At 43.3% G+C, this 115,343-nt stretch carries 80 protein-coding genes (2 of these 80 running past the window's edge); 64 read left to right on the top strand and 16 right to left on the bottom strand.

Annotated features, from left to right (window positions below):
• On the bottom strand, nucleotides 1-60 hold the 5' portion of the coding sequence (locus AAFF35_RS23040; protein ID WP_342328913.1) for a response regulator transcription factor. Its footprint begins 624 nt before the window's first position; only the first 60 of its 684 coding nucleotides appear in the window; it begins with the start codon at nucleotides 58-60; the stop codon falls past the left edge of the window.
• A gap of 207 nt (nucleotides 61-267) precedes the next feature.
• Between AAFF35_RS23040 and AAFF35_RS23035 the strand changes: the two genes are divergently transcribed.
• The 3 genes from AAFF35_RS23035 (at nucleotide 268) to AAFF35_RS23025 (ending at nucleotide 1,794) form a co-directional block, all read left to right on the top strand.
• Nucleotides 268-714: a KTSC domain-containing protein gene (locus AAFF35_RS23035; RefSeq protein ID WP_073233468.1), complete on the top strand. Its 447-nt coding sequence runs from the start codon at nucleotides 268-270 to the stop codon at nucleotides 712-714.
• 159 nt (nucleotides 715-873) lie between these two features.
• Nucleotides 874-1,320, top strand: a complete 447-nt coding sequence (locus tag AAFF35_RS23030) for a GNAT family N-acetyltransferase (RefSeq protein ID WP_342328911.1) — start codon at nucleotides 874-876, stop codon at nucleotides 1,318-1,320.
• Between the two features lie 9 nt (nucleotides 1,321-1,329).
• Nucleotides 1,330-1,794, top strand: coding sequence for a VOC family protein (locus AAFF35_RS23025; protein WP_342328910.1), 465 nt, complete (start codon nucleotides 1,330-1,332; stop codon nucleotides 1,792-1,794).
• Here the strand turns inward: AAFF35_RS23025 and AAFF35_RS23020 are convergent, their stop codons facing one another.
• Entirely contained in the window at nucleotides 1,795-2,691 is an 897-nt protein-coding gene (locus tag AAFF35_RS23020; RefSeq protein ID WP_342328908.1) for a lysophospholipid acyltransferase family protein, read from the bottom strand.
• Nucleotides 2,692-2,741: 50 nt separating this feature from the next.
• On the opposite strand from AAFF35_RS23020, the gene AAFF35_RS23015 reads away from it, so the two are divergent.
• From AAFF35_RS23015 to AAFF35_RS23005, 3 genes are all read left to right on the top strand, one after another.
• Nucleotides 2,742-2,951 carry a hypothetical protein gene (locus AAFF35_RS23015; protein ID WP_342328907.1) on the top strand — a complete coding sequence of 70 codons (210 nt, stop codon included), beginning with the start codon at nucleotides 2,742-2,744 and terminating at the stop codon, nucleotides 2,949-2,951.
• 233 nt (nucleotides 2,952-3,184) lie between these two features.
• A complete protein-coding gene (locus AAFF35_RS23010; RefSeq protein ID WP_342328906.1) occupies nucleotides 3,185-3,892 on the top strand; it encodes an RNA ligase family protein in 708 nt (235 codons plus the stop codon).
• The gene (locus AAFF35_RS23005; protein WP_342328904.1) at nucleotides 3,864-4,982 is read left to right on the top strand and encodes an AAA family ATPase; all 1,119 of its coding nucleotides are present in this window, start codon (nucleotides 3,864-3,866) and stop codon (nucleotides 4,980-4,982) included. Before AAFF35_RS23010 ends, AAFF35_RS23005 begins: the two co-directional genes overlap by 29 nt.
• 76 nt (nucleotides 4,983-5,058) lie before the next feature.
• Here AAFF35_RS23005 and AAFF35_RS23000 read toward each other — a convergent pair whose 3' ends face one another.
• On the bottom strand, nucleotides 5,059-9,138 hold the full coding sequence (locus tag AAFF35_RS23000; protein ID WP_342328903.1) for a two-component regulator propeller domain-containing protein: 4,080 nt from the start codon (nucleotides 9,136-9,138) through the stop codon (nucleotides 5,059-5,061).
• A gap of 496 nt (nucleotides 9,139-9,634) precedes the next feature.
• Between AAFF35_RS23000 and AAFF35_RS22995 the strand changes: the two genes are divergently transcribed.
• The 7 genes from AAFF35_RS22995 to AAFF35_RS22965 are packed head-to-tail and all read left to right on the top strand — an operon-like array spanning nucleotide 9,635 to nucleotide 24,531.
• Nucleotides 9,635-12,502, top strand: coding sequence for a SusC/RagA family TonB-linked outer membrane protein (locus AAFF35_RS22995; RefSeq protein ID WP_342328902.1), 2,868 nt, complete (start codon nucleotides 9,635-9,637; stop codon nucleotides 12,500-12,502).
• A 17-nt stretch (nucleotides 12,503-12,519) separates the two neighbouring features.
• Nucleotides 12,520-14,160 (top strand): RagB/SusD family nutrient uptake outer membrane protein, encoded by a 1,641-nt coding sequence (locus AAFF35_RS22990; protein ID WP_342328901.1) that lies wholly within the window; start codon nucleotides 12,520-12,522, stop codon nucleotides 14,158-14,160.
• 24 nt (nucleotides 14,161-14,184) lie between these two features.
• Nucleotides 14,185-17,238: a TonB-dependent receptor gene (locus AAFF35_RS22985; protein WP_342328900.1), complete on the top strand. Its 3,054-nt coding sequence runs from the start codon at nucleotides 14,185-14,187 to the stop codon at nucleotides 17,236-17,238.
• 9 nt (nucleotides 17,239-17,247) lie between these two features.
• Nucleotides 17,248-18,990: a RagB/SusD family nutrient uptake outer membrane protein gene (locus AAFF35_RS22980; protein ID WP_342328899.1), complete on the top strand. Its 1,743-nt coding sequence runs from the start codon at nucleotides 17,248-17,250 to the stop codon at nucleotides 18,988-18,990.
• Nucleotides 18,991-19,015: 25 nt separating this feature from the next.
• Complete coding sequence (locus AAFF35_RS22975) at nucleotides 19,016-20,974, top strand: heparinase II/III family protein (RefSeq protein WP_342328898.1); 1,959 nt, start codon at nucleotides 19,016-19,018, stop codon at nucleotides 20,972-20,974.
• Nucleotides 20,975-21,004: 30 nt separating this feature from the next.
• Complete coding sequence (locus AAFF35_RS22970; RefSeq protein WP_342328897.1) at nucleotides 21,005-22,444, top strand: alpha-L-fucosidase; 1,440 nt, start codon at nucleotides 21,005-21,007, stop codon at nucleotides 22,442-22,444.
• Between the two features lie 14 nt (nucleotides 22,445-22,458).
• The gene (locus tag AAFF35_RS22965) at nucleotides 22,459-24,531 is read left to right on the top strand and encodes a glycoside hydrolase family 2 TIM barrel-domain containing protein (RefSeq protein ID WP_342328895.1); all 2,073 of its coding nucleotides are present in this window, start codon (nucleotides 22,459-22,461) and stop codon (nucleotides 24,529-24,531) included.
• 138 nt (nucleotides 24,532-24,669) lie between these two features.
• Here the strand turns inward: AAFF35_RS22965 and AAFF35_RS22960 are convergent, their stop codons facing one another.
• Nucleotides 24,670-25,611 carry an MBL fold metallo-hydrolase gene (locus AAFF35_RS22960; protein ID WP_342328894.1) on the bottom strand — a complete coding sequence of 314 codons (942 nt, stop codon included), beginning with the start codon at nucleotides 25,609-25,611 and terminating at the stop codon, nucleotides 24,670-24,672.
• Nucleotides 25,612-25,791: 180 nt separating this feature from the next.
• Here AAFF35_RS22960 and AAFF35_RS22955 point away from each other — a divergent pair, with 180 nt between their 5' ends.
• From AAFF35_RS22955 to AAFF35_RS22885, 15 genes are all read left to right on the top strand, one after another.
• Nucleotides 25,792-26,148 (top strand): helix-turn-helix domain-containing protein, encoded by a 357-nt coding sequence (locus AAFF35_RS22955; RefSeq protein WP_342328893.1) that lies wholly within the window; start codon nucleotides 25,792-25,794, stop codon nucleotides 26,146-26,148.
• 48 nt (nucleotides 26,149-26,196) lie between these two features.
• A complete protein-coding gene (locus AAFF35_RS22950; protein ID WP_342328892.1) occupies nucleotides 26,197-26,976 on the top strand; it encodes a DNA-formamidopyrimidine glycosylase family protein in 780 nt (259 codons plus the stop codon).
• 8 nt (nucleotides 26,977-26,984) lie between these two features.
• Nucleotides 26,985-27,506, top strand: coding sequence for a CAP domain-containing protein (locus AAFF35_RS22945; RefSeq protein WP_342328891.1), 522 nt, complete (start codon nucleotides 26,985-26,987; stop codon nucleotides 27,504-27,506).
• Nucleotides 27,507-27,828: 322 nt separating this feature from the next.
• Nucleotides 27,829-30,990 (top strand): SusC/RagA family TonB-linked outer membrane protein, encoded by a 3,162-nt coding sequence (locus AAFF35_RS22940; RefSeq protein WP_342328890.1) that lies wholly within the window; start codon nucleotides 27,829-27,831, stop codon nucleotides 30,988-30,990.
• 5 nt (nucleotides 30,991-30,995) lie between these two features.
• On the top strand, nucleotides 30,996-32,492 hold the full coding sequence (locus AAFF35_RS22935; RefSeq protein WP_342328889.1) for a SusD/RagB family nutrient-binding outer membrane lipoprotein: 1,497 nt from the start codon (nucleotides 30,996-30,998) through the stop codon (nucleotides 32,490-32,492).
• Between the two features lie 113 nt (nucleotides 32,493-32,605).
• Nucleotides 32,606-33,847, top strand: a complete 1,242-nt coding sequence (gene phnA, locus AAFF35_RS22930; RefSeq protein ID WP_342328888.1) for a phosphonoacetate hydrolase — start codon at nucleotides 32,606-32,608, stop codon at nucleotides 33,845-33,847.
• Nucleotides 33,848-33,900: 53 nt separating this feature from the next.
• Nucleotides 33,901-35,346, top strand: coding sequence for a phosphonoacetaldehyde dehydrogenase (gene phnY / locus AAFF35_RS22925; RefSeq protein ID WP_342328887.1), 1,446 nt, complete (start codon nucleotides 33,901-33,903; stop codon nucleotides 35,344-35,346).
• Between the two features lie 6 nt (nucleotides 35,347-35,352).
• Nucleotides 35,353-36,513 carry a TIGR03364 family FAD-dependent oxidoreductase gene (locus tag AAFF35_RS22920; RefSeq protein WP_342328886.1) on the top strand — a complete coding sequence of 387 codons (1,161 nt, stop codon included), beginning with the start codon at nucleotides 35,353-35,355 and terminating at the stop codon, nucleotides 36,511-36,513.
• Between the two features lie 30 nt (nucleotides 36,514-36,543).
• Entirely contained in the window at nucleotides 36,544-37,776 is a 1,233-nt protein-coding gene (locus AAFF35_RS22915) for an FAD-binding oxidoreductase (protein ID WP_342328885.1), read from the top strand.
• Between the two features lie 15 nt (nucleotides 37,777-37,791).
• On the top strand, nucleotides 37,792-39,102 hold the full coding sequence (locus AAFF35_RS22910) for a DUF5690 family protein (RefSeq protein WP_342328884.1): 1,311 nt from the start codon (nucleotides 37,792-37,794) through the stop codon (nucleotides 39,100-39,102).
• Between the two features lie 6 nt (nucleotides 39,103-39,108).
• Nucleotides 39,109-40,194: an alkaline phosphatase family protein gene (locus AAFF35_RS22905; RefSeq protein ID WP_342328883.1), complete on the top strand. Its 1,086-nt coding sequence runs from the start codon at nucleotides 39,109-39,111 to the stop codon at nucleotides 40,192-40,194.
• 7 nt (nucleotides 40,195-40,201) lie between these two features.
• On the top strand, nucleotides 40,202-41,815 hold the full coding sequence (locus AAFF35_RS22900; RefSeq protein WP_342328882.1) for a LamG-like jellyroll fold domain-containing protein: 1,614 nt from the start codon (nucleotides 40,202-40,204) through the stop codon (nucleotides 41,813-41,815).
• An 89-nt stretch (nucleotides 41,816-41,904) separates the two neighbouring features.
• Nucleotides 41,905-42,246 (top strand): hypothetical protein, encoded by a 342-nt coding sequence (locus tag AAFF35_RS22895; RefSeq protein WP_342328881.1) that lies wholly within the window; start codon nucleotides 41,905-41,907, stop codon nucleotides 42,244-42,246.
• Nucleotides 42,247-42,342: 96 nt separating this feature from the next.
• Nucleotides 42,343-46,701 (top strand): CusA/CzcA family heavy metal efflux RND transporter, encoded by a 4,359-nt coding sequence (locus AAFF35_RS22890; protein ID WP_342328880.1) that lies wholly within the window; start codon nucleotides 42,343-42,345, stop codon nucleotides 46,699-46,701.
• Between the two features lie 13 nt (nucleotides 46,702-46,714).
• A complete protein-coding gene (locus AAFF35_RS22885) occupies nucleotides 46,715-47,860 on the top strand; it encodes an efflux RND transporter periplasmic adaptor subunit (RefSeq protein ID WP_342328878.1) in 1,146 nt (381 codons plus the stop codon).
• A gap of 120 nt (nucleotides 47,861-47,980) precedes the next feature.
• Here the strand turns inward: AAFF35_RS22885 and AAFF35_RS22880 are convergent, their stop codons facing one another.
• Nucleotides 47,981-49,075, bottom strand: a complete 1,095-nt coding sequence (locus tag AAFF35_RS22880) for a PDDEXK nuclease domain-containing protein (RefSeq protein ID WP_342328876.1) — start codon at nucleotides 49,073-49,075, stop codon at nucleotides 47,981-47,983.
• Between the two features lie 537 nt (nucleotides 49,076-49,612).
• On the opposite strand from AAFF35_RS22880, the gene AAFF35_RS22875 reads away from it, so the two are divergent.
• The 8 genes from AAFF35_RS22875 (at nucleotide 49,613) to AAFF35_RS22840 (ending at nucleotide 64,525) form a co-directional block, all read left to right on the top strand.
• The gene (locus tag AAFF35_RS22875) at nucleotides 49,613-50,848 is read left to right on the top strand and encodes a thioredoxin fold domain-containing protein (RefSeq protein WP_342328875.1); all 1,236 of its coding nucleotides are present in this window, start codon (nucleotides 49,613-49,615) and stop codon (nucleotides 50,846-50,848) included.
• Between the two features lie 189 nt (nucleotides 50,849-51,037).
• Nucleotides 51,038-55,144, top strand: coding sequence for a two-component regulator propeller domain-containing protein (locus AAFF35_RS22870; protein WP_342328873.1), 4,107 nt, complete (start codon nucleotides 51,038-51,040; stop codon nucleotides 55,142-55,144).
• A gap of 82 nt (nucleotides 55,145-55,226) precedes the next feature.
• On the top strand, nucleotides 55,227-58,304 hold the full coding sequence (locus AAFF35_RS22865) for a TonB-dependent receptor (protein ID WP_342328871.1): 3,078 nt from the start codon (nucleotides 55,227-55,229) through the stop codon (nucleotides 58,302-58,304).
• Between the two features lie 11 nt (nucleotides 58,305-58,315).
• Nucleotides 58,316-59,803 carry a RagB/SusD family nutrient uptake outer membrane protein gene (locus AAFF35_RS22860; protein ID WP_342328870.1) on the top strand — a complete coding sequence of 496 codons (1,488 nt, stop codon included), beginning with the start codon at nucleotides 58,316-58,318 and terminating at the stop codon, nucleotides 59,801-59,803.
• A gap of 6 nt (nucleotides 59,804-59,809) precedes the next feature.
• Nucleotides 59,810-60,865 (top strand): glycoside hydrolase family 130 protein, encoded by a 1,056-nt coding sequence (locus tag AAFF35_RS22855; protein ID WP_342328869.1) that lies wholly within the window; start codon nucleotides 59,810-59,812, stop codon nucleotides 60,863-60,865.
• A complete protein-coding gene (locus tag AAFF35_RS22850) occupies nucleotides 60,858-62,147 on the top strand; it encodes an MFS transporter (protein WP_342328868.1) in 1,290 nt (429 codons plus the stop codon). The genes AAFF35_RS22855 and AAFF35_RS22850 overlap by 8 nt, the downstream gene beginning before the upstream one ends.
• A gap of 56 nt (nucleotides 62,148-62,203) precedes the next feature.
• Nucleotides 62,204-63,916, top strand: coding sequence for a hypothetical protein (locus AAFF35_RS22845; protein WP_342328867.1), 1,713 nt, complete (start codon nucleotides 62,204-62,206; stop codon nucleotides 63,914-63,916).
• 174 nt (nucleotides 63,917-64,090) lie between these two features.
• Nucleotides 64,091-64,525 (top strand): response regulator, encoded by a 435-nt coding sequence (locus AAFF35_RS22840; protein WP_342328866.1) that lies wholly within the window; start codon nucleotides 64,091-64,093, stop codon nucleotides 64,523-64,525.
• A gap of 3 nt (nucleotides 64,526-64,528) precedes the next feature.
• Here AAFF35_RS22840 and AAFF35_RS22835 read toward each other — a convergent pair whose 3' ends face one another.
• Nucleotides 64,529-65,062, bottom strand: a complete 534-nt coding sequence (locus AAFF35_RS22835; protein WP_342328865.1) for an ankyrin repeat domain-containing protein — start codon at nucleotides 65,060-65,062, stop codon at nucleotides 64,529-64,531.
• Nucleotides 65,063-65,220: 158 nt separating this feature from the next.
• Complete coding sequence (locus AAFF35_RS22830; protein WP_342328864.1) at nucleotides 65,221-65,415, bottom strand: cold shock domain-containing protein; 195 nt, start codon at nucleotides 65,413-65,415, stop codon at nucleotides 65,221-65,223.
• Between the two features lie 244 nt (nucleotides 65,416-65,659).
• Between AAFF35_RS22830 and AAFF35_RS22825 the strand changes: the two genes are divergently transcribed.
• Nucleotides 65,660-66,316, top strand: a complete 657-nt coding sequence (locus AAFF35_RS22825; RefSeq protein WP_342328863.1) for a response regulator transcription factor — start codon at nucleotides 65,660-65,662, stop codon at nucleotides 66,314-66,316.
• Here AAFF35_RS22825 and AAFF35_RS22820 read toward each other — a convergent pair.
• A complete protein-coding gene (locus AAFF35_RS22820) occupies nucleotides 66,296-67,300 on the bottom strand; it encodes a glycosyltransferase family 9 protein (RefSeq protein ID WP_342328862.1) in 1,005 nt (334 codons plus the stop codon). The two genes, AAFF35_RS22825 and AAFF35_RS22820, sit on opposite strands and share 21 nt — an antisense overlap.
• Nucleotides 67,301-67,618: 318 nt before the next feature.
• Here AAFF35_RS22820 and AAFF35_RS22815 point away from each other — a divergent pair, with 318 nt between their 5' ends.
• The 7 genes from AAFF35_RS22815 to AAFF35_RS22785 all read left to right on the top strand — a co-directional run bounded on the left by AAFF35_RS22815 (nucleotide 67,619) and on the right by AAFF35_RS22785 (nucleotide 77,884).
• Nucleotides 67,619-70,594 (top strand): CheR family methyltransferase, encoded by a 2,976-nt coding sequence (locus tag AAFF35_RS22815; RefSeq protein WP_342328861.1) that lies wholly within the window; start codon nucleotides 67,619-67,621, stop codon nucleotides 70,592-70,594.
• Nucleotides 70,572-72,200, top strand: coding sequence for a PAS domain S-box protein (locus AAFF35_RS22810; RefSeq protein WP_342328860.1), 1,629 nt, complete (start codon nucleotides 70,572-70,574; stop codon nucleotides 72,198-72,200). The genes AAFF35_RS22815 and AAFF35_RS22810 overlap by 23 nt, the downstream gene beginning before the upstream one ends.
• Before the next feature lie 10 nt (nucleotides 72,201-72,210).
• The gene (locus AAFF35_RS22805; protein WP_342328859.1) at nucleotides 72,211-73,185 is read left to right on the top strand and encodes a chemotaxis protein CheB; all 975 of its coding nucleotides are present in this window, start codon (nucleotides 72,211-72,213) and stop codon (nucleotides 73,183-73,185) included.
• A 97-nt stretch (nucleotides 73,186-73,282) separates the two neighbouring features.
• On the top strand, nucleotides 73,283-73,933 hold the full coding sequence (locus AAFF35_RS22800) for a response regulator transcription factor (RefSeq protein WP_342328858.1): 651 nt from the start codon (nucleotides 73,283-73,285) through the stop codon (nucleotides 73,931-73,933).
• 168 nt (nucleotides 73,934-74,101) lie between these two features.
• Complete coding sequence (locus AAFF35_RS22795; RefSeq protein ID WP_342328857.1) at nucleotides 74,102-74,659, top strand: RNA polymerase sigma factor; 558 nt, start codon at nucleotides 74,102-74,104, stop codon at nucleotides 74,657-74,659.
• A 148-nt stretch (nucleotides 74,660-74,807) separates the two neighbouring features.
• Complete coding sequence (locus AAFF35_RS22790) at nucleotides 74,808-76,946, top strand: carboxy terminal-processing peptidase (protein WP_342328856.1); 2,139 nt, start codon at nucleotides 74,808-74,810, stop codon at nucleotides 76,944-76,946.
• Between the two features lie 5 nt (nucleotides 76,947-76,951).
• Entirely contained in the window at nucleotides 76,952-77,884 is a 933-nt protein-coding gene (locus AAFF35_RS22785; RefSeq protein ID WP_342328855.1) for an MBL fold metallo-hydrolase, read from the top strand.
• A 41-nt stretch (nucleotides 77,885-77,925) separates the two neighbouring features.
• Here the strand turns inward: AAFF35_RS22785 and AAFF35_RS22780 are convergent, their stop codons facing one another.
• On the bottom strand, nucleotides 77,926-78,738 hold the full coding sequence (locus AAFF35_RS22780) for a DUF6266 family protein (RefSeq protein ID WP_342328853.1): 813 nt from the start codon (nucleotides 78,736-78,738) through the stop codon (nucleotides 77,926-77,928).
• A gap of 640 nt (nucleotides 78,739-79,378) precedes the next feature.
• Here AAFF35_RS22780 and AAFF35_RS22775 point away from each other — a divergent pair.
• Together AAFF35_RS22775 and AAFF35_RS22770 are read left to right on the top strand one after the other, a co-directional pair.
• A complete protein-coding gene (locus tag AAFF35_RS22775) occupies nucleotides 79,379-80,497 on the top strand; it encodes a glycoside hydrolase family protein (RefSeq protein WP_342328852.1) in 1,119 nt (372 codons plus the stop codon).
• A gap of 229 nt (nucleotides 80,498-80,726) precedes the next feature.
• Nucleotides 80,727-80,918 carry a pinensin family lanthipeptide gene (locus tag AAFF35_RS22770; protein ID WP_342328851.1) on the top strand — a complete coding sequence of 64 codons (192 nt, stop codon included), beginning with the start codon at nucleotides 80,727-80,729 and terminating at the stop codon, nucleotides 80,916-80,918.
• Nucleotides 80,919-80,968: 50 nt separating this feature from the next.
• On the opposite strand, the gene AAFF35_RS22765 is transcribed toward AAFF35_RS22770, so the two are convergent.
• Genes AAFF35_RS22765 through AAFF35_RS22750 form a run of 4 tightly spaced genes read right to left on the bottom strand, consistent with a single transcriptional unit; the run spans nucleotide 80,969 to nucleotide 88,736 of the window.
• Nucleotides 80,969-82,915 (bottom strand): lanthionine synthetase LanC family protein, encoded by a 1,947-nt coding sequence (locus AAFF35_RS22765; protein ID WP_342328850.1) that lies wholly within the window; start codon nucleotides 82,913-82,915, stop codon nucleotides 80,969-80,971.
• 10 nt (nucleotides 82,916-82,925) lie between these two features.
• Entirely contained in the window at nucleotides 82,926-83,813 is an 888-nt protein-coding gene (locus AAFF35_RS22760) for a thiopeptide-type bacteriocin biosynthesis protein (protein WP_342328849.1), read from the bottom strand.
• Nucleotides 83,814-83,815: 2 nt separating this feature from the next.
• Entirely contained in the window at nucleotides 83,816-86,506 is a 2,691-nt protein-coding gene (locus tag AAFF35_RS22755) for a lantibiotic dehydratase (RefSeq protein WP_342328848.1), read from the bottom strand.
• A 28-nt stretch (nucleotides 86,507-86,534) separates the two neighbouring features.
• Nucleotides 86,535-88,736: a peptidase domain-containing ABC transporter gene (locus AAFF35_RS22750; RefSeq protein WP_342328846.1), complete on the bottom strand. Its 2,202-nt coding sequence runs from the start codon at nucleotides 88,734-88,736 to the stop codon at nucleotides 86,535-86,537.
• 78 nt (nucleotides 88,737-88,814) lie between these two features.
• Between AAFF35_RS22750 and AAFF35_RS22745 the strand changes: the two genes are divergently transcribed.
• Genes AAFF35_RS22745 through AAFF35_RS22730 form a run of 4 tightly spaced genes read left to right on the top strand, consistent with a single transcriptional unit; the run spans nucleotide 88,815 to nucleotide 94,560 of the window.
• Entirely contained in the window at nucleotides 88,815-90,242 is a 1,428-nt protein-coding gene (locus tag AAFF35_RS22745) for a DUF3526 domain-containing protein (RefSeq protein WP_342328845.1), read from the top strand.
• A gap of 3 nt (nucleotides 90,243-90,245) precedes the next feature.
• A complete protein-coding gene (locus AAFF35_RS22740; RefSeq protein ID WP_342328844.1) occupies nucleotides 90,246-91,670 on the top strand; it encodes a DUF3526 domain-containing protein in 1,425 nt (474 codons plus the stop codon).
• An 11-nt stretch (nucleotides 91,671-91,681) separates the two neighbouring features.
• A complete protein-coding gene (locus AAFF35_RS22735; protein ID WP_342328843.1) occupies nucleotides 91,682-93,853 on the top strand; it encodes a TonB-dependent receptor in 2,172 nt (723 codons plus the stop codon).
• 8 nt (nucleotides 93,854-93,861) lie between these two features.
• Nucleotides 93,862-94,560 (top strand): ABC transporter ATP-binding protein, encoded by a 699-nt coding sequence (locus AAFF35_RS22730; RefSeq protein WP_342328842.1) that lies wholly within the window; start codon nucleotides 93,862-93,864, stop codon nucleotides 94,558-94,560.
• Nucleotides 94,561-94,628: 68 nt separating this feature from the next.
• Here AAFF35_RS22730 and AAFF35_RS22725 read toward each other — a convergent pair whose 3' ends face one another.
• Nucleotides 94,629-95,558: a DUF6268 family outer membrane beta-barrel protein gene (locus AAFF35_RS22725; RefSeq protein WP_342328841.1), complete on the bottom strand. Its 930-nt coding sequence runs from the start codon at nucleotides 95,556-95,558 to the stop codon at nucleotides 94,629-94,631.
• 183 nt (nucleotides 95,559-95,741) lie between these two features.
• On the opposite strand from AAFF35_RS22725, the gene AAFF35_RS22720 reads away from it, so the two are divergent.
• The 6 genes from AAFF35_RS22720 to AAFF35_RS22695 all read left to right on the top strand — a co-directional run bounded on the left by AAFF35_RS22720 (nucleotide 95,742) and on the right by AAFF35_RS22695 (nucleotide 104,659).
• Nucleotides 95,742-99,176 carry a pyruvate carboxylase gene (locus AAFF35_RS22720; RefSeq protein ID WP_342328840.1) on the top strand — a complete coding sequence of 1,145 codons (3,435 nt, stop codon included), beginning with the start codon at nucleotides 95,742-95,744 and terminating at the stop codon, nucleotides 99,174-99,176.
• Between the two features lie 96 nt (nucleotides 99,177-99,272).
• Nucleotides 99,273-100,652: an arginine decarboxylase gene (locus AAFF35_RS22715; protein ID WP_342328839.1), complete on the top strand. Its 1,380-nt coding sequence runs from the start codon at nucleotides 99,273-99,275 to the stop codon at nucleotides 100,650-100,652.
• Nucleotides 100,653-100,715: 63 nt separating this feature from the next.
• Nucleotides 100,716-101,111 (top strand): hypothetical protein, encoded by a 396-nt coding sequence (locus tag AAFF35_RS22710; RefSeq protein ID WP_342328838.1) that lies wholly within the window; start codon nucleotides 100,716-100,718, stop codon nucleotides 101,109-101,111.
• 117 nt (nucleotides 101,112-101,228) lie between these two features.
• Nucleotides 101,229-102,098: an AraC family transcriptional regulator gene (locus AAFF35_RS22705; RefSeq protein ID WP_342328837.1), complete on the top strand. Its 870-nt coding sequence runs from the start codon at nucleotides 101,229-101,231 to the stop codon at nucleotides 102,096-102,098.
• 181 nt (nucleotides 102,099-102,279) lie between these two features.
• Nucleotides 102,280-104,043: a cbb3-type cytochrome c oxidase subunit I gene (locus AAFF35_RS22700; protein ID WP_342333372.1), complete on the top strand. Its 1,764-nt coding sequence runs from the start codon at nucleotides 102,280-102,282 to the stop codon at nucleotides 104,041-104,043.
• A 76-nt stretch (nucleotides 104,044-104,119) separates the two neighbouring features.
• The gene (locus tag AAFF35_RS22695) at nucleotides 104,120-104,659 is read left to right on the top strand and encodes a DinB family protein (RefSeq protein ID WP_342328836.1); all 540 of its coding nucleotides are present in this window, start codon (nucleotides 104,120-104,122) and stop codon (nucleotides 104,657-104,659) included.
• A gap of 21 nt (nucleotides 104,660-104,680) precedes the next feature.
• Here AAFF35_RS22695 and AAFF35_RS22690 read toward each other — a convergent pair whose 3' ends face one another.
• Nucleotides 104,681-105,055: a hypothetical protein gene (locus AAFF35_RS22690; RefSeq protein WP_342328835.1), complete on the bottom strand. Its 375-nt coding sequence runs from the start codon at nucleotides 105,053-105,055 to the stop codon at nucleotides 104,681-104,683.
• 49 nt (nucleotides 105,056-105,104) lie between these two features.
• On the bottom strand, nucleotides 105,105-105,800 hold the full coding sequence (locus tag AAFF35_RS22685; RefSeq protein ID WP_342328834.1) for a LytTR family DNA-binding domain-containing protein: 696 nt from the start codon (nucleotides 105,798-105,800) through the stop codon (nucleotides 105,105-105,107).
• A gap of 503 nt (nucleotides 105,801-106,303) precedes the next feature.
• On the opposite strand from AAFF35_RS22685, the gene AAFF35_RS22680 reads away from it, so the two are divergent.
• The 8 genes from AAFF35_RS22680 to cslA all read left to right on the top strand — a co-directional run.
• Nucleotides 106,304-106,768 carry a hypothetical protein gene (locus AAFF35_RS22680; RefSeq protein ID WP_342328833.1) on the top strand — a complete coding sequence of 155 codons (465 nt, stop codon included), beginning with the start codon at nucleotides 106,304-106,306 and terminating at the stop codon, nucleotides 106,766-106,768.
• Nucleotides 106,769-106,935: 167 nt separating this feature from the next.
• A complete protein-coding gene (locus AAFF35_RS22675; RefSeq protein WP_342328831.1) occupies nucleotides 106,936-107,508 on the top strand; it encodes an insulinase family protein in 573 nt (190 codons plus the stop codon).
• Between the two features lie 160 nt (nucleotides 107,509-107,668).
• On the top strand, nucleotides 107,669-108,262 hold the full coding sequence (locus AAFF35_RS22670; RefSeq protein WP_342328830.1) for an alpha-ketoglutarate-dependent dioxygenase AlkB: 594 nt from the start codon (nucleotides 107,669-107,671) through the stop codon (nucleotides 108,260-108,262).
• Nucleotides 108,263-108,376: 114 nt separating this feature from the next.
• Complete coding sequence (locus AAFF35_RS22665) at nucleotides 108,377-108,982, top strand: TetR/AcrR family transcriptional regulator (protein WP_342328829.1); 606 nt, start codon at nucleotides 108,377-108,379, stop codon at nucleotides 108,980-108,982.
• 61 nt (nucleotides 108,983-109,043) lie between these two features.
• The gene (locus AAFF35_RS22660; protein ID WP_342328827.1) at nucleotides 109,044-109,475 is read left to right on the top strand and encodes a DoxX family protein; all 432 of its coding nucleotides are present in this window, start codon (nucleotides 109,044-109,046) and stop codon (nucleotides 109,473-109,475) included.
• 138 nt (nucleotides 109,476-109,613) lie between these two features.
• Nucleotides 109,614-113,678, top strand: coding sequence for a two-component regulator propeller domain-containing protein (locus AAFF35_RS22655; RefSeq protein WP_342328826.1), 4,065 nt, complete (start codon nucleotides 109,614-109,616; stop codon nucleotides 113,676-113,678).
• Nucleotides 113,679-113,754: 76 nt separating this feature from the next.
• Entirely contained in the window at nucleotides 113,755-115,185 is a 1,431-nt protein-coding gene (locus AAFF35_RS22650; RefSeq protein ID WP_342328825.1) for a sulfatase, read from the top strand.
• Between the two features lie 16 nt (nucleotides 115,186-115,201).
• Nucleotides 115,202-115,343: the 5' portion of a chondroitinase-AC gene (gene cslA, locus AAFF35_RS22645; protein WP_342328824.1), read on the top strand. Its footprint extends 1,970 nt past the window's final position; the window shows 142 of its 2,112 coding nt (coding positions 1-142); its start codon is at nucleotides 115,202-115,204; the stop codon falls past the right edge of the window.

Here is a 115,343-nt window from a genome sequence, read left to right as displayed (position 1 = left end):
GCCGGTTTTGATGAGCCCGGCTATTTTAAGGTCGTCTTCTGCTAACCCAATTTTAAACATAGCTGAAAATGGTTATTGTTGAAGCTGCAAAGGTAATTTAAAAGTTGTTCTCCTTATCTGTCAGGTTATCAATTACTTTGTTAATATAATCTTAATCTTTCTTTCGTATAAAAAAGTGTACCTTTGCAAAAATTGTTTCCCTGGAGCATCTGTGGCGCTTAAAATTATGCTGCTTTTCAAAGACAATAATTGCCATTAAACACATTTATGAAGAAGATTGTTGACTACAGAAAACTATTGGGTGTACAAAAGGATACCGAATTAAAAGAATTGAAGACCATTTACAGGAATTTGATGAAAGATTGGCATCCTGATAAATTCCAGGATAGTGAAGAAGCCAAAGTGGAAGCGGAAGTTAAAAGTAAGGAAATCATCGAAGCTTATCACTTTTTGGTAAGTATCGCTCCGGAAACTTTAGAGCTTTCTATCGAGGAATATACTCAAACTACTGCGACTTGCGGAATTGCGGATTATTCCTGGGCTGGTTTAGTCCTGACAGTTCACTTCCTGGATGGCAGTGCTTATGAATATTTCGGTGTTCCTAAAGCGATCTATGTGAAGTTGGTAAATGCAGATTCTCCTGGTAGATTTGCACGCCGTCATATCTTTACTTCATTCCCATATAGAAATATAGCTAAGTTACAAACTGCATAAGCGCAGTTTTTAGCAACATTATATATTTAAATCTCCTTAAAAAGGGTTGCAGGCTTTTTGCTTTGCAACCCTTTTTTTACTGAATGAAATTTCCTTTCTTAATCTTGTTTTACTATTTTGTTTTTTTACAATGAAGCAAGTATTAAAATGAATGATATAGTGATCAGAAAACATGAAGCTGCGGACCATAGCAGAATCATTGAATTGCTAAAATTAAACATACCAGAATATTTTTCTCCAAATGAGGAAGCTGATCTGATCGACTATTTAAACCATGAGGCCGACAATTACTATGTGCTCGAACTGGACGGTGTAATTTTCGGTTGCGGCGGCTTCAATTTGTCAGAAGACGGGGAAACCGGAAAGCTATCCTGGGATTTCTTTCATCCTGAAAGTCAGGGTAAAGGTCTTGGATCTGCATTAACGAAATTCAGGATTCAAAAAATTAAAGAAATAGAGGGGATAAAGACGGTTTCTGTACGAACTTCCCAGCTGGCTTATAAATTTTATGCGAAATTTGGTCTGGAGCTTAGGGAAATAGTTAAAGATTATTGGGATGTAGGTTTCGATATGTATAGGTTAGACCGTGATGTAAACTTAGTTTAAACAAAAAAAATGAAGATATCTGTACTGATTGCTACCGCCCTGATTGCCCTTATTCCTTTTCATAAAACCATGGCACAAACTGAGAAAAAACAAATAGCCGCAAGGTTAAATCACATTGCAGTCTATGTAACCGATCTGGAGAAATCTACCGCGTTTTATAAAGATGTTTTTGAATTTACCCAGATTCCTGAACCTTTTCATGATGGTCGGCATACCTGGTTTAGTCTGGGTTCTGCCGGACAACTTCATTTGATTCAGGGAGCGAAAGGCAAGGGGAATTTCGATAAAAACGAGCACCTGTGTTTCAGCGTAGGTGCTATTGATACCTTTATTGAAAAAATTAAGGACAAAGATATTGCTTATGAAAACTGGGCAGGGGCAGCTCAAAGTGTGACCTTAAGGGTTGATGGAATCAAACAAATTTATTTCCAGGATCCCGACGGACATTGGCTGGAAGTGAATGACGACCATTAATTAGGCGATCTTCCACCTTTTGTGCGACCATAACCAATAAGCCGGGTGTTCTTTGATCGTTTCCTGAAGCTTATCGGCAAAGGACCTGGTGATCTGATGATCCCGGGTTGCTCTTGCGGCATCAGTAATCAGAGAAAAGTTTACCTCCCAGCAGTTGTTCGGCTTTCTTTTCATATCAATGTAAACAACAACGGCATCGGTAGCAATAGACAATTTTTCTGCGCCATTGAACATATTCGTCGATTGATGAAGGAAGTCGAATTTAGTATCTTCATTAATTCCCGGAAATTGGTCTGCGATGAAAATCGACATCTGTGGTTGACCTTTCTGTTTCAAAAGATATCTTAATGCTTGATTTGCGGGGATCAGGCGCATTCCAAAGCGCGTTCTGATGTGCTGAATGAGTTTGCCCATTACCGGGCTGCTGAGGGGCTTATAAATGGCATTAACGTTAAAGGGCAGGTAGGACGGAAGGATGTTCAGGTACTCCCAATTTCCATAATGTCCGAGAACAGCAATAATGCTCCTGTTCTGCTGATAATATTCCAGCACCATTTCTACATTGGAAAGCGTTACCTTTTTGCGAAGCTCAGTCCTGCTGATGGAGAATAATTTCGTGGTTTCCACTATCATAGCAGATAAATGCCGGTAAAAATCTTTTGAAATCTCTTGAATTTCTGCATATGACTTCGTAGGCAAAGCCCTGGATAGATTTTGTAAGACGACACTGTAACGATACCTGAAGACCCGGTATGACAGGAAGTAAAGCATTTTTCCAATCGTGCTGTTCGCAACCTGAAGCGGAAGTAATCCAAGTAAATAAACCGGAAAACAAACGGAGAGAAATGAGCAGTCCTGCAGGAATTTTTTTAACGGATTATTCTTCGCAGGGTTCATGGATAATTTTTAATAAATAGGCAATTAAAACAATCATTAACACCATTGCAATGAGCAAGATGCTGAGCATCCAGAAATATGGATTTGCGGTGAGGATTGTCATGATTTTTAATCGTATCATTGGATCTTTTAATTTAAAACGTCTTTATTCTTCGGTGAAGATGAACTATGGCGAAACTAATCCATACTTACCGGTGATAGAAAAGAAATTGACCAGCTGTGGAAATGTATCCACGAACGGATGGTTTGAGAGGACTTAGCCGGAATTGTTTTTCATGATAGCAGGTTAGGGTCTTTGTCTTTAAGACAACAGCATTTGCTTTTACCCCTACGTCTGACAGAAAATAAATTACTGAAGAAAATTTTACTACTTTTGTCAAAAAACAACGCTATAAAAGACCTTGTCATGTAATACGATTAAAATAAACTAGGAATCTACCTCCCCATTTCATGGCGGAGGTGTCGGTCTTATCTTTTATTTTAATTTTATATCATGAGTATTTCACAAAAATACGGTCGTACTTATCACTACCCTTTTTCTCCGGGGACCACAAGTGACGACAGAATACAACATCAATACTGGGAGCAACTAGAAAAAATCCCTGCCTTAATACATACAGAGAAACTGGATGGGGAGAACAATTGTCTTTCCAGAAAGGGGGTTTTTGCCCGTTCCCATGCAACGCCTACCACCTCTCCCTGGACGGAAAGCCTCAGGAGGTTCTGGCAGCTGATCAGAAACGATCTGGGAGATCTGGAGATCTTCCTGGAAAACCTGTATGCCGTTCATTCCATAGAATACCGGGCGCTGGAGCATCATTTTTATGTCTTTGGCATCCGGCAGCATGACCAATGGCTGAGCTGGGAAGAAACCAGGTTTTACGCGGCAATGCTGGATTTACCTACAGTTCCGGTGATCGGGACGTTTCAGGCCTTAGCAGATCCCTCTTCGTTCGAAAAGCAAGTGATACAGCTGGCATCGGGCAGAGGACAATTGGAGCCTCATGATGCCTGTAGCGGAGAACTGGTTACGATGGAAGGAATTGTGACGCGGAATTTAGAAGGCTATCCGGTAGCAGGATTCGCCGATAATGTTTTTAAATATGTAAGAAAAGGGCATGTGAAAACGGACCAGCACTGGACCCGGAACTGGAAACGTGCCCGTCTGAATAATGAAGGAGGTACCCATGTGGACCATTAGTAAAGATAAATCCTGGTCAAACCTGGAAAGAGAGTTTGACTGGGTAAAACGTATGGAGGAAGTCCCTCAGGACAAGGTTTACCATGCCGAAGGCAATGTTGCCATACATACACAAATGGTATTGGCTGCTTTGGAAAATCAACCCGGATTTCAACAACTGGGCGCTCAGGAAAAGGAAATCCTATGGGCATCGGCTTTGCTGCACGATGTAGAGAAATACAGTACTACCGTATTTGAAGAGGATGGAAGCATCAGTTCAAAGGGGCACGCTAAAAAAGGAGCAATGAAGGCCAGACAATTTCTTTACCGGGAACTGGCTGCCCCTTTTTGCATCCGGGAACAAATTGTGGCACTCGTGAGGCATCATGGCCTCCCAATCTGGCTTTTTGAAAAACCGGATCCACTGAAGGCATTGATTATGGCAAGCATGGACCTGAATACGGAATGGCTGGCCTTATTGGCCAGAGCAGATATGTTAGGGCGGATTTGTGAGGATCAGGAGGCCATGTTATACCGGATAGACTGCTTTGAAGAGTTTTGCCGGGAGCAGGGCTGTTGGGGACAGGCGCGTCTCTTTGCATCAGAGGATGCCCGGATGTATTATCTGCAAAAGGAAAATGCGTACCCGGATTATATTCCTTTTGATACGCCCCTAATGGAGGTGGTCCTGATGAGCGGACTTCCGGGAGCGGGAAAGGATACCTATATTAAAAAGAATTTTCCGGAAATGGAGGTCATCTCTTTGGATAATATTCGTAAGGAATGGGGAATTAAGCCGACTGATAAATCCGGAAACGGACGTGTGATACAGGAAGCTAAAGAAAGGGCAAGAATCTTACTGCGCAAGAAAACGAGCTTTGTCTGGAACGCTACCAATACCACAAGTCAGATGCGGATGCAATTGATTGAGCTCTTTAGTACTTATAAAGCAAAGGTCAGTGTGGTGTATATAGAAAGTCCTTATGTCGATTTATGTCGCCAAAACAGAGGACGTGAAGCAATAGTGCCGGATCAGGTACTGGAAAAACTGATCAATAAGCTGGAGGTTCCGGCATTATGGGAAGCGCACAGTGTATGTTATTATACTTAGTATTTTCCCCCGGTTGGGCGATTGCTGCTGCTACGGGCGTAATGAAGGCTGAAGGAGCAAGTTCCTTCAGCCTTCATTACGCCTTATTTTCTTTAAGCTGATTGATAAAGCCCCTCGGCGTTTCTCCATATTGTTTTCTAAACTCCCTGCTGAAATATTTAGGATCATTAAATCCAACGAGGTAAGAGATTTCTGATATGGTATATACATTTTGTTCCAGGAGCTGGGCCGCCTTTTTTAAGCGGATAGACTTAATAAAATCATTTACGGAGAGGTCTGTAATTGCCCTGATCTTCTTGTATAAAACAGGCTGACTCATGCCCACCTCTGTGGCCAGGTCGGGGACCGCGAAACTTTGGTCTGCCATGTTTTCCTCAATATATTTTAATACCCTGGTCATGAAGGCCTGATCCGTTGATCCGATCACTACGTTTTGAGGTTGTAAGGTCACCTGTTGTCCATACTTCTCCCGCATGGTGGCCCTGGAATTCAGGAGGTTTTTGAGATTGAGTTCCAATAATTCCGTACTGAAAGGTTTGGTCACATAAGCATCAGCACCAGTCTCCAGTCCGCTAACCTGATGGATATGCGTAGACCTTGCCGTCAATAAGATCACCGGAATATGGCTGGTTCGTTCATCTCCCTTTAACTTCCTGCAGAGTTCCAGTCCATCCATTACCGGCATCATGATGTCGCAGATAATCAGGTCAGGAAGAAGTTCAATAGCGGTTTCCCAACCTTTTAATCCATCTTCGCTTTCTACTACCTGATAACGCTTATTTAACAACCCTGAAATCAATAGCCTGATCTCAGCGTTGTCTTCTACTACTAATATGGTTTCATGAAGCTTGCCTGTTTTTACCTTTTCCGAAAGCGGTTCTTCATAGCTAACCGGATGGGGAGAATGGTATTCGTAGTCAATGGTTTCCATCAGTTCAGCGGGTTTGAAATGCGCTTTCCCTTTTTGAAGGATTACCCTGAAACACGTGTCGCCGGCACTTTCACTGCTCGCCGGATGGCTCTCTATTTCGATTTTTCCACGATGCGCAGTGACAATACTTTTAGAAAGTGCCAGGCCGATACCGGAACCAATATGACTGGATCCATGTTCGTCTACCTGGAAAAAATCACTGAACAGTTTATTCTGGCTTTCGTATGGAATCCCCTTGCCGTTGTCTCTGACTTTAATTTCTATTCCTGTAGAAAATTCCTGAATAGAAAGAATGATTTCCCCCTGGTCATTGGTGAATTTAAAAGCATTGCTCAGCAAATTGAAGAGTACTTTCTCCAGTTGAAGCTTGTCAAAATAAAGAAGAATGGATTCCTGTTCGCATTCAAACACATACCGGATGTTACGGTTTAAAGCCATATGGTCAAAAGCCAGAAAAATCTCTTTGGTGAAGCTGACAATATCCCCCTGACTAACGGTTAATTTCATGAGCCCTGCTTCCACCTTTCTAAAGTCCATCAACTCGGTGATGAGCCTCATCAGACGATCAGCATTGTTTTTTATCGGGATCACTTGTCTGCTGAGCTCAATGTTGTCCTGAGTGCTTTTCATCAGGTTTTCCAGGGGCCCAAGAATCAGGGTCAAAGGGGTTCGGATCTCATGGGAGATATTGGTAAAGAAACTGAGTTTCATCTGTTGTAAGTCTACAGATCGTTTCAACAATGCCCGCACTACGATATAACGGATAGTAAGGAACAGAATAACCGCAAAAATCAACAGATACAGGCAATAGGCCCACCAGCTTGCCCATAATGGTGGTTTGATGCTGATTTTTATGCTGGCAATACCGGCGCCTGAGATGCCGTCGTTATTGCTTCCTTTCACCATAAAAGTGTAATTACCCGATGGAAGATTGGAATAAGTTGCACTCGGTTCTGTGGTATAGTTCCAATCTTTGTCGTAATCCAACAGGCGGTAAGCATACCTGTTTTTATCAGGTTTTATGTAGTTTAACAAGGCAAAGCCAAGCGTAAAGTGATTCTGATCATGACCAAAGGTGATGCTTTTGCTGCTGCTGATGTCTTCTTCCAGCAGCTGATCAGGACCGTTTACCGCAATGGGAAGATTAAATAGCTTTAATCCGGTAAAAACCATCGGACTTTGGGATCGGTTGATTTCTATTTGTTTCGCGAAGAAGGAGGTCAGTCCATTATAACCACCAAAAAAGAGTTCTCCTTTGCTGTCTTTAAAATAAGACCTTACATTGAAGTCATTACCAGCGAGCCCGTCACTCTTGGTGTAAGTTCTGAATTTTCCGGTCTTTGGATTTAATTTTGACAGGCCATTATCGGTGCTGATCCATAAATAGTGCTCCTCATCTTCAATGACTCCGAGCACATTGTTATTGGATAAACCTTCTTTCTCGGTATAGGTTCTGAACCGTTTTGTTGCCGGGTCATAAATGCTGAGTCCTCCAAAATAAGTTCCTATACATAGGCTTCCTGAAGTGGTTTGTACGATACAATTGATGTAGTCAGATTGAAGTTTATGGGGGTTGTTTTTATCTTTAAAAAAAGAATACAGTTGCCCGCTCTTTAAATGGCAGGCATATAAACCTCCCTGCGTCCCAATCCAGAGATTCCTGTCCCGATCTTCAAACAGGACTTGGATGTGCTTGTTCTTTAACTTTTTCTCCAGAGCGCTCTTTGTGGTATAGGCAGTTCCGTCGTTTTTCCATTTCATCAGATTGAGACCGGAATAGGAGCCAATCCAGGTGTCGCGGTTACTGTCTTCGCAAATGGCGATGATTTCTGCTGTGCTGATGTTGTTATTCGTGTCTTTTACATTAATTACAGACCTGAATGTTTTGTCTTTAGGGTTGAAAATGTTGAGGCCACCGTGGTGGGTTCCTATCAATAAATTTCCGTTTCTGTCTTTACAAATGGTTTTGATCAGGTTAGAGGTCAGCCCTTGTTTATTGTTCAGGCTGATCTTGTAATTTGAATAGCGCTGATTAATTCGGTCATAATAGTTCAGACCACCACCTTCAGTACCTATCCACAGGTTTTGATACTGATCCTCTACAATGGAGCTGACAATATTGCTGCTGATGCTCGATCGCAGTTTACTATTCTTATAGGCACGAAACTCGGTAGGGAAAGGATAAGCGATATTCACGCCACCATAAAAGGTCCCTACCCAGGTGCAGTTGTTTCGGTCCTGAAAGATGCTATGTATAGAATTGTGGCTGAGGCTTTCTTTTAATTCCGGATTATGCTGATAATTGGTAAAGCGCTTGTTAGCGGGGTCGAAAATACTCAGTCCTTCCTGAGTACCTATCCAAAGCATGCCCTGGCGGTCGAGCATGATTTCACGAATGTCATTATGAACAATGGAATTGCTGCTATCGTTATGCCGGTAAACAGAGAAAGATTCATCGCTGCTGTTGAACAGGTTTAATCCGTTATCGGTGCCAATCCAGATGTTTTGCTGCGCATCTGCAGTCAGGCTGGTAATATAGTTGGAACTGATGCTGTGCGCTTTAGTTTGCTCATGCCGGTAAATCTGGTATTGTCCGTTTTTCAGGTTCATCCGGATCAGGCCGTCGCTGGTGGCGAACCACATGTGGTCATCAGGACCTCTCAATGTAGCATAAATGTTGTTTAAACCTCTGTTGGCACGGGCATCCTTAAACAGATAGGTTTTGAATTCATTATTTTCCCGGTTACTAAGCAGATTGCTGCCATATAAGGTGCTGATCCAAAGCTGTCCTTTTTTATCCTCATAAATGTGCTCTATCGCATTGCTGCTAATACTGTTTTTGACTTTCGGGTTGACGGTAATTCGGGTAAAGGCATCTTTTTTAGCATCGTATCTATTTAGCCCTTTCACTGTCCCTACCCAAAGAACGCCTTCACGATCAGTTAAGATGGAGGTAATTTCATCACTTGAAATACTTTTGGGATCATTGGGGTTGTTTTTATAAACCTTAAACTGATAACCATCATACCTGTTCAGCCCATGCTTCGTACCAAACCACACAAATTGCTGATGGTCCTGGGTAATGGCCATTACAGAATTCTGAGAAAGGCCGTTCTCCAGTGTCAGGTTGCTGAAACGGATGCTTTTCTGTGCATAAGTCGCTAATTGCGATAAAATAAGAAAGAAGAGCAATGAAAGATCGAAGCTCCTTTTTATAAGTTTCATACTGGCTCCCCCAAGGGCTGTTAATATCGGTTTTGCTGAGACGTGAATATCCGATTATTCATTCTCATTATTTGCAAAATATTGTTGAATTGTTTTTAAAGGCGTTTTTTTTTGATTTTTCTACCCATTCTTTTAGAATATTCATCTTTTAAAAAAGAATTATCCTACAGCTTTGGTACAGTCAAAAAACAAGTATTAGATCTTCCGATCGAAAACTCAATTCACCAACTAACCAAACCAAACTCAACCAAAACCTCCAAACCATGACACAAAATTACACCGTCCCCAAGTCCAGCGGCCTCCGGAAATCACCTGGCAGCTAAGCTATTGATCACCTCATTAAAGATCAGTTTTAGCAGCGTGCTGCTATAAAAATAATTATAAAACTACGGTTAGGTTGAAATGCCCTTCGATTGTTGTTTGGTCGCAACAACGGAGGGCTCGGTTTAACCGTGGCAATATCAAATGACCTCAACCAAAACTTAAAACCAGATATATGAGAGAAAAACTACGCGATTCATTTAGAAATTGGGGACTGGGGATGCTCTGCTTAACCGCATTGGGTCAACAGGCTGCATATGCCCAATCCCAGGACAGTACTTTCAATAAGAAAGCACTGAACGATTCTGCAAGAAAGGCAGTCAGGAGTTCTTATTCCTTTCAATTGCCCTCTGGCAAAATTCCCGTATGGTTTGGAACGCAACGCAAAGAACAACTGTTGCAATCTCAGGGAATAGTGAGTGGAAATGAACTGCTGAGCTTCCCTGTAGCACAGATTGAAGCAACTTTATATGGCAAGCTAGCCGGTTTGTACCTGGTTCAGCCATCGGCTAAGCCAGGAGAAGATGCAGCATCTATTTCCCTGAGAGGACGAAATCCATTGATCGTCGTGGATGGGGTACCCAGGAACCTGAACAGCATTAATCCGGAACAGATTGCTTCCGTTTCCGTTTTAAAAGATGCATTGGCGACTGCTGTTTATGGAATGAGAGGAGGCAATGGAGCAATCCTGATCGAGACCAAAAGAGGCGGTATTGCACCGAGGAAAATTTCTTTCACTGCCCAAACCGGAATCCAGAAACAATTGGATATCCCATCTTTTCTAAACGCAGGAGACTATGCGACACTTTTTAATGAAGCATTGACCAATGATGGAAAACAACCCATATACACAGCTGAAGCGATAGAGAAATACCGCAATGGCGCTGATCCGATCCTGTATCCGAACGTGGACTGGTACAACAGTATTCTAAAAAAGCAGGCCAGCCTGCAACGCTATAACCTGAACTTCTCGGGAGGAAACGAAAAAGCCCGCTATTTTGTGGATCTGGATTATCTGAATCAGGATGGTTTCTTTGTTTCTGATCCCAAAAGAAATACCTACGAAACAAATAACTCCTTTAAACGATATGGTTTCAGAACAAATATAGATGCAGATCTTACTAAAAATCTATTGCTTTCCCTGAATCTTTTCGGAAGAATCAGAAATGGAAATGAACCTGGAGCCATTGATGCCAGTTTATCAGGTATTACCGGTTCAGACCTGATTTACATAAACTTGCTGAGAACGCCAAATAATGCTTATCCGATGTTAAATCCGGATGGTTCTTTCGGAGGGAATCAGCAGTTCGTAAATAATTTATACGGGCAGGTGGTCGGATCAGGCTACAGACCAAGCTATAACCGTAACCTGGGTGTTGATCTGAGCCTGAAACAGAAGCTGGACGGATTGCTGGAAGGACTGTATGTTCAAGGAAAAGGATCTTTCAATACCTATTACTCTGAATTGATTAATAGGAGTAAATCTTTCGCAGTTTATCAATATACACCCAATCCGGGAGGAACAGCAGACATTGTTAAATTCGGTACAGACGGTTCGCAGAACAACGGTTCTTCGCAGGATGTAACGAACAGACAGATCTATACCGAGTTTCTGGCGGGATATAACCGGGCATTTGGGAACCATGAGCTGAATACTTCCCTGAACTATAACATGGATAGCTTTGTGAACGGCTCTGATCTGAGCATGGACAATTCTGCGCTTGCCGCAAGATTTCAGTATAACTATAGTAAAAAATATTTTCTGGAGCTGGCTTCTTCCTATATGGGAATGAATCGCTATCCGACCAATCATCAGTGGGGATTTTTTCCTGCGGCAGGTTTAGGATGGGACATGTCAAAGGAGGATTTTATGAAATCTTTCAAATCTTTAAACACCCTTAAATTAAGGGGAAGTTATGGACGTACTGCCGACAACAGCGGGGCTGGTAATTTCATTTATCAGCAATTCTATACAGCCGACAATACCGTTTACTTTGGCAGCCCGGCAACGGGTAACAGTTCTATTGTAGAAGCTGTTTTGGCCAATCCGAACATCACCTGGGAAATGGCCGATAAATTGAATGTTGGCCTTGATATTTCTGCATTTCAGCACAAACTTCAATTCTCTGCAGAATACTACCACAACGCCTACAGCGGCCTTTTGCAACAGCGAGGTACGAATGCGAGCACAGTTCTGGGAAACCTGAGACCTGATGAAAATATTGGGAAAAGAACGTATAGCGGAGTCGAATTAACCGCCGGCTACTATGGTAAAACAGGTAACATGAACTGGTTTGTAAATGGAAATGCCTCACTGAGCAAAAGCAGGGTCGACTATATGGACGAGGTAATCAGACCTTACGAATGGATGAAGAGAACAGGACTTCCGGTAGGACAGCCTTTTGGAATGGTCGCAGACGGTTTTTTTAACAATCAGGCAGAAATTGACCACAGTCCCAAAGTAGATGGATATAAGGCGGTACCTGGAGACATCAGGTATAAGGACCTGAACGGAGATGGGGTGATTAATGTTTTTGATGAGCAGGCGATAGGAAGCACCAAACCATTGATCTTTTACGGATTAACCGCAGGTTTTAATTATAAAGGATTTGAGTTCTCTATGGTATGGAATGGCGTAGCCAATAGAAATGTTTTTGTGAACGGAGCTGGAACGTATGAATTTCAATCTGTGGGAATTGGAGGTTCCGGACAAGCTTTTGCCCATCACCTGGACCGTTGGACACCTGCAACTGCAGCTACCGCAACTTACCCGCGTTTAACGGTAGGAAACAATATTAACAACCAAAGGAATTCTTCTTTCTGGTTGAAGAATGGGAGCTATCTGCGCCTGAAAAATGTAGAGTTCGCTTATTCTTTACCGCAGCGCTGGATCAGCTTTGTAAAACTGGACCGTGCGAGAATTTTTGTTAATGGCAGCAACCTGCTCACCATTACCCCGCTGGAAAGAGTAGATCCTGAAGTCGTAGCCTGGGACTATCCAAACCAACGCGTATTCAATTTTGGAATCAACCTACAATTTTAAACCTGAACCTTAAAGTAATGAAGCGTATAAAAAATATAATTACAGGACTGAGCCTGCTTGCCATCATAGTTTCCTGCTCCAAATCCCAGGAAAAAGAACCGCTGGAAAGAATCGGAGAAGACCTGGTCTTCGATAATATAGATAAGAATGCAGATTATGCGAAACAGTTTCTCAATGGCACCTATTTACAATTACCTGATGGATACAACAGGGTGCTGGGGAATTTTCTGGAGGTAGGGACTGACGATGCGGTCTCTTCAGAAGATGGCAGTTTAGTGGAGGGCTACAGGACAGGACTGGTTTCCGGACAAAATGTACCAGACAACCAATGGGCAAGGAATTATACCGGCATCCGCAGGGCGAATATGTTCCTGAGCAAAATCGATATTGTACCGGCTACCCCTGAACTGAAAATCCAGTGGAAAGCAGAAGCCCGTTTCCTTCGTGCTTACTTTTATTTTGAACTGGTAAAGAGATGGGGAGGAGTTCCCCTGATCGGCGATAAAATATTTGGCCTCAATGATAATGTCAATCTGAAAAGAAATACAGCGGATGAGTGTTATGATTATATCCTTTCGGAAATTGAAGCGGTAAAAGACCTTTTGCTGCCTGCAGCAGTCAGCGATCAGAATATCGGAAGAGCAAACAAGGGGGCTGCGCTGGCCTTAAAATCAAGGATATTACTCTATCGTGCAAGCCCGCTCTCCAATCCTAATGGAGATCCGCAACGCTGGCAAGCAGCAGCTGATGCGGCAAAAGACCTGATGCAATTGGGTAATTATTCATTGGGAACAGATTTTATTGCCTTGTTTAATGCTGTAAAGAACCCGGAAATCATTTTCATGAAAGAGCAGGGGCAAAGCCAGAATGTGGAAACGAATAATGGGCCGATTGGATACACTGTTGGTAATGGAACTACAAGTCCTACACAAAATCTGGTAGACGCTTTTCCAATGAAAAATGGCAAAATGCCAATGGAAGCAGGCTCGGCATACGATGCTGCAAATCCATACGCAGGCAGAGATCCCAGATTTGCGGCGACAATTATGTTCAATACTACGAAATGGCTGAACAGGCCTGTAGAAACATTCAATGGTGGATTAGACCGCCCGGGAGGAAGCAGGATCCAGACCAAAACGGGGTATTACCTGCGTAAATTCATGGGTAAATTCGAAAGTTCGGGTAGTTATAGCAACCAGAATCATCATGTTATGCTGTTTCGCTATGCAGAGATCTTATTGAATTATGCAGAGGCAGTGAATGAGGTCAACGGTCCGGTTGCGGAGGTGATGAATGCCATCACCGCCATTAGAAAAAGAGCAGGAATTAATGCAGGAACAGATGCGAGGTATGGCATTGCTGCAGAGATCTCGAAAGATCAGATGCGTAGCCTGATCAGAAATGAACGTCGTGTGGAAATGGCTTTTGAGGAACAAAGATTCTGGGACATCAGAAGATGGAAAATTGCAGAGCAGGTGCTCAATACGCCATTAAAAGGAGTGAACATTGTTAAAAATGTAGACGGGACTTTTAGTTATACGATCCTGGATATTGCTCCTGCAGTTTTCGATGCTTCGAAAAACTATCTTTTTCCGATTCCTTATTCGGAAATCCAGACCAATCCAAACATGATTCAAAATCCAGGATACACTTATTAATTCCTCCAAACAAACACAGAAATAATGAGAAAAATAATTCTTATATGCTTTATGCTATGCCTGGGCACGGTGGCATTTGCGCAACAGATCGTATTGAGCGGCAGGGTAACCGATAAAGATGGCGGGCCTATTCCAGGTGCTACAATTACTGAAGCGGGAAATGAAAAAAACGGAACATTCAGTAATAACAACGGTGATTTTAGCCTAAAAATGACCGGAAGGCAAATTAAAGTAAGCAGCATCGGTTATGAAGTACAAATCATCAGTATCGGAAGTAAACATTCCATTGTCGTAACCCTGTTGGATAACAATTCCCAGATGAATGAAGTGGTGGTAGTCGGCTTTGCCAAACAAAAGAAAATTACCAATACCGGCTCGATTTCGACAATTAGTGGAAAGGAACTGCGTCAGAGTCCTGCGGCAAGTATCCAGAACTCATTGGCCGGAAGATTACCCGGATTGTTCCAGCAACAAACCAGTGGACAACCGGGAAAAGATGCCGCTAATATCTATATCCGTGGGGTGAGCTCATTTGCGGGAAATAGCAGTACGCCACTGGTTATCGTTGATGATGTGGAATTTCAGTATGCCCAGCTGAATCAGATTGATCCGAATGAGGTGGAAAGCATTTCCATCCTTAAGGATGCAGCTACAACGGCGATTTATGGAATCAAGGGGGCCAATGGGGTAATTGTAATTACCACGAGAAGAGGAAAAGAAGGCCCTGCAGTCATTACTTTCAGGACAGAAGCTGGTGTGCAGATGCCTACCATTTTAAGAAAGTCATTGAATTCTTACCAGTCTTTGCAATTGCTGAAAGAACAGGCGGTTAATTCCGGACAGGATCCTAACATCGCCTATCCTGGTCTGGTAAGCGATGAAGCTCTGGAGCATTTTCGCCTGGGCGACGACCCGTTCCGGTATCCGAATGTAAACTGGTATGATGAAGTGATGAAGAAAACTGCGGTGCAACTGCGTAATAATATTGACATCAGTGGAGGAACAAACAGCCTTCGTTATTTCATTTCTGCCGGGTCTATTTATCAAAACGGGATCCTTAAAGACGTAAAGCGAAAAGAAGATTTTGATAACAATTACTTTTTAAAAAGATACAATATCCGTTCTAACGTTGATTTGGATGTCAACAAAAACCTAAGCCTGAAATTAGATCTTTCTACACGTTTCAGTGAAATCAATGAGCCTAATTTACCGGATCCGATGGCAGGGGGAGCACTTCCTTTCTGGCGTAGAATCTCAAGCGGACTACTCGGTCCATGGGTGTATCCGGTACGTAATGCCGACGGAAGTTATGGTGGAGTGAGGGGTGGTTCACTGAATCCGGTTGGTGCCCTGGAATATGGTGGTTACAAACGGAATTACAGCAATGACCTGAACCTGAATTTGAGCGCTACCCATAAACTGAATTTCATCACCGAAGGCCTGTCTCTGAAAGGAGTGTTGGCTTACACGAATAAATCTGAGTTCAACAGAGCGCTTACCCGCGGTCGTTTCCCGGTGTATACGCTGATTCCGGGAACAGAGACCCTGGATCCGGTATATCCTGAATTGTTGAGGATTGAACCCTTGGTTCGGAGTAATGGAGAATATGAGTCCCCTTTCAGAAAGCTGAATTTTCAGGCCATTCTGGATTACAACAGACAGTTCGGGCAACATAATGTATATGGTTTATTGTTAACGAACCGTACAGGTGACATTAAAGGTTCTAATGCACCGGGTAACTTTCAGGGTTATGCCGCAAGGTTGGGCTATAACTTTAAATCGCGCTATTTAATTGAGTTCAATGCAGGCTATAATGGTTCAGATCGCTTTAAAGCGAAAAATCGTTTTGGCTTGTTTCCGGCCATCTCCGGAGGATGGAATATCAGTGAAGAATCTTTCTTTAGGGACAATATAAAATTGATCAATTACCTGAAAATCAGAGGTTCTTATGGTACGGTGGGAAGTGACGTGGTAGAAGGAAACAGGTACTTGTACAATGAGGTTTATACCGTGGCCTCTGGTGGCTACTATTTTGGAGAAAGCCCTACGGGACAGCCAAGAGTAACGCCGGGAACATTGGGAAACAACGATGTGCGATGGGAAAAAGAGCGTAAAGCAAATATCGGGGTCGACATGAAGTTGTTCAATAGCAAACTTGAAATTACTGCAGACTATTTTGACCACCTGAGATATGATATCCTGACCAATCGGGAAACGGTACCCGGATATACGGGTTTAAGCCTTCCGCCAGTGAACCTGGGCAGGGTAAGTAACAAAGGCTTTGAACTGGAAGTCAATCACCGTAACGCGGTAAATGACCATTTTCAGTATTTCATCCGTGCCAATGCTTCCTTTGCAAGAAATAAAATTCTTTTCAGGGATGAACCTGATGCAGTGGCTGCAAACCTTAAAAAAACCGGACGTCCTGTGGGCCAGTTGTTCGGCTATGTCTCAGAAGGGTTCTATTATGATGAGGCAGATATCACAAACAGTCCGAAGGTGTTAGGAAAGACCGTGATGCCGGGCGACCTGAAATATAAGGATGTGAACGGCGATGGAATCATCGACGGAAAAGACATTACTGCCATTGGCAAACCAGAGACTCCGGAGCTGACTTATGGTTTCTCCGCTGGATTTAGCTATAAGGATTTCGACTTCTCTTTCCTTTTACAGGGAGCGGCAAGAAGCAGCATCAGTTCCAATACCTTACTTCAGATCGGAAATGTCAATGGCATACCCGCCGCTATCCATTTGAAACGCTGGACTCCGGAAACAAAAGATACCGCAGAATATCCCCGTTTGGGAGGCGTAAGTTTTGATGCTTCTACATTTTGGCTGAGACCAGCCGATTATCTCCGCCTCAAAAATGTGGAGTTGGGGTATCACCTGCCGAAGCCTTTTACACAGAAACTGAGGTTGAAAGATGTTAGATTTTATGCGAACGGACTCAACCTGCTCACTTTTAATAAATTGAAAATTTATGATGTGGATCCGGAATCTAAAAGAGGAAGTGTGGAAGCCTATCAGAATTATCCTCAGATGAAGATTGTCAATTTTGGATTACAAGTAACTTTTTAAGAAGAAACCATGAAAAAATTAGTTAAATATATCATGATCACTGCAAGTTTAGGACTTGCAGTGTGGACTGCGGGATGTAAAAAAGCATCGGATAAAAGTTTCCTGGATCCTACGGATGTAGGACAAATCAATGAAGAAACCGTTTTTGCAGATAGTGCTTTGAGTATTCAGTTTTTGAATTCTGTATATGGAGACCTACATAGAACTTATTTCATGCAAAACGGTAATAACGGAGGCGGAATCTGGGCCTTTTCAGATGCTTCTGATGACGGGGAAGCACGCTGGTCGAGTGGCTTTTCTCAAGGATTTAATCGCGCAAACGTGGCAGGAGGGGCGGATAACAGTTTTAGTCTAAGTACCTGGAACAGTTGTTATGCGATGATCAGAAGGGTAAATGTTTTTCTGGATAACATTGAGCGTGCGCCACTTTCTGCCGCAAAAAAGACGAGGTTAAAAGCTGAATCCAGATTCTTAAGGGCTTATTCCTATTTTCATCTGCTGAGAACATTTGGCGGTGTTCCACTTCTTGGGGATAAAAAATATAACCTTAAGGACGACTTCCTGTTGCCGAGAAACAGCTTTGCTGAAAACGTAGACTATATAGAGAAAGAACTCAATGAAGTCGCTGTCCTATTGCCTTTGGAACATCTTCCGGAGGATTTTGGCAGACCTACAAAAGGGGCAGCATTAGCCGTAAAAGCAAAGTTGTTGCTGACCGCTGCAAGTCCGCTTTTTAATGAAAGTAATCCCAATTCCGGACCAGTTAAAGCACTTCTTGGTTATGAAGCGTACGATGCAAACCGTTGGAAAAAGGCAGCTGATGCGGCTAAAGAGGTGATGAATCTTGGTTTTTACAGACTGGTGGAAGACAATGCTACAGCACCTGGATATGGATATTATGACATGGGAATCCAGCGTAAAAATTCCGAATACATCTTCCAGATCATGATGAATACCGGACGCTTTTACGAACAGTATTTGTTACCTGCTTCCCGTGGCGGACAAAACTACGGAAACCCAACCCAGCAATTGGTAGACGATTATGCGATGAGCAATGGGAAACTCATCACTGAACAGGGATCAGGATATGTGGCCACAAGTCCATATTTGAACCGTGATCCGAGGTTCTATTATACGGTTATTTATAACCAGGCGCTTTGGCTGGATAGAACCAGCTTAACGAAAAAACCGGTAGATCTTTATGCACTGGCACCTGGAGATGGGATGGGTACTGCGGCTTATAATACGGTTACCGGATACCTTTGGAGAAGATTCTGTAATGAGAATGCCGGAGGCAACTATGGGGTAACGAGCCAGATCGGACTGGTAGTTTCCAGATATGCGGATATCCTGTTGGAATTTGCGGAAGCAACAAATGAATTTCAGGGGCCAACGGCAGAAGTATATGATGCGGTGGAAGCAGTCCGTAAACGTGCAGGTCTGGTTCCCTTTGCCATCAACAGAGGGATGAGTAAAGAAGAAATACGTACGGTAATCCGACATGAAAGACGAATTGAGTTCGCTGCTGAAGAAGGACACCGTCTTTTTGATATCTTTAGATGGAAGACTGCCGAAACCCTGCTAAATGGGCCAATGGATGGAATGAGGTGGACAAAAACGGATGGTACCTTTACCGGAAACAGGATCACATTTGAGACAAGGATATTTAACAGTCCTCAGATGTATTACCATCCGATTCCGCTGAGGGAGATCAATAAAAACAATTTGTTCATTCAAAACCCAGGGTGGTAAACGTATAAAAATGATAGATATAATTATGGAAACTCAAACAATAGCAGGGAATAAAAGTAGTTTAAAGCTCGGGAAATGGATGTCATTTGCGCTGCTGATGTTGAGTTTCCATTTAGGACAGGCACAGAAAGAAACCTCCCGAAACTGGCTGATTGCTGAATTTAACAAAGGCGTCGATTTTAATCAGATCGGGGAATGGAGAAAAGAACAGCAATTGCAAACTTTTCAAAAGATTGATGCCTTGCCGGAGCAGGTAAAATCAGCATTCCTAAAACGTGCGGAGCAAGCGAATACGTATGTCTGGCCTTCTTTACCTGCCAGCCTTTACCTGGATTATAAACATACCGGAACGAGGACAAACTACGAGCAATTGCAATCGGAAAGGCGACGGAAGTTGTCAAACCTCGTCATCGGGGAGCTGATTGAAAGAAAAGGACGCTTTATCCCTCAATTGGTCAATGGCCTTTGGCTGGTATTGGAGGAAAGTACCTGGGTTGCTCCGGCACATATCGTGGTACAAAAGGAAGGTGCAGATCTTCCTAATCCTGAGGAAGGATATATCGACCTGAATGCCGGTCGTACGGCAGTAACGGTAGCCATGATTTATCATTTGCTCGCTCCGGAGCTGGGAGCTTATTCGAAAGTGATCAACAAACGGATCTTGTCTGAACTGGACAAAAGAATTTTTCAGCCTTATATGAAATACAATCATTTCTGGTGGATGGGATTCAAAGGTAATGCGGTAAACAACTGGAATGCCTGGGTGAATACCAATTGTATGCATACCGCTTTACTGGCGATGCAAAGTCCGGATTCCCTGAACAGGTTTACAGAGAAAATTATGCGCAGTACCGATAATTTTCTGAATCAGTATCCCCTGGATGGAGGCTGTGATGAAGGCCCGGGTTATTGGGGAGAAGCGGGAGGAAAACTGATCAGATTGTTAACCTTATTGAATAGTGCTACTAAGGGGCAGCTCAACTGGGAGGATAAACCCTTGATTCATGAGATGGGCAATTACATTTATAAGATGCACATCGCCGATGATTATATGGTGAATTTTGCCGATGCTACAGCACGTTCTACCCCGGATTTTGAAAGCATTTATCAATTTGGAACGCTGTTTAATGATTCGGTTTTAAAGCAATTTGCTGCTTTTCAGTTTAAACAGGAACATCAGGAACTTCCATCCGGAGATGTAACGGATTTTGTGCAGTCGGTAGCCATTTATGCTGACTTATTGAAAATCCCCGCAATTGCAGCTTATCCAAAGGTTTCCTTACTTCCACAATTGCAGGTCCTGACGATGAGGTCAGAAACCGGAAGCAGCAAAGGAATGTTTGTGGCGATAAAAGGGGGCAACAATGCCGAAAGTCATAACCACAACGATATTGGTAATTTTATCATATACATGGATGGAAAGCCTGCAATTATTGATGTGGGGGTGGGGACTTATACCAGCAAGACATTTAGTAAACAACGTTATGAGCTGTGGAACCTGCAGTCTCAATGGCACAACTGCCCGGTCATCAACGGCATTCCACAGTCGGACGGAAAAAAATATGCAGCTAAAGATTTTACCTATTCCCATGAACGGGACCAGGAAAGCCTGCATTTAGATCTGGCTGCGGCTTATCCCGAAAACGCTGAAGTTAAACAATGGAAACGTAAGCTGGACTTCTATCCGGCAAAAGAAAGCTTAACCTTAACAGAATCTTATCAGCTGAAAAAATTCCAGCAAGCTTCGGTCTTAAATTTTATGACCGCAGTGCCGGTACAACAAAGCCCGGGAGAATTGACTTTCGGCAGAACAGGCCTGGCCCTGAAATACGACCCCTCGAAATTTGAGGTAAAGATCGTAGAGAAATTGCTCGATGATCAGCGGCTTAAAAATAGCTGGGGCGAGAAAGTATATCGGGTGGAACTCCGGCTAAAAAGTAAATCATTAAAGGATCAGGTTGTCCTTAAATTCTATAAAAAATAATATCAGCCCATACCAACACACAAAGAAACAATGAAACGATTGATGATTGCCGCATTTGGACTTTCAGTTCTGATGAATTTACAGCCACTCTCTGCACAGCAGAACGGCAAAAACGAAAAAATAACCTTACTGCATGGCACGCATAGAGTAGGAAAACGAACGGATGCAACCATGGAGAAATGGAGGGGCTATGGCCTTGGTCAGTTTATCCATTGGGGCCTGTACGCGATCCCGGGCGGAGCCTGGAACGGAAAACAATACAATGGTGCCGCAGAATGGATCAGGTCCTGGAATGGAATTCCTAAATCTACTTATGATTCCCTGAACTATAGTTTTAATCCAACTGCATTTGATGCCAAAGCATGGGCAAAAACAGCCAAACAAATGGGGGCAAGATATGTGACTTTTACCACCAAACACCATGATGGCTTTTGTTTATGGCCAAGTAAATACACGAAATATACCATAAAGAATTCCCCTTATAAAAAGGACATCGTAAAGGCCGTAGTGGATGCTTATGATCAGGAAGGAATCGATGTGATCCTGTATTTTTCTGTGATGGACTGGAACCATCCGGATTGGCGTTATGACCTGAAAACCAAAGAAGACAGCATTGCTTTTGAACGCTTTAAAAAATTCACCCGCAACCAGCTGATCGAATTGCTGACCAATTATCCGACGGTTAAAGGCCTGTGGTTTGATGGTACCTGGGATAAATCATGGGTGAAACAAGCTGCTTTTGCGGACGAACTGGAAACGGAAATGCGTCAGCTTCGTCCTGGTCTCATCATTGGCAGCAGGTTCAGGGCAGACGAGAATGGAAAACGTCATTTTGATTCCAATGGCGTGTTGATGGGCGATTACGAACAGGGATGGGAAAGAAAAATACCCGCCAAAATAGAAGATGTCCATGGCAATGACTGGGATTGTGTGATGACGGTTCCTGAAAATCAATGGGGATACAACGCGGCCTGGAACGGACACATTAAAACCGGGATGGAGCTGATAGAAATGACGGCCAGGTGTGTTTCATTGGGTGGCAATTTTGTGCTCAACTTCGGCCCCAAAGGAGATGGGGCTATCCGCCAGGAAGAAATCAAACTGGCAGAGGAGATTGGTGATTGGATGAAAATTAATCAGGAAGCGATCTACAATTGCGAATATGCAGGCTTCGATAAACAGGATTGGGGTTATTTTACCAGGAAAACCGGTACAGATAAGGTTTATATGGTCGTGTTTAATGTGCCGCTATCTGGCGCTTTAAGAATAAAGACTCCCCAAAAAGTGGGCATCAAAAAAGCATATATGCTGGCGGATGCACAGGAAAGCTTTGCTCCGGAAGAGATCAGTGCCGATGAGTATTTCCTGCATCTGAAAAAAACTACACCTACAAAACCATTTGTGATCGTTCTGGAAACCCTAAAAGCAGGACGGGACAGTGGTACTAAATACGAGAAAGCTAAAATTTAAAACGAGATACAGATATGATGATAAAACGCGGGAGATCTCTGTTGGTATTGGCAGCATCCATGATGCTTTTTCATACCACAGCCAGGTCACAGACGAAGGTGAAAGAAGCGGCAAGACAGGTTATTGCCATAAATAACGATTGGCAGTTTAAAAAAGATCCAAACCGGAGAGATGCGGCCCTGGCAGATTTGAAATGGAAAAATATAAGTATTCCTCATACCTGGAACGATAAGGATATCCAGTCTGGAAATGGTTTTTATGCCGGAGATGCTACTTATAGAAAAGAACTGCAGGTCGATACCAATTGGAAAGGAAAGCGGATATTTATCCGTTTTGAAGGGGTAGGATCGGAATCCCGCCTGTATGTAAACGAACGATTTATCGGAGAACATAAAGGATCTTATGCTGCTTTTGCCTTTGACATTTCCTACGCATTGAAATATGGACAGAAAAATAAAATTGAAGTCCGGGTAAACAACCAGGAACGGGAAGATATCATCCCAATTAATAACCGCCTTTTCCCAATCTATGGAGGGATCTATCGGCCGGTCTCCTTGATTGTAACCAATAAAGTAAACATCGCAGTAACTGATTTCGCATCACCTGGAATCTACATTAGTCAGAAAAATATCTCTGCTAAATCCGCAGATATTCAATTGAAAGTGAAGATGGAGAATAAATCAGACAAAGCGGCTGCGTTAACCTTATCTGCAAAAATTTATGATGCTGCAGGTAAACTGCTGAAGGAAGAAAATACCCCGATCAATGTATCTACACAGGGAGAACAAATCTTTAGCCAGCAGCTGAACCTGACAAATCCACATTTATGGAATGGAATTAAAGATCCTTACCTCTATAAGCTTGTGGCCAGGGTTCTGGATGGAAATGAGGTGCTGGATGAGGTTAGTCAGCCTTTAGGGATTCGTAAATTTGAAATGAAACCTGGTAAAGGTTTTTTTCTGAACGATGAGCCTTACCGCTTGCTTGGCGTATGTCGCCATCAGGATAAACAGGATGAGGGAAATGCCTTATCCAACGAACAACATCTGGCTGATTTAAAGGATATCCGGGAAATGGGCACTACTTCCATCCGCTTTGCGCATTATCAGCAATCAGAATATCTTTATTCGAAATGCGATAGCATGGGCTTTGTGATCTGGGCCGAAATCCCTTTTGTAAATGCCGTTTCGGGAAAAGAAGCCGCAAATGCGCAACATCAGCTTAGAGAACTGATCCGTCAGAATTATAACCATCCCTCGATCTATGTATGGGGGCTTCACAATGAAGTATATGGAAAAACACCAGACGATTATACCGCAGTATTGACCCGGGATCTGGATGATATCGCAAAAACGGAAGATCCGGACCGTTATACCGTGAGTGTAAGTGGTTATGGAGAGATGGACCGCCCTACAAATCTGAATGCGGATATTCAGGGAATGAACCGCTATTATGGTTGGTATGAAGGTCATATTGGTGATCTGGAACAATGGGTTTCAGGATTGGAGAAGAAATACCCGGACAACAGACTGGTGCTTTCAGAATATGGGGTAGAAGCAAATATTGATCAGCAGGAAGAACTGAGCAGAGATACGGGTAATCCATCAGGACAGTTCTGGCCGGAAGCTTATCAGCAGAAGTTCCATGAAATCCAATGGGGAATCATTGAAAAACATCCCTATATCGCAGCTTCCTATGTCTGGAATATGTTCGACTTCGCTGTGCCTCCTGCAAATGGAGGAGGTGTGCCGGCAAGAAATATGAAAGGCTTGATTACCTATGATAGAAAAGTGAAGAAAGATGCCTTTTATTGGTATAAAGCAAATTGGAATCCAGAGCCTATGGTATACATCGCAGGCAGAAGGAACAATAAAAGAGTTAATGCTTTAACGACAGTAACGGTTTACTCCAATACAGGAATGCCTGAGCTAATGGTGAACGGTAAAAAAATAACGGGTGCTAAAAAAGGCAATACTGCTGTTCATTATGTCTTTGAAAAGGTTAAACTTCAAAAAGGAAAGAATAATATCGAAGCAATTGCCAATAAGAAGGAGATCAGCGACCGGGTAGAGTGGAGCTTAAAATAAGCGTAACATGTTCGATCACAACCGTTAACGGTTGTGATCGAACATGACCTTACTTACTTCCCTTTCAGTGCAGAAAAGCGTTCGCCAATAACGCTCAGCTGCTGTAGGTTTTTGATTTTTTATAGCTAATGGTTAAAATCATTGATAGCTATAAGAGATCGGGATCCATACATAGCCTGTCCCTTCTGCCCGGATATGTCCTATTCCAGGAAAAGAAATGTGGTCACTGGCAATCCAGTACCCTTTCTCAGCCGCTTCAGCATAAGCTTTTTTACGTTGCAATACTGCAGCTACCGGATCTACATCAAAAAGAATGGCTACCCCCGGATCTGAAAACTGAACTTCAGCGACATGCATAATGTCACCCCAGAACATCATCTTTTCTCCCTTGTTTTCTAAAGAGAAAAAACTATGACCTGGAGTATGACCCGGTGTTGCTATTGGCAGGAGTCCCGGGAATATTTCCTGATCGTAGTTAAAGGTAACCACCTTACCCGCTTTTAAATAAGGGTCAACCTTCAGATGGGCTTCATCAAAGAATGGGGCTAATCTCCTGGCTGCTTTTTCTTTCTGACCTTTCCCCAGCCAGAAATCAACCTCAGCCTTGCTGATATAGATCTTGGCGTTCGGAAAAACCATATGGTTTCCATCCATTAATCCTCCCGTATGATCGGTATGAATGTGCGTGATCAGGACCATGTCAATATCCTCTGGTTGGTAACCTGCAGCCCGGATACTATTGGGAAGGAAGCCTAAGGATGGGCCATAGAGTTCGCTGGTTCCTGCATCAATAAGGATTAGTTTTGAACCGGTATTGATGAGGTAGGCATTAATGGAAGCCTCAGGTTTAGTAATGTGATTTTTTGCCAGTAATTTTTCGACCTGCCCTTCAGCAGTATTCAACAAGATATCTTTAATGGGAAGCGGAAGTGTTCCATCTGATAACGCAATGATCTCATAATCTCCAAACTTCATCCGGTAATAACCAGCTTGTGCTTTCTCCGCTTTTTTAACGGTTTGAGCGATAATTGGCTGACTAAACAGCAGGATAGAGAGCAGGCATTTAAATAAGTTTTTCATGTTTTTTGTGTAAATTATAAATAGACATTTCCGGAAGAAATGCCTTGCAAAACTAGACCCGGCCCGGATTCCCTACAAGTACGTACTTACGAATCATATAGAGGGAAATTTACCCCAATTGGCTTGATCAGGTCTTGGGGCAGGAATAATTCGTATTTTTGAAATGGTAAAAGAATGCTTATGTATGAGAGAAAAATTCCGAAAACATTAGACTGTGGGATATCGGTGATCATGGAGGTTATCGGTGGTAAATGGAAAACCTGTCTGATTTATAACATTAGTAATGGCTTGAGGAGACCTGGAGAATTACAAAAGCACAATCCCAGTGCAAGTAGAAGAGTGCTAAACCAACAATTAAAAGAACTGGAAGAGCATAAGATTGTTCGTCGCGTCATATATGCAGAATTGCCGCCGAGAGTAGAATACTTTTTGACGGAATTTGGAGAATCATTACTTCCTGTAGTCCGTTTAATGGAAAAATGGGGCGATGAGAATAAAGAACTGGTGGTGGACCTGCTGACGGCAGGTAACGATTAAAACTTTAAATCCTTTAAATTGTTCTACTCCCACATTAACCCTTAAACTATGCCGGAATTACCAGATTTAGAAGTCTTCAGTGCAAATCTTGATGAGCGTCTCGCAGGAAAAAAGCTGAACACTGTACAAGTACCCAATGATAAAAAGTTAAACGTTTCCAGTGATGAACTAAGAGCTGCACTCTCAGGGCAAAAACTGAAATCAGTGAGCCGTTCGGGTAAGGAGCTACATTTCAACTTTGAAAAAGGAGATGTACTGGCCTTGCACCTCATGTTGCGCGGGCAGCTTCATTTTTTTGAAGAGAGCCATGTGATCAAGTCTCCCGTCATCGAACTCTTTTTTGAGGGTGGAACAGGACTGGTGATGTCTGATTTTCAGAAGATCGCAACGCCAACGTTAAACCCACCGCCGGCAGATGCCCCCGATGCGCTGGATAAAAGTGTTAACTCAGATTTCTTTAGCAAAGAATTCAAAGGAAAAAAGGCTGCAGTAAAGGCCATTCTGTTAGATCAGAACAAGATCCGGGGAATTGGAAATGCATATGCCGATGAGATCTTATGGAAAGCCGGGATTTCCCCCTTTTCTATTGCGGGAAAGATTCCTGAAGCAAAATTGAAAGATTTACATCAGGCCATTGTAGAAGTCTTAAATGATGCGATCTTGCAGATTAGAAAAGCACATCCCGGAAGCATTACAGGAGAGTTTAGGGATTTTCTGAAAGTACATACGCAGAAACAAACCAAAAGCCCTACAGGAGGGGAGATCATCATTAAAAAAGCAGGTGCAAGGAAGACGTATTATACAGACGAACAGGAACTTTTTAGCTAATCCGGGCAATGAAAAAATTACTAATCCTTCCGCTGTTTCTACTGGTTTGCCTGCTTTCGAACTGCAAGAAGTCTAATTCTTCCGCTGAGGGTACCGATCAACCTAATTCGCAGAACAACAATGTCGCTACAAACCTTAACAATACACTGATGTTACAGGCGGTGAATGCAATCAGGGCAACGGGTTGCGATTGTAGCGGGGAAAAGATGCCTGCGGTTCCTGCATTGACCTGGAACGATCAGCTGGCATTGGCTGCAAAATTACATTCCGAAGATATGGTGAAGAACAATTTCTTTGACCATGTGAACAAAGAGGGGAAATCGCCCGGCGACCGCATAAAAGCAGCCGGTTATACCTACAGGTTTTACGCGGAAAATATAGCCATCATCAATACAGATGAAAAAGGTGTTGTTGCCTACTGGCTGACCAGTCAGGGGCACTGCAAGAACATCATGGACAGCAGAGCAAAGGAAATCGGCGTTGCCCGGACAAATAACTCCTGGACGATGGACCTGGCTGCAAAATTATAAAATCAACAATTTTCTGGTATATAGGGAAACCTATTCATTGATCTTTTGAAGATGAAATGGATAGGTTTCTTAATATACACATAATATTCAGTTGTTTATAAATACTAAATAAACGATGTGTGTTTAATTTGTGTTAATCCATTTTATTCTGAATTATTGGTGTAGTTAATTATTGTACAATTAGTTATGTGATTTTTGGTTAAATCCTTTCTTGAGATTATATTTTAAAAGTTTAGCATTACTTAACATTGTTTTTACAAATACTATTCTATATTTGTATAAATACTAAACATAAGTCTAGCCAAATTAAACTTTTGAACATATGAAATCTTTCTACACAGCAAAAAGAGCCTGCCTGCTGACGATGTTAGTTTGGCTGTTGGCGTTAAGCGCGACTTACGCACAAAGTACGGTCACCGGAACAGTTACCGACGAAAACAATCAACCGATGCCTGGCGTATCCATCAAGGTAAAGGGAAGGAAGAACGGTGGTACCACCAACACCGACGGGAAATTTAATTTAGCAGTACCGGCAAATGCAACTTTAGTATTTAGTTTTATCGGCTATCAGCCAAAAGAAATTGCAATTGGTACGCAAGCTCAGATCGACGTGAAACTTGAACCCAATCAGGCCAACTTAAATGAGGTGGTAGTCACCGCCCTGGGAATTAAAAAAGAGAAAAAGCGATTGGGTTATGCGGTTCAGGAGGTGAAAGGAGACGCTTTGCAGAAAGCCATTTCCCCAAATGTGGTGGAATCCCTGACAGGGAAAGTCGCCGGTCTGACGGTAACCAACAGCAGTGATTTCTTTTCTGATCCTAAATTGTATTTAAGAGGTAAAAAACCCTTAATCGTAATTGATGGTGTGCCAAGTACCACCACAGATATGTGGAACATCAGTTCTGATGATATTGAAAACATTTCCGTTTTAAAAGGAGCTGCAGCTTCTGCTTTATATGGCTCCTTAGGATTGAATGGTGCCGTACAGATCAGTCTTAAAAACAGCAGTAACGCCGCTAAAGGAACGAGTATGTCGTTCAATTCTTCTACCACCTTTCAGGGTGGATTCATCAGGATCCCTAAGGCACAAACACAATATGGTCCCGGTGATGCAGGTGAGTATGCGTTTGGTACCGGAGGTCCCGGAGGCGGAGGAATAAATGACTTCGATTATTCCATATGGGGGCCCAAATTTGATGGCCGGCTATTGCCGCAATATGATTCACCAATCGATGCGGCGACAGGAAAAAGAATCCCTACACCATGGCTTTCCAGAGGAGAAGATAACCTGGGGAACTTTATGGAAACCGGACTGGTGACCTCAAATAATTTCTCCCTGCAAAGCAGAGGTGAAAGCGGTGGTGTTACCCTTTCCGATACCTATAAATATTCAAAAGCATCGGTACCCGGCGCTAAACTAAATATCAATACTTTCCGCTTAAATGGAAATTTAAACTTATCAGATAAACTGTCTGTAGATGGATCATTACAACATACTTACGAGTATGCCAGTAATCTGCCGAGAAATAATTATGGACCACATTCACCCATTTATAACCTGAGTATCTGGGGTGGAGCTCATTTTGACATCAGAGATTTTAAAGATTATTGGGTTCCGGGTAAAGAAGGCATTAAACAACGCTTTGTGGAGAACTGGAGGTACAATAATCCATATATGCTGGCCAATGAGTGGAAAAGGCCATATACTAAAAACGATGTCCTGGGTTTCCTGAAATTGAACTACAAAATCAGTGATAAATTTGATGCTCATGTCAGGACGAGTTTAAATACCTATTCCTTGACCAAGGATGAAGAGATTTCTATGGATATCTATGACTATGACATCTCTGATCGTGGGGGTAGATACAGGCATAATGAATTTGGAATGCTGGAGTCAAATACGGACTTCCTCCTTAAATATCATGATAACTTTTTCAATGATAATTTTAATGTGAACGCTACCCTCGGTGGAAATCAACTCTATAAAAGCAACAGAGAAGCACATGCTGCTACCACTAAACTGATTGTTCCGGGGATCTTTAAACTGGACAACTCGACAGATAAAGTTTTGCCTACGAGCTATAAAGATGAAAAAGGAATTTACAGTGCTTATTCCTCTATTGACCTGGCCTACAAAAATCAGATCTTCCTGGGCATGACCGGAAGGGTGGATAAATCATCTACCTTGCCTGCAAAAAATTCTACCTTCTTTTACCCTTCCTTATCTTTAAGTGCAGTGGTTAGCGATATGCTTCATTTACCAAAGGCGGTTAGTTTCTTAAAACTGAGAGCTGCTTATGCGAAAGTAGGTAGTGACAAAATTGGAGAAGATAACGATGTATATAATGCCCGGAATTCTTATACTACCGGTAGTAGAAACAGAAATCTTCCTGTGGCGTATTATCCGGGTATTATCGATAATCCAAACCTGAAACCAGAGTTTAATACGACTTATGAATATGGAGTAGAAGCAAGATTCCTGAACGATAGATTGGGCTTTGACTTCTCTTATTATAGTAATAATTATGGGCCTCAGATCTTTAGGCAGATTTTTTCTCAAACCTCCGGATATACGGGAATCAGGTTGAATGGAAGGACCACACAAAGAAGAGGTTTTGATTTCTCTTTCAATGCCACTCCGGTTAGAACCGATGATTTCTCCTGGATAGCCCTGATCAATGTCGATGGGGGGAAAGATTACCTGAAATCTTTGCCAGCGCTTGCAGATGGAAGTCCGCAGCTAAAAGAAGGAAGAACGCCTGTTGGCGGGCGACTGGATGATTATTGGTATTCGGATTGGGAAAAATCTCCGGATGGAAAGCTCATTATGAATGCGGACGGATTGCCGAGGATTACCGACTATGATGTGAATATCGGAAATCAAAAAACAAGTTTCTCTGTGAGTATGAACAATACATTCAGCTATAAAAATATCTCTCTTTCCTTTTTAGTGGATGGTAGATTTGGTGGAATTACCTACGATAGATTTGAACGGGACCTTTGGAGATCAGGCTCTCATCCTGATGCCATTGCGCCCGAAAGAGAACTCTCGAACATTGCTTATGCAAATGGCACTGATCCCAGAACAATGCTCATCCCCGGGGTAAAAATTGTAAGCGGAGAGGCAAAGTATGATCCGGATGGAAAAATGCTTTCAGATACCAGGGTCTTTGCGCCAAATGATTATAAAGTAGATTATCAGACCTGGGCAAAACAATACATGGCGGCATGGCAAAACAATGTGATTGATAAGACTTTTATCAAGCTGAGAGAGGTCGTACTGACCTATAATGTACCAGCCGCAGTCCTGAAAAACAAGTTTTTAAAGGGGGCTTCTCTGTCCTTTGTTGGCCGGAATTTATATTACTGGACTAAAGACAAAACTTTCGGCGACCTCGATACTTACAGCATGAGTACCGGAGATACGGATCTGCAGCAACCTGCACAAAGAACATACGGTTTCAATATCAATCTTAAATTTTAATACGAATGAAAACTATATATAGAATGCTTGGTTTATGCTTACTGGTGGTAACGACAAGCAGTTGTTTAAAATATGATGAGTTAAGAGAAAATCCAAATAATCCGGCTTCTGTGCCTCCGAGTTTATTGTTTACTGCAGTGACACCAGGTCCGGTCAGCGCCTTTTCAGATGCTTATCAGGATCCGCAATACCATACTTTCGCTACCGCAGATTCGGGGCCGTTAAGCTATAAATATGGAGGAGGAACCTTTTATTTTGGGGCATCTTCGGCAGCGAATAGTACTTTGAGAAATATACAAAAAATGATTCAGGAAGCAGAAAAGGCAAACACACCTGTATATGTCATTCTTTCTAAATTTTTAAAAGCCTACTATTATAGCCTCATGACGAGGCAGATGGGAGACATTCCACTATCAGAAGCTTTACAGGGTGAAAAATTTCCAAAGCCTAAATATGATACTCAAAAGTCGGTATTCATTCAGTGTTTAAAATGGCTGGACGAATCGAACAACGAACTGGGAGCTTTCATCTTGGCCAATCCGGGTGCTTCCGTTGACGGAGATATTTATTTTAACGGAGACCTTAAGAAATGGCAAAAAGCCATCAATGCCTATACGATCAGAATGCTTATCCTTTTGAGTAAAAAAGAAGGGGATGCAGAGCTGAATGTAAAAGGCCGCTTTCAAAATATCGTTCAAAACCCGGCGAAATATCCCTTGTTTAGCAGTCTGGCCGACAACATGCAGCTCAACCATAGAGATGAAGATGGTTTTAGAGGGACTTATAACCCGAATACCGGTATCTTAAGGGAAGGGGTTTTGTATGTGGACACTTATATCGATCTGCTTAAAAAATACCTGGATCCAAGGTTGCAGGTGGTGGCCGATCCTACACCGAAAGCACTGGCAGCCAACCCAACAAATGAAACTGCGGTAAGAGCTGATTTTGCTTCTTATACCGGAGCAAGCGCAGCAGTTACGGCCATTGCCAATAACCAAAGGAAAAATAATGGAGAACTTTCTAAACCAAACGAAAAAAGGTTCTGGAATTTCGTTGGACAACCTTCCATTTTGCTGGGTTACTCTGAGCAGGAATTAAACATTGCAGAAGCGGCAAACAGAGGTTGGATTACCGAGCATGCAAAGACACATTATGACAATGGTGTCAGCGCTTCTATGGCTTTCTATAATGCGCCAATTGGAGATTACCTGACGGTCAAAGCCCCTTATGTCGGAGGTCCCGATGGCTTAAAACTTATTCATGAGCAAATGTACCTGTCGCTGGCCGAAAATTCAGGAGCGGAAGCCTGGTTCCAGAACCGTCGTACCGGAATCCCTGAATTTAAGTTTTCAGGGGTAAACAGTGTCACTAAACTTCCGGTTAGGTGGGCATATCCATCCGCTGAAAATACAGACAATACAGAAAATTACAGGGCAGCATTACGCGCTCAGTTTGGAACAGAAATAGACGATAGAGACCAGGTCATGTGGCTGTTAAAATAAAAAGAAGTTAGGTTAGTACGTTGGGTTTGGACCGTTTGGTCACGGTCCTTCCCTTTTTAATGAAAACATAATCGTAAATTAAAATATAATCATCAGTATAAAATAAAACAGAAATGAACAATATCTCAACAACCCCTTTTTCAGTCAACGGCATAGATTACAACCCACCTGCAAAACCAATCGTCGTGATTTGCATGGATGGTTCTGCAGATGAATATCTGGATATGACCATGGCGCATGACAGGATGCCGAACCTTAAAAAAATGGTGTTGCAGGGTTATAGAGGGATGGTCCGTGGTGCTTTGCCTTCTTTTACCAATGTCAACAACTCTTCGATCGTTACCGGGGTTAGTCCGGCCGTTCATGGCATTTGTGGTAATTTCTTTTATGATGTTAAAAAAGATCAGGAAGTGATGATGAACTCCTCTGAATACCTTAGGGCAGAAACTTTATTGGCTGCCGCAGCAAACGCTGGTCGTAAGGTGGCTGTGGTGACTGCAAAGGAGAAATTGCGCGACATCCTTTCTTATCAGTTGAAAGGCATTGCTTTCTCCGCAGAAAAAGCAGATCAGGCAACATTGGAGACCCATGGCATCGAAAATGCAGAAACGGTGATCGGTCATAAAACTCCGGCCATCTATAGTGCCGAAGCCAGCCTGTTTGTATTGCGTGCAGGTGTGGCATTGATTAAAAACGGCATGGCCGATTTCTTATACCTCTCCCTAACAGATTATATGCAGCATACCTATGCTCCGGATACGGAAGAGTCCCTTGCTTTTTATGAAGCTCAGGATGTGGAAATAGGTAAAATGCTGGAAATGGGAGCCATTATCGGCGCTACAGCAGATCATGGTATGAATGCAAAAGTGAAGGCCGATGGCGCTCCAAACGTCTTGTTTATCGAAACCATGCTGACCGAAAAATTTGGTGCAGGCTTCCGGGTGATTTGCCCGATTACCGATCCCTATGTGAAACATCATGGTGCACTCGGATCTTATGTGCTGGTCTATGTAAATAACAATTCAGATATCAATGAAGTAGAACAATGGCTGGCGGCACAACCAGGCATTACAGAGGTGTATAATAAAGAAAAAGGTTGCCGTCTGCTGGAACAACCTGCAGATCGAACGGGCGATCTTTTTGTGTTATCCGCAAGGGATGTGGTAGTCGGAAAAACGCCTGCTGATCATGACCTGAAAGCCCTCGATGGAACACTCCGTTCCCATGGTGGAAGGTATGAAGAAATGGTTCCTTTAGTGGTTTCTCATGCCCTCAATGCAACCTACAAAATGAAGGCACAGGGAGATCCCCGCAATTTCGATGTATTTGACTTTACCGTAAATGGTACTCATTAATATTTAGCAGACACCATTGCAGGGGGGATCTGCATCCAATTTAAATTAAGTATATGAAAGAAGAATTAACCGCCACTGATAATATCATTAGATTAGCTTCCCTTGTTGCTGCCCAACCCGTTTCTTCCGGAAAACAGTTAGCGGTAAATAGCCCCTACGATGGACGGTTGGTAGGCACTGTAGAAATGGCCGGTCAATCGGATACCCAACATGCAATCGCCATTGCGCTGAAAGGAGGGGCCGTTCTAAGCCGTTACGAAAGGTATAGCATTCTGGACAAAGCCAGGGCTTTGCTCTTGCTTAGGAAAGAAGAATTCGCTCAACTGATTACTGCGGAATCCGGTTTGTGCATCAGGGAAGCGAATTATGAAATTGGAAGAGCACACGATGTGTTGCTGTTTGCGTCAATTGAATGCCTGAAAGACGACGGGCAAATCTATTCCTGTGACATCTCCCCCAATGGAAAACAACGTAAAATATTTACCCTTCGCGAGCCCTTAAAACTTGCAGTAGCCATCACGCCCTTCAATCATCCGCTAAATCAGGTGGCACATAAAATCGCACCGGCATTGGCGGCCGGAACTCCCGTGATCCTGAAGCCTTCAGAAAAAACACCGCTAACGGCAATCCGTTTCGTGGAGTTATTGTACGAAGCGGGCTTACCGGAATACATGCTGAGCGTATTGCTTGGGGAGACAAAAGAAGTGGCCGAAGTCTTGATCCAGGCTCCGGAAGTCGATTTGGTCTCCTTTACGGGAAGTGTAGCGGTAGGAAAAAAAATCGCAGCTACTGCGGGCTATAAAAAAGTAATCCTGGAACTTGGTGGTAATGATCCCCTGATTGTTCTGGAAGATGCAGATCTTGATCTTGCAGTTGGTCTGGCTGCCGAAGGGGCTTACCGGAATTCCGGACAACGCTGTACAGCCGTAAAAAGAATTCTGGTTCATGAAAGTATCGCAGATGAGTTTACCAGACGATTCATTGAAAAAACAAAAGAATACATCTGCGGTGATCCTGCAGATCCGGAAACCAGGGTAGGTACGGTCATCGATGAAGCCTCCGCCATTTATTTGGAAAAGGTGCTGGCCATGGCAGTAGCCCAGGGTGCAAAAGTACTGTTCGGTGGCAAACGCAATGGCGCTTTGCTGGAACCTGCGGTTATTGTGAATGTGCCCAGAGATGCACAAATGGTCGTGCAGGAGTCCTTTGGGCCCTTAGCGCCAATCCTGACTTTCACCGACATCGATGATGCCATCGCCTTATCTAATTCTACTGCTTTTGGCCTGTCCTCCGGCGTGGTCACGAATAATATGGACCATGCCATCCGCTTTGTGAAAGAACTGAAAGTGGGAACAGTAAACATCAATGAAGTGCCAGGATACCGGATAGAAAATTCTCCCTTTGGAGGGATCAAAGATTCCGGACTTGGCATCAAAGAAGGAGTGGTGGAAGCGATCAAATGCTTCTCTTATGTGAAAACATTTTCTATGCCCTGGTAAAATAAAATGATGAAAACACCGATGTATGATTTAATAGTGGTCGGCTCCGGGGTACTCGGAACCTTTCATGCGATACATGCTGCCCGGATGGGGAAGAAGGTATTGCTGACGGAAAAAGACCAATATCCGGTAAACGCTACCGTCAGAAATTTTGGTCAGGTGGTGCCTTCCGGAATGGCCTCCGACTGGTTTCCTTACGCTTTGCGCGCAACTGAACTGTATAAAGAAATTCAGCAGGAGTTTGACATCAGTGTCCGCAATAACGGTACACTCTATGTCCCTTCAGATAAAGAGGAATTGCAACTGATCCTGGAATTAAAAACAAAAATGGATCAGGCGGATTATGCATCTGTGTTGTTATCTGCCGGAGATTGTATTGCCAAATATCCAGCTCTTAATAAGGAATACTGTAAAGGAGGACTTTTCTTCCCGCAGGAAGTCAGTGTGGAGCCGGATCAGATGATTCACCGGCTGATTGCCTGGGCCTTGGGAAAATACCCCAACCTCAGCTATAAACCTGCCACTGCAATTGTGGAGTGTCAGGTGGTCGCTGATCAGGTCAGAATAGTAAGTGCTGCGGGAGAAGCCATCCATGCAGAGAAAGTGGTGATCTGCAACGGAGGAGAATTTAAACTACTCTTTGCCGACCTGTTTAAAGAAAGTGGAATTACCCTTTGTAAGCTGCAAATGATGAAAACCATCCCTATGCCGGAAGTACAGCTGGAAGGAAATATCCTGACTGGTCTATCCATCAGGAGGTACGAATCTTTTCAGGAATGTCTTTCCTTTAAAAAGCTTTCGAATCCGGAAGATCAGGAAGAGCTGAGGAAATGGGGCATTCATATCCTGTTCAAAAAAGGAACAGACGGATCTATCATTATTGGAGATTCGCATGAATATGCGGAAGTCAACCATACGGATGATCTGGGCTTCAAAATCAACCATCAGGTCAATGAACTCATGATCCATGAAGCACAGCGCATCGTGAATTTTGAGGTGCATAAAATTTCAGCGTCCTGGGCGGGATTTTATCCCCAGCACAAGACGAAGCCAATCGTTGAATACGATATAGACGAGCGGATACATATCCGAACGGCCATAGGCGGCAAGGGAATGACCTCCGCTGCGGGATATGCCGAAGCCAGCATTAAAAAGATATACCAGTAAACCAACAAGACCTTTAAAACCAAATTGAGTATGAACAAACAATATAAGAGCGCCGATGCGGTGATCATTGGGGGAGGTGTCTTTGGTTGTGCCATCGCCTATTATTATACCCGGAACAACCCGGGAAAGAAAATTATCGTTCTCGACCGAAATGAACTTTGCAATGCTGCAACGAGTCATGCTGCAGCATTGGTCACCAAAATCAGGGCTAAAAAACCTTTTATCCCGCTTTCTCTGGAAACTTATCAGGTGGTTGCCGAAATGGAGAAAATCCTGGGCGAATCTATGGACATGAAATTCAGCGGTGTGATTCACCTGGCAGCATCCGAAGCGAGGGAAAAAGAACTGAAAGAATTGATGGAAATTGCGGCTGAATTTAATCAGCCGGCTCATTATATCTCTCCGGAGGAAGCGCATAAAATGTCGCCATGGCTAAAGACAGATGAGGCATTGCGCATTGGCTATATGCCTGATGAAGCTTATTGTGATCCCTATCTGTTGGGAACCTTCTTCTCCAGATGCGCAAAATTACAGGGGGCAGAATTTATCCAGGGTCTGGAGGCCTTAAATTTAATTATGGAGGGGAATGATGTCCTTGGTGTTCATACCAAAGAAGGAAACATCATTGCAGGAACTACCATCGTAGCCTCCGGTGCATGGGCACCAAAATTTGCGCGTGAAGCTGGCGTAAGTTTGCCAATGGCGCCTACCAGAAGTCAATATTGGATCACAGAAAAAAATGATATTTTTCCGGTCAATTCACCTATTGTCTTGTTGCCGGATGCCCAGGCCTATGCACGCCCGGAAGGTGGAAGTCTGCTGTTTGGCATCAGAGAACGAAACTCCTTGAGTGTTTCTGCTGATCTGATTCCCCGGAATGTCAATGATTTTTCTTTTAGCCCGGATAAAGGAGTTCAGGATCTTTCAGAAGTGATCGACAGGCTCGCCCGTTTCTTTCCAAAGGTTTACGATATCGGGATGAAGTATTATGTAGCTGGATTTTCCGGATATACGCCGGATAATAACCTGTCTATGGGCGTGGCTCCCGGTGTAAATCACTTGTTGATGGCCACCGGATGTGTGGGTGCAGGAATCTCCGTGAGCGGGGGAGTAGGACTGGCATTTGCCGAACTTGCAGCAGGAAAGGCAAACCCTTATGACTTTTCTGCTTTTGACCTTCAGCGCTTTGGTGAAGTCGATCCCTTCAGTCCCGAATGGCTGGAAAGATGTGCGCGTGCAAGATCAACAAAAGTAAGTGGCTAAATTTAAACCATCAGAATGAACCGACTTAAACATTTGCTGAGCCATTCCAAAGTATTCTTTGTGTTCTGGTGTATGATTGCTGCCTTTGGCACTTATTTCTGCATGTATGCCTTCAGGAAGCCTTTTACCAGTGGGACCTATGCTGGAATGAGCCTTTGGGATCTGGATTATAAGGCCGTATTAATCATTGCCCAGGTATTTGGGTATATGGTCTCTAAATTTTTAGGCATCAAAGTGATCTCTGAGCTCAAAGCCTCGGGAAGAAAAAAGCTCATCATCTGCCTGATCCTCTTTTCAGAAGTTTCCCTGCTGCTCTTCGGTCTGGTACCTTACCCTTATAACTTTTTCTTCTTGTTTCTGAACGGTTTGCCTTTAGGTATGGTCTGGGGCATTATTTTTAGCTACCTCGAAGGAAGACGTTTCACCGAGATGCTGGCCATGGGAATGAGCATCAGTCTTATTGTCTCTTCAGGAATCATCAAAACCATTTATTTTATGGTACATGAATGGCTCCCCTTCATTAATGAATTCTGGATGCCTTGTGTCATGGGCCTGCTCTTTTTACCCGCCTTCCTCTTATTTGTATGGATGTTATCCGTGATTCCCGAACCTGATGAGACGGATAAATTATTGAGGGTAGAACGCCTTCCTATGACGGCCGAAGATAAACGCATGGCTTTAAAAGAATACGGTCCGGCGATATTGGGAATTGGATTGGTCTATACCATGTTGACCACGATGCGGGACTTTCGGGATAATTTCTCCGTAGAGATCTGGAATGAGATTGCCCCACATTGGGATAAAACCGTCTTTTCGCTCACCGAAGCCATTAGCGGAGTGATCGTATTGATTGCCATAGGATGCCTTTCGCTAATTCGAAACAACATCAAAGGCTTTTGGGGAACCCAATATCTGGTGGCATTAGGGCTGATGATCAGTGGCGGAAGTACCTTGCTTTTTCACCTTCAGCTATTGAGCCCCTTTTTTTGGATGCTCCTGGTGGGAATGGGTTTGTTTTTAGCCTACACACCGATTCAGGTAGTGCTGTTCGAACGGATGATCGCTTTATTTAAGATCAAGGCCAATGCGGGGTTCTTTGTGTACATGTGCGATTCTGCCGGTTACCTGGGCAGTGTTGGCCTGTTGCTTTACAAGGAGTTTTTTATGAAGGATTTAAGCTGGGCAAAGGTACTCATGCAGTTCAGCTATTTCCTCACCGTAATCTGTATGCTGCTCCTCATTTTATCTGCCATCTTCTTTAACCGGAAAATAGGGGTTAAGGGACCAATTACCGGGATCCTGGACCGGATACCATTAAATAAATAATTAGATATGAAAAATATACTATTCTTCCTGTTACTCCTCTGCGTAAAGGGAACTTTTGCACAAAGTAAGGCTCCCGATGGGAACATGATCATTATCTCCATCGATGGCTTAAGGTGGAGAGAGGTCTTCCAGGGCGCAGAAATAGAATTGTTGCTCGATAAAAAATTCAATACTCAGGATTCCGCAGCACGGTTTAAAAAGTACTGGTCTGATGATCTGCAGCAAAGAAGAACGAGTTTAATGCCCTTCTTATGGACGACTATTGTAAAGAACGGACAGATTTATGGAAACAGGGATTTGGGAAATAAAGTAAATGTTAAAAATCCTTACTGGATCTCCTATCCTGGTCGCAGTGAAAACCTGACCGGTTATGCGGATCCTAAAGTGAAGTCGAACGGACATCCGGACAATGAGAACAGGAACATCCTGGAATTTATGGATGAGCAGAAAGGATATAAAGGTAAAGTGGTCAGTTTTGCCTCCTGGGGTGCTGTTGGCAGGATCATCAACAGAAACCGTAATGGCTTGCTGGTGAATCTCCCGGGAGAGAACCTCAGCGGGAAAAATCTCAGTGAGGGAGAAAGTCTGGCCAATGAAATCCAGCATTATGAACCTGAAATATGGGGCCATGAAGAACGCCTGGATGCCACAACTTATGCATTGGCGAAATCTTACCTCAAAGCCAGACATCCTAAAATATTGTACCTGGATCTTGCAGATACTGATGAGTACGGACACGAAGATAAATATGATTTTTACCTTGATGCTGCCAGAAATGTGGATGCCATGATAGGCAGCTTATGGAATTACCTGCAAAGCGATCCATTTTACAAAGGCAAAACAACCTTAATGATTATGCCGGATCATGGCAGAGGAGAAGGTCAGCAATGGACCAGCCATGGAGCCCGCATTCCACATGCCAATGATACCTGGTTGATTGCAATGGGGCCAGGAATTAAGCCCAAAGGAGAAATGAAAAATGAGGGACAGATTTATCAGGATCAGCTGGCAAAAACAATGGTAAAATTGCTTGGATTTGAATTCAGTTCTGTGAACCCGATCGGAGCAGCAATTGAAAGTGTACTTAAATAAAGGGATAATGGCATTCAAAAACTTTATTAAACTAAAGATGGTATTGATCCTCGCCTTAATCCTTGGGCAGACGGAGGCAAACGCGCAGGAACCCGGGTATCAATTGAACTTTGATAATTTTAGTTTTAAGGAACACATTACTCCTAAAGACAGTGCCTATTATGCGGTTGATTTGCAGCAATCACAATATGCGAAAGGCTTGAGCGGAAGAGCCTTGGACCTTTCTGCAAATGCGATGTTGAGAAGGCCTGTTAAGCTGGACAAAGGAACCTTGCCTGAATTCACAGAAAAGGCCTCCTTCTCGGTGCAGATCTGGGTAAAAACCATAGCAAATGCAAAGATGGGAACGCCAATCATGGGAAATAAGATCGCAGAGGACGGAGCTACGATAGGCTGGCAGATTTATACGCAGGAAAACGGAGCCTGGGCACTGCTGTTAAATGACGGAAAACAACGTTATGACTATAAACCAACTGCGGAAAGGCAGAGGATCAATGATGGCAACTGGCATCAGCTCCTCTTTACAGTCAAAAGAGAAACGCATGAAGCCTGGATCTACCTGGACGGAAAAAATATCGCCATCTACAATACACCGGGCCTTGGTAGTTTGGAAAGCAAATACTCCACAGTCATTGGGGGCTCGGATGAGAAATGGGAATACGGATCGAATGCCCAATGGAATGCTTTTAACGGGTTTATAGATGAAGTAAAAGTCTGGAACCGTGCCCTCTCTTCTGCCGAAGTGCAAAGGCAATATTTACAATTCTTTCCAAATGTGATCAAAGAAGAAACAGCTGCTCCCACTCATCTGAAAGTCTTTTCCTGGAACATCTGGCATGGCGGCCACCGGTATGGACAGGCCGTAGGATTGGAACGCCTGATTGAAACGATCAAATCCACAAATCCTGATATCGTAGGACTCATAGAAACGTATGGCTCAGGAGCAGTGATTGCCGATTCGCTGGGTTATTATTTTTACCTGATCAGTGCCAATCTTTCCATCATGAGCCGTTATCCGATCGAGGAAACGATCAGGGAGTTCCGTCCCTCCAATTTTGGTGGGGTAGTTTTAAAATTGAGTCCGGACAAAAAGCTGATCTATTTGAATACCTGGCTGGATTACTTACCGGATGTAGATGCCAGCATCAGACAAGAGAAAAAAAATGCGCAGGCCCTGATCAAAGAAGAGGGGCCAACCCGGCATGCAGAAATAAAAGAGATCCTGAAAAAGATTGATCCCTATCTAAAAAACACCGACCATTTACCGGTCATCATGGCCGGTGATTTCAATATGGGATCTCACCTGGACTGGACGGAAGAAACCAAGTCCCTTCACTACGGACTGGTCGTGGAATGGCCTGAAAGTCTGGAAATGCTCAAAGCAGGATTTACAGATAGTTATCGAAAGCTCCATGTCAATCCCTTATCAAACCCAGGACTGACCTGGGGAGTAAGGGCGGCACCAACAACGGACTTATATGGACTAAGGGATAGAATTGATTTCATTTATTATAAAGGGAAAGGACTTAACCCTATCGAATCCAGGGTCATTGACTATCATCCGGTCATGTTTCCTTCAGATCATGCCGCATTGATGACGGTATTTGAACTAAAAAAATAACAGGAATGAGGCAGGCCGAGTCTTGCTTTTTAAATCGCTAGCATTATATTTGCCCTGTGAAAAAGGCTTGCTTATTCATCTTATTTCCTATGCTCATCTTAAATGCTTCTTTCATCGAAGTATTTAAAATGCCAAAACTGGTATCTCATTTTTTAAGACACCATGAGCTGGATCAGCGGATCGGAGTGCTGGATTTTATCGCCATGCATTACCTCGGACAGGACATTGATGATGATGACCAAAAAGAGGATATGGAGCTTCCCTTTAAGAAATTAGAATGTCCCACCATCATCCACCTGGCAATTCCGGCAGGAAAAATCACCATTCAAAAAGCAAGCTCAGTTTTGATTGCAAATCAAAATTGGAGCATTCCAAAATACCTCCATTCCAATCCCGAACAGGGCGCTTTCTTTAAGCCGCCAAGGGCATAAACCGAGATTAATTTTTTCTTTTTCCCATGGTTTGCAGGATTTTTCCTCCTGATCAGACAGGGTTTATATTATCGGTTTCATTAATACACCATGATTATGCTAAATAAAATCATTGGCTTTTCTGTAAAGAATAAGCTGATTATTGGCTTGTTTGTACTCGCCCTGATGGGATGGGGTACTTACGAGGTTACAAAATTACCCATAGATGCCCTTCCTGATATTACTGACAATCAGGTTCAGGTGATTACCGTTTCACCTTCCCTTGGTGCACCGGACATTGAAAGGCTCATTACCTTTCCCATAGAACAAGCCTGTAGTAGTATTTCAGGCCTGAAACAAATCCGGAGTTTCTCCCGTTTTGGACTCTCGCTGGTCACCATCGTTTTTGACGAAGAAACAGATGTTTACTGGGCGCGGCAACAGATTAGCGAACGGTTGCAGCAGGTACAGCAGGAGATCCCCCAGGGGATAGGTGCACCTCAGATGGCACCTGTATCTACAGGTCTGGGCGAAATTTATCAATATGTGGTCAGACCACTCAAAGGATATGAAGGTAAATATGACGAGCAGGAGCTCCGTACCATGCAGGATTGGATCGTTCGCCGTCAGCTGCTCGGAACACCGGGTGTGGCTGAGGTGTCCAGCTTTGGTGGAAAATTAAAACAGTACGAAATTGCGGTTAAACAGGAACAACTGAAAGCTTACAACCTGACCATCACCGATGTTTTTGATGCTTTAGAGCAAAACAATGAAAATACCGGGGGTGCTTATATCGAGAAGGGGCCTACCGTATTGTATATCCGCAGTGAAGGACTCACGAAAACTCCGGAAGATATCCAGAAAATAGTTGTTAAAAAGTTAAACAATGGCATGCCGGTGCTGATGAGTCAGGTGGCTACAGTACAATTGGGTTCTGCCATCAGATACGGAGCCATGACCTATAACGATCAGGGCGAGGTGGCAGGAGCAGTGGTGATGATGCTTAAAGGTGAAAACTCTTCTGTGGTCGTAAAACGCGTAAAAGAGAAGATCGTAGAAATTCAGAAAATGCTTCCCGAAGGTGTAGTCATAGAACCCTTTCTGGATCGTACAAAAATGGTGGACAATGCCATTCAAACGGTAGAAACCAATTTATTGGAAGGTGCATTGATTGTGATTTTTGTCCTGGTTTTCTTTCTGGGGAACCTTAGGGCGGGATTGATCGTGTCTTCAGTGATTCCCTTATCCATGCTTTTTGCCATCATTCTGATGAACAAGTTTGGCGTGGGCGGAAACCTGATGTCATTGGGAGCGATAGATTTCGGTCTTATTGTGGATGGCTCTGTGATCGTGGTCGAAGCGATCTTACACCGCTTCTCCCATTCCAAACATTTCAGGAAACTGGATCGGATCAATCAGGAAGAGATGGATACCGAGGTGAGCAAATCCACGGGATCGATGATCAAGTCCGCGGTGTTTAGTCAGATCATCATTCTGATTGTTTACCTGCCTATTTTGTCGCTGGAAGGGATTGAAGGAAAAATGTTTAAACCAATGGCCTTCACGATTGCTTTTGCCATCCTCGGTGCATTTATACTTTCCATTACCTATGTCCCGATGATGTCGGCCTTATTCCTGAATAAGAAACTGCAGCATAAGAAAAACCTGACGGATAAACTGATCATTTGGCTGGAAAGAAAATATCAGCCTTTACTCGGCGCATTGCTTCGTTTTCCTAAAACCATTTTATTAGTGACCATCTCCTTATTTGGACTTTCTTTATTGGTCCTGAGTAAAATGGGAGGGGAGTTTATTCCTCAGCTCGAAGAAGGAGATTTTGCGGTAGAAACCCGTTTGCTGACCGGAAGTAACCTGAACAATACGATTCAGACGACACAGCAGGCGGCTAAAATACTGCTCAGAGATTTCCCTGAAGTCCAAAAGGTGGTCACCAAAATCGGAAGTGCAGAAGTTCCTACCGATCCGATGCCTTTCGAAGCAGGAGACATGATGGTGATTTTAAAGGATAAAAAGGAATGGACCTCTGCCAAATCTTTTCCGGAACTAAGTGAGAAGATGACGAAAGCATTGGAAGCAGTTCCAGGCATTACGGTGGGCTTTCAATTCCCTGTTCAGATGCGTTTCAATGAACTGATGACGGGGGCCAGACAGGATGTGGTCTGTAAGATTTTTGGAGAGGACCTGGATTCTCTTGCAGCTTATGCACATCGCCTGGGTGAAATCATCGGAACCGTAAAAGGTGCGGTAAACGTTTATGAAGAACAGGTGACAGGGATGCCGCAGGTGGTGGTCAAATATGACCGTGATGGAATGGCGAAATATGGACTGAACGTGGGCGAAATAAACCGGGTGGTCAATACGGCTTTTGCCGGACAGGTTGCAGGCCAGGTTTATGAAGGGGAGAAACGCTTTGATATGGTGGTCCGGTTGTCGGAAAATGCCCGTAAGAATGTCGAAGATATCAAAAACCTGATGGTCTCTACCGGTAATGGAACGCAGATTCCGTTGAGCATGGTGGCTTCAATTGAAGAAGTGGAGGGCGTAAACCAGATTCAGCGGGAGGATACGAAACGCAGAATCATTGTCGGCTTTAACGTGAAAGACCGCGATGTTCAGTCGATCGTTCAGGAGCTTCAGGGAAAAGCAGCTAAGGAGCTCAACCTGTCAAAGGGATATACCATCGCCTATGGCGGATCTTTTGAGAACATGACGGCTGCGAAATCTAGGTTGAGCATCGTGGTTCCCATCGCACTCTTCCTTATTTTTCTGTTGTTATACTTTGCTTTTAATTCTGTAAAACAGGGATTATTAATCTATACGGCCATTCCACTTTCCGCCATCGGCGGAATCTTTGCGCTCTGGATGAGAGATCTTCCTTTTAGCATCTCTGCCGGGGTGGGTTTTATCGCTTTGTTTGGCGTAGCGGTGTTGAATGGAATTTTGCTGGTCTCAGAATTTAACCGCCTGAAAAAGGAAGGCTGGGATGATGTGAAACGTATTGTGGTCCATGGGACCAAATCTAAATTGCGTGCGGTACTGATGACGGCGCTGGTTCCTTCCCTGGGATTCATTCCTATGGCCATCAGCACGGGGGCAGGAGGTGCGGTACAAAAGCCATTGGCTACCGTGGTAATCGGAGGCTTAATCATTTCTACGATGTTAACTTTATTTGTTTTACCTATGCTTTATATTGTTTTTGAAAAAGGTTTCGGCTATTTTAAACCGGGAAAAAGAATGATCACTGCGGTGGTACTGATCGGTAGTGTTTTTGGAAATGTACAGGCGCAGGAGCGGATTTCCCTGGCTGCTGCACTCGATACCGCAGCCAAAAATAACCGCTCATTACGTGTTTCAGCTTCGGAGATCAGCTATCATCAGGCTTTAAAGAAAAGCAGCTTTGATCTGGAGAAAACAAACCTTGGCGTTGAATATGGCAAATTTAACAGCCTGGCAAATGACCATAAGTTCTCCATCTCCCAGAACCTGGAATTTCCTGCAGTATATACGCGGCAATCAGCAGTACTTAAAACCCATGTGCAGCTCAGTGAGCTCGCATTCCAACAACAAATACTGGAGCTGAAAACAAGTGTGAAGCTGAGTTATTATGGCTTGCTGGTCCTTCAGGAAAAAGAAAAACTCCTGCTGGAGGCAGATCGGGTGTATACTGAGTTTCTGGAGAAGTCAAAACAACGCTATCAGGCAGGGGATGTGGATGTCCTGGAGCTGAATATGGCTGAAAACCAGAAGCTTCAGATCAGCAATCAGCTGGAGATGTTAAAAAAAGACTACCGCTTACTGTTAAACCGGTTCAACATCTTATTGAATGGTTCTGTAAAGCTGCAACCTGCTCCGGAAGCCGCAGTTTATAGCCTGATGTCCTCCGCTGCGGAAGTAAATGGAAATCCTTTGTTCCGCTTAAAAGAACAGGAGCTGCTGTTGTCGCGGCAACAAATGCAGTTGGAAAAGAGCAAGCTATTGCCTTCCCTTAGCTTTGGTTACAACAATGCGAGCATCATCGGCTGGCAAAGCAATGCGATGGGCGCGGAACAGTATTATGGAGCAAGCAAACGCTTCTCTTCCGTCAGTCTTGGACTTGGAATTCCACTCTTTTTCGGGGCACAAAAATCCAGAATAAAGGCTTCCAACGTACTGATCCTTCAAAAGCAACAGGAGCTGGAACTGGCAGCTCAGCAATTGAGTATGGAACTGGAGGAAGCCCATCAGCAGTATGAGCAGCAAAAGAAGCTCATCAGGTCCTATCAGGATAAACTATTGCCAAATGCAAGAGTCATCATCAGTACTTCTACGCAGAAACTCAATGCAGGGGAAATAGGATACCTGGATTGGGCCTTGCTTGTAAACCAGAGTATCCAGATCCGCAGTGAATATTTTAATACTGTTCAGCAGTTCAACGAAGCTGCTTTTGAAATCGAAAGAATCAGTGCCAGCAAATAAAAAGAACATCATCATGAAGACAAACATCCTATTAAGCCTCTCTCTTTTCCTCCTTTTTATGTCCTGTACAAACGCAGAAAAAGAAGCGGCCAAAGAAACACCGAATCCCGCAGTTAAACAGGAAACTCACCTGGTTCAATTTACTGCTGAGCAGACAAAAATTGCAGGAATTACGACAGGTCTGCCTGAAAAAAGAGGAATGAGCAGCGTGCTCAACGTAAATGGGTTGGTAGAGGTACCACCAGAAAATGTCTTTTCTATCAGCATTCCATTAGGAGGCTATATCAGAAAAACGAACCTTATTCCGGGAATGATGGTTCGCAAAGGGGCAGTCCTGGCAACGATCGAAGACCAGCAATATGTACAGTTGCAGCAGGATTACCTGATGGCAAAAAATAAACTGAAGTTTGCAGAATCAGACTACATCAGACAAAAAGGACTGAATGCCACAAAAGCAACGAGTGATAAGCTTTTCCAGCAAACAGAGAGTGATTTCAACCAGCAAAAGATCATGGTTAAATCATTAGCGGAGCAGTTACAACTGATCGGCTTAAACCCGCTTACTTTAACGGCAGGTAATATTTCCCGCAGGATTCAGATTTATTCCCCTATTGATGGTCATGTAACCAAAGTAAATGTGAATACAGGCAAATATGTAAATGCAACGGATGTTTTGTTTGAACTCATCAATCCGAAAAAACTTCATGTAAACCTGACCGTTTTAGAGAATGATGCGTCCAGCCTTAAAGAAGGACAGAAAATTGTATGTACCACGAATAGAAACCCGGATAAAAAGTACCTGGCCACCATTCACCTGATCAGTCCTGCTATTGGAGACGACAGAAGTATCAGCGTACATTGTGACCTGGAAAACTACGGCAAAGAGTTATTACCGGGAACGTACCTGAACGCTGCGGTAAAGCTGAACCATGCCAGTGTTACTGCGGTTCCTGACGAAGCGGTCGTAAAATGGGAGAACAAGTTTTATGTGTTTACCGACGAAGGAAACCATCAGTACAAAATGATCGGCGTGGAGCCTGGTATTTTAAGTGAGGGTTTTACAGAGATCAAATCGCCACTGCCAGCAAAGAATATTGTCATGAAGAACGCCTATGCGATCCTGATGAAAATGAAAAACGGAGGAGAAGAAGGAGCGTAAAACTCATCAATTTGAAAGGCCTTAAGATTTCCGCATCACTGATGCGGAAATCTTAAGGCCTTTTTGTTGCGATATCAGGATCAGAACTTCAATGCTATAACCATCTGAGTACACCAGGTATTACAGTAATTGTTTTTTTAAGGATTCTTTACTCGGTAAAACGGCCTTATACTCTTTTGCAAAAATCTGCTTATTATCTTCTGGCAGGGTGAATTCTACAATTGTTCTGTTTTCTTCTTTACATAGAATGATGCCTATCGTAGGATTTTCTTCAGAAGTCTTTATTTTTCTGTCATAATAGTTTACATACATCTGCATTTGGCCGATATCCTGATGGGTTAATCTGCCAATTTTGAGGTCAAAAAGGACGAAACACTTTAACAGCCTGTTATAGAAAACCAGATCAACATAAAAGCTGTCTCCTTCAAATGTGAATCTTCGCTGTCTGCCTTCAAACAAAAATCCCTTTCCTAATTCAGACATGAAATGCGCTAACTTGTCGATAATAGCAGTTTCCAGATCATTCTCAGAATATTCGGAATCTTCTTTTAGTCCAAGAAACTCCAGTACATAATGACTTTTTAGAACGTCAGTTGCTTTTTCAATAATCTGTCCCTTTTTAATCAATTTCTGTACGCTTTTCTTGTCCTTGCTTAACGTCAACCGTTCAAATAGTGCCGAATTATATTGTCGCTGCAACTCTCTTACTGACCAGTTATTTTCTGCAGCTTCAATTTCATAGAACCTCCGTTCATCTTCATTTTTGACTTTTAAGAGTTGAATATAGTGAGTCCAACTTAAATAGAATTGAAATTCAACTCCATCACTAATCCCTGGTTTCTGAATCGCTGAGGCAGATTTTGAGCGACTGGAAGATTTCCGCATCACTGATGCGGAAATCCTGTGCTGGTAAATAATATAAAATTTTCTGAACCTTTCCAGGTTGTCTGCAGAATAGCCTTTTCCAAACTCGGTAGTTAATTCTTTACTCAAACGGAGAATGGTTTCTTTTGCATATTCCGCACGTTGAGTCCCGGCTTGCTCATCTTCAAGAATCATTCGGCCTATTTGAAAATAAGCTAAAATGATTGCTGAATTAATACTCCGGACGACCTGATTCTGGGTCTCCGATATAACGGCCTTAATATTTTTAAGCAGAGGCAAGAAATTGTCTCTTAACGAGCTTGGCTTGATTGGATTATTGGGTTGCTTCATTTACTTTTGGTATTTCCTGCCGTATTGTATAAATGGTTATCTAATGCAATGTTGAATAATATATCTTGTAAATCCAGATCATCTGTTCTTTTTATTTTACTAATTAATAATTTTATATTTATTTAAGATACTTTTTGTTTTTTTATGGCTTGGCTATTAAAAACGAGAAGGCGCGTAAATGTCATCTGCCAGATTGCTTCCGGGCAGCTTGCGGATCAGCTCGTTCTAGCCAGGCTCTATACACGCTCTATACTCGGTGGAGACCCGCTTGGAAGCGTGTTAAAGGCGGGTAGGCAGTTTGTATAAAACGCGCTTAAAATGCGTATTCCCGGGAGCTGTTATGATCCTGACGGAAAGCGTTACAAATTTGGAATCCCGGTACAAAGGGCCATTAATAAATCATAAGAAGGGGGAGGAGAAGGGGGATATGTTGAATATTTTCGTTAAATGTTTAAAAGGTATGTCGTTATATGATAGAGAGTTGTTATCTTGTATATTATAAAAAACCAATCTGGCATATCATAAAAAAACAATCAAATGAAGAAGTTAATTTTATTATTTCTCCTGATCCCTTTCATGGGAATTGCACAGGATAAAGGAACACATTTTGAGCATGGACTGACCTGGGCACAGGTTCGCGAAAAAGCAATGAAGGAAAATAAATACCTTTTTGTCGACTGCTTTACCACCTGGTGCGGCCCTTGCAAATACATGAGCAGCACCATCTTCCCTCAGGAAAAAATGAGTGCATTTTTCAATAAAAATTTTGTGAATGTAAAGGTCCAGTTCGATAAAACCAAAGACGACAATGAAGAAGTGAAAAGCTGGTACGCGGATGCCGATGCGATCAATAAAGCGTATAAAATTCAGGCTTATCCTACCTTTCTGATCTTCTCTCCAAAGGGTGAACTGGTTCACCGGATTGTGGGTGGCGGTGATGCAGATGGATTTATTGCCAAAGCTGAAAAAGCGTTGAATCCGGAAACGCAATATTATACCCTGCTAAAAAAATATGAAGCGGGTAATGCTGCTCCGGAAACTTTAAAGCAATTGGCATCTGTTGCCGAGGAAGCCTATGATCAGGAAAATGCAGGCAAAATAGCCGCCGCTTACCTGGAAACACAAACTGACTTGTACACTAAAGACAACCTGGAGTTTTTAGGGAAGTTTACACAAAGCAGCAAAAGCAAAGGATTTCAGCTGATGCTGAAAGAACCTGGAAAAGTAGATGCCGTACTGGGCAAAGGGCAGTCAAACAAAGTCCTGACCGGGGTAATCCTTCAGGAAGAAATTTATCCCCATTTGAGAAAGCCTTCTGCTAATCTGGATTCATTGATTACTGTTGCAAAATCAAAATACCCTACAGTCGACCTGAACAAAGCCACTGAAATGTTGCAGGTTCAGTTTTATCAAAACATGAAAAACTGGCCGAAGTTTCAATCCTCAGTATTGGCGTATATGAAAAAATACGGAACAGAAGTAGATGGTTCCATGTTAAATAGTTTTGCCTGGACAGTATTCGAAAACTGTCATGACGCAGAATGTGTGGCTTCTGCCATGGCATGGAGCAAGAAAAGTGTAGAGGACACGCAAAGCAAGGAGCCTGCTTTCCTGGATACCTATGCCAATCTGCTCTACAAAATGGGAAAGAAAGATGAAGCAATCGCCATGCAAAAGAAAGCAATCGCCATTGTTCCGGAAGCAGACAAGCCAACTTACCAGGCTACCCTTGACAAAATGGAAAAGGGAGAGAAAACCTGGGATAAAAAATAGATAAACATCCTATTATAGGATAATGGAAAAGCCCCGGACCAAATCCGGGGCTTTTTGATACCTATACATCAAGATGTCTAGAGGTGAATGTATCAGGATCGTTTCATTTTTGCCTGATTTGCATCTGCTTGAATCCTTGTGATTTATTGTATCTTGGATGCGATATCCTGGGATACCAATACTTTATCAATGAGGGGCTTCTTTAAATTTTATTTCACGGTCGTGCTGATTGCGATGACCAAACTTACGCTTGCAGCGATAGGTCAGGATCCCGGTCAGTTCTATTTTCAGCAATTTGATAACCGAAATGGATTGTCAAACAGTGCCGTAAATGTTGTTTTTCAGGATAAAGACCAGTTGTTATGGGTAGGTACCTGGGATGGATTAAACAGGTATGATGGCACCGACTTCAGGGTCTTCAATTACAATAGTGAAAACAAAAGCGGCAGTATCGGGAACAATGTCATTCAGGACATCAAGGAAGATAAAAAATACAACATCTGGATCAGTACCATCGGCGGAATTACCCGGTTTGAAAAACCTGAGGGAAAATTCTATCATTATTTTTATAACCAGGCGACAAAAAGAAGCATCGCTGAAAAGGAATATGAGCTGGAAATAGCAGAAGATGGAACGGTCTTCTGTTACAGTAAAACCTATGGATTGAGCTGGTTTGATTTAACCGAGAATCAGTTTAAGCCGATTTCATTACCGGCAGGTATTAAAAAGCTGTTGAAAATGGAAAAAGGAGGGAACGGCCTGATGTGGTTCCTGCAAAATGATGGGACATTACTAAGCTGTAAAGTCAGTAGATCAGGGTTAAGACAGATCCAAATAATCAAGCCTCAGAAGCAGATCAGTAATTTTTTTCTCGTCAACAACCGGGTTTTGTTTACAGACATCAGCAACAGCTTATGGCTGCTGGATTCGCAATCGAAGCCTCAGAAAATAAACAGCATTTCCGGAAGTATTAAATCGATCAGGTATTACCATTCAAATTATATCCTGGCCCGGGATGGTCAGGGGATAGCGGTGTTCGACAAGGATTTCCAACCTTCTTCTTTCATGCAGCAGGAAGTTCGGCAGCTGGCCAATATCAGGGTAACGAGTATTGAAGTCGCTAAAGACCATGTCTTGTGGATCGGTACCGATGGCGATGGATTGATCAAGATCTATCCAAAGATCAATTATTTCGGCTTGGTCAATAAGAGCAATATTGTAGATTTAAACAAACCTGTTCGCGCCTTTGCAGAGGTAGATGGAAATTTATGGGTAGGAACTAAAGGAAAAGGAATTGTGATTTTAAATGACTTCTGGTCCAAATCTCCCTTTAATTCTCAAAAAAGCGAACTCAATACCAGCAATGGCCTGGAAAACAATTCGGTCTATGCCTTGAAAAAAGGCATCTCTCCTTATATCTATATCGGAACAGACGGTAAAGGACTCGGAATCTATGATTTAAATAAAAAACAAAGCATCAGCTGGCTTGACCTTTCCGGAACGGCGAAATTACCTTCATTTGGTTCGGTTTATGCTATTTTGCAGGATAAAGACAGCTCCCTTTGGCTGGGAACAAGTGGCAGCGGACTGATTCACCTGAAACTCAGTAAAACCAGCGCAGGTCTTTTAAGCATCAGCTATTTTAAACAATACCTTTCCGGCGGAGCAAACGGGCCGGCAAACGACATCATCTATGCTTTGAGTAATGATGAGGACGACCGGCTCTGGATTGCCTGCAGGTATGGAGGATTGAGTGTCTTGCAGAAGAAAATTGGGAAGTTTAAAACTTTTAAAGCCTTTTCTGCGCCAAACGACCTTTCCAATAATGATGTACTTTCTCTTTATCTGGATCCCCGGAAAAGGTTATGGATCGGGACAAGCTATGGCTTAAACATGCTCAGTCATTCCGAATCCCTTAAGGATAGGCCTTCCTTTAAAAAGTTCACGATGAATGAAGGCTTGCCAAACAATACCATTCATGCCATTGCAGGGGCGAACTCGGGCAGCATCTGGGTCAGTACGAATAAAGGACTGGCCAGATTGAACCCGGAAAATGGGGCAGTCGCTAATTTCAGGTCCGGCGACGGGCTTCAGAGCAATGAGTTTAGTGATGGTGCCGTTTGGAAGTCGACAGATGGGCTGCTGTATTTTGGAGGAATTTATGGATTTAATTATTTCGCTCCGGAACGAATTACCGCCAACAAGCTTCAGCCTAATGTATTGGTCTCCAATATTCAGATGGGCGGAAAAAACCTGGATGAAAACCGGTTGCAGGTGCTGAAATCTGTTCAGGCCCCAATTCCAGAATACACTTTGGCGCGTAAAAATAATTTCTTCCAGGTGAGCCTGAGATCTATGAGCTTTTTAAATGAGGCTAAAAATGAATTTACCTACAAACTGGAAGGACTGGATAAGAACTGGAACTATGCAGGCGCTATCGGAAATATCATTTATAACAACGTTCCTCCGGGAGATTATATCCTCAAAGTAAGGTGGAGCAATGGGGAAGGCCTGTGGACCACAGAAATCAAGGTGTTTAAACTCCATGTAACGCAATATTTTTGGTTAACGTATTATGCGCTTTTTGCCTATGTTCTGATCCTGATCGCATCGGGCTATGCCTTTCATGTGTACCGGAAAAATAAACTCCGGATGAAATACCAATTGCAGATGGAACACCTGCTCCGGCAGAAAGATGAAGAAGAACATCAGCAACGCCTGAATTTCTTTACCAATATCGCACACGAGATACAGACACCTTTGACGATGATTATGGGTTCAGTAGAACACCTTAGAAAGAAAGAAAACAATTACTTCGTTTCTATGGTGCATCAACATACCGCGAGGTTAACCTATTTGGTGCAGCAATTGCTGGAATTCAGAAAAGCAGAGGCTGGTTACCTGAAAAAGAATGAGGATTACCTGGACATCAGTAAAATGCTGGATAGCCTCTCTGAGTTGTTTATCCCTACCAGTGAAAAGAACGGACAGGAATACCTGAGGAGCATTCCCCAGGGCCTGGCGGGCTCCATCGATAAGGATAAGTTCGAAAAGATTTTATATAACCTCTTGTCTAATGCCTTCAAGCATTCCGGAAGAGGCGAAACCGTGGCTTTTAAAGTCTGGTATCATCCCAATGATCAGGTGTTGGAACTGAGCGTTTCCAACTCAGGCTGTACCTTAAAAACACAGCACCTGGAACAAATCTTCAACCGCTTCTATGTGAGCAATGAGCAGCAAACAGAAAAATTCAGTACCGGGATTGGCCTGGCTTTTACGAAAGAACTGATCACCCTGATGGGGGCTGATATTCAGGTGAGCCTGCAGAATGACTGGATAGATTTCAGGATAAAAATACAGCTGACGGAAGTAAAAGGCACTGCCGAAACCAAAGTGATCACCTCTGCACCTTCTGCTTTATATGAATCATTGGTGGAGGTTTATGACCAGCCTGAAATGGTTTCCGTGGAAGAGGGAAATAAAAACAGCCTGATTGATGGCCTTCAGCAAACCGAAAAATTAAGCATCTTATTGGTGGAGGACGAACCTGAACTTCGTTTCCTGATCAGGAACGTGTTGAAAGATCATTATGTGGTCTATGAAGCGGGAACGGGATTGGAAGCAATGGCCTTTTTACATAAAACCATTCCAAGTCTGATCATCAGCGATGTGATGATGCCGGATATGAACGGACTGGAATTATGCCGGACGGTAAAACAAACGCCCGCTATGGCACGGATTCCCTTTGTCATTTTATCGGCCAGAGGATCTGAAGATCATAAGACGGAAGGATATGAACAGGGAGCTGATGCCTATATCCCTAAACCTTTCCAGATCAATTACCTCCAGGTCAGGATTCGCAAGCTCCTGGACGATCAGCTCCGGATGGAGCACCTGATCAAGGATCAGCACATTACCAACCAGTTTATGGATGCTGATATTGCAGATACGGACAAGAAATTTCTGGAAGAACTGCTGAAGGTGATCGAGAAAAATCTGAATGAACCGGAACTCAATGCCGCGACACTGGAAGATGCGCTTTCCATTAGCAAAATGCAATTGTACAGAAGACTGAAATCACTCGCCGGGATGACACCTGCGGAGTTCATTAAAAGAATTCGCCTGAAACATGCCGCAGACATGCTGGTTAATTCTCAATACACCGTATCTGAAATATTTTACCGCACCGGATTCAACAACAAATCTTACTTCTTCAGAGAGTTTAAAAAGATTTACCATTGCGCGCCAAACGAGTACCGCCAGCAGCAATATGAAGAAAATATAGCCCCTTTGTAACTATAGTGAACTAAAATGTAACTATAGTGCACTCCTTCGGAGGGCTACTCCTATAAATTTGTTCTAACCAAATATATCACAGATGAAAAGAAATCTACTCTTCTCTCTGGGCTTGTCACTGTTAATAGTACTATCAGGGCTCACCGCTCTGGCCCAGGTCAAACTAAGTGGAAAAGTGACTGATGAAAATCAGCAGCCCTTTCCCGGGGTTGTTGTTCAGCAACTCAATACACCAAATAAAACGGCAACCGATGCCAACGGAGCGTATGTGATCACCCTGCTCCCGGACGGCCCAAAATCTCTCGTATTTAATTATGTAGGTTATCTTCCGGTAACACTCCCTTACACTGGGAATGCAGTCCTGAATCTCTCTATGAAACCCAGTATTTCAGATTTGAATGAAGTCGTGGTGGTAGGGTATACCAGTTTGCGTAAGAGTACGATTTCCGGCGCAATGGGAAACCTGAATGTTGGCGATGGGGAGAAACGAAGGGTTCCTGACGTCGCGCAAATGCTGCAAGGCCAGGTCTCAGGCGTACAGGTCACTCAAAGTACCGGCGCACCTGGCGATCCGATCAATATCCGCATTCGCGGAGAAAATACCATCGGCTTTAACAGTCCCTTGTATATCGTGGATGGAACGCCTACTTTGGACATTTCTTTTTTAAATCCTTCGGATATTAAAAGCTTATCGGTGATGAAAGATGCGGCATCCGCAGCGATCTATGGGGCACGTGCGGCAGGAGGGGTGGTTCAGATTACCACCAAACAGGGAACGGCCAACCGTTCTTCACTTGAGCTGAATTATTTTAACGGAATTCAGCAGGTCACTAATTTGCCTAAACTGTTAAATACTGCTCAATACCTGAGTAAACAGGAACAAGCCTGGAAAAATGGAGGTAAACCTGATCCAAATCCTTATACCGCAGCCAAAAGCAGAACTGATTTGTCGGATACCAATTGGCTGGATGAGCTGTTTGAAACCGGAAGGTCCCAAAGTGCACAATTAAGCGCAAGCGGCGGAAGCGATCAGGTGCAATACCTCTTGTCTGGGGCTTATTACAAACAAAATGGAATCGTGGTCTACAACCATGACCAATATGAACGCTTTAATTTCAGGGCCAACGTCAATGCAAAGCTGACCGACCGCTTTAAAATAGGAACGAATCTGCAGCTTTCTTCGGCAAAACAAGACTGGCTGTCTTCTAAAGGTGATGCACCCGGCATTATTCGCCATGCATTGTTAAGGCCACCGGTACTGGGTGTGTATAAAAATCCTTCAGACCCAGGCTATAAAGCGGATAACCCTTTTACGGACCTGCCTTTTTATAAATTCAACAACAGCAATGGTGGTTGGGACCCTAATTATGAAAGAACGTCCAACCCAATCGCACTCGCTTATTTTGCCAACGACAAAAGAAATAATGTGAAAACTTTTGGAAATGCCTATGCAGAATATGCTTTTCTGGGAGATAAATCACTGACTTTAAGAACAAACCTGGGTGTCGACCTGAACTTCCTCCACAATAAAGCATTTTTGCAAAACTTTGGAGATGACGACAACAATGATCCCAATGAAGTTGATCCGGGGGCAGGCCGGCAAAACAGGCCAAACGGATTGAATGAGGAAAGAGGAGAGGAACTGAACCTTACCTGGAACAATACCTTGAACTACATCAAAACAATTAACAAACATGCCATCAATGGGCTTGTGGGAACAGAGTATATCAAAAATACGGCATCCGGACTCTCTGCTTCCAGAAAACGATATGATTATACGACCAACAGTTTCCAGTACATAGACTTCGGATCTTCTGCCAGAGACCTTTGGAATGGCGGAAATGCAAGTGAATGGGCTTTGTTCTCGGTCTTTGCTTCCGGAACTTATGTGTATGATTCCCGTTATATGCTGACGGCCAACCTCCGCGCAGATGCTTCTTCCAGATTTGGAGAGAACAAACAATGGGGCTATTTCCCTTCTGTTTCTGCAGGATGGGCAATCTCGGAAGAATCTTTTATGAAAGATATCAAATGGATTTCGAACTTAAAATTAAGGGCAAGTACAGGGAAACTGGGCAATCAGCAGATCCCGAATTATGCTTACCTGAGCACCATGCTGAAAGATGGGGAGGGTTATTCCCTGAACCGTTATGGAAATCCGGACCTGAAATGGGAAACGACTTCACAACAGAACATCGGGCTGGACTTTAATCTGTTCAGTAATAAACTAGCCATTTCTGCTGATTATTTTGTGAAAACGACTTCCGATATCCTCTTACAATTAAGCTTACCGGAAATGGTGGGTTCGGTAGGCCCAACGTATGTGAATGCGGGTAAAGTGAGAAATAAAGGATTTGAACTTTCTGCCAGTTACCGCAATGCAATTGGTGATTTTAACTACGCGCTGAGTGGAAACATGGCGACCTTAACTAATGAGGTGATCCAATTGCATCCAAATGTACCGACCCTAAGCGGACCATTCACAAGAACTGTTCCCGGACAACCATTAAATGCATTCTATGGCTATAAAATGGAAGGTATTTACCAGACGCAAGCGGAGATCACGCAACACCTTTCCGGAACAACCAACCCTTCACAACTGCCCGGCGACATCAGGTTTGCAGATCTGGATGGAAATGGACAGATCAACGATAACGACAGAACCTTCCTCGGAAATCCAATCCCTAAATTTTCTTATGGCATCAACCTTTCCGGCGGCTATAAGGGATTTGACCTTTCTGTCTTTATGCAGGGAGTTCAGGGAGTAGACAAATACAATGATGCGAAGAAGATCACTGATTTCGACAGCAGGCCATTTAACTCTTCTACAGCAGTGCTGCAAAGCTGGAATGGACCGGGAACATCGAACACCATGCCGAGAGTCAGCACCACAGATACCGGGGTAAGCCGGGTATCGAGCTTATATGTTGAAGATGCTTCCTATTTCAGAATTAAAAACGTGGAGCTGGGTTATTCTTTCAGCAACCTGTTGCAGAAAACGAAACTGGGGGTAAAAGATGTGCGACTGTATGTATCGGGTCAGAACCTGTATACGAGCACGAAGTATAGCGGCCTGGACCCGGAATCTATTGATCAGGTAGACATGGGAACCTATCCACAATCCCGCGCATTCCTGTTTGGTGTAAATGTTAAATTTTAAAAGATATTCAGATGAAACGATTATATATCTCCTTATTCGCCGTAACCTTAATGTTTACCGCGGGTTGTAAAAAAGAACTGTATAAAGATCCGATCGGATTGATCACCCCGGAACAGGTGAGCACAGATCCGACCTTAAATACGGTAGTTTCCTCTGTAGATGCCTCCTACAGAATGTTGTCCTATACTTTAAACCTGATGGGCAACTGGGATTGGGCTGGGGGTAAAGTGATCCGCCCGGATGTCATCCTGCAGGATATTGCCGGAGGTGATGTCTTGAAAAAATGGAACCCTGATGGTGATCAACCCTGGATGGACGACATTGCCGGTTTCCGGTTCACTTCCGAAAACGGAGGCTTCAATGGCATCTGGGCCTTTAATTACCAAGGGATCTCGAAAGCCAATCTGGCCCTGAGCTATCTGACAGATGATGCATTGGTGGCCAAAATAGGGATGGATGCCACACTAAGAAGCCGCCTGCTTGGGGAAGCTTACTTCCTCAGGGCCTACTATTACTTTGATCTGGTCAACAATTTTGGAGATGTGCCCATCATCACCAAACCACTGAAAACCTTTAACGAGGCTTATGAAGTGGCGAGAACTGTTCCTCAGGCACAGGCCTGGGCATTGATCAACGATGACCTGAGCAAAGCGAAATCCGCACTTCCGGCAACTAAATTCTCCAGTACCACCGATAAATGGCGGGTTTCAAAAGGTGCAGTCGTTGCATTGCAGGCAAAAGTGGCTTTGTATAACCAACGGTGGACGGATGTCATCAGTCTGGTAACGGAGCTGGAAGGAACAGGTTTGTACAGCCTGAATGCCAATTATTTTGACAGTTTCAATGTCGCCAAGGAGTTCAGCGACAATGAGGTGATCTTTGCCTATGACCATATCTCTGGTCAAACTGTTCGCAAAGGCAATGGCATCAGTGCCTTGTTAGATTGGGGCTTTTTCGCACCAAGTCCGGATTTTCTGAATGCTTTTGAAGCGAACGACCCAAGGCTGGCCTATACGGTGAATGTGACGGATAAAAATGTCAATAAATTACTGGGATCCCTTAACGGCGCCAATAAAGGAAATGACGACGGGCCAAGCAATAAAATCATGATCCGGATGGCGGATGTCTTGCTTTGGAAAGCAGAAGCCTATAACGAAACCAACGCTTATCCCAATGCCATTGCTTTAATCAACGACATCAGAAGACGCGCCAGAACCTCGCCAACAGCTGCTGGAGGCACTGCGCCGGCAGGTACTCTGCCGGATCGTTCGGTCGCTGTGACGGATAAAGTGCAGATCAAAAACTGGCTGATGCAGGAACGAAGAGTGGAGTTGGGCTTTGAAGCACAACGCCTCAATGACCTTAAACGCTGGAAAACAGCAAAGACAGTGTTGACAGCACTGGGCAAAAATTTTCAGGACCACAATTATCTATATCCCGTACCACAAGGTGAAGTAGACAAATCAGGTAAAGCAATTGTCCAAAACTCAGGTTACTAAATATTTATGAAAGATCAAGCACAACGATTTATAGAAAACCCATTGTTATCGCCGGCAGATTTGAAACCGAGCAGAGCCGGACTGGAGATCAGCTGCCTCTTAAACCCAGGGGTCTTTACTTTTGAAGGAAAGACCTGGCTCCTGGTTCGCGTAGCAGAAAGGCCGGCACAGCAGGAAGGCATCATTTCTTTTCCGGTCCTAAAGGACGATGGGATTGAAATTATAGAAATTCCTGCGGACGATCCGGAGTTGAATGCCGATGATCCAAGGGTGATCCGCTATAAAGGAATCGACTATTTAACGACACTTTCTCACCTGCGCTTACTGCGCAGCGACGATGGCATCCGTTTTTATGAGCCGGAAGGTTATCCGATCCTGCAGGGCGAAACCCTTCAGGAAGCCTTTGGCATAGAAGATTGCAGGGTGACACTATTGGAGGGGACCTATTACCTGACCTATACCGCTGTTTCAGAACAGGGCGTAGGAGTAGGTATGCGCAAAACCAAAGACTGGAAAAATTTCGAATCTGAAGGAATGATCATTCCTCCGCACAATAAGGATTGCGCCATTTTTGAAGAAAAGATCAATGGAAAGTTTTATGCCTTACACCGTCCCAGCAGTGTCGATATCGGCGGGAACTACATCTGGATTGCGGAATCTCCGGATGGCATCCACTGGGGTAAACACAAATGCATCATTACCACCCGCAAAGGAAGCTGGGATAGTGCAAGGGTAGGTGCAGGTGCAGCACCGATTAAAACAGAAAAAGGCTGGCTGGAGATCTATCATGGGGCAAATGCAGCCCATCAGTACTGTCTCGGTGCTTTTCTGCTCGATCTCAACGATCCTTCCATCGTTATTGCGAGATCAGAAAACCCAATCATGACCCCCGCCACAACCTATGAGCTGAGCGGCTTCTTCGGACATGTGGTATTTACCAATGGCCATGTGGTTAAGGCGGATGAGCTGACCATTTATTATGGTGCTGCCGACGAGTTTGTTTGCGGGGCTAAATTTTCCATTGCTGAAATCTTAAACTCCTTATCCTACGAGCATGATTAATAAACTAAAGTCTGAAATCGCGCATTTCAAAGCGCAGTCCCATAATTTTAAAGTGCTGACTTTAACCAATCTGATCTATAGCATCGTATTGCCGGTGATCGATATTTTTGTGGCAGCCTATGTGATGCGGAGCTCGAATGACCCGGTAAAGGTAGTCGTGTATCAGCTGACCATTTATACCGGAATCCCCTTAACTTTTCTGATCAATGGCTGGTTGTTAAACCGCTTTCCAATTAAAGTGCTCTATTCCTTCGGAATGGTCCTCAGTGCGATCTCCATGATGATCATGATGTCGCTGACCACATTGGACATTACCGGGATTGGAATTGCAGGAATTGTGATGGGCATGTCCTTTGGCTTTTACTGGGCAAACCGTGATTTTCTGGCCCTGGCAACGACCAACGACAGCAACCGCAATTATTATTATGGCCTGGAAACGTTTTTTTATACCATCATCGCCGTTGTTATTCCGGTGATCATTGGCTGGTTTATAGAGTCTTATGCGAGCTCAGGCGATGCGAAAATGGCATATAAAATTGTGACTGGTATGGTGTTTATCGTTACGATAGGCGCATCGATCATGTGTTTTAAGGGCAAGTTTACCAATCCCATTGGGAAGAAGTTTATCTATTTTAAATTTCATACTTATTGGTACAGGTTGATGTCCCTGGCCGTTTTGAAAGGTCTGGTGCAGGGATTTTTGGTAACAGCGCCAGCCATGCTGATCATGCTGTTGCTTGGAAAAGAAGGTGCGCTGGGAACGGCACAGTCGGTGGGGGCAATCTTTGCCGCAGTGCTGATGTACATCATTGGCCGTAAAACCGGACCGGAACATCGGATTTACGTGTTCGGAACAGGCCTGGTCTTATTTACCATTGCAGCACTGATTAACGGAATCCTCTTTAACGAAACCGGCGTGATCTTGTTTATGTTGTTCCTCCTACTGGCGAAACCGCTACTGGATCTTGCTTATTTCCCGATTCAGTTTAGTGTGATCGATATCCTGACAAAGAAGGAAAAAAGAAGTGAGTTCGCCTATATCCTGAACCATGAAGCAGGTTTGTATGTGGGCCGTCTTACCGGTGCCGGCACCTTCCTGCTGCTGGCTTATTATTTTTCAAATGAGGTGGCCCTTCGTTATGCCATTATTATTGTTGCGGTCTTGCAGCTGAGCTCTTACTGGGTAGCTAAAGGAATCCTTAAACGAGGTAAAATAATGAATGAAGAGCTGCAGCTGGAAGAAGAAAGCCTGGCTAAAGTTATTATTCCTGCTGCTGTTTAAACCGGAACAGCAGCCAGAGACCAGCAGAATTTTTTTAATATATTAGATGAACCTCAATGATGAAACTTAAACTGACCTTCCTTTCCTTATTTATTGCCGCACTTTCCCATGCCCAGGTTAAACAGGTTAAAATTGACCGGATAAACCAAATGGCGGATCTGCCCAAACCATTGCAGATCATCGACTGGAAAGCAATGGCCCTGAATTTTGACCGGACGATTTACGATTTTAATGCAAAAGGCAAATATTGGCCAATGGTTTGGATGGACAGCACGGGCAAGAATTTTAAACAGCCGGTGATGGGCATGTATACCGCAGTAGGGGATGTGAGACAGGGTGCAGCGCACAATAAGGGCATGTTTCATGAGGCACTGGCCAATATGGGCTCGGTCTTGGGTGCTACCCTGGTTGGGCTGGATAAAAGCAATCAGCAGGGCCTGAACTATGTCGGTATGTTGAAAAACTATTTTAATAAAGATACCGGATGGGACATCATGATGAACAATACCGCTCCGGAAGTTGCATTGTTAGGTGGAGGATATGGAAGAGACTGGTGGTACGATGTTTACCCGAATGTCTTGTTTTATGCGATTTACGATAAATACCCCGCTGCGCCTGACTTTGAAATGATGGCCAGAAGCATTGCCGAGAAGTTCTATAAAGCGGACTCCATTTTAAATGGCAATTACAATTATTCCTATTTTGATTATGGGAAAATGAAACCCATGAGTACGCAAATCTGTGCACAACCGGATGCCGCTGCAGGACATGCGTATGTCTTGTATGCGGCCTATAAAAAGTTTGGTGATCCCCGTTATCTGAAAGGAGCCATATCAGCAATGAAAGCTTTAGAAAGTCAAAAGATCAATCCTACTTACGAACTGCTGATGCCTTTCGGGGCTTACCTGGCCGCAAGAATGAATGCAGAGCAGGGAACTGCTTTTGACATCCAGAAAATGTTAAACTGGACTTTCGACGGAACTGCAGTTTGCCGGGAAGGATGGGGCTTTTTAGTGGGCAACTGGAATGGTTTCGACATTTCCGGAACGGTTGGAAGCACAGTGGATCATGGAGGTTATGCCTTTTTAATGAATACTTTTGATGCGGCATGGCCATTGGTACCTTTGGTGAGGTACCAGCCCAAATATGCAAATGCAATCGGGAAATGGATGTTAAATGCGGTGAATGCCTCCAGGTTTTTTTACCCTCAGTATATGCCGGAAGAACATCAGACCTTGCCTGACTTCGCAGAAGTGACCAAAGGGGTGATTGCTTATGAAGGTTTTGCAAAATCTTCTACTTTTGATACCTTGTATCAATCTTTAAAAGCTCCTGTAGCACAGGGTGATGGCCCTAAATGGGTACCGGGACAGAACCCTGAAGTCTCACAATTCAGCGTTTATGGAAGCGGACATGCAGGGATTTTCGGTGGCATTGTCAAAGAAACGGAAATCAAAGGTATCCTGGGCCTTGACTTGCTGGCGACTGATTTTTATCGCCAAAGGGCTTATCCAACCTGGTTGTTCTATAATCCTTACGGGACCGGTAAAACCATTAATTTTAAAACACCCGCAAAAGGAAAATCAGATGTCTATGACCTGATCAGCCAACGTTTTATTGCCAAAAATGTAAGCTCAGGAACCAAAGTACAGATTCCTCCTCTGCAATCGGTGGTGCTGGTTTGTGTGCCTGCGGGAAAAAAGAGCAAGGTTAAAAATAAACAACTTTCTGTTGATGGCATCGTATTGGATTACCAGTATAAGCCCTAAAAAATCAGGCTAAAGAAACCCAAACTGAATTTCATCTTGGACAGAACAGGCAATTCATTTGTCTTCGGTAACCTTAAAAATACGTATTTCCTCCTGTCAATACCCGTATAAAAACGGAGTATTCCGGATAATATATTCGATAATTTTATAAGAGATTAATCTCTTATAGCTCTTATGGAAAATTTGTTTGTAAAACCATTTAAAATTCTCGTGGTCGAATCTGACCGGCGCTTATATAAAAAACTTTCCTTGTGTTTTAATAAATCAGGGTTCGATTACAGGATCTATTCGGGTATAGACAATATCGTCCCTCTGGTACTTGATTTCCAGCCCGACCTGGTCTTATTGGAGTACTTATCGCCAATTGTAAATGGAGGAGAGCTATGCATCCAGATCAAAGAGAATAAGCTGATACAACATATTCCTGTAGTCATTTACTCTACATTCCCTCACCAGATACTCTCATTAGGCGCATATGGTCATGATTGTTTTATTGCCAAGCCTTTTGAACTGACTGATCTGATGAGAAGGATCGACGTTTTTTTAATGCGGTATTGGAGCGATAAGAAAAGAACCGAAAATACCCTGGTTTCATCCGGATGCAATTGAGGCTTATCCCATTGGTTTTAACAAGTCAATTGCTTCCTGATTGTCTTGTAGTAACGCAATATCCAACGCTGAACGACCCCATGCGTTCCTGATCAACGGATCGGCACCGTGTTGTAGTAATAATTTTAAAAGTTCATTCTGGTCGAACATAACAGCAAACATTAATGCAGTAGCTCCGTTTTCATGCTGCAGGTTCAGGTCTGCTCCATGGCGGATCAGGAATTCAGCCATCGTTTTATGACCTTCGTGGGCGGCACCCATCAGTGAAGTGTGGCCTCCATTGTCCTGAGCATCAATATCTGCACCTGCCGCTACAAGGATTTCGGCGATTTCCAGCTGATTATGGTAACCCGCAATAATCAAGGGCGTATAACCTTTCATATTCCGGCAATTTACTGCGTTTCCAAAACGAATCATTTCCTTCAAAATGGCCGCATTTCCTACCCTTGCTGCATGTATGATAATTTGAATGGTATCGAGCATTTGTGTGGTTTGACGTCCTTTTTGAATAATTCCCTGAGCTGATGTCTGAATCATCAGCAATAATAAGGGAAAATTCTTGCTGCTCACTGAAGTTAAATACCTGATTTTTTCGGGATTAATACGGTATTTTATTTAAATGGAAATAGGTGTTTAATGTAGGGACAAGTATCTGACAATAAGTATAACCTATTGTCAGATCGAATGTGGAGTTGTTAATAGCTTTTTTTGACGTTTATAGCGCTTAAACCTTTCTTCCCTCTTTCCACTTCAAAACTTACTGCATCGTGTTCGCGGATTTGCTCCTTGAGCCCCGTAGAATGTACGAATATTTCCGGCCCGCCACTTTGCGGTACAATAAAGCCAAAACCCTTGGCTTCATTGAAAAATTTTACTGTTCCTTTTTGCATGGTGTTTGATCATTTATTTTTTTACTGAATACTTGCGGAACATGCAGTATCGGAAATTGTTTCTGCAATCTGGTAAGAGTAATCTATTTTAGGTATATTATGCCTGATTATCAGGTGTTAATCCGGTGCTTCAATGCGTATATGTGTATAGAATACAGTATTTACACGCGTTTATGGCAGTTCTATTGAAATATTCGAACTTCCGGGGGCTATTTTTGTTAATTTAATTGAAATTTAAATAGATATGAAGGCTTTGAAGGTAATATTGGCTGAAGATCACCTGATTGTGAGAGATGGAATCAGACTTTTGCTGGAAAGGGTGGAAAGTATCCATGTTGTTGGCGAAGCAACGAATGGAACTGAAGTCCTGGAAATGTTGCGGAATGGATTGGAAGCAGAGGTAGTCCTTGCGGATATCAATATGCCTGGAATGGATGGGATGTCTCTAATTAAAGCCTTAAAATCCACCCAACCCGATATAAAAGTGGTGATTTTGTCTATGCTTGATCAGCAAAAATATGTTGTGGAAGCTTTTTCAGAGGGAGCCCTTGGCTATTTGTTGAAAAACATAGGATTAGAGGAGCTGGTCTTTGCCATTCGCCAGGCAAGCATGGGACAAAGGTACCTTTGCTCAGAATTATCTTTTAAATATATGGAGGACGTGATGCAGCGTCAGGTTGGGGTTTCAGCCGGACAGGCTCCGCTGGTGGAGCTTTCTTCCAGGGAAATCGAAGTGCTGAACCTGATTGCTGAAGGGCTCACCAATAACGAAATTTCTGATCAGCTTTTCCTCAGCAGAAGGACGGTAGAGGGACATCGCCAGGCATTGATCGAAAAAACAGGCGTCCGGAATACTGCAGCGCTCATTCGATATGCGGTGTTAAACGGATTTGTGAAATAACTGCAGCTGCCCGAATAAAGATACGACTTCCTGATGAACGATCCGGAAATCCGGATTACTGCCCCAATCTATAATCCGGTTCAACTGCTGGTCTGATCTGCCCCAGCGGAAAGGCTCGTTATCCATACTGATCATCATACTTGGGGTCTTGAATGCAGTAGCGATCTGAGCGATTTCGGTCGCACTGGAAATGACTGCAGCGGCCTGCCTGATCAATAACGCCAATGAGCCCAGTGTCGTTTTCCCCGCGCAAATTATTGGTTTTGTTTTCATCAGATCTGCCACATGCCGGGCTAGATGCAATTCATGCTGACTGCCGGTAAGGAGCACCTTGAATCCCAGATCTGTACAATAGTTGGCAATACAGGCAAAGTAAATGGAAGGCCATTGTTTCCAGCTGCCTTTGGAACCCGGATGGATACATACATAAGCACCAGGTTCAATGGGAAGCCGCAATTGCTCCAGGTGTTGATGGTCTGCCGGAAATAAAGGGAATTCCAGTCCATCGCCGGAACGGGGGATTCCAAGATGTGTCATCAGGCTCAGCTGACGCTGGGTTTCAGTCCCAAAACCCGGATAAGTTAGAAAACAGTCATTTTCATCAGCGATGTCTTTACAAAAACCGGCAAGGTACCTGGAGTTGAAAGATTTGACCAAAGGGTTCAAGGCATTCGAATTTCCCTGCATCTGTAAAATCAGGTCGAATTTTATCGCCTGGACTTTAGGTAAAAAACAGTAGAAATTTTCTTCATCAAAAGGCTGTTCCGGTAACCCGGGGTAACCTGGAAAGGCGATGAACTCATCTACGTAATGTGACCACCGCCGGATCACCGCTTCCGTATCCGGCAATCCTATAAAGTAGATTTTTGCATTGGGATAAGCCGCACGGAGGCTGCGCATCGCCGGAATGGAACATAGGAGATCTCCCAATGGCAATGCACGGAAAATGCCTATTTTTTTTACTTCTTTCTTTGGAAATTTCATGAGCGTCAGGTCATAGATTATAAGGAGCAGAAATAGGATCAGGGATTCAGTCCATAAATTTAAACTTAGCATTGCTGATATTAGGTGTCAATTTGAAAATCAGGTACTTATCTTTTTATGGATAGGTATTATTCCCCAAAAACAGGAGAGATATACTCGTTTTTTTTTCCTTTAAAATGTTGATTTTTAGATGTCTGACCGGAAATAGAAAGGCTTAACCGGAAAAGCACCAGATGGGAGAGGAATTCCAGCGCAAATGTAAAAAAATGTGCGCTCAATCTATTTTAATCTTACATTAGCTTATTAATTTTGATCGGTATGACCAGAAGTATAGAGAAATCTAATCATAAACTGTTAAAAGAGGAAGAACAGTCTGAAATGATGTTAGAACAGACAGAGAAAAGTAAGCAGACTAAATTTTTCCCTATCATTGCAATGGGAGGATCTGCGGGCTCTTTTTATGCTTTTGAAAAATTCTTCCTGCACATGCCGGTCGACTGTGGATTTGCTTTTGTGATCATCATGCACCTCGATCCCGTTCAAAATATTGGGGTTTCCGCATTGCTGCAGAAATCTACAGGCATGCCGGTTATCGAAGCCACAGACGGAACAAAATTAATGATCAACCATGTGTATGTGATTCCTCCCGATCGGGATATGGGCATTCACAATGGTCACCTGTTGCTGTTCAGCGCTTCCAGATCTAAAGGGGCACACATGTCTATCGATTATTTCCTGCAAAGTCTGGCGGAAGATCAATGGAACTATGCGGTAGCGGTCATTTTTTCAGGAATGGGTGCAGATGGGGAGACCGGGGTAAGGATGATCAAAGAAAAGCTGGGAATGGCGATGGCACAGCTTCCCGAAACTGCGGAATATAGCAGCATGCCGGCAGCAGCAATTGAGACGGGGATGGTAGATTATATCCTTGCTCCGGAAGAAATGCCGGCCAAATTGATTCAATATCTGAACCATCCTGCATTAAAAGCCGTTGGAACAGATGAGTTGGTCCTTGAACGAAACAACTATACGCATTTGAATAAAATTCTAATGCTGCTGCGGTCTCATACCGGACATGACTTCACTTTATATAAGAAAAATACGATTACCAGAAGGGTGGAGCGGAGGATTGCTTTTCATCAGCTACCCGATTATATCCATTACGTCAATTACCTGCGGGAAAATCCTCAGGAAATAGAAGTTCTCTTTAAGGAATTATTGATTGGGGTTACCAAATTCTTTAGAGATGTTCCTGCATTCGAGGAAATGAAAGAACAGCTCTATGCCAAATTGATCAAAAAACACAATGAAGAGCCGATCCGGATCTGGGTGGCAGGTTGTTCAACAGGAGAAGAGGCCTACTCTATCGCCATTCTGATCATGGAGTTTTTATCGGCAATAAAGTCCCGCCCCCAGCCGAAAGTTCAGATTTTTGCTACAGATCTGGATCCGAATGCCATAGACCATGCCAGAACAGGATTTTACTTTTCAAATATTATATCAGAGGTTTCTGCAGAAAGGCTGGACCGTTATTTTGTAAAGAAGAATAACGGTTATGTCGTTAAAAAGGAAGTCCGGGAAATGATTGTTTTCGCACAGCACAACCTGATTAAAGATGCTCCCTTTACGCGGCTTGATTTGCTCTGCTGTCGAAATGTGATGATTTATCTGACCACAGATCTTCAGAAGAAACTGATGCCGATCTTTCATTATTCCCTGAATATCGGGGGATTGTTATTTCTGGGACCGGCAGAATCTGTAGGTCCTTTTAATGATGCCTTTAATACACTGGACTCCAAATGGAGGCTCTATGAACGGAAGGAAGGGACATCTAATGCCGGAAAAATGATTGACTTTCCATTTAACATCACCAATCAGCCGGATAAAACCATTAAAGGAATGGCGGATAAACCTGTTGCCAAAAGCCTGCTTGCTGAACGTTTTCATAAAGTGCTGCTGGACTCCTATTCTCCGGCTTCTCTGCTCGTAGATGAAAAAGGGGAAATTTCTTATATCAATGGAAAAGTTGATAAATACCTGAAATTCTCCTCTGGAGAGGCTTCTATGAACATCCATAAAATGGTCATCGAGGAGCTGAGGTATGCCTTGGGCAATGCGATCCATCAATGTGCCTTGCAAAAAAATAAGATTGAATATACCGGGCTGAAAATTAACTATCAGGATCAGGTTCAATTGGTTGATTTTACCGTGGATTACCTCAACGACATTCAGTTACAAAATATGTTTGTGGTGGTTTTTATAGACCAGGGGCCGGTAAGGAAGCGGAAGGCTACAGGTACAAAAGGAAACCTGACCCAGGTGAGCGCAGTGGAAGAACTGGAAAAAGAGCTGACCTATACCAAACAACAGCTCCATACCACTATTGAACAGATGGAAACTTCATTGGAGGAACTCAAATCCACGAATGAGGAATTACAAAGTACGAATGAAGAATTACAAAGTACCAATGAAGAGGCGCTAACCACCAAAGAGGAAATGCAGTCCTTAAATGAGGAACTGATGACCATTAACCTTCAATATCAGAACAAAGCGGAAGAACTGACGCGAATGAACAATGATATGAAGAACTTGCTGGACAATACAGATATAGGGACCATCTTCCTGGACAATAACCTCAATATCCTGAGGTTTACACCGCAGGTTATTAAGCTGTTTAATGTGATTTCCTCAGATGTGGGGAGGTCGATTACCCATATTGCTTCCAATTTTGACTATCCTTCTATAGAAAATGCGATTGTAGAAGTCATAGAAAAATTGAATGGGAAGGAGCTGGAAGTGAAAAATAAGGCCAATGAATGGTATAACCTAAGGATTATGCCTTACCGGACGATGGACAATTTCATCAGCGGGGCGGTGCTGACCTTCACCAAGATCACACCTGTTAAAGCCCTGGAAAGTAAATTTTCAAGTCTGCTTTGTTATATTCAGGATGTGGTAGACCGGTTAAAACATGCCGCAATTATTCTGGATAGGGAAGGACGGGTATTGGTCGTTAACAATGCCTTTTTAAATATGTTTAATTTAAGAGAGGATGAAATCAAAGAACAATTTTTTATGGAAATTGTTCATAACAGATGGAATACCAATAAACTGGATACCTTGCTAAATGATAGGCAAAAACCTGAATTATATCTCCAACATGACTTTCAGGGAATTGGTATGAAGACGTTAATGATCAGTGTGCAATACGTTCCCGAATCCAAAACGGAAGAACATGCAGTCAGTATTGTAACCTTCATAGAAAAAGAACGTGAGCAAAAAGAAAATCCATAAGGAAAAAGTCATTTCATTGCTGAGGGCAAGATTAGAAAGGTCTGAAGATCCGGAGATCTCTGCGGAAGAAAGGATCTCAGATCAGGAGCTCGAGGTATTGCTTGGAGAACTACAGATCTTTCAACTGGAGCTGGAGATGCAGAATGACGAGCTTTCTGCTTCCTACCAAATGCTGGAAAGCGAAAGGTCTAAGTTCGCAGGTTTCTTTAATCTGGCTCCTGTGGGCTATTTCATTCTGGATCACCTGGGGATGGTCGAGGAGGCCAATCAAACCGGCGCAGACATGCTGGCCATTTCGAAATCAAATGTCCTCCAGAAGCGCTTTCAAAGTTTTATAGCTCCTGAAGATTGGGAGAATTTCTATGCTTTCCTCCACAGAATGCAATCAAAAGACAGCAAGCAAAGCTGTGAGATCCTGGTTTCTTTGAATGGTGGTCAGGAATTGTACACCAGGATGGAAGGAATCGCTGTTTCAGATATGTTTACCGGGAAGAGCAAATATTATGTCACGGTGATTGACATCTCAGAAAGCCGGAATGCGCAGCAAAAACTCATTGAAACGAGTCAGCGGTTAGAAATGACACTCACGGCTTCCGGAACAGGAACCTGGACGATGGAACTTGGAAACAATAAAGTGTTTCTCGATGCTTACAGTTATTCCATTCTGGAGCTGAATGCCTGGGAATTTGATGGAACGATTAAAGGGCTGATTGCATTGATCCACCCCAATGATCAGGAAAAGGTAAGGCATAAATTACTGAACATGGTCAATACCTTTAATGACCTGGATCTGGAATTTCGCATCATTACAAAAAGCGGAAAGCTGAAAATTATTTCTGCAAAGGGACATGAAGTAAACAATGAAACCACGCATAACTATTTCGCGGGAATCATTTTGGACATTACCGAGCATAAAAGGCTGGCCAGAGAAGCAGAAGCACTAAAGAAAGAAAAACAAAAACTCGTTTTATCAGCCACTTTTAACGCGCAGGAAAAGGAACGTTATAAGATCAGCAGCGCATTGCACGACAGCGTCTGTCAGATCTTATACGGAATCCGTTTAAACCTGCAGAATATACAGCTCACGAGAAATTTAAAAGGGGAGTTTACCAATGTCAATAAGTTGCTGGACCAGGCGATCAGGGAAACCAGGGAACTGTCTTACGAATTGACGCCTTCTGTATTGAGGGATTTCGGCTTTAATGCAGGGGTACGGGAAATGGCACAGCGATTAAGCACCCCACAGTTTCGGATTAAAACCATTATCAACAGCAGGGCTGATCTCGTGAAACCTGAGGTGCAGCTGTATGTTTTCAGAATGATTCAGGAACTGATCAATAATTGTATCAAACATGCAAACGCGACAGAAGCAGAGATCAGGGTCTGCACAGAAGATGAAATAACTACGCTCGTTATCAGCGACAATGGGACAGGTTTTGAGAAAGAGGTAGAAGAATCGCTCTCCCAGGGATCAGGAATTCGTGGTATCAAAAACCGGATTTTTCTTTTAAACGGGAAAATAGACCTACAGACCTCAGCAAAGGGAACCAGCATTGCGATTGAATTCAGAAATGATCCTGAATTGTCGGAGCTTTCGGGCTACTAAACTTTGTGTTATGCTTAAAAATGACGTAAGGAACATCATCACCATCGGTGCTTCGGCAGGTGGGATTGCTGCGGTTTCTAAACTCGTAGCTGGTTTTAAAAAGGAATTTGATGCTGCAATATTTGTGGTCATCCATATTTCCAGAAACTCATTAACAGAAATTATTCTAGGGCAAATTCAGAAACAGACTGCAATAAAATGCCTTATTCCCGCAGATGGGGAAGAAATTCAGAACAGTAGGATTTATCTGGCCCCGGCAGACCACCATATGATGCTGGAAAAAGGAAAAGTCAGTATAAAAAGAGGCGCCTTTGATAACCACTGGAGACCGTCGATAGATGTACTTTTTCGTTCTGCAGCGGCGGCTTATGATTCCTGTGTGACTGGAATTATATTGACGGGTTTACTGGACGATGGGACTTCAGGTATGTCTGCTATCAGAAGAAGTGGAGGTAAATGTATGGTGCAGGACCCAAAAGAGGCCGACTTCCCGGACATGCCGCAAAGTGTATTGAAAAATATGACTGTTGATTATAAGGTTTCTATTCATGAAATGGGGTATATCCTTTCCGATTTATTCTCCAGATCAATCTGCAACATTGGGGAGGTTCCTGAAGACATCCAAATCGAAGCAGAGATTAGCCTGAGAATGAGCAGCAATGTGGAGGGCCTGAAGAAACTAGGGCATCCAACCTGGCTAACCTGTCCCGAATGTGGCGGGGTCCTTGTGAAAGTTGAACGTGACGAGATCTCCCGGTACCGATGCTATACCGGACATTCCTTTACGGAGAAAATATTGGAAACAGAGCAGGCAAAAGGACTGGAAGAATCCATCTGGATTGCCATTCGGATGATGGAAGAACGCAAAAATCTGTTGACAAACATGACCGTACTCCATGAAGAAACCAGAGCAGAAAGAACAGCACAAATGAGCATTCATATTGACCGTTTGAAAGGGATATTGATTGATTTATCAAAAAAATAGATAAAACATCAAATAAAATGATGAATATTAAAAACTTATACATCAACTCTCTCGTTTATCTATTCAAACATACAATTGGCAATTTAAATTAGCTGGAATGTTACACGTGTTATTAGCAGAAGATCACAACATTGTTCGTAATGGGATCAGGATGTTGTTAGAAACAGACAAGGATATCAATATTGCTGCCGAGGCGGTGAACGGCGTCGAGGTGCTGGAGTACGTCGCCAGCGGACGACAGGTAGATGTGATTCTGGCTGATATTAACATGCCTGGTATGGATGGGATTATGCTGTTAAAAGAGATGAAACTGCTTAAACCGGAAACCTATGTCATGATGCTGTCTATGCATGATAACGAAAAATATGTGACCCAGGCTTTTATGGAAGGGGCCTCAGGATACCTGCTTAAAAGTGTAAGTGCGGATGAATTGATCTTTTCTTTAAAACATGTTGGCACAGGTGGAAAATATTTGTGCTCAGAACTCGCCATCCGCATGCTGGACAAGCTTTTGCACAATGGGTATCATTTCATTTCGGATACTAAATCAGCCATAGAATTCTCCCTTCGGGAAATCGAAGTGCTGCACCTCATTGCAGAAGGACTGACGAATAATGAGATGTCCGAACAGCTGTTTATCAGCAAAAGGACGGTCGAAGGACACCGTCAAAGCCTGATTGAAAAAACAGGGGCACGCAATACTGCTGCACTGATACGTTATGCCGTCCTTAACGGTGTGATTCAATAATTCCGCTTTAAAGACAATCTGACAGCCCTTGCCGGATCGTTTTTTGAATAAATACGGAGTCGGGAAAATTATTACGTGTTTAGTTGTGGATATATACTGATATTTAGCTGGTTACGGCTTGGAGGCATAAGGTTTGATGTTTTATCATCGCATTAAACTGACTCCCTTATGAACACACCCTTCACAGATTTTAACTTCGAGTTATGTCGTTACAAAGAAAATTTATGGTCATTTGCGATGTCCTATACCCACAATGTAGAAGATGCTGATGACCTTGTTCAGGATACTTTTCTGAAAGCCCTCCGCTACGCCAAAAACTTTAAGAAAGGAACAAACCTGAAGGCCTGGCTTTTCATGATCTTAAAAAATACTTTTCTCAATAGTTATCGAAAAAGGAAGCTGATTAAAAAGATCCTGGATGATCAGACAGATATTTCTTTCCATTCAGGAATAAAGACAACGCAGAACCTGGGATTGGGGAAGTGCATTATGGATGATATTCATGAAGCATTGAAAAATTTACAGCCCCAGTATTATGATCCCTTTGTCCGTTATTTTGAAGGCTATAAATACCATGAAATTGCCAAAGAACTGAACATCCCCATTGGAACGGTGAAAACCAGGATTCACATCGCAAGAGGAAACCTGAAAAGCAATTTAAAAATGTACCAGGAACAATTCTCGCAACCCGGGAACCTCTCTAAAATTATTGATACAAGAGATTAGCGGGAATATCGGGATCGTCTTTTTTAGTATATTAGGAGATAAATTAAGAATAAATCCCTTGTTCCGGGTATTCGCATAGAATTTGAAAGATATAATGATACGTATTGAGATCAGTAAAATAGAGTTGAATTTTAAATTATTTAAGAAAATGTTAGGAAGGTTATCATTTGTGTTTTTCACAACGGCTGTGCTCGCTTGTCAGGCTGCTGTACCAAAAACACAACCTGTTGTGGATGGAGTAAAGAATATCAAACCAGATATACAGCAACAATTCGTTATCAAAGAAGTCGTGGCACTGATTGAAAATTACAATTATAAAAAGATAAAGGTAAATGACTCGATATCTTCCATAATTTTAGATCAGTACATTAAGACCTTAGATCAGGGGAAAAATTACTTCCTGAGCTCAGATATCAAAGATTTTGAAAAATACAGGTATCAGCTGGACGATGATTTTAAAAATGGAGATTTAACGGTTCCTTTTTACATCTATAACCTATACGCCAAAAGACTGAACGAACGTCTTGATTATGCCGTTACTCAGCTGAAAACAGAAATGAATTTCGGTCAGAATGACACCTATGTGTACGACCGTTCCAAGCTGGCCTGGCCTGTTTCGGCAGTGGAATTGAATGATACCTGGAGGAAGAGGGTCAAATATGAACTCATTAATTTAAACCTCGCAGGTTCCGCACCGGCTAAAAGTATCGAAACCGTTAGCAAGAACTACCTGGATTTAAAATCTCAGGTGGCAAAAGTGAACAATCAGGATGTCTTTCAAATGCTGATGGACGCTGTGACGGCTTCATTAGACCCGCATACAAATTATTTTAACGCCTCCAATGCGAAAGCGTTTAATGAGGAAATGTCGCGCTCAATTGTAGGCATTGGAGCCATATTAATGATCGAGAATGAAGTCCCTAAAATTGTAAGTATCGTTCCCGGAGGCCCTGCAGCAAAAGGAAAGAAACTAAGTCCCGGCGACCGGATCGTGGCAGTAGCTCAGGGAGACGGAGCCTTTGAGAGCATTGTAGGATGGAGGTTAGATGTCAGTATTTCTAAAATTAAAGGGGCTAAAGGAACAAAAGTTCGCCTCAAAGTCATTCCTGATGGAAGAGAGTTGTCTTCTGAACCGGTCATCGTGGAATTGCTTCGTGATAAAGTAATTCAGCAGGCGCAGTCTGCGCAGAAAAGCGTGAAGACTGTCCGCAATAATGGCAAAGACTATAAAGTAGGCGTGATCTATGTTCCTGCGTTTTATCTTGATTTTGAAGCGGCAAGAGCGGGAGATAAGAATTTTAAAAGTACGACCCGCGACGTGAAATTACTGATCGATACCTTAAAAAATCAGGACAAGGTAGACGGGATTGTGATGGATTTACGCGGAAATGGGGGCGGAGCTTTACTGGAGGCCGTTTCTTTAGCTGGTTTATTTATTGATAAAGGACCCATCGTTCAAGTGAAGAATTTAAGCGGTAAAACCAGGGTGGAAACCTTAAGTGGGAATGAACTTTCCTGGACCGGGCCACTGGGTGTAATCGTAGACCGTTCCAGTGCTTCCTCTTCAGAAATTTTCACAGGAGTGATCCAGGATTATGACCGTGGTATTGTCATGGGAAGTCAGACTTATGGTAAAGGAACTGTTCAGTCTGTGATTGACTTAAACAGGCTGGTAAACCCTGAAGTGCTGAAAAAGATGGCGACTTTAATCCATATGGGCGATTCCAGTCAGAAAAAAGAGATCAGCCCTGCAGCGATAAATTTAGGGCAGATCAACCTGACCATGGATAAATATTACCGGATTACCGGAAGCAGTACACAGCTGAAAGGGGTGAACCCGGATGTGATGTTTCCTTCCCGTTACCAGACCGATAAAATCGGAGAAAGCAGTCAGCCTTCTGCTTTATCCTGGGATGTGATCAATAGTGCCGGATTTCAGCCATTGAGCAACCTTTCTGCCATCAAGGCAGAGCTGATCAAAAGAAGCGAAAAACGCATGGCGGAATCTTTATATTTCAAGTATTTCAAGCAAAACCTCGCAGATGCTAAAAAGCGAAACAATGAAAGGTCTGTAACCCTGAATGAAGCTAAGCTAAAAAAAGAGCGTGATGAACAAGAGGCAGAAAGCTTTACCAGAAGAAATGAATTAAGGGTTTTCAGAGGTCTTCCGGTCTTGAAAAAAGGAGATAAAGCAACCAAAGATGATGCTTTTGATTTTATTGAAGATGAATCTGTTAAAGTAATGGCCGACTTCATGGGGCTTGCTGCTGCAAATAAAAAAGCGTAGCCAGGATGAAAGTATTAAGTACCGTCCTTTTGTTGGCCCTGATTAGCTTTTTTAAAGCAGAAGGACAACAAAAGGCGCCTTCGTTGGTCGTATTGGGGAATGTTCAGGATGGAGGATCTCCTCATATAGGTTGTATCAAGGCCTGCTGCAAAGAGTTATTTAAAAATCCGGATAAAACCAGAATGGTGGCTTCCCTGGGGCTGATTGACCCGGAGTATAAATTGAACTGGCTGTTTGATCCGACACCGGATTTTCCTGCGCAAACAAAACTCCTGAAGAACTTTTCCTTATTTAGTAGTAAAGAGGTTCCCGATGGTATTTTCATTACCCATGCGCATATTGGTCATTATACAGGCTTAATGTACCTGGGCAGGGAAGCGCTTAATGCTAAAAGTGTTCCGGTTTATGCCATGCCGAAAATGAAGCAATTCCTGGAAAGCAGCGGGCCATGGAGCCAGTTGGTTAGCCTGAACAATATTCAGATCAAAGCTATCGAAGAAGGGAAGGAAAATATCCTTTCTCCCAATGTAAAGGTGAAGGCATTTAAGGTGCCGCATCGGGATGAATATTCTGAAACCGTTGGATACCTGATTGAAGGACCTCATAAAAAAGCATTGTTTATTCCGGATATCGACAAATGGTCCAAATGGGAGAAAAGTATCGTTGAGGAAATAAAGAAAGTAGATTATGCGCTGATTGATGCGACTTTTTATGATGCAAAGGAAATCAACAACAGACCCATTTCAGAAATTCCGCATCCTTTTGTGGTGGAAAGCATGAAGCTGTTTGAATCGCTTCCTAAATCCGAGAAAAGTAAAATCTATTTCATTCACCTTAACCATACCAATCCCCTGCTGGACCCAAAAAGTCCGCAAACAAAAAGGGTACTTAACAATGGCTTTCACATCGCCAGGTTTAAACAGGTTCTGGAGCTCTAGTTTTTAGCCCTGAAAACCCGCTAAAAGCCTGCCTTTTGCAATTACGAAGGAGGGATGTAAGCATTGGTTCGTTTTGCAGCCTCTAAATCCGGAGAAACAGTAGATTGCTGACAAATAACGGGTTCATTGCTTTGATTTTCCTGCTGTTTATCCTTATGCTGAACCTCAGCGGTTTTAACCTCTTCTTCGGATTTTATTTCCGTAGAAACCAGGGGAGTCGCATTCAAAGAGCCCACATGTACACTATTGGAGATCTCTCTGCCATCCTGTTTAGCAAAAGAGATATAGGCTTCCATACGTTTATTTATATGTTGTGAACTAATAGTAATTACATCTTTTCCCTCCACTCTTTTTGCCCCGATTAACTGGCAACAGCTCTCTTGTAAATCAGGGAAATAAATCACCAGCATGGCACGGTCAGTATCGTATTGGCTCACCGGGAGGTCCGATTTCTTCCAGGTAAAGGTGATTTTTTCCTCCAGTTGGCTGACGGTTGGATGAACAGCCCCAGGAAGTGTTCCCATGCTCATTAATACTTTGGTATAGTCCAGGCAGATGTTTGGATATTCGCCCTGAACTGCATTCTTTTTATTGTAAGAAACCGCTTCATTATATTCGTTTCTGTCTGTTCCCGCAACGGCAAGGCGAAATCCTACCCGAATTGCACTCAGCGAAGGCTTCAATATTTCATTGACCACTTTCATCTTTTCACAGTTTGCCTTTCTTGCCGGGGTAAGCGGTTTATTACTTTTGCCAATCATTCTGATGACATGTTTACCTTTTAAGGTATAACCTACCAGGTTGCCGACTCTGCCATGGAATCCGCCAAATAACCCATTTCTTAATGTTCCCATCTTCTTTTGTGTTTTTAATTAATTATTTAATTGTTTTTCAACAATTTACGAAATATTTTTCATATCGTGTTAATATGTGTTATCATAAAACAAACTGTAGGTTGATTTCGGAAACATCGTTAAAAGGTCCGGGAAACCAATCACAGACCTATCAACCACCTATTAATATCCAAATGCCGATTAATAAAAATTAACCGCATATGAAAAGCATTTCAAGTACATTTTGACAAGAAGAATTTGTTCAGTTGCAGCTACAGGTAGTTCTTACTATCAGTTTTTCGGGGAATCAATGACTGGCCTTAAGGTTTTTTCTTAACCTGGTTTATAGGTCAGATTCCTTTATTTCTCTCAATTTGGTATTTGACGACCATGTATCGTATTTAACAATCATCCTTGTTCACGGAGCATGGGCTGATGGATCACATTGGGGCCATGTTATTCCTGCCTTAACCAAACATTCATCTGGATGCCAGTCATGCTTCATTGGCTTCCCATCCTAAAGAGGTGACCGCATTGATATCAGAGGCCGCAGCTGCTGTGGACTAAATAAATAGCCAATAGCTGATACTTCCGGTTTAATAGGACAATAAATGCCGTATTAAACCGGGAGTATTTTTATTTTAGGTGGAAATAAGACAGCATGGCAAATTTTACAAGAAGAACTTTCCTCAAATGTGCAGCGGTCGGCACCGCAGGTTTTTTACTGCCTGAGCATACCGCATTTGGCCAGGATCCAATGGAGCTTTCCTTGCCTGAAAGGATGCTTCCTGCTCCCGTTAAGGGCGGTTTTTCCATGGATGATTATTGGGTTTGGGACCCTTCGGTGGTAAAGGGAGAAGACGGACTTTACCACATGTTTGCTTCACGCTGGTCCAGGGACTTTGGCTTTGGGAACTGGGTAACCAACTCCGAGATTGTGCGTGCCGTATCAAGAACTCCCGCAGGTCCCTATACCTTTGAGGAGGTTGTCTTACCGGCAAGAGGAAATGCGTTCTTTGATGGATGTGCGACCCACAATGCCCGAATCGTAAAGAGCGGGAAGTACTACGTGCTTTATTACTTCGGAAGCCATTATAAAGATTCTATCCCAAAGCCTGCTGAAGACGTTTGGGACACTGGACTTGCTCAAAAATCCTGGATGAATAAAAGAATAGGGATGGCTTGGTCTACTTCCGTTTATGGCCCCTGGACCAGAAGCGAAAAACCAATTCTGGAGCCCCGGGCTGGTCATTGGGATGCTTCGATTACCTCCAATCCATCACCGATTGTATTGCCGGATGGAAGTGTTTACCTGATGTACAAATCATCGGAAAAAGATCATCATCCGCCTTTATTACTTGGCGCTGCCAAAGCAGCTTCCTTTCGTGGTCCTTATGAAAGACTATCCGATCAACCTTTATTCCAATTTCATAGCAAGGGAAAAATGGACAATGATGTGGAAGATCCTTTTGTATGGTGGGCTAAAGATCATTATGAACTGATCATGAAAGACAGGTTCGGGCACATTTGCGGAGAGGAGGGTGGAGGGATCCATGCTTTATCTAAAGATGGCATACACTGGGACCTGGCCAAACCTTTGAAGGCTTATTCCAGAACAGTTTTGTGGGACAACGGAACCACTACAAAACAAGGTAATTTTGAACGGCCTTTTTTGCTTTTTGAAGATGGAAAGCCAACACACTTATTTGCTGCAACTGGAACGGGAGATCAACCTTATCAACTGGACCGGTCATGGAATATGGTGATCCCATTGAAATAAATAATATATGTCATGATGTTTATATATCAATATATCTTAATGTATTGATGTGTGGTTTGAGCTTTCAGTGCATTGCTTTCTCCTGCGCTGAACCGGGATAAAAAGTTGAAAAAAAATAGTTAAATAAGTTTTGCAACTTTGTTGCAAATAGCTAACTTAGTCCTGTTGCAACCGGGGACAAGCCAAAAACCCGATACCACAGTAGGCATCATTCTTAAAATTATTACATATGAACAATTCAATGGATAAAATCAAGTTAAATCTTGAAGACCTTCAATTAGAGAGCTTTGTAACCAGTATTGATAGTGAAGTTGCCAGTCGCCTATCGGGCGGTTTGGGTAACGTTTCAGAACCAACGCATACTGAACCTACAGATGACCACCATGCTGATCCGGTTAAATGTACTACCGTGATCTGCTAGTTCAATAACAACATAAAACAAGGGAGGTCAGTTTTTCTGACTTCCCTTAATTATCCTTTAACACTTATGATTCCATTCCTGATCAGTGACCTGATTTGCAGGAGGAGCCTTTGTTTTAAGGCCTCATGTTCCATCGTCCAACCGTCCTGTTGCAGAAAATCATCCAGAATAAAATCAATCAGTTTTCTTCCGCTGGTCACTGTTTTATACAGATGGCTGAGAATTAATGCCGGCAGCCGACCAATGTAAATGGTTTGTAGTCCAGATTCCTCTGAGATAAATAATGCCGCGTGATCACTTTGTTTTAACGCCATAATTTCCCTGAGTCTGGAAGCGATGGGGTAGAACCTGACATGATCAGCTAATGCGACCTGTAAATCCAGCAGGGCCTCATCAGTGCGGAACAGCAATTGCGCGTTTTGATGTCTAATGAATTCATTTTTCTTTGCATAGCATAAATAGCCCTTGTGTATTTTCCAGCAGCTGGCCCTCGCTTTTTCAAGCTTGAAGACCTCCATCATCTCCCAGCCTTTGGAAGCGGGGAACAGGTTGATTTTCTGATTTACCTTTTCTTCAAATTCCCGGAGATCTTCTGCCTGAAGCTGTTCGGAAAAACCGGGTTCAGAGAGATTTAACAATTGAATTGTTTTTGGATAATGCAGTAAAAAAATCCCCTGCTGTATGGCCGTTTTATCTGGGCCTACAATAGCAGACAAGCCCTCATTGGGTATTGGTAAAGCTGGATAAGCTACATTATTCATCTCTGGATTTAACAGCTGCAGAAGCATATAACCTATTCCTGCTTTCCCTGATAGCAGGCCGAAATCAAATGAACTGGCAGAAATATAAGTATTGTAACTGCCTTCCGCATTATATTGATGGTTTGCCCGTTCAGCGATAGTCCACAGCATTTCGCTGAGGTCTTTTCTGCTCAGCTCCTGAAACTTTACAAGAAAAGGGATCATGCCCGAATAACCGCTGCATAGACTGAAATCTGTTCTGTCCATCTTTTTCAGATCTGAAAGACACCTGTTCATCGCCGTCTTACATTGCGCAAAGTAAACCGGATTTTTGCTGACTTTCCAGGCATACAGTCTGGATAATCCGATTCCGGCAGCACCATGTGCCCAGGAATTTACATTTCTCATTTCCGGTAAAAACAGGTTCAGATCCCATTTATAAGCATCAGGTAGGCTTAATCTGTAACTCCCCAACCGCAGGTCCAGCCAGTTATCCGATTCCTGGTGAAAATACTGCATTTCATATTGTAAGGCCTGCTCTGCAAGATAGATCAGTCCTTCGTTCTTAAAATAATTTCCCACCTGCATCAGGGAGTAGGCAATTCCGGAGGCCCCATGGGAAAAACCTGCCAGGCTATCGAATGCAGATTTCGACCTGTTGTAATCCCATTTTAGTCCTGTTTCAGAAATTCTTGCTTCCTGTACCAATCTATTCACGATCTGTTGAATCATCGCTAGAATTGCGGCTGATTTGAGGTGATGATAAAGTAAGGTAAAGACAAACAGGCTTCCAGAGTATCCACTTAATAAGTCGGCTTTTGCGGTATGCTCGATGATGTTTTTTCGATTGCTGAGGCTCAGATCCAGGGCCGCATCCAGGTATTCTTTCTTTTTGTTCAGCTCATATAGCCGGATGCAGGTATAGATGACACCCGTCAGACCAGTATAAAAACCAAAGGACCGGGGGTGGCGTAATTCCTCGGATTTCAGGATTTTACGCATGATGTCTTCCGCAATTTGTAAATCTTCTTTTCTGCCGGAGTATTCAAAAAGAGCCATAAAATACAAGGCCATTCCACTGCTGCCATTAAAAATATCTACCGTTGTTTTAAAGGAAAGCTGACCAGTACTTTCGTAATAAGGACCCGGCCAATATAGCCCGGTATCATCTCTGATTACCGCAGACAGCAACTCCTTGTTGATGCGCTGAAGTTGTTCGTTTATTTTTGCAGTTTGTATTGGCGAAAGTAAAGACATATCATAGAGATTAAGATTGGGCAATAAAATCCAGCGACTGGCGCAGGCAATAGGCGCCATAAGCCTCTTCGTAATTGGAGATCCCCAACCGGTTATTGTTCATGTGCATCATACTCGTGACGATCTCTGTCAGCTTTGTCTCCTCAAATCCTGCAGATAAGTAATTTTTCATAATTGAGGTGTTTTCCTGTAGATAACAGCTGATTTTATCACTTGCAATGTCCTTGATCATGGCTTCCCAAAAAGTTTTTGAAGCTTCCATGACCTGCATTTTCGCAGACGAAAAGGACGATTCGAATTGTTTGAGCCAAAGCGCGCTTTCCTGAACAGGATCTTCATTGGGATCGTATAATCTCGGAAGCCAGCCATGGATAAAGACGTCACAAACCTGAAGTAAGCGGGAGAATTCCCATCCGGTTGCATACAATAAAACCAGGTGCATACTTAGGGCTTGCAGCAATACAGAAGCCCCGGTTTTTCTGGAACTGATCCAATCTAAAACGAATGCAGAAGAGCTGAAAAAATGTGCCTCTGCCCAGGGCATGCTTTGCCGGTTTCCATAGCGTTTTATTTCGGGTTCATAGCTGGCATAGACGACTTTATGGTCGGAAGGAACAGTTGCTGCAAGATCCTGGCGGAGCATTACATCCGGATACCGAACAAAAAACTCAGCTGCTCTTTGCTTTATTTCTGCAGCCAGTGCTTCTTGCTTTTTAGGATGGATCTTCATTCTCAACCTGATGTGACTCCCATTTTCCCAGTATCGGATAAAGAAGTAAGTTCCCGCTGATGCTTCTTTGAAAAAGTCATGAATAAAAGGCTGAACGAGCTGATTTAGCATGAGATCCAGATCGCCAGGGTAAAACAGGTATACCGCAAACCATTTCGTTTTTTCCATATTTAATATTTGTACCATTGGAGCAGGTACTCTTTTATAGGTTCAGATTGATTTTCGGAAGGGAGTTCAGGGAGCATTTCCTCCAGTACCACATAATCTCCGGCCCTGGCCATTAAGCGCTTAAATAGTTCGATCAGCAGCGGTTGCTCAAAAGAAATAAACTGGGGTTTGTAATCGTCGTTCAGCCCTTCTTTTTTCGCGTTCTTTTGAACCGAAGGTTTGATGAAAAAAGACCGCTTTCTTAAAAATAAGAAGATGTTGGTCGGAAGTCCATGTCCGGAGCGCCAGTCGTTGATCCGGATAAAATAGTCGTAATCTGATTCCGATGGCTGCTGGGCCGGTATCGAATCCGTTTTGATGCGCCAGGTTTTTCTTCGGATGATTACCGTTTTTTCATAAGTGATTCTCGGAAGAGAGAGAATTTCATCAACTTGTTCTTCTTCAGCTTTCAGGTAATGGGCATCTACCAGGCCAATAAATGGCGGCAGAAAGAGCTTTTCTTCTTCATTAAAATGGGCCATCAGCTGGTATAAATTGGAGCGGTTATAAAATGATTCAAGGCATAGATCATACGTATAAACCTGTTTTTCTCCATAGCTAAGTTTTAGGAAATCTGTTTTTTCATCAAAGCTGATCAGCAAATCATCAATTTGTATTTGCTGATGTTCGGGATAGCTCTTGTTTCCTCCGGGCAAAGCAAGTTCATGATCAAGCAACGGGGGATGGACATTGGCATTGAAACTGGAAGCATCATTGATTTCTGTTTTGAGTATTTCCGGATGCAGCTTTGAGTTGTAACGTAGAAAATCAGCACTGACATCGGGAGAGAATAAAGGCAAAAACCGGCCGCTTACTTTACCCATGCCCGGAAGAACAGCATTGATGACCCCGGAGATGGCTTCCGGACCTTCCTGATGATCAGATTTTTTTCCAGGATAAAACTGGACAAACAAGGCCCTGGAATATTGATGACCAACAGGACTGGCATTTGAGAAGGGTTCGAAAAACTGATGATCCAGATGGATGAAATCTGGTTTATCCGCGGTCAGCGCTGCTAGTTTCCTGCTTACCGCTTTTTCCCAATCGCCCGGATTTAGGGAAGTTGATGTTGCCGGATTTTCTTTCTCTGGCTTTTTTACGTGCAGATAATAAGCATGGTAAAAGTCGGCAACTTTTACCAGTTCATTTTCGGGATAGTGTTTCCGGAAAAAAAGCGTCATTTTCCGACGTTCATTTTTTAACAGATCAAGTGGGCTGAGGTGGTTCAGCAACTGGTCTGCTTTTTCTGCGAATGCTTTGATCAGCGCTTCATTTAAAAACTCGGGTTCGGCTGTATAACAATCTTCATAAAATAGCTGTCTGCCTGAAAAATGATGGGGTTTAAAGTTTATAGTTTCAAATGCGCTAAGGGGACTGGATTCTGAAACAGGATCAATTGCATTTGAGGGTGCTGTTAATCCGGCCGAAGTCTGTAATGCTTTTAAAACCTTGGCGACCTGATGTTCCGCAGCTTCTAGAGTCGCGCTTCTCGTTGCAGTATCTCCTTTTGAATAAATGGATTTGTGTTCCTGTAACTGTTCAAACAATCCGGTCAGCTGCTGGATGTCGGCATCCTGAGGGTCCATGTTCTGAAAGAATGCCAATAATTCTTCATCCCATTTGGGGTTGATGCCTGAGGTTTCCATTCCCAGTTCCAATAATCCCGCAGCAATGAGTTTAAACAGATAGGTTTTTATCGTGTCTAGGCTGGTATTTTCCAGAACCTCCGATACCTTCTCCAGGAGTTGAGCTAAGTTGAGCACTTGCTTTTCATGCTGGAGATCATGAAATATTAACAATTGTAATCCTGTTGCAGGCAATTGCTGGAAGGATTCTATGTTGTTAAAGTTGATCAGGAAATGGATCTTTTCTGCTTTAATGGTTGCGGTCTTGTTGAGCTTGACCTTCATGAATTCATTGATCCGGGGATGATGGATCAGTACTGATTTTAAATATTCAAACAAGCCGTTGTTGAGCCTGATCTTATGATCAATGGCTTTGGGAGATGACTCGGAGACCACTTGTTGTTGTTCAGACAGCCGCATGATCCCGGTATAAGTAAACGTGCTGAAAGGAGAAGTCTTAAAGCACATTCTGGTCAGGTAACGAAGCAAGCTAAAGCTGATCCTATGTTCTTTCTGGCGAAACGCTTCCGGTGCTCTCTTTTGGTATCCGGGGAGTTGTTCCAGTAAAACAGGGCTGGATAAGAGTAAGCCATTTTGCAAGGAAGAATCTAAGGCCAGTTCTTGAAGTTTTCTATGTTGTCCAATCAGCTGATGCTGAAAGTTTGTCCGGTTTGCCTCATGGAAATTAACGATAGATTGCTCAAGAAAGAGATAGCTTTTCAGCGCTAAAGCCAGTTCGAGAGGGAATACGTCCGCGGATGGTTCCAGCTTTTGAAGGGCTATTTTTTTATCATTGTAAATCTGTCTCTTCAGGTTGATTAACAGTTGTCTGTGTTCATCATCGGTTTGTGCGGTAATTAAGTCGTACAACTGATCGCAGATCAATAGCTTCAGCCTTGCTTTTTCAGAAACGATCTGTTGATGTTTTTGCAAGATCTCTGTCGCCCCCCTGAACTTAAAACCATCAAAAGTCCGGTAATCCATGCCAGCATATCTTACTAAGGAATGTGGGAATATTTCAATACTCATTTACGCTCTGGTTTTATCTTAAATTGGATTATTTACTTAATTCAAGTTGATTTTTGATCAGGTGGTAATAGCTTCCTTTCCCTTGGATCAACTCCTGGTGTGTCCCTTTTTCGACGAGTTCGCCCTGATTCAGCACGACAATCTGATCGGCATTTTTTACAGTACTCAGCCGGTGTGCGACGATCAGCACTGTTTTGCCTTTAAAGAACTCATTCAGGTTATTGACGATAGACAATTCATTGTGTGCATCCAGCGCATTGGTGGCCTCGTCCAGAAAAACATAAGCAGGATTTCTATAAATCAACCTGGCAATCAGGAGCCGCTGTTTCTGTCCTTCACTTAATCCATATCCGTCTTTTCCTACCACGGTCTGATAACCAAAGGGCATGGCGCTAAAAAAATCATGCATATTGGCCATTTTTGCGACTTCATAAAGCCTTTTTTCATTTTTCACAAAAGCCCCAGCGTATATATTATTGGCAATGGTGTCCATAAAAATATATCCGTCCTGCATCACTACACCACAGGCTGCTCTCCAGGCCTTGGCATGAAGTTGAGCTATGGGTCTGTTTCCGATACTAATGGAGCCTTTACTCACTTCATAGAATTTCAATAAGAGCTTAATGAGGGTTGTTTTGCCACTTCCACTCATGCCTACGATGGCGGTCACCTTTCCGGCAGGGATCAATAAGTCCAGGTTTTTTAAGACAAATGGGGCTTGTGGGTTTCCGTATTGAAAACTGACTTGTTTTAGCAGGATGTCTTCCGGTTCGGAAGGAAGGGGTTGTGCTTTGAGCCCAAAATCCTCCGGGATTTCCTGATGAACTTCTGCCATGCGTTGCAAGCTGAATTTTGTATTCTGGGAGACCCTGGCAAATTCCACCAATTGTGTGATCGGAGTATTGAGCTGTCCGCAGATATAGGTGATGGCGAGCATGCCACCCAAAGTCACCTGATCGTTGATCACAAGCATGGCGGCGGCATAAGTAATCAAGACGTTTTTGACCTCATTGATGAAAAAGCCGATGCCCTGCATCAGCTGATCCAGCTGTAAGGCTTCGAGTTTTAAATCATAAGAGCGGTCTTGCAGCCCTTCCCATAATTGTTGTTTTTCCTTTTCACTTCCGGTAAGTTTGATTTCCTGCATCGCATAAAAAATCTCCAGTAAAAGCTGTTGATTCGCTGAGAGTACTTTGAATTTCTTTTGGTCGATGACCTTTCTTTTCTGCTTAAATGAATTCGACCAAAGCACGCTTAGGCTCGCACCAGCGAGGAAGATTAAAAAGATCTGCCAGTTATAATAACACAATACCCCGCCAAGCACAACAAGTGTGATCAGAGAGAGGATAAAACTGATCAGCGAATTCGTTAAAAATTCTTCTACACGCTGGTTGTCATTTACCCTTTGCATGTTATCACCCGCCTGCCGGTTGTCGAAAAAGGAGAAAGGCAATTGCATCAGCTTTGCCAGAAATTCTTTTAACAGGGTGATGCTCGTTCTTGCTCCCAACCTGAACAGGAGGCGTGCCCGGAGGAAATCCATCAGCATTCGTCCGGAAAACAACATCAGCTGGCCGATACAAATCAGGAAAAGGAGGTTGGTGTTTTTTCCGTTGATCCCCTTGTCGACAATCAATTGCGTCAGTAGAGGGATGATTAAAGAGAAAACGCTGGCAAGAATCAAGCTCAGGCCAATAGGAATTAAGCTTTTACGATGTAATTTGAGGTAGGGGAGCAGGGACCATAAGGAAGCCGATTGCGCGGCTATACTTTGCTGCTCCTGAAAGCGCGGGGTGGTTTCCAGCAGCAAGGCCCTGCCCAGATCACTTCCCTCTTCTATTTGCCAGGAATGGAGAAAATCTTTGGTTTTGACCTTCAGTCTGCCAGTCATTGCCGGGTCGGATAACCAGGCGTATTTATCGGTCATGCGGTATAAAACGACATAATGTTCTTTTTCCCAGTGCAGGATGCAGGGGAGGGGGACTTTGTTCCGCAACTGGAGATAGGGTAGCTCTGCGGCGAGTGTCTTAAATCCCAATGATTTCGAAGCGGCGATCATATTGGCCATGGTGGTTCCCTGTTTTCCGATACTGCATAATTTCCGGAAATGTGCCAGCGGAAAGGTTTTTCCATAATACTCCGTAACGATTTTCAGGCAGACTGGCCCGCAGTCCATTGCATCTGGTTGTTTGTAAAAAGGAAACCTGCTGAAAGAGAAAATAGGAGACATATATAATATCATCTTAAATACAACAATGTTGCAAATATGATAATTATAATGCAACTTTGATGCAATTAATTTATGTAAATGTCTCTGAACTTATCCACTCCATTGCGCAGTTTAGTCTGGAAAGAATTCCGGTTGGCTTACCGTGACCGCATCATGAGCACCTTGGCGGTGATCATCTATACCTTGTTTGCAGTCAGTAGTTTACTGACGGTTTTTCAGTATCAGCAAGACCAGCAAAGCAGGGAGCAGTCCAATGTGAAATTTAGGGATCAGTTTAAGGCCCAACACACCAATCCGCATGATGCGGCTCATTTTGGTACTTATCTTTTTAAACCCTTAAATCTGATCAGCGCATTTGACCCTGGCTTAAATGATTATTTCGGGACTACCTATCGGGTAGAAGCACATGTACAGCATGAGGTTGATTATAGCAATGCAGAAAGCAATGATGCCCTGATGCGCTTCGGTTCCTTTACGCTGGCACTGATCATGCAATTGCTCATTCCCTTATTGCTGTTTTTTATCAGCTCCTCCTCACTGACTTTTGAAAGGGAATCGGGGACGTTTAAAATGTTAATGGCCCAGGGGATAAAACCAACACAATTGGTCTGGGGGAAGGTTTTTGCGAATTACCTTTTTGTGGTGCTGTTGGTGTTACCCGTATTTATACTGTCATCGCTTTTCTTATGGTTTACTCCTTCCGGTACCTTGCTGTTAGGCCGGTTCCTGGTCATTATCGCCGGATATTTACTCTTTTATCTACTCGTGACTTTAGCCGGGGTCCTGGTTTCTGTCTGTAGTAAACGCTCGGGAACGGCCGTCATGATTGTTTTAAACCTATGGCTTTTTAGCGGGGTCTTATTGCCAAAAATAGCCACGGGTCTTGCAGATCAACGTTACCCCTTAATGTCCAGGGCAGCCTTTAAGGACCATATTAAGGTCGGGTTTCTAAAAGGAATTAATGGAGATCCGCCTTACCAGGAAAGAGCTGAAATTTACCTGAAAGCACTGCTTAAAAAATATAAGGTTGATAGCGCCAGTCAGTTACCGGTAAATGCCGACGGCTTAATTCTTCAGTACAATGAAGACTACCAGAATAAAGTGTTTGATCATTACTATGCCGAGCTGGAACAAACTTTTAACCAGCAGCAGTCTTTCTTGAATAATGCAGGGTTACTGAACCCTTTTATCAGTCTGAAACGGCTCTCAATGGCCATGTCAGGAACAGATTTTTATCATCATCAGGATTTCTTTAGGCAGGCAAAGAAATACCGGAACGCATTGATCCGGGACTTAAACCTGGAACTGGCCAATCATCCGCAGAAAGATCAGAAAGCCTATATTGCTGCTCCGGAATTCTTCCGGCAGCTGAAGGATTTTCAGTATGATTTTCCCTCTTTATCCAGGATCGCCGGGATGCAAAAAACCGGAATAATATCGATCTGTTGCTGGGCATTGCTGCTCTCCCTGTCTCTACACTTTGTTTCGAAATCTTCATTGTTTTAGGATATGCCCTTACTTAAATTAATTTTCAGCTTTGAATGGCGACAATTTCTTCGTCAGCCTTCACAACTCCTGATCCTTATATTTTTCCTGCTGATCGGTTTTTATAGCCTGAGTGTCGGACATCGGTTTGTCGGACAACAGCTTTCGGGGCTGGATACATTAGTGAAAAACCAACAGGCTCATTCCAAGGAATTGCTGGAGCGTTTTGATGCAGATACCAGTACGGTTAAAGGAAAGACGCTGGCTGCACAGGCAGGACTGCCGCAGGTGATCGAATACCGGGCATCGCCAGTGGCGAGCAATCCTCCCCAGGGATTGGCCCTGATGGCCATCGGTCAAAGGGACATTCTTCCTTATTTTGACATCATTAACAGCAAACGGGACATCCTGACGCCTCCCAACGCGGAGATTGCCAATCCGGAGAAACTGGCTTCCGGTAATTTTGATTTTTCTTTCGTACTGATCTATTTATTTCCGCTGCTGATCATCATGCTTTGTTATGATCTTTATGCTAAAGAAAAGGAGCAGCAGACAGACCGTTTGTTAAATGTGCAAAGCGGAAATCTAAACCAGATCCTGCTTCATAAGCTGTTGTTCCGCCTGGTATTGGTCTGCACGCTTGGATGGATCTTGAGCATCGCTGGTCTTTTGATGCATCTTGCAGGTACTTTTTTATCGGCTGCAGATGTGTTGCTCTGGTTTTTTGTATTGACCGTTTACCTCGTATTCTGGTTTTCTGTTTGCTGGCTGGTTGTGGTCCTCCGCAAATCTTCCCGCATCAATTCCCTAACACTTCTTGGTGTCTGGTTGCTGCTGACCTTAATTCTGCCTGCACTCATGAATAAGCTCGCTGCATTGAAATATCCGATGCCTTTACGGACGGAACTGGTATCCCATCAAAGGGAAACGATGCTGGAGACATGGGAAATGCCGATCAAAGAATTGCTGGTTCATTTTTACCGGAACAACCCAGGGTATCTTCCTTTACAACAAGTCTTTGATACCGCCCAATATGGAAATAAGCGGTTTGTGGCCTATTACGATTTGCTGGGCAGGAGGATGAATGAGAATGTTGAAAAATACCATGCTGCAGCCGCGAAACACAATTCCTGGCTAAGTAAAACGGCCTGGATCAATCCGGTAGCTCAGATGCAAAGCCTGATCAATGGAACTGCCCGGACGGATTTAAATGATTACCTGTTTTATCAGCAACAGGCCGGCGATTTCCAAAACCGATGGGTAAAGCTGATGAACAGCTACCTGCTGGCTGATAAAAAACTAAGCCGGAAAGAGGTGATGAACCTCCCTGTTTTTCAGCCGGAACAGGATCAAACCAGAACGGCCCGAATCTTCATCAACAGCATATCCATTTTGCTGGCCATAGCCTTGATTTTATGGATCGCCCGAAAAAAAAGTATACTCAAATAACCCATACATAAATGAAAAAAATAATTTACTTAACCCTCCTTTATTTGATCTACCAGCCCCTTAGTTATGGGCAAAAGACAGATACCGTATCCCGTAAAATTAATAAATTAAAGGAAGTCAATGTGCTGAAACAAAGGGTGGTCAAACTTTCTGCAGATACCCTGACCAATACCATGAAACTACAAACCCCTTTATTGCAGACACCCCAGAACATCATCAGGGTTTCTTCAGCTTTGCTGCAGCAGCAAGGCGGCTTTGAACTCAGGGATGTGGCCAGGAATGCGAGTGGTGTTTATTTCGGATACAACAGTACGCCTTTTGACAATTCCGCTACGGCTCAAATCCGGGGATTCGCCGCGTTTACTACACTCAATGGCATGTCACGTCGTTTCAGCTATGGGGCATCGATAGATGACGAAGCGATCATAGAAAGCATAGAGATTGTAAAAGGTCCTGCAGGATTTTTAAATTCTTTTGGTGAACCGGGTGGAACGATTAACATTGCGACCAAAACACCAGGGCAAAAACTATTGAATGTAGTGGTCAATGGCGGCAGTTTTAACCTCTTCCGGACCTCCGTAGATATTGGTTCCCAGGTTCAGAAAAAAGGTTTTTCTTATCGCTTCAATGCCGCATATCAACATAAGGATACCTATCTGAACGACCTGCGTACAGAGAAATATGTGTTCGCACCCGTATTGCAGTATAATTTCAGTCCGAATACTTATGTATTGGCAGAATATGATTTTATACGCGGGGTAAGTGAAAACGGATCGGCGATTGTTAAGGTACGCAGTGAGGTCGATATGCTCAAAGGACCAATCCGTTTGAATTACAGTGCTGGCAGGGGACTGCCCATCAGCTATACCGAAAATCAAACTGGCAGAATTTACGCCATTCATAAGTTCAATGACAACTGGCAGCTGACTTCACAATCTTCTTATTTGTTAGCCCCTTATACGAGTTGGAACATGACTTCAAAAGGAAGCATGGTAAACTTTGGACCTGATGGGCTGACGAAGAGAAGGGCAAGTTTTAACCGGGGAGCGGGAAAAACGTTTTCCAGCCAGTTGTTTGCGAATGGTAAAATCAAGACCGGTCCGATCAGTCATCAGTTGTTGTTTGGCGCCGATTATACCAATAGCAGGGATTCCCTGGTCCTGAACAATGGAAAGATCGAGTTTCCTTATGCGCAGTCGAATCCGGTAAATACCCTGGATCCCGGTCAGGTTCGTCAGACGACACGTCTTACCAGGATCAACAACAATACTTTTTTAAAATCCGCCTTTATCTACGACAATATTGAATTGCATAAAAAGCTATTGTTAACGCTTGGTGCGCGGTATACCTGGTATACCAATGAAAAGATGACCACCAATGCTAAAGGGGTGGTTAAAACGAATAATTACAAACAGAAGGCACTTTCTCCACGCGCTACGCTGACTTACCTGATCGATAGTGCAACCACTGCTTTCTTTTTATTTGATCAGTCTTTTTTTCCTCAGAGCGGTCAGAGGGCAATTGTTAATGCGGCAAACGAACTCATCGGATCAGATCCCGTTGATCCTCAACATGGACGGAGTTTGGAGCTGGGGCTGAAAAGGACCTGGTTCAGCTCTAAATTGTATACGACTTTAACCGGTTTTCATACCGTTAAGAATAATGTTTTGGTTTCAGATCAGGCGCATCCCGGTTTTTCCCAGCAATTGGGCGAGGTGACGAGTGATGGAATAGAATTGGATATCATCGGAAACATCACCGATCAGCTTTCATTAGTGACCAATTATACCTTTGTAAAAGCGACGGTTACTAAAGACGATGATGCTACACGTGTAGGTAAACAGTTGGGACAGACCCCGCAGCAGATCCTCAATACCTGGGTACAATACAAGTTCCCTTTAAAGAATAGGGCAAGCCTGAACCTGAGTGTGGGACAAACGACGATGCTCAAACGAAGTACTTCAGAAAAAGGAGAGTTCATTCCGGATTTTACCAAATTTGATGCAGGCATCAGTTATGTACAAGACAAGTATTTCTTCCGCTTGATCGCGGATAACCTGACTGGGAAGCGGTATATGTCGTCGGGTGACATCATTTCCAGCTATCCTTATGAAGGGCGTAATTTCTATTATATTGATGGAGATCCTTTTAACGTGAAATTCTCTGTAGGTATCAAATTTTAAGCCATCCTATGATGTTACAAGCAATAGAACTGACCAAAAAATACGGGGACCAAACTGCCCTTGACCGCTTGAACCTGAGTGTGGAACCTGGCGAAGTGTTCTGTTTGTTGGGACAAAACGGCGCTGGGAAAACCACCACCATCAATTTGTTTTTGGGATTTACCGGAGCAAGTTCCGGGCAAGCATTGGTCAATGGGGTACTGGTTTCACCGAACCAGGCAGACACCAAACGGTTTCTGGCCTATATTCCTGAAGTGGTGATGTTATATGCCAACCTGACGAGTCTGGAAAACCTGGATTTCTTTAGCAGGATTGCCGGATTTAAATATAAAAGAGTGGAACTTGAACAGTATTTGCTTCAGGCAGGTTTACAGCCCGAGGCTTTTCATAAACGGGTAGGGAATTACAGCAAAGGGATGCGGCAGAAGGTGGGCATTGCCATTGCTGTCGCAAAAAATGCAGCGGTGATTCTGATGGATGAGCCAACGAGCGGATTGGACCCCAAGGCCACCCATGAATTCAGCGAAATTGTGAAACAGCTTTCAGCTGCGGGGAAAACGATATTTATGGCCACCCATGATATCTTTAACGCGGTAAATGTAGGAACGAGGATTGGAATTATGCGTCAGGCTGCCTTGGTTCATACGTTAAATGCAAAAGACATTTCTGCGGGAGATTTGCAGAAATTGTACCTGGAAACGATTTAAATAAATGAAATTCGGCTGCCGACAATTGACAGAGGGTGATCAGGAGTGATGATGCACCCTCTGTTTTATTATTTTGACTTTAACCGGTAGCTGATCCCTGCATTGACGTATATATTGCCATTTAATTTATTTGTCGGCACGTCTTTAAACATGTTCTTAATGCCGCCTTCTTTAAGTTGAAAATCCCTGATAAACATGTATCCGCCTCCCAGGGTAAAATCAAAACGTTTGCTTTTCCATTTTCCTTCCAATCCAAGCGGAAGTTCCAGGTAATTGAGGTAACGTTTTTTAGGATTCGCCTTATTTTCTACGTCGTAGCTCAGGTTCCTGAACCTTAATGCCAGTTTCAATTCCATCTTTTTACTCATCTCATAAGCGGTGCTGACTTCGGTTGGCAGGTCTATATTGAATTTAAATTTACCATCTGTTCTCAGCTGAAAGACAACTGCCGGTAACACGAGTGGCGCGTTGGTGGCATTGGCTACAAAAACGCCAAAACCAAAGGAAAATCTGGAACTCTGGTTTTTAATAAATAGTAAACCTCCGCTAAGGAACAGATCATGAATGTCGAATTTCCGGAGGTCTGTGTTTAGGCCGAGCTGGATGACCTTTACCATTCCCCATTTCTTGCCTATGGAATGGTAGTTAACGAGCGCAAATTGTGTGCTGAGTAAACGATTGGGCATCAGGTCATGTGCATTCGAGGGTTTGCCCATCTGGGTATAACTTGCATCGATCATTGCGGTCCAGCTGTCTATTTTTCGGGTGCTGGTATCTACCTTGCTGGAGATCATGAAACTGTAGCCGAGGTCGATTCGCTTCTGGGTTTTTTCGGTGTTTTGTAAGGTCCCGTCTTTTTGTCTGTACTTGCTTTCGGGAACGTAGGTGGTATTGATATCAATGGTATTTACTGGTGTTAATTGGGCAAATACACCTGCTCCGGATAAAATGAGCAGCAGGATGAGGATGCTCTTCAATAGGGGATTTTTTTTCAACATGTCTTAGTTGTTTTCTGATCTGTTCAGGTATGTGACAACAGGTTTCCCTTTTACCCCTATTTGGAAGGAATGTTTATTTGGATAGTGTACTTTTTACAAGATAACTGCTTGATAATAAAATGATTTTAATAGTGTTGGTTTAACTGGAATGTGATATTTTTGATACAATCTACAACCAAATTTATGAACATTAAGAAAGTACTGATTGCCAATCGGGGCGAAATCGCGATCCGTATTGAACGGGCATGCAGTGAACTAAACATCCAGACCGTGGCAGTTTATACTTATGAAGACAGGTATTCCCTCCACCGGTACAAGGCCGACGAAGCTTACCAGATCGGGGCCGATCATGAACCTTTAAAACCTTATCTCGATATCAAAGGGATAATTGCGATGGCAAAATACTGCGGAGCAGATGCCATACATCCCGGATATGGGTTTTTATCGGAAAATGAGGATTTTGCTGCGCAATGTGCAGAGAACGGCATTGTATTTATCGGTCCCAGACCGGATGTGATGCGGGCATTGGGGGATAAGGTTACGGCAAAGAAGGTAGCCAAAACCGCGGGCCTGCCGATTATTGAAAGCAATGAAGTGGAGCTCAAGACCATTGAACTGGCTTTAACTGAAGCCAATCGAATCGGTTATCCTTTAATGATCAAGGCCGCTTCGGGTGGCGGCGGACGGGGAATGCGCATCGTACAAAATGATGATCAGCTGAAAAAGAGTTTCTTCGAAGCCAGGAGTGAAGCAAAGAATGCTTTCGGTGATGATACCGTCTTTCTGGAGAAATTCATCAACCGGCCGAGGCATATTGAGGTGCAGATTGTGGCGGATAACTATTCTGAGGTGGTCCATTTGTTTGAACGTGACTGCTCCGTGCAACGCCGTTTTCAAAAAGTCGTGGAAGTGGCACCTTCTCTGAATTTAAGTCAGCAGACCAGGGATCAGCTGTATCATTATGCCACCTCGATTGCAAAAGCCGTAAAGTATAATAATGTAGGGACGGTTGAATTCTTAATTGACGAGCAGGAAAATATTTATTTTATTGAAGTAAATCCCCGGATTCAGGTGGAGCATACGGTGACAGAAATGGTGACCGGGATTGACCTCATCAAAACCCAGTTGTTCATCGCCGATGGTTATCACCTGGCCGATGCCGAAATTGGGATTAAAAGTCAGGAGGCGATCCGTTGTAATGGCTTTGCCATGCAATGCCGCATCACGACAGAAGATCCTGCCGATGATTTTAAACCTGATTACGGCACTTTAATCACCTATAGAAATGCCACCGGATTTGGCATCAGGCTGGATGAGGGAAGTACCTATCCCGGGATGAAAATCAGTCCGTTTTTTGATTCTATGCTGGTAAAAGTGAGTACCAGCGGCCATACACTGGATGATGCAGCCAGGAAAATGCACCGGGCACTGAGAGAATTCAGGATTCGGGGAGTGAAAAATAATGTGCAGTTTCTGGAAAGCCTGATCAGCCACCCCACCTTTGTACAGGGAAAGGCAACCGTTAATTTTATCCAGGAACATCCGGAGCTTTTTGAATCGAAAAGGAGGCTGGATCGTGGAACGAGAATTCTCACTTATCTGGGGGAGGTTTCTGTAAACGGGAATCCGGATGTCCGTGAGGTAGATGAAAATAAACGGCTTGAAAAGCCAGTCGTGCCGGTAGTAGATCGTGCCGATTATCCAAAAGGGACCAAAGACCTGTTAACAGAACTGGGACCGGAAGGCTTCTCTAAATGGCTGAAAGCAGAAAAGAAAATACATTATACCGATACGACTTTCCGGGATGCCCATCAATCTTTGCTGGCCACCAGGATGCGTACCTACGACATGCTCAAAGTGGCGGAAGGCTTTGCCAAAGACCATTCCCAAACTTTTAGTATGGAAGCCTGGGGTGGGGCAACCTTTGATGTCTGCCTGCGCTTTTTACATGAAGATCCCTGGAGGCGACTGGAAAAATTGCGTGCTGCTATGCCCAATATTTTAATTCAAATGCTCATCCGTGGTTGTAATGGTGTGGGCTATGCGGCTTATCCTGACAACCTGATTGAATCTTTTGTAGAGAAGAGCTGGGAAAAAGGCGTAGATATTTTCAGAATCTTTGATTCCTTAAACTGGATGGAAAACATTGCGCCATGCATAGAAATGGTCCGCAAAAAGACAAAAGGCCTGGCTGAGGGCGCATTGTGTTATACGGGAGATATTCTGGATCCGAAACGCAGTAAGTATAACCTGGAATATTATCTAAAGATGGCGAAAGACCTGGAAAATGCAGGAAGCCATATTTTAGGCGTTAAAGATATGTCAGGTCTGTTGAAACCTTATGCCGCTAAAATTTTAATTGAAGCGCTTAAAGACACGGTTAAAATACCGATTCATTTACATACACACGATACCTCTTCCTTACAGCCTGCCACTTATCTGATGGCCATTGAAGCAGGAGTTGATGTGATTGACTGCGCGTTGGGTGCCTTGTCCGGCAGCACGGCACAGCCGAACTTTAATGCCATCGTAGAAATGATGCGTTTCCATGAGCGTGAAAACCCTTATGATATCAAATCTTTAAACGCCTATTCGAATTATTGGGAAACCGTAAGGGAATATTACTATCCTTTTGAATCCGGACTAAAAGCCAGCTCTGCTGAAGTGTTTGAGCATGAAATTCCCGGGGGACAGTACTCCAATTTAAAACCCCAGGCGATCGCGTTGGGATTGGGGGATAAGTTTGAATTGATTAAACAGCGTTATGCCGATGTCAATGCCATGTTTGGCGACATTGTGAAAGTGACTCCGAGTTCGAAAGTGGTCGGGGATATGGCCCAGTTTATGGTGGCCAACGACATTAGTCCTGAAGACGTTTTTGCCAGAGGAGAACAGCTTGCTTTTCCGGAATCTGTGGTTTCCTTCTTTATGGGAGAGATCGGCCAGCCTGCGGGTGGTTTTCCGGTAGCCTTACAACAGATCCTGCTGAAAGGCAAGACTCCTTTTACCGACCGTCCGAACAAGCACCTGGAGCCACTGCATCTGGAAGCAGAATTTGAAGCCTTTAAGCAGGAGTTTGGAGATGATTTAACCTATACCATGTACCTGGCTTACAAGTTTTACCCTAAAGTAACCGCGGAAGCGATCCGGGTGTTCAGGTTATATGGCGATGTTTCCGTCATTCCTACGCAGTACTTCTTTTATGGAATGAAGCCGGGAGAAGAAACAACGATAGAAATTGCGAAGGGTAAAACCTTGCTGATTCGTTTGCTTTCCATTGGCCCGCCAGATGACAAAGGAATGCGTACGGTTTTCTTTAAGCTGAACGGGCAGACCAGAAATATCGAAATTCAGGATAAAGCAGTGAAGGTAACGACTGCAGAAAACCGTAAGGTAGATAAGCTGAATCCGGCACATATCGGCTCTCCGCTGCAGGGGCTATTGTCGAAGGTTTTTGTTAAAGCAGGGGATGTGGTCAAGAAAAATCAACCGATGTTCATGATTGAAGCAATGAAAATGGAGTCCAATATTGCGGCAATAGCCGATTGTGTGGTGAAATCGATTGTGCTGAAGGAAGGTACGATTGTCAATACCGATGATCTGGTACTTGAAGTTTAAAGACAATCTCGGTTTAATACCAATTTCAGTCCGAAAAACACCAGTAGTTTACCTGGCTTCAGTTTTACTTTTGCCATCCCAAAAAAAGGGATGGCTATGGAGAACTATTTGGAATTTATCAGCGGACACACTGCGCTGGAAAATGCTGGTTTTGAGACTACGGATGATGCCCTGCATTTCCATGGGATAAATTTACTGGAGGTAATTGAGACGTATGGAACACCCTTGCGTTTCACTTACCTCCCTTCGATCAGCGAAAAGATCCGAAACATGCAGGCCCTTTTTCAGCTTGCAATGACCGCTGAAAAATACAAAGGCAGCTATACTTATTGCTTTTGTACGAAGAGTTCTCATTTTAGTTATGTGCTGAATGAGGCGCTCAGCAATCCCATCGGCATTGAAATTTCTTCTGCTTTTGACATTCCTTTGCTCAGTGCATTACTGGATTCCGGTAAAATGGATCAAAATACGCTGGTCATTTGTAACGGATTTAAAACCGCAGCCTATCAGCAGGGGATTGTCGCGCTGATCCGGGCGGGAAACCGGAACATCGTTCCCATTCTGGACAATAAAGATGAATTTCATTACTATACCGAACATATAGATCAGCCGCTAAAACTGGGGGTCAGGATTGCTTCTGATGACCGGCCAACTTCCCAGCTGTATACTTCCAGACTGGGGATCAGAAGGGAAGAGATCCTGGATTTTTACCGCAGCAAAATAGAAGGAAGGACGAACTTTAAATTGACTACCCTACATTTCTTTATCGATTCTGGTATTTCTGATTCCCGTTTTTACTGGGAGGAGCTGGATAAACATGTTGCGTTATATTGTAAACTCAGCCAGATCAATCCCTGGTTAAGCACATTGGACATCGGTGGCGGAATGCCTTTTATGGATTCTTTTGATTTTAAATTTGACTACCTCGATTTTGTAACGCGCATTATCCAAAGGATTAAAGCGGTTTGTCAGGTCTATGGGGTGGCAGAGCCGGATCTGATCACCGAGTTCGGGAAGTATACTGTTGCAGAAGCCTCCGGCATTGTCTACAAGGTGCTGGGCCGCAAGCAACAGAACCACAATGAAAAATGGCTGATGCTGGATGGCTCTTTCATCACCAGTTTGCCGGATACCTGGGCCATCGGACAGCAATACCTGTTGCTGCCAGTGAACAACCTGGAAAGGGAGCAGGAACAGGTTTACCTTGGCGGGATGACTTGCGATGGGGATGACTATTACCATTCCGGGCACGACAAAATCTTTATGCCCAAGACAAGAAAAACACAGTACATCGGTTTTTTCCATACCGGAGCTTACCAGGAGGTCCTGAGTGGTTTTGGAGGAATTCATCATTGTCTCTTGCCGGGACCTAAACACATTCTGATCGACCGGAATAAGGATGAAACCTTGAATTACCGGGTCTTTGCAGAGGAGCAAAACAGCAAGCAGGCGCTGAAGATTTTAGGATATATTTAATCTGTACCATTAATACCTTGATTAATACCCATCGTTGGCTTTAGCGGACGCTAATTTTGGAAGATGAATCATCTCGCTGGTCATAGTGTTCTCTTTCTGTCTGCTTTTGCACCTGCCGTTATTTTTATAAAGCTGGCGATAGACAGGTATAACAGACTATTATCAGAAAATGGGGATTCCTCTAAAAAAGAACCGCTGGAAAATCACATCAGGATGCATTTTCAGTATGTGAGGAAAGAAATGGTGGTCATCGGCAGGGGCAATGAGAAAATAGAGGGGTATTTTGAAGCCTATCCCAATGGGGAGTATTTCTTTTACCTTTCTGATCATACCGAACTCCTTCGTTTAAGAAAAGACCATTTTGGCTGGGCATTGGTTTGTATTTCTGATGAAGATGAGCGCAAGCATAAATTTGTAATGCCCCTGATTCTTTACCTCGAAGCAAGGTTGTTTAACTGAGTTCAAAAGGTCATTAAGTACCGTTTTTAGTGTTTTAAAGGATCTGTCGGTAATAAGTACCATTAAACGGAGGTTTAATACCGCTTTTCGCAGGTTTTAACCTAATAACTTTGTGGCATGATAAAACAGATTCCGGTTCTCGACTGCTGTACCTTATCCGGTTATAAAGAGGATGAACTGCTGGTAGATCATCTTGCCAACTACCTGCACCAACACAGCAGCCTTGCCTTTCCACACCGGCATAATTTTTACCATCTGGTTTTGTTTACTTCCGGATCGGGCACACATTCTATCGACTTTACCCGCTTTGAGGTACGGCCAATGCACATTTATTTTATGGTTCCCGGGCAAATCCATACCTGGGAATTTGAAGGGAACCCTGATGGTTATGTGATTAATTTCAGCAGGGAATTCTTTCAGTCTTTATTGCTGAGGCCTGATTTCTTAAATGGCTTTACCTTTTTGAATGGCATTGCACAAGATGGTGCTTTTCAGATTCCTGCTCATCTGGAAGCAGAAATGACTGCTTTTTTTGAGCGGATCTATGAACAGGTAAACCGGGAGAAACCGCTGCAAAAAGACCTGGTGAGTGTGATGCTGCTCTATGTATTCATGAGGATGGAACAACAACTCAGTCCTGCCGAAAAACACAAATTCCCGGTTTACAATTATACCCTGCTGCGGAACTTTCAGAAATTAATCGAACAGCATTTCACGAACCTGCGGCTGCCCAAAGATTATGCAGACCTGTTGTACATTACGCCCAATCACTTAAATGCCTTATGCAAGGAATACCTGGGGATGCAGGCAGGAGAGGTGATCCGGAATAGAATCCTGCTGGAAGCAAAACGGCTGCTGGTGAGTCAGGACATGACCATTTCTGAGATTTCGGATGAGCTGAGCTTTAACGACAACTCTTATTTTACCAAGTTCTTTAAAAAACTGGTAGGTATGACGCCCGAAGAATTTCGAAAGAACAAGGCCTAATCTTGAATCTACACCATATTATATGAGTTTGCTACCATAGATTAAAGTTCGTTTAAATGACTTTTGCAGGGTATTTATATTTTATCCATCAATGCATACAGAAGTCACAAATTCCAGTGCGGAACTCCAGGAACATCCGCAATCCTTTATCCGAAAATATATCTTTAGTACGGACCATAAAATGATCGCCAAGCAGTTCCTGATCACTGCGATCTTTATGGCGGTGATTGCCATGCTGATGTCCGTTCTTTTCCGGTTACAGCTGGCCTGGCCGGACAAAGAATTTCCCATTCTGGAAGTGTTATTGGGAAACTGGGCGGAAGGAGGACGCATCAAACCGGACTTTTACCTGGCCATGGTGACCATCCATGGAACGATCATGATCTTTTTTGTGCTGACCAGCGGATTGAGCGGAACCTTTAGTAACCTGCTGATCCCTTTACAGATTGGCGCCAGAGATATGGCTTCTCCTTTGATGAACATGCTTTCCTATTGGTTTTTCCTGGTTGCCTGTCTCGTGATGCTGGGTTCTTGTTTTGTGGAAACAGGGCCTGCAAGTGCAGGATGGACGGTTTATCCGCCATTGTCGGTATTGCCCAAAGCGATTTCCGGCTCAGGATTGGGGATGACCCTTTGGCTGGTCAGCATCATTATCTTTATCATCTCCGGAGTGATGGGGAACGTTAACTATATCAGTACTGTGCTGAACATGAGAACCAGAGGGATGAGCATGTGGCGGCTGCCGTTGACCGTATGGTCACTTTTCCTGACTGCGGTGATGGCCTTATTGTCTTTTCCGGTATTAACCGGGGCGGTGATCCTGCTGATCTTTGACAGAAGTATGGGGACCAGTTTCTACCTTTCTGATATCGTGATGGGTACCCAGGTATTGCCGAATGAAGGTGGATCACCGATTCTGTGGCAACACCTGTTCTGGTTCCTTGGCCATCCGGAAGTATATATTGTGATCATGCCGGCATTGGGGCTCACCTCGGAAGTGATCTCTAACAACGCGCGGAAACCGATCTTTGGATACCATGCGATGGTCTATTCCCTGATCGGAATTGTGATCTTATCCTTTATCGTATGGGGGCATCATATGTTTGTGACGGGGATGAATCCCTTTCTGGGTGGGGTGTTTATGATCACCACGTTGATCATTGCCGTTCCTTCTGCGGTAAAGACCTTCAACTATCTGGCTACGCTATGGAGGGGAAACATCAGGTTTACACCAGCTATGATGTTTGCGATTGGCTTGGTTTCTTTCTTTATTTCAGGAGGGATGACCGGGATTTATCTGGGAAATGCAGTCCTGGACATCAACCTGCATGATACTTATTTTGTGGTTGGCCATTTCCATCTCGTGATGGGCTCAGCAGCCGTATTTGGGATGCTGGCAGGAGTTTACCATTGGTTCCCGAAAATGTTCGGGCGGATGATGAATGAAAAATTAGGCTACCTCCATTTCTGGGTTACTTTTGCCTGTGCATACCTTGTTTTCTTTCCCATGTACTTTTTAGGATTGGACGGCGTGCCGAGAAGGTATTATGCTTTTACAGAATTTGAATTCATGCAGAAATGGATGTCGGTCAACGTGTTGATCACCTGGGCTGCCATCATTGCAGCACTGGTACAGGTGGCCTTTCTGTATAATTTCTTCTATTCTATTTTCAGAGGTAAGAAAGCAACGCAAAATCCATGGGATTCCAATACCCTGGAATGGACTACTCCGGTAGAACACATTCATGGAAACTGGCCTGGAGAGCTGCCGGTGGTTCACCGCTGGGCTTACGATTACAGCAAGCCCGGACATGAGGAAGATTTTATCATGCAAACGGTTCCTTTTTCCCAGACGATGTCTTCCAATCAGGCACATGACCTGGAAAACAATGCAGAGCTGATGGCGATTCAGGAGGAATACGAGCGGCAGCAAAAAAATCTTTAGATTTTTTAATTTACACTGCCATAAGGTTGTCAGTGTCGTATCTTTAATTTGTAGTAGAAAACAAACTCAATAAATTATGACACCTGACCACCTTAACACCGCAACAGCTACAAATGCAATCACTTATTTAATGAGGAATTATGTGGCTTATAACGCCTGGGCAAACACCACGCTGATCAATTGGCTGAGAACTTATCCTGAAGAAGTATTGGAGAAAGAAGTGCGGTCAAGCTTTTCAGGCATTAAACCGACCATACTTCACATTTGGCAAACACAGGCGTACTGGTTGTCGGTGATTAAAAAAGAAGCCTTCGAGCCGGAGGCTGAATTCCAGGGAACGATAGAAGATGCTTTTGTGACGCTCATTCAGCAGTCTGAAGAATTCTCCAGTTATGTGAATCAAATGATGGCAGAGTCCATTGAAGAAAATAACCTCGTGGTCAATCCATGGTTTAATTGTGACTTCGCCAACTTTGAATACATCCAGCAGGTGATGAACCACAGTACTTACCATCGGGGACAGCTGACCACGATTTCACATCACCTTGGCTTAACCGGTGCACCGATGACGGATTATAATTATTACAATATCTACGGTAAGAAAAAAGACAGTTAATAATTGTCATTGTTCCATTCTTCAGGCATAAGAATGGAGCAATTCAATGGCTTCCGCTCTTGCGGTATTGCAGACCTTATCAATGGTTTCGATATGACGTCTAAGAACTTTGTAAGCGGATTCCAATGCTTCCAGTGCCTCCAGTTCAACCTTTAATTTGGTTTCCAGTCCCAGGATGGAAATACTGGGTAGCATATAATGTGCACTTTGTTTCACCTTGCTGAAGTCGCCGGCAGCAAAGTGCTGCTTTAATAAGGCCAGGTCCTGGGGAATTTGCTCCACGAAAATCTGAACAATTTCTTTTTCAAAGGCTTTGTCGCCATTGCTGATCTGCTCGATATAACTGAGGTCAATGAGTTGGTAACTTCCAGCGGTATAGGGAGTTTGGGACGACATTTTATAAGGGATGAAATGTACAGTTACCGAGCAAAAAATAAGCCAATTATCAAAGAATCTGCATTCTTTTATTAAGTGTGGCGCGGTAGGCATCTGAAACAGGAACCAGATTTTTGTTGATGATCAGCGTACCACCTTCGAGGGTATCTATTTTACTGACATTGATGATAAAGGATCGGTGTACTCTAAGAAAGACACTTGCCGGCAACTTTTCCTCTACAGATTTTAAGGTCGTGTGGATGTTGTAAAATTGATTCGCTACATAAATTTTTACATAGTCTCCCTGGGCTTCCAGATAGAGGATATTGTCCAGTTCCAATCTTCTGACGGTACCAGAATCTCTTATAAAGATGAAATCTTCTTCTATAAGGTCCAGTGGTAAGATTTTGGTTTTCTGGAATTCCCTTGCTTTTTCTACAGATTTTAAAAACCTGACTGTAGTTACCGGCTTGGTGATAAAATCGATCACGTCCATGTCGAAGGCATCGGCGGCGTAATCTCTGTTTGAAGTGGTGAAAATAATGAGCGGACGTTTTTGTCCCAGGCTTTTGGCCAGTTCCATTCCCGTCATTCCGGGCATTTCTATATCCAAAAACAACAAGTCAATAGGCTGTTCCAGGATTTTGATATAAGCTTCGGTTGCATTGCTGCATTCACCAACCAATACTAAAAGGGGATCCAGGCTAATCAGTTTTTTGAGCGTAGTCCGGGCAATTTTGTTATCATCAACAATTAAGCAATTCATCGGGATTTCGTTAACCTATACTAATATAATTATAATAGATCGGAAAATGAAAGAGTCAAAAGCCTTGTTCACCGTTCATTTTATCCTTTCTGTCGATTCCCCCTTCCTGTTCGCTTAAAAGGGTTTTATCTTTGATTTATCAACCCATAAAAATAACCAGAAAAGCATAAACTGACGAAAAAATATTGCTGAAAACAATGACATGAGAAAATAGCGAAAGCATTTGACAAATAGGGAGAAGTGGGGGAAGATTTGCAGGTGGTTTAAATACTTAGGTATTTATTCCATCTGCATTGTTGTTTAAAAGGCATTCTATTCAGAGAATCTCAACGATGGCAATCCGGAATCTGCCTTTATAAATTATCAAAGGGGATAAACATCCTTTCACCGATCACTTTTGCCTTTCCGTCTATTCTGTCTTTCCAGCCTTGTAAAACTGGCATACCTTTGACTCATCAATTAAAAACATCGACCAAAAATACACACAACCTAAAAAACACAATATGAAAAACTTATTATTCATCATCATCGGCTTATTCACTTTCAGTAACATTCAGGCACAAGGGATCATGAAAGATCCGGTGAGCTTTAAACTAAAAAACGGCGTAGAAGTTATCGTTGCTGAAAACAATGGAATGGGCAAAGTCCTGGCCTCTGTTAAAATCGAAGGCGGACAGCTGGCGTCCAATACCACTATCACACTTGCTGATAACGGTAAAGACTTTGGACCTAAAGTAAACTTTGGTACTGATGAAGCAAATGTAGCTGCTGATGCAGAAGATTTTGAAAATGCTTTTTTAGCAACTGCTGAAGCATTGACATCTACGACCAGAAACCATGGAAATCTTGTACCCGCAAAAACATATATCACCATAGCTGGCGACATTACCCTTGCTCAGGCAAAAGTATTGGCTAAGAAAGCATTTGGCGAATGGAAAGAAAACAGTTCATCCGAACTGACAAAATAAGCTGGAGAGCGCAACAAAGTGCAGAGAGATTAGAGGGAGTGGATTGCAGGTGGTTTAAGTACCCAGGTATTTATCCCATCTGCATTGTTGTTTAAAGCGTAATCAATTCAAATATATCAACCAGAAAAACAGAATTAAAAATGATAACAATTAAAAAAGCACTCATAATGATGATAGGTGTATTCGCGTTCGGTAATATCGAAGCGCAGGTAACGATGAAAGATCCGGTAAGTTTTAAATTAAAAAACGGAATAGAGGTCGTTGTAGCGGAGAATATCGGAATGGGAAAAGTCTTCGCCTCTGTTAAGATCGAAGGAGAAGACCTGGACAGCAATGGTGCAGTATCTGGAGTATTAACGAACATTTTAACTGAAGGAACAAGTGTAAGAAGCAAAGCTGTTTTTGCAGGCAGCCAAAAAGAAATTGCCCCTAAAATAAGCGTGACTGCTGATGAAGCCAATGTGGCTGCAGATGCTGACGATTTTGAAAATGCATTTTTAGTTGTAGCATCTGCTTTGCAGGAGCCGGTAATCGATCAGATTATTTTAGATCAGGTAAACAAGACGACAAAACAGGCGGTCTCTTTAGCCGAAGTAACAACATTTTATAACAAACAGATCACACCTTCAAGAACTTATATCACCATTGCCGGTAACATCAGCCTTGCCCAGGCAAAAGCCCTGGCAAAAAAGGCATTTGGAGAATGGAAAGGAAATAGTGAAACTTCTATTGCAAGATAAGCAATCGGGAAAGCAAGAAAAAAAGAGATTCGTAGGGGAAGAATTGCAGGTGGTTAGGATACTCAGGTATTTTTTCCATCTGCATTGTTGTTTTATAGCAGGGGTGGATTTTTAGTTAAAATTGATTTATCTTTATGGAAAACTATTTTATAGTCATTCGATGTACCGAGATCATGTTAACCTCCTTCCGATTCCGGGAGAAGCCCTGTTCCTTCCAGGATTTTTTAATGAGGAAGAAAGCAATGAATATTTTAATGACCTGACCACTGGTGTCGCCTGGAAACAGGAACCCATTAAAATCTTTGGTAAAACTGTTATGCAACCCCGGTTCACTGCATTTTATGGAGACGAAGGGATCAGCTATAGCTATTCCGGAATTACCATGAATGCTTTGCCATGGACGGAAACGATGACAAAGATTAAAACCCGTATTGAAGAAAAGTACGATGCCAGATTCAACGCCTGTCTGCTCAACCACTACCGTGATGGGAGCGACAGTATGGGCTGGCATAGGGACAACGAAAAGAACCTGGGGAAATATCCCTTGATTGCTTCTGTCAGCTTCGGTGCGCACCGGATTTTTCAATTCAGGCGTTATGTAGAAAAGATCCCTATTATTTCTGTAGACCTGAGTCATGGCAGTGTGCTGATTATGAAGGGGGAAACGCAACATTATTGGGAACATCGTTTACCAAAAACAGTGCAGGTGACCTCCTCCAGAATTAACCTGACTTTCCGGCTAATTATTGATTAATAGCTGTGTTAAGCCTGATTATTTGTTGTATTTAAGTCAGAATTTCCTAAAGATTTTTTAAAATATAATTTACCCATTACTTTTGTTAACAGTGTTAACCAAAATTCATAGTCTATGGGAATTGCAGAACGTAAAATAAGGCAGAAGGAAGAATTTAAAGCAAGCATTCTTGAAGCGGCATGGCAGCAGGTCATTTCTGATGGCTGGCAATCTTTATCGATCCGCAAGATTGCGGATGCGATTGAGTATAGTATTCCCGTGATTTATAACCATTTTGAAAATAAGGAAGCGATCCTGCTGGAATTCACCAAAGAAGGATTTCAAAAGTTATCTGATACCCTTCAGGTGGTGAAAGACCAATATAAGGTTCCTGCCCAACAGCTGGAAGCGATGGCACATGCCTATTGGGATTTTGCTTTTGACCACAACGAATATTATCAATTGATGTTTGGCCTTGGCATTCCGGCCTGTGACCGGGTAAACCAGATTATAGAAATGAAGACTGCTACAGGCATCATGATTTCCACGATCAAAGAAGCGATTGCGCAAAGCAATCATCCGGAAGCAGACTATTTCCTGAAATACCATACCTACCTATCGATTCTCCATGGCCTGGTTTCTATTCAGATGATTCAGAAAGAAGGAAAACCGGATGCTTCAAAGAAAATGATTCTTCAGGATGCGATTTCAGGATTTATTATCTCCATAACGAGCAAATAAATTCATAGCTTTAACATACACCATTAATTAATAAACGATTCAAACTAAACAATCTACCTAGATGAAAAAATTATTCAACACCAATTTCAACCATGAAGGCATTCACTTTATGTTGCTGGTTCTGCGCGTTTCTATTGCTGTTTTTATGCTATTTCATGGCTATCAGAAATTACAAATGTTAACCGGAGGCGGGCCTATTCAATTTGGAGATCCAATAGGGGTGGGTGAGCCTGCTTCACTGGCATTGGCTGTTTTTGCAGAATTTTTATGTTCCATTCTGGTCTTAATTGGATTGGGCACAAGGCTGGCTGTCATTCCTTTGATCGTGACCATGCTAGTCGCAATTTTTATCATTCATGGTCCTGATGGTTTTGATAAAAAAGAAATGGCATTACATTATCTGGTCGTTTATGCTTTCCTTTTTGTTTCCGGAAGTGGAAAATATAGCGTTGATCAGATCATCAGCAATAACCTGAGTAAACGCAGACGCTAGTCTGCTTTTTTGAAAATACGCTTAATGTGAGAGGTCTACCCGCATAAGCGTATTTTTTTTGTATAATTGTCAGGACCTAACCAAGCTTTCCTGACCATCACCATGTCTAAGCACTTATTTATAACCTTAACAATTGTTTTGTTTTTTAATGCTGTGTTTGGTCAGTTTTCCTTTGATCATTTATCGGTTACCAATGGCTTGTCGCAGAGTACGGTTTTGGCCATCTGTAAAGACAGCAGGGGATACATGTGGTTTGGAACGAGGGATTGCCTGAACCGCTATGACGGTAAAAGGGTTAAAATATATAAAACACTGGAAAGCGATCCCGCCTCTATCAGTTCTGAAGATTATATCTATGCCATTACCGAAGACCGGCAAAAAAATCTCTGGATAGGTACTCAGAATGGGCTCAACAGGTATATCCCGGAAACCGATAAATTTGAGCGCATCATTTATAAGCCCGGAGATCAAAATGGTATCAGTGATAAAATTATCCTTTCCATCGCTGCGGGCACTAAAGGGAAAGTCTTGTTTGGTACCTACAACGGATTGAGCATTCTTGAAAATCCGAAAACCCGGAAATTCAGGAAATACTTTAAAAAAGACGGACTTGCGGGAAATACCATTTATGCTGTTTTTGAAGACAGCAAATCAAATATCTGGGTCGGTACGACAGAAGGACTGAGCAGGATGACACCTGAAAATGGTCGTTATGTTATCAGTTCATTTGTTCATGTTCCCTCCAGGGCAAACAGCATCAGTGGCAATTCGATCAAGACCATTGCCGAAGACCGGCAAGGGCGGATCTGGATTGGAACGGAGGCAGAGGGACTAAACCTCTTTGTTCCGGAATCCGGCTCATTTATCCGGTTTAAGCACGATCCAATGAGGAATGATGGGATCAGCAATGACATCATTCGTAAAATAATGCCTGGAAAAGATGGTCAATTATGGGTGGCGACCATGAACGGGTTGAATATCCTGGATCCGGTAACACTCCGTTTCAAGGGTTTTAAACATGATTCGGAGAACCGCAAAAGCTTAAGCGACAATTCGATCAAAGACATTTACGAGGATAACTATGGCTCTGTATGGATAGGAACGATGTTTGGCGGCGTGAATGTGACCCATCAAAATGCCGTGCCTTTTACCGTGTATAAGTATAGTAAATACAGGAACAGCATCAGTAGTGACATCATTAGCGTGATTGCAGCGGACGACAAAAAGAACCTTTGGATCGGGACGGAAGGGCAGGGACTGAACTATTTCAATACCAGTACCAATGAATTTAAGCAATACGTAAACCAGCCTTCGGATCCTGGTAGCCTCAGTTCGAATACCATTAAGGCCATTTATAAAGATCGGAAAGGACAGATCTGGATTGGCTTATTTCAAGGCGGACTGGAGTTGTTTAATCCGTCGACGGGGAAGTTTAAGCATTACAGGCACGATCCCAACAATCCGGCTAGTTTAAGCTATGGCTATGTGAGCAGCATTTCTGAAGACCATCAGGGGCGTTTATGGGTGGGTACTTCTTCAAAAGGACTGAACCTGTTCGATCCTGAAAAGCAAACCTTTTCGGTAATAACCGATTTACCTTCCTCAGGGTTAAGACTTAGCAGTAGTTATATTCGTTTCTCTTTTTCTGATAGCAAAAAGAATTTTTGGGTGGGTACGCCCAGAGGCCTCAATCTTTTGTCGCCGGGAGCCAGGCAGTTTAAAGTTTTTCTGAAAAGCACGGCCCATAAGGATAGCCTGCAATCGAATCAGATCAACTGTATTCAGGAAGATCATGATGGCAACATCTGGGTAGGAACGCATCATGGCGGCCTGAGTCTGTATCATCCGAAAACGCAGTCCTTTACTAGTTATAACAGGCAAAATGGCCTGGCCAGCGATAACATCATTGGTATTCTCGAGGACAACGAAGGGAGTTTATGGCTGAGTACCGACCGGGGGCTGAGTAAATTCGACCTGAAACAACGCTCCTTCAAAAATTACAACATCACCGATGGATTACCTGCAAATGAATTCAATTTCAACTCTGCCTATAAAGATGAAAAAGGGAAGCTTTATTTCGGCAGTTATAACGGACTGGTGGCTTTCACCCCAAGAGAGATAAAAGAGAATGAACACCTTCCCAAGGTTGATTTTTCTGGATTGAAGCTGTTCAATAAACCCGTTCTGGTGGGAGGACCGGATCAATTGTTAAAGCAGGACATCAGTAGCGTTAAAGAGATCACTTTCTCTGCCGATCAGGACATCTTCAGCATTGATTTCGTGGCTTTAAATTATATCCAGCCGGAGCGCAACAAATATGCCTACAAACTGGAGGGCTTTGACAAAGATTGGAACTATGTGACGATTCCTTCTGCAACCTATACGAACCTGCCGGCAGGGGAATATAAATTGCTGGTCAAAGGAAGCAATAATGATGGCGTTTGGAATGAACAACCTACCGCATTAGACATTCGGGTACTGCCGCCTTTGTGGGGCACCTGGTGGGCCTATTTGTGTTATGTGGTTGCGGTATCTACATTGCTTTACCTGATCTTTCGTTTCTTCCGCAGACAGGAGCGCCTGGAATCAGAGCTCTATTATGAGCACCTGAACAACGAAAGGCAACAGGAGCTTTATCAGATGAAGCTGGACTTTTTTACCAGGATCTCCCATGAAATCCGTACGCCGCTCAGCTTAATCTTCGCGCCCCTGGAAAAGCTGATCCAGATGAGTAAAGAAAATGAGCTCATCAACTATCAGCTGTCCGGCATTAAGAAAAATACAGACCGTTTGCTGCGTTTAATTACGGAGTTGCTGGATTTCCGGAAGATAGAAACAGGAAATGTGAAACTCCAGGTGAGGGAAAATGAGCTGATTGCTTTCTGTAGGCAGATTTTTAGCAGCTATGAAGGCCTTGCCGAACTCAAAAATATTACTTACCATTTTGAATCTCCGGAGGAGGAGTTATTGCTCTTTTTTGATCCGGCACAACTGGAGAAGGTCTGCTATAATATCCTGTCCAATGCTTTCAAATATACGCCCGACGGAGGGGAGATCAGCTTTTTTGCAGGAGTAGAAAACGGACAGGCAAAGCTGGTCATCCAGGATAACGGGATTGGAATTCCTGAGGAACTGCTGGATAAGATCTTCAGCAATTTCTATCAGGTGAAATCCGGGAAAATCAGTACGGAAGGTTGGGGCATTGGTTTGGCTTTGGTGAAAAACATTGTAGAACTTCATCATGGAGAGATTTCTGTTTCCAGTGAGCAGGCTACAGCGCAAGAAAGAGGACAAACCAGTCTGACGGTAAGGCTGCCATTGGGTTCCGCACATTTTAGTGCAGAAGAATTGGCGGTATCATCAGATCTGATTCCTTTTCCGGCAGCGCTGCCGGAAATTCTTTCCGCAGATGCCGGGAAAAAAGAAGGTGTTCCTGCCGGGGAAAAGAAATATACCGTATTGGTAGTGGAAGATAATGATGAACTGAGAGGGTTCATCCTTCAGTCTTTACAGCATACCTACTATTTACTGACCGCAGCGGATGGACTGGAGGGATGGAATGTCGCGATAGAAGAACTTCCTGATCTGATCATTAGTGATGTGACGATGCCAGGGATGAATGGACTGGAGCTATGTTCGAAATTGAAGCAGGAAGAGCGGACCAATCATATTCCGGTGATTATGCTGACGGCCATGGCTTCCCATCTTCATCAGGTGGACGGGTTGGAAGCGGGCGCAGATATTTACATCAGCAAACCTTTTAGCATACAGGTGCTGGAACTCAGTATCCGGAACCTGCTGCTTGGACGTGAAGGACTCCGGCAGAAATACAACAGGCAGGTTTTACTCATGCCGGGAAGAATCGAAATCACCTCTCCTGATGAGCAGTTTCTTGACAAGCTAATGAAGTTGCTGGAAGCGCATATGGAAGATCCGGAGTTTAACGTAGGAAGTCTGGTGGAGGAGATCGGGATGAGTCAGACGGTGTTGTATAAAAAGATCAAGGCACTTACGGGCTTGTCGATTACAGATTTTATCAAGTCTCAACGGTTGAAACGGGCCGCTCAGCTTTTGTCGGAACACCAGCTGAATATTTCTGAGGTGGCTTATGCAGTTGGCTTTAACGACAGGAAGTATTTTAGCAAAGAGTTTCGCAAGCAATTCGATGTGGCACCTTCGGAATATGCCCGAAAAACAAATTAGTCCCCCCTTTTTAACTGATTTTTCCTCTTCAATCAGCGAATTAAACTGAATATTTGATTTCTGTAGTAAAAGAATTATGAAGAAGAATCAATTGATCATCATGATGTTTAGCGCTTTGCTGGTTACGTCTTCAGTAAATGCGATGGGGCCGGGAAATCCTGCGCCCGGCAAACCTAAGCAAACAAAACCCAACGTGATTGTGATTGTGAGCGATGACGCCGGATATGCCGATTTCGGTTGTTATGGCGGAACGCAGATTCCCACACCAAATATAGATGCGATTGCAAAGCAGGGCATCCGCTTTACCGATGCCTATGTTTCTGCTTCTGTATGTGCGCCTTCCCGCGCGGGTATTTTAACAGGCCGCTATCAACAACGTTTCGGCTTTGAACACAATACTTCTACCAAAGTTGCGGCAGGATATCAGCTCAGCGATGTCGGAATGGATCCCGCAGAAAGGACGATTGGAAATGAGATGCAGGACAATGGCTATAGAACGATTGCCATCGGAAAATGGCATCAGGGAGAAGAACAGAAACATTCCCCTTTGCGCAGAGGTTTTGATGAATTTTACGGTTTTACAGGTGGACACCGGGATTTCTTTGCCTATAAGGGGCCGAGAAAGAAAGAATACGCCCTGTACGATAACCAGAAGGAGGTTCCGGAGCAGGAAATCACCTACCTCACGGACATGTTTACCGATAAGGCATCTGCTTTCATCGCGAAAAATAAAAGCAATCCTTTTTTTATGTACTTGTCCTATAATGCGGTTCATACCCCTATGAATGCGAGGGCAGATTTGATGGAGCGCTTTGCATCAATTCCGGATAGCGGAAGAAGGGCTTATGCCGCAATGATGACTTCTTTGGATGATGGCGTAGGCGCTGTACTGAATGCGATTAAAGCAAATGGTCTGGAAGAAAATACGATCGTCGTTTTTATCAATGATAATGGAGGTGCAACGGTAAACTCTTCCGATAACGGAATTTTGAGAGGAATGAAAGGTTCCAAATGGGAAGGTGGAATCCGGGTAGCCATGATGATGAAATGGCCTGGGCACATCGGGGTCAATCAAACAGATCACCGGCCTGTAATTTCCCTGGATATCCTTCCTACAGTACTTGCTGCGGGCAAAGGCAAGCAAAAAGGACTAAAGAAGCTGGATGGTGTAAACCTGCTTCCTTATCTGACATCGGGCAATAAAGGGAAACCACACCAGGCCTTGTACTGGAGGAGAGGCGTTGCTGCGGCCATCAGGTCAGCCTCCTGGAAACTCATCCGTGTGAAAGATAAAGTGCTGCTCTTTGACCTTAGTCAGGACATTTCTGAAAACAATAACCTGTCGGAGAAGTATCCGGCGAAAGTGAAAGAACTACTGGCCATGCTTTCCCATTGGGAAAAAGGGCTCGATCAGCCGCATTGGTACAGCAGTTACGGCGACGAAAACCAGCTCATTAAACACCGCATGGACCTGAAAGGCCGTGAAATGGAAAGACTTTACCCATAATATAAATCCTAACCAAATGAAGAAATTATTAGCCTGCTGCAGCTTGTTTTTATTATTGCTGATCCCGGAACTTACGAAAGCACAATCCGCTCAACCTTACGATACGATCATGAACAGGATCGTGCTGGATCTGGTAAAGCCAGTTGGGCAGCTGGATG

It is taken from the genome of Pedobacter sp. FW305-3-2-15-E-R2A2 (assembly GCF_038446955.1).
GTDB lineage: Bacteria > Bacteroidota > Bacteroidia > Sphingobacteriales > Sphingobacteriaceae > Pedobacter.
This window is presented reverse-complemented; position numbering and strand designations above follow the sequence as displayed.

Coding starts and splice junctions, on each gene's coding strand:
- AAFF35_RS22990 (WP_342328901.1), top strand. CDS start 12,520: ATGAAGCGTATAAAAAATATAATTACAGGACTGAGCCTGCTTGCCATC.
- AAFF35_RS22890 (WP_342328880.1), top strand. CDS start 42,343: ATGCTAAATAAAATCATTGGCTTTTCTGTAAAGAATAAGCTGATTATT.
- AAFF35_RS23025 (WP_342328910.1), top strand. CDS start 1,330: ATGAAGATATCTGTACTGATTGCTACCGCCCTGATTGCCCTTATTCCT.
- AAFF35_RS22650 (WP_342328825.1), top strand. CDS start 113,755: ATGAAGAAGAATCAATTGATCATCATGATGTTTAGCGCTTTGCTGGTT.
- AAFF35_RS22695 (WP_342328836.1), top strand. CDS start 104,120: ATGACACCTGACCACCTTAACACCGCAACAGCTACAAATGCAATCACT.
- AAFF35_RS22965 (WP_342328895.1), top strand. CDS start 22,459: ATGATGATAAAACGCGGGAGATCTCTGTTGGTATTGGCAGCATCCATG.
- AAFF35_RS22875 (WP_342328875.1), top strand. CDS start 49,613: ATGAAGAAGTTAATTTTATTATTTCTCCTGATCCCTTTCATGGGAATT.
- AAFF35_RS23035 (WP_073233468.1), top strand. CDS start 268: ATGAAGAAGATTGTTGACTACAGAAAACTATTGGGTGTACAAAAGGAT.
- AAFF35_RS22835 (WP_342328865.1), bottom strand. CDS start 65,062: ATGATTCAGACATCAGCTCAGGGAATTATTCAAAAAGGACGTCAAACC.
- AAFF35_RS22970 (WP_342328897.1), top strand. CDS start 21,005: ATGAAACGATTGATGATTGCCGCATTTGGACTTTCAGTTCTGATGAAT.
- AAFF35_RS22865 (WP_342328871.1), top strand. CDS start 55,227: ATGAAAAGAAATCTACTCTTCTCTCTGGGCTTGTCACTGTTAATAGTA.
- AAFF35_RS22725 (WP_342328841.1), bottom strand. CDS start 95,558: ATGTTGAAAAAAAATCCCCTATTGAAGAGCATCCTCATCCTGCTGCTC.
- AAFF35_RS22765 (WP_342328850.1), bottom strand. CDS start 82,915: ATGTCTTTACTTTCGCCAATACAAACTGCAAAAATAAACGAACAACTT.
- AAFF35_RS22805 (WP_342328859.1), top strand. CDS start 72,211: ATGCTTAAAAATGACGTAAGGAACATCATCACCATCGGTGCTTCGGCA.
- AAFF35_RS22690 (WP_342328835.1), bottom strand. CDS start 105,055: ATGTCGTCCCAAACTCCCTATACCGCTGGAAGTTACCAACTCATTGAC.
- AAFF35_RS22660 (WP_342328827.1), top strand. CDS start 109,044: ATGAAAAAATTATTCAACACCAATTTCAACCATGAAGGCATTCACTTT.
- phnY (WP_342328887.1), top strand. CDS start 33,901: ATGAAAGAAGAATTAACCGCCACTGATAATATCATTAGATTAGCTTCC.
- AAFF35_RS22780 (WP_342328853.1), bottom strand. CDS start 78,738: ATGGGAACATTAAGAAATGGGTTATTTGGCGGATTCCATGGCAGAGTC.
- AAFF35_RS22735 (WP_342328843.1), top strand. CDS start 91,682: ATGAAAAAAATAATTTACTTAACCCTCCTTTATTTGATCTACCAGCCC.
- AAFF35_RS22700 (WP_342333372.1), top strand. CDS start 102,280: ATGATCGCCAAGCAGTTCCTGATCACTGCGATCTTTATGGCGGTGATT.
- AAFF35_RS22995 (WP_342328902.1), top strand. CDS start 9,635: ATGAGAGAAAAACTACGCGATTCATTTAGAAATTGGGGACTGGGGATG.
- AAFF35_RS22830 (WP_342328864.1), bottom strand. CDS start 65,415: ATGCAAAAAGGAACAGTAAAATTTTTCAATGAAGCCAAGGGTTTTGGC.
- AAFF35_RS22915 (WP_342328885.1), top strand. CDS start 36,544: ATGAACAAACAATATAAGAGCGCCGATGCGGTGATCATTGGGGGAGGT.
- AAFF35_RS22945 (WP_342328891.1), top strand. CDS start 26,985: ATGAAAAAATTACTAATCCTTCCGCTGTTTCTACTGGTTTGCCTGCTT.
- AAFF35_RS22975 (WP_342328898.1), top strand. CDS start 19,016: ATGGAAACTCAAACAATAGCAGGGAATAAAAGTAGTTTAAAGCTCGGG.
- AAFF35_RS22710 (WP_342328838.1), top strand. CDS start 100,716: ATGAATCATCTCGCTGGTCATAGTGTTCTCTTTCTGTCTGCTTTTGCA.
- AAFF35_RS22870 (WP_342328873.1), top strand. CDS start 51,038: ATGAGGGGCTTCTTTAAATTTTATTTCACGGTCGTGCTGATTGCGATG.
- AAFF35_RS22800 (WP_342328858.1), top strand. CDS start 73,283: ATGTTACACGTGTTATTAGCAGAAGATCACAACATTGTTCGTAATGGG.
- AAFF35_RS22935 (WP_342328889.1), top strand. CDS start 30,996: ATGAAAACTATATATAGAATGCTTGGTTTATGCTTACTGGTGGTAACG.
- AAFF35_RS23015 (WP_342328907.1), top strand. CDS start 2,742: ATGAGCAAGATGCTGAGCATCCAGAAATATGGATTTGCGGTGAGGATT.
- AAFF35_RS23020 (WP_342328908.1), bottom strand. CDS start 2,691: ATGAACCCTGCGAAGAATAATCCGTTAAAAAAATTCCTGCAGGACTGC.
- AAFF35_RS22860 (WP_342328870.1), top strand. CDS start 58,316: ATGAAACGATTATATATCTCCTTATTCGCCGTAACCTTAATGTTTACC.
- AAFF35_RS22760 (WP_342328849.1), bottom strand. CDS start 83,813: ATGGAAAAAACGAAATGGTTTGCGGTATACCTGTTTTACCCTGGCGAT.
- AAFF35_RS22755 (WP_342328848.1), bottom strand. CDS start 86,506: ATGAGTATTGAAATATTCCCACATTCCTTAGTAAGATATGCTGGCATG.
- AAFF35_RS22940 (WP_342328890.1), top strand. CDS start 27,829: ATGAAATCTTTCTACACAGCAAAAAGAGCCTGCCTGCTGACGATGTTA.
- AAFF35_RS23010 (WP_342328906.1), top strand. CDS start 3,185: ATGAGTATTTCACAAAAATACGGTCGTACTTATCACTACCCTTTTTCT.
- AAFF35_RS23000 (WP_342328903.1), bottom strand. CDS start 9,138: ATGAAACTTATAAAAAGGAGCTTCGATCTTTCATTGCTCTTCTTTCTT.
- AAFF35_RS22910 (WP_342328884.1), top strand. CDS start 37,792: ATGAACCGACTTAAACATTTGCTGAGCCATTCCAAAGTATTCTTTGTG.
- AAFF35_RS22715 (WP_342328839.1), top strand. CDS start 99,273: ATGGAGAACTATTTGGAATTTATCAGCGGACACACTGCGCTGGAAAAT.
- AAFF35_RS22905 (WP_342328883.1), top strand. CDS start 39,109: ATGAAAAATATACTATTCTTCCTGTTACTCCTCTGCGTAAAGGGAACT.
- AAFF35_RS22920 (WP_342328886.1), top strand. CDS start 35,353: ATGATGAAAACACCGATGTATGATTTAATAGTGGTCGGCTCCGGGGTA.
- AAFF35_RS22815 (WP_342328861.1), top strand. CDS start 67,619: ATGACCAGAAGTATAGAGAAATCTAATCATAAACTGTTAAAAGAGGAA.
- AAFF35_RS22740 (WP_342328844.1), top strand. CDS start 90,246: ATGCCCTTACTTAAATTAATTTTCAGCTTTGAATGGCGACAATTTCTT.
- AAFF35_RS22895 (WP_342328881.1), top strand. CDS start 41,905: ATGCTCATCTTAAATGCTTCTTTCATCGAAGTATTTAAAATGCCAAAA.
- AAFF35_RS22775 (WP_342328852.1), top strand. CDS start 79,379: ATGGCAAATTTTACAAGAAGAACTTTCCTCAAATGTGCAGCGGTCGGC.
- AAFF35_RS22855 (WP_342328869.1), top strand. CDS start 59,810: ATGAAAGATCAAGCACAACGATTTATAGAAAACCCATTGTTATCGCCG.
- AAFF35_RS22705 (WP_342328837.1), top strand. CDS start 101,229: ATGATAAAACAGATTCCGGTTCTCGACTGCTGTACCTTATCCGGTTAT.
- AAFF35_RS22675 (WP_342328831.1), top strand. CDS start 106,936: ATGATGATAGGTGTATTCGCGTTCGGTAATATCGAAGCGCAGGTAACG.
- AAFF35_RS22825 (WP_342328863.1), top strand. CDS start 65,660: ATGAAGGCTTTGAAGGTAATATTGGCTGAAGATCACCTGATTGTGAGA.
- AAFF35_RS22685 (WP_342328834.1), bottom strand. CDS start 105,800: ATGAATTGCTTAATTGTTGATGATAACAAAATTGCCCGGACTACGCTC.
- AAFF35_RS22845 (WP_342328867.1), top strand. CDS start 62,204: ATGATGAAACTTAAACTGACCTTCCTTTCCTTATTTATTGCCGCACTT.
- AAFF35_RS22670 (WP_342328830.1), top strand. CDS start 107,669: ATGTACCGAGATCATGTTAACCTCCTTCCGATTCCGGGAGAAGCCCTG.
- AAFF35_RS22820 (WP_342328862.1), bottom strand. CDS start 67,300: ATGAAATTTCCAAAGAAAGAAGTAAAAAAAATAGGCATTTTCCGTGCA.
- AAFF35_RS22980 (WP_342328899.1), top strand. CDS start 17,248: ATGAAAAAATTAGTTAAATATATCATGATCACTGCAAGTTTAGGACTT.
- AAFF35_RS22880 (WP_342328876.1), bottom strand. CDS start 49,075: ATGAAGCAACCCAATAATCCAATCAAGCCAAGCTCGTTAAGAGACAAT.
- AAFF35_RS22955 (WP_342328893.1), top strand. CDS start 25,792: ATGTATGAGAGAAAAATTCCGAAAACATTAGACTGTGGGATATCGGTG.
- AAFF35_RS22900 (WP_342328882.1), top strand. CDS start 40,202: ATGGCATTCAAAAACTTTATTAAACTAAAGATGGTATTGATCCTCGCC.
- AAFF35_RS22665 (WP_342328829.1), top strand. CDS start 108,377: ATGGGAATTGCAGAACGTAAAATAAGGCAGAAGGAAGAATTTAAAGCA.
- AAFF35_RS22795 (WP_342328857.1), top strand. CDS start 74,102: ATGAACACACCCTTCACAGATTTTAACTTCGAGTTATGTCGTTACAAA.
- AAFF35_RS22790 (WP_342328856.1), top strand. CDS start 74,808: ATGTTAGGAAGGTTATCATTTGTGTTTTTCACAACGGCTGTGCTCGCT.
- AAFF35_RS22960 (WP_342328894.1), bottom strand. CDS start 25,611: ATGAAAAACTTATTTAAATGCCTGCTCTCTATCCTGCTGTTTAGTCAG.
- AAFF35_RS22885 (WP_342328878.1), top strand. CDS start 46,715: ATGAAGACAAACATCCTATTAAGCCTCTCTCTTTTCCTCCTTTTTATG.
- AAFF35_RS22950 (WP_342328892.1), top strand. CDS start 26,197: ATGCCGGAATTACCAGATTTAGAAGTCTTCAGTGCAAATCTTGATGAG.
- AAFF35_RS22680 (WP_342328833.1), top strand. CDS start 106,304: ATGAAAAACTTATTATTCATCATCATCGGCTTATTCACTTTCAGTAAC.
- AAFF35_RS22720 (WP_342328840.1), top strand. CDS start 95,742: ATGAACATTAAGAAAGTACTGATTGCCAATCGGGGCGAAATCGCGATC.
- phnA (WP_342328888.1), top strand. CDS start 32,606: ATGAACAATATCTCAACAACCCCTTTTTCAGTCAACGGCATAGATTAC.
- AAFF35_RS22850 (WP_342328868.1), top strand. CDS start 60,858: ATGATTAATAAACTAAAGTCTGAAATCGCGCATTTCAAAGCGCAGTCC.
- AAFF35_RS23005 (WP_342328904.1), top strand. CDS start 3,864: ATGAAGGAGGTACCCATGTGGACCATTAGTAAAGATAAATCCTGGTCA.
- AAFF35_RS22750 (WP_342328846.1), bottom strand. CDS start 88,736: ATGTCTCCTATTTTCTCTTTCAGCAGGTTTCCTTTTTACAAACAACCA.
- AAFF35_RS22785 (WP_342328855.1), top strand. CDS start 76,952: ATGAAAGTATTAAGTACCGTCCTTTTGTTGGCCCTGATTAGCTTTTTT.
- AAFF35_RS22770 (WP_342328851.1), top strand. CDS start 80,727: ATGAACAATTCAATGGATAAAATCAAGTTAAATCTTGAAGACCTTCAA.
- AAFF35_RS22745 (WP_342328845.1), top strand. CDS start 88,815: ATGTCTCTGAACTTATCCACTCCATTGCGCAGTTTAGTCTGGAAAGAA.
- AAFF35_RS22985 (WP_342328900.1), top strand. CDS start 14,185: ATGAGAAAAATAATTCTTATATGCTTTATGCTATGCCTGGGCACGGTG.
- AAFF35_RS22840 (WP_342328866.1), top strand. CDS start 64,091: ATGGAAAATTTGTTTGTAAAACCATTTAAAATTCTCGTGGTCGAATCT.
- AAFF35_RS22730 (WP_342328842.1), top strand. CDS start 93,862: ATGATGTTACAAGCAATAGAACTGACCAAAAAATACGGGGACCAAACT.